This is a genomic window from Micromonospora sp. NPDC003816 (assembly GCF_042874705.1).
In the GTDB taxonomy this organism is placed as follows: domain Bacteria; phylum Actinomycetota; class Actinomycetes; order Mycobacteriales; family Micromonosporaceae; genus Micromonospora.
In genome coordinates this window covers 1,209,520-1,322,143 of sequence record NZ_JBIANP010000001.1, presented here as the reverse complement: position 1 = coordinate 1,322,143, position 112,624 = coordinate 1,209,520, and the positions used below count along the sequence as shown (strand labels likewise).

At 72.8% G+C, this 112,624-nt stretch carries 110 protein-coding genes, 1 tRNA gene, 1 pseudogene and 2 riboswitches (2 of these 114 running past the window's edge); of the genes and pseudogenes, 69 read left to right on the top strand and 43 right to left on the bottom strand.

Annotation, left to right across the window (positions count from 1 at the left end; all coding sequences use genetic code 11):
- Both ACFYTT_RS05705 and ACFYTT_RS05700 read right to left on the bottom strand, forming a co-directional pair.
- On the bottom strand, positions 1-279 hold the 5' portion of the coding sequence (locus ACFYTT_RS05705) for a YbaB/EbfC family nucleoid-associated protein (RefSeq protein ID WP_131052607.1). It extends 123 nt beyond the left edge of the window; 279 of the gene's 402 nt are visible here — the first part of the coding sequence; its start codon is at positions 277-279; the stop codon falls past the left edge of the window.
- A 77-nt stretch (positions 280-356) separates the two neighbouring features.
- The gene (locus tag ACFYTT_RS05700; protein ID WP_131052608.1) at positions 357-1,121 is read right to left on the bottom strand and encodes an SDR family oxidoreductase; all 765 of its coding nucleotides are present in this window, start codon (positions 1,119-1,121) and stop codon (positions 357-359) included.
- Positions 1,122-1,282: 161 nt separating this feature from the next.
- Here ACFYTT_RS05700 and sigJ point away from each other — a divergent pair, with 161 nt between their 5' ends.
- Entirely contained in the window at positions 1,283-2,167 is an 885-nt protein-coding gene (gene sigJ / locus ACFYTT_RS05695) for an RNA polymerase sigma factor SigJ (protein ID WP_131052609.1), read from the top strand.
- A 10-nt stretch (positions 2,168-2,177) separates the two neighbouring features.
- Here sigJ and ACFYTT_RS05690 read toward each other — a convergent pair whose 3' ends face one another.
- The gene (locus tag ACFYTT_RS05690; protein WP_176094209.1) at positions 2,178-2,801 is read right to left on the bottom strand and encodes a DUF6518 family protein; all 624 of its coding nucleotides are present in this window, start codon (positions 2,799-2,801) and stop codon (positions 2,178-2,180) included.
- Between the two features lie 64 nt (positions 2,802-2,865).
- Positions 2,866-3,489, bottom strand: a complete 624-nt coding sequence (locus ACFYTT_RS05685; protein ID WP_131052611.1) for a hypothetical protein — start codon at positions 3,487-3,489, stop codon at positions 2,866-2,868.
- A 158-nt stretch (positions 3,490-3,647) separates the two neighbouring features.
- Between ACFYTT_RS05685 and ACFYTT_RS05680 the strand changes: the two genes are divergently transcribed.
- On the top strand, positions 3,648-5,264 hold the full coding sequence (locus ACFYTT_RS05680) for a serine/threonine-protein kinase (protein WP_387257899.1): 1,617 nt from the start codon (positions 3,648-3,650) through the stop codon (positions 5,262-5,264).
- A gap of 97 nt (positions 5,265-5,361) precedes the next feature.
- On the opposite strand, the gene ACFYTT_RS05675 is transcribed toward ACFYTT_RS05680, so the two are convergent.
- A complete protein-coding gene (locus ACFYTT_RS05675; RefSeq protein WP_387257898.1) occupies positions 5,362-6,108 on the bottom strand; it encodes a FadR/GntR family transcriptional regulator in 747 nt (248 codons plus the stop codon).
- 209 nt (positions 6,109-6,317) lie between these two features.
- Here ACFYTT_RS05675 and ACFYTT_RS05670 point away from each other — a divergent pair, with 209 nt between their 5' ends.
- From ACFYTT_RS05670 to ACFYTT_RS05615, 12 genes are all read left to right on the top strand, one after another.
- Positions 6,318-7,559, top strand: a complete 1,242-nt coding sequence (locus tag ACFYTT_RS05670; RefSeq protein WP_131052614.1) for a sugar ABC transporter substrate-binding protein — start codon at positions 6,318-6,320, stop codon at positions 7,557-7,559.
- A gap of 70 nt (positions 7,560-7,629) precedes the next feature.
- Complete coding sequence (locus ACFYTT_RS05665) at positions 7,630-8,583, top strand: carbohydrate ABC transporter permease (protein WP_236145676.1); 954 nt, start codon at positions 7,630-7,632, stop codon at positions 8,581-8,583.
- The gene (locus ACFYTT_RS05660; RefSeq protein WP_131052615.1) at positions 8,580-9,395 is read left to right on the top strand and encodes a carbohydrate ABC transporter permease; all 816 of its coding nucleotides are present in this window, start codon (positions 8,580-8,582) and stop codon (positions 9,393-9,395) included. Before ACFYTT_RS05665 ends, ACFYTT_RS05660 begins: the two co-directional genes overlap by 4 nt.
- Positions 9,396-9,402: 7 nt before the next feature.
- The gene (gene dgoD, locus ACFYTT_RS05655; RefSeq protein WP_131052616.1) at positions 9,403-10,551 is read left to right on the top strand and encodes a galactonate dehydratase; all 1,149 of its coding nucleotides are present in this window, start codon (positions 9,403-9,405) and stop codon (positions 10,549-10,551) included.
- A 2-nt stretch (positions 10,552-10,553) separates the two neighbouring features.
- Positions 10,554-11,177, top strand: coding sequence for a bifunctional 4-hydroxy-2-oxoglutarate aldolase/2-dehydro-3-deoxy-phosphogluconate aldolase (locus tag ACFYTT_RS05650; protein WP_236145677.1), 624 nt, complete (start codon positions 10,554-10,556; stop codon positions 11,175-11,177).
- A gap of 75 nt (positions 11,178-11,252) precedes the next feature.
- Positions 11,253-12,212: a sugar kinase gene (locus ACFYTT_RS05645; RefSeq protein ID WP_387257897.1), complete on the top strand. Its 960-nt coding sequence runs from the start codon at positions 11,253-11,255 to the stop codon at positions 12,210-12,212.
- A gap of 26 nt (positions 12,213-12,238) precedes the next feature.
- Positions 12,239-13,468, top strand: coding sequence for a D-mannonate dehydratase ManD (gene manD, locus ACFYTT_RS05640; RefSeq protein WP_131052619.1), 1,230 nt, complete (start codon positions 12,239-12,241; stop codon positions 13,466-13,468).
- Positions 13,458-14,024: a gluconokinase gene (locus ACFYTT_RS05635; RefSeq protein ID WP_176094203.1), complete on the top strand. Its 567-nt coding sequence runs from the start codon at positions 13,458-13,460 to the stop codon at positions 14,022-14,024. The genes manD and ACFYTT_RS05635 overlap by 11 nt, the downstream gene beginning before the upstream one ends.
- A gap of 219 nt (positions 14,025-14,243) precedes the next feature.
- The gene (locus tag ACFYTT_RS05630) at positions 14,244-16,073 is read left to right on the top strand and encodes a long-chain fatty acid--CoA ligase (protein ID WP_176094202.1); all 1,830 of its coding nucleotides are present in this window, start codon (positions 14,244-14,246) and stop codon (positions 16,071-16,073) included.
- A 269-nt stretch (positions 16,074-16,342) separates the two neighbouring features.
- A complete protein-coding gene (locus ACFYTT_RS05625; protein ID WP_176094201.1) occupies positions 16,343-16,912 on the top strand; it encodes a hypothetical protein in 570 nt (189 codons plus the stop codon).
- On the top strand, positions 16,909-18,261 hold the full coding sequence (locus ACFYTT_RS05620; protein WP_387257896.1) for a sensor histidine kinase: 1,353 nt from the start codon (positions 16,909-16,911) through the stop codon (positions 18,259-18,261). The genes ACFYTT_RS05625 and ACFYTT_RS05620 overlap by 4 nt, the downstream gene beginning before the upstream one ends.
- Positions 18,258-18,911 (top strand): response regulator transcription factor, encoded by a 654-nt coding sequence (locus tag ACFYTT_RS05615; protein WP_131056940.1) that lies wholly within the window; start codon positions 18,258-18,260, stop codon positions 18,909-18,911. Before ACFYTT_RS05620 ends, ACFYTT_RS05615 begins: the two co-directional genes overlap by 4 nt.
- Here the strand turns inward: ACFYTT_RS05615 and ACFYTT_RS05610 are convergent.
- Genes ACFYTT_RS05610 through ACFYTT_RS05600 form a run of 3 tightly spaced genes read right to left on the bottom strand, consistent with a single transcriptional unit; the run spans position 18,881 to position 21,146 of the window.
- A complete protein-coding gene (locus ACFYTT_RS05610) occupies positions 18,881-19,579 on the bottom strand; it encodes a lysoplasmalogenase (protein WP_176094199.1) in 699 nt (232 codons plus the stop codon). The genes ACFYTT_RS05615 and ACFYTT_RS05610 overlap by 31 nt on opposite strands.
- Positions 19,576-20,433 carry a sterol desaturase family protein gene (locus tag ACFYTT_RS05605; protein ID WP_131056935.1) on the bottom strand — a complete coding sequence of 286 codons (858 nt, stop codon included), beginning with the start codon at positions 20,431-20,433 and terminating at the stop codon, positions 19,576-19,578. Before ACFYTT_RS05605 ends, ACFYTT_RS05610 begins: the two co-directional genes overlap by 4 nt.
- Positions 20,430-21,146, bottom strand: a complete 717-nt coding sequence (locus tag ACFYTT_RS05600; protein ID WP_176094197.1) for a FadR/GntR family transcriptional regulator — start codon at positions 21,144-21,146, stop codon at positions 20,430-20,432. The genes ACFYTT_RS05605 and ACFYTT_RS05600 overlap by 4 nt, the downstream gene beginning before the upstream one ends.
- 205 nt (positions 21,147-21,351) lie before the next feature.
- Between ACFYTT_RS05600 and ACFYTT_RS05595 the strand changes: the two genes are divergently transcribed.
- Positions 21,352-21,627 carry a hypothetical protein gene (locus ACFYTT_RS05595; protein WP_387257895.1) on the top strand — a complete coding sequence of 92 codons (276 nt, stop codon included), beginning with the start codon at positions 21,352-21,354 and terminating at the stop codon, positions 21,625-21,627.
- A 158-nt stretch (positions 21,628-21,785) separates the two neighbouring features.
- Here the strand turns inward: ACFYTT_RS05595 and ACFYTT_RS05590 are convergent, their stop codons facing one another.
- Positions 21,786-23,360: an FMN-binding glutamate synthase family protein gene (locus ACFYTT_RS05590; RefSeq protein WP_176094195.1), complete on the bottom strand. Its 1,575-nt coding sequence runs from the start codon at positions 23,358-23,360 to the stop codon at positions 21,786-21,788.
- Positions 23,361-23,411: 51 nt separating this feature from the next.
- On the bottom strand, positions 23,412-24,539 hold the full coding sequence (locus tag ACFYTT_RS05585) for an N-acetylmuramoyl-L-alanine amidase (protein ID WP_387257894.1): 1,128 nt from the start codon (positions 24,537-24,539) through the stop codon (positions 23,412-23,414).
- Between the two features lie 358 nt (positions 24,540-24,897).
- Here ACFYTT_RS05585 and ACFYTT_RS05580 point away from each other — a divergent pair, with 358 nt between their 5' ends.
- The 4 genes and pseudogenes from ACFYTT_RS05580 to ACFYTT_RS05565 all read left to right on the top strand — a co-directional run bounded on the left by ACFYTT_RS05580 (position 24,898) and on the right by ACFYTT_RS05565 (position 30,167).
- On the top strand, positions 24,898-26,553 hold the full coding sequence (locus tag ACFYTT_RS05580) for a protein kinase (protein ID WP_387257893.1): 1,656 nt from the start codon (positions 24,898-24,900) through the stop codon (positions 26,551-26,553).
- 36 nt (positions 26,554-26,589) lie between these two features.
- Entirely contained in the window at positions 26,590-27,276 is a 687-nt protein-coding gene (locus tag ACFYTT_RS05575) for a hypothetical protein (protein WP_387257892.1), read from the top strand.
- Between the two features lie 86 nt (positions 27,277-27,362).
- Positions 27,363-28,157 (top strand): annotated as a pseudogene (locus tag ACFYTT_RS05570) (hypothetical protein); the annotation flags it as partial.
- Between the two features lie 768 nt (positions 28,158-28,925).
- A complete protein-coding gene (locus ACFYTT_RS05565; protein ID WP_387257891.1) occupies positions 28,926-30,167 on the top strand; it encodes an MFS transporter in 1,242 nt (413 codons plus the stop codon).
- An 11-nt stretch (positions 30,168-30,178) separates the two neighbouring features.
- Here ACFYTT_RS05565 and ACFYTT_RS05560 read toward each other — a convergent pair whose 3' ends face one another.
- Positions 30,179-30,550 (bottom strand): YchJ family protein, encoded by a 372-nt coding sequence (locus ACFYTT_RS05560; RefSeq protein ID WP_131057111.1) that lies wholly within the window; start codon positions 30,548-30,550, stop codon positions 30,179-30,181.
- A 309-nt stretch (positions 30,551-30,859) separates the two neighbouring features.
- On the opposite strand from ACFYTT_RS05560, the gene ACFYTT_RS05555 reads away from it, so the two are divergent.
- Complete coding sequence (locus ACFYTT_RS05555) at positions 30,860-31,561, top strand: hypothetical protein (RefSeq protein ID WP_387257890.1); 702 nt, start codon at positions 30,860-30,862, stop codon at positions 31,559-31,561.
- Here the strand turns inward: ACFYTT_RS05555 and ACFYTT_RS05550 are convergent.
- Both ACFYTT_RS05550 and ACFYTT_RS05545 read right to left on the bottom strand, forming a co-directional pair.
- Entirely contained in the window at positions 31,472-32,053 is a 582-nt protein-coding gene (locus ACFYTT_RS05550) for a class F sortase (RefSeq protein ID WP_387257973.1), read from the bottom strand. The two genes, ACFYTT_RS05555 and ACFYTT_RS05550, sit on opposite strands and share 90 nt — an antisense overlap.
- Before the next feature lie 152 nt (positions 32,054-32,205).
- Positions 32,206-32,697: a hypothetical protein gene (locus tag ACFYTT_RS05545; RefSeq protein ID WP_387257889.1), complete on the bottom strand. Its 492-nt coding sequence runs from the start codon at positions 32,695-32,697 to the stop codon at positions 32,206-32,208.
- A gap of 973 nt (positions 32,698-33,670) precedes the next feature.
- On the opposite strand from ACFYTT_RS05545, the gene ACFYTT_RS05540 reads away from it, so the two are divergent.
- Positions 33,671-34,258, top strand: a complete 588-nt coding sequence (locus ACFYTT_RS05540) for a hypothetical protein (RefSeq protein ID WP_387257888.1) — start codon at positions 33,671-33,673, stop codon at positions 34,256-34,258.
- Between the two features lie 152 nt (positions 34,259-34,410).
- On the opposite strand, the gene ACFYTT_RS05535 is transcribed toward ACFYTT_RS05540, so the two are convergent.
- Positions 34,411-35,526: a serpin family protein gene (locus tag ACFYTT_RS05535; protein ID WP_387257887.1), complete on the bottom strand. Its 1,116-nt coding sequence runs from the start codon at positions 35,524-35,526 to the stop codon at positions 34,411-34,413.
- Between the two features lie 124 nt (positions 35,527-35,650).
- Here ACFYTT_RS05535 and ACFYTT_RS05530 point away from each other — a divergent pair, with 124 nt between their 5' ends.
- Positions 35,651-36,895 carry a lycopene cyclase family protein gene (locus ACFYTT_RS05530; protein ID WP_387257886.1) on the top strand — a complete coding sequence of 415 codons (1,245 nt, stop codon included), beginning with the start codon at positions 35,651-35,653 and terminating at the stop codon, positions 36,893-36,895.
- A 77-nt stretch (positions 36,896-36,972) separates the two neighbouring features.
- Entirely contained in the window at positions 36,973-37,452 is a 480-nt protein-coding gene (gene rnhA, locus ACFYTT_RS05525; protein WP_387257885.1) for a ribonuclease HI, read from the top strand.
- Here the strand turns inward: rnhA and ACFYTT_RS05520 are convergent.
- Both ACFYTT_RS05520 and ACFYTT_RS05515 read right to left on the bottom strand, forming a co-directional pair.
- Positions 37,449-38,339, bottom strand: a complete 891-nt coding sequence (locus ACFYTT_RS05520; RefSeq protein ID WP_387257884.1) for a pentapeptide repeat-containing protein — start codon at positions 38,337-38,339, stop codon at positions 37,449-37,451. The genes rnhA and ACFYTT_RS05520 overlap by 4 nt on opposite strands.
- 82 nt (positions 38,340-38,421) lie before the next feature.
- A complete protein-coding gene (locus tag ACFYTT_RS05515) occupies positions 38,422-40,029 on the bottom strand; it encodes an LLM class flavin-dependent oxidoreductase (protein ID WP_387257883.1) in 1,608 nt (535 codons plus the stop codon).
- Between the two features lie 107 nt (positions 40,030-40,136).
- Between ACFYTT_RS05515 and ACFYTT_RS05510 the strand changes: the two genes are divergently transcribed.
- Together ACFYTT_RS05510 and ACFYTT_RS05505 are read left to right on the top strand one after the other, a co-directional pair.
- Entirely contained in the window at positions 40,137-40,694 is a 558-nt protein-coding gene (locus ACFYTT_RS05510; protein WP_387257882.1) for a MarR family winged helix-turn-helix transcriptional regulator, read from the top strand.
- Positions 40,695-40,703: 9 nt separating this feature from the next.
- Entirely contained in the window at positions 40,704-41,306 is a 603-nt protein-coding gene (locus ACFYTT_RS05505) for an MBL fold metallo-hydrolase (protein ID WP_387257881.1), read from the top strand.
- 39 nt (positions 41,307-41,345) lie between these two features.
- Here ACFYTT_RS05505 and ACFYTT_RS05500 read toward each other — a convergent pair whose 3' ends face one another.
- Genes ACFYTT_RS05500 through ACFYTT_RS05485 form a run of 4 tightly spaced genes read right to left on the bottom strand, consistent with a single transcriptional unit; the run spans position 41,346 to position 47,369 of the window.
- Positions 41,346-43,676 carry a hypothetical protein gene (locus tag ACFYTT_RS05500; RefSeq protein ID WP_387257880.1) on the bottom strand — a complete coding sequence of 777 codons (2,331 nt, stop codon included), beginning with the start codon at positions 43,674-43,676 and terminating at the stop codon, positions 41,346-41,348.
- A gap of 41 nt (positions 43,677-43,717) precedes the next feature.
- Positions 43,718-45,475, bottom strand: a complete 1,758-nt coding sequence (locus ACFYTT_RS05495) for an ABC transporter permease subunit (RefSeq protein WP_387257879.1) — start codon at positions 45,473-45,475, stop codon at positions 43,718-43,720.
- A complete protein-coding gene (locus ACFYTT_RS05490) occupies positions 45,472-46,749 on the bottom strand; it encodes an ABC transporter substrate-binding protein (RefSeq protein WP_387257878.1) in 1,278 nt (425 codons plus the stop codon). The genes ACFYTT_RS05495 and ACFYTT_RS05490 overlap by 4 nt, the downstream gene beginning before the upstream one ends.
- Positions 46,746-47,369 (bottom strand): ATP-binding cassette domain-containing protein, encoded by a 624-nt coding sequence (locus ACFYTT_RS05485; protein WP_131057395.1) that lies wholly within the window; start codon positions 47,367-47,369, stop codon positions 46,746-46,748. Before ACFYTT_RS05485 ends, ACFYTT_RS05490 begins: the two co-directional genes overlap by 4 nt.
- Positions 47,370-47,477: 108 nt before the next feature.
- On the opposite strand from ACFYTT_RS05485, the gene ACFYTT_RS05480 reads away from it, so the two are divergent.
- The 10 genes from ACFYTT_RS05480 (at position 47,478) to ACFYTT_RS05435 (ending at position 57,792) form a co-directional block, all read left to right on the top strand.
- Positions 47,478-48,137, top strand: coding sequence for a phosphotransferase (locus tag ACFYTT_RS05480; RefSeq protein ID WP_176094181.1), 660 nt, complete (start codon positions 47,478-47,480; stop codon positions 48,135-48,137).
- Between the two features lie 97 nt (positions 48,138-48,234).
- On the top strand, positions 48,235-49,716 hold the full coding sequence (locus ACFYTT_RS05475) for a flavin-containing monooxygenase (RefSeq protein WP_387257877.1): 1,482 nt from the start codon (positions 48,235-48,237) through the stop codon (positions 49,714-49,716).
- Complete coding sequence (locus tag ACFYTT_RS05470) at positions 49,709-50,554, top strand: SDR family NAD(P)-dependent oxidoreductase (RefSeq protein WP_387257876.1); 846 nt, start codon at positions 49,709-49,711, stop codon at positions 50,552-50,554. Before ACFYTT_RS05475 ends, ACFYTT_RS05470 begins: the two co-directional genes overlap by 8 nt.
- 64 nt (positions 50,555-50,618) lie before the next feature.
- Positions 50,619-51,290 (top strand): GntR family transcriptional regulator, encoded by a 672-nt coding sequence (locus tag ACFYTT_RS05465; RefSeq protein ID WP_387257875.1) that lies wholly within the window; start codon positions 50,619-50,621, stop codon positions 51,288-51,290.
- A gap of 28 nt (positions 51,291-51,318) precedes the next feature.
- Positions 51,319-52,731, top strand: coding sequence for a nitrate/nitrite transporter (locus ACFYTT_RS05460; RefSeq protein ID WP_387257874.1), 1,413 nt, complete (start codon positions 51,319-51,321; stop codon positions 52,729-52,731).
- Positions 52,728-53,813: an S-(hydroxymethyl)mycothiol dehydrogenase gene (locus tag ACFYTT_RS05455; protein ID WP_131056503.1), complete on the top strand. Its 1,086-nt coding sequence runs from the start codon at positions 52,728-52,730 to the stop codon at positions 53,811-53,813. The genes ACFYTT_RS05460 and ACFYTT_RS05455 overlap by 4 nt, the downstream gene beginning before the upstream one ends.
- Positions 53,813-54,442 carry an MBL fold metallo-hydrolase gene (locus ACFYTT_RS05450; protein ID WP_387257873.1) on the top strand — a complete coding sequence of 210 codons (630 nt, stop codon included), beginning with the start codon at positions 53,813-53,815 and terminating at the stop codon, positions 54,440-54,442. The genes ACFYTT_RS05455 and ACFYTT_RS05450 overlap by 1 nt, the downstream gene beginning before the upstream one ends.
- An 84-nt stretch (positions 54,443-54,526) precedes the next feature.
- On the top strand, positions 54,527-55,636 hold the full coding sequence (locus ACFYTT_RS05445; protein WP_387257872.1) for a DUF3626 domain-containing protein: 1,110 nt from the start codon (positions 54,527-54,529) through the stop codon (positions 55,634-55,636).
- 205 nt (positions 55,637-55,841) lie between these two features.
- On the top strand, positions 55,842-56,540 hold the full coding sequence (locus ACFYTT_RS05440) for a hypothetical protein (protein ID WP_131056163.1): 699 nt from the start codon (positions 55,842-55,844) through the stop codon (positions 56,538-56,540).
- A 667-nt stretch (positions 56,541-57,207) separates the two neighbouring features.
- On the top strand, positions 57,208-57,792 hold the full coding sequence (locus tag ACFYTT_RS05435; protein ID WP_387257972.1) for a hypothetical protein: 585 nt from the start codon (positions 57,208-57,210) through the stop codon (positions 57,790-57,792).
- 188 nt (positions 57,793-57,980) lie between these two features.
- Here the strand turns inward: ACFYTT_RS05435 and ACFYTT_RS05430 are convergent, their stop codons facing one another.
- Entirely contained in the window at positions 57,981-59,411 is a 1,431-nt protein-coding gene (locus ACFYTT_RS05430; protein WP_387257871.1) for an MFS transporter, read from the bottom strand.
- Positions 59,412-59,447: 36 nt separating this feature from the next.
- A complete protein-coding gene (locus tag ACFYTT_RS05425; protein ID WP_387257971.1) occupies positions 59,448-59,684 on the bottom strand; it encodes a hypothetical protein in 237 nt (78 codons plus the stop codon).
- Between the two features lie 139 nt (positions 59,685-59,823).
- Between ACFYTT_RS05425 and ACFYTT_RS05420 the strand changes: the two genes are divergently transcribed.
- Together ACFYTT_RS05420 and ACFYTT_RS05415 are read left to right on the top strand one after the other, a co-directional pair.
- Positions 59,824-60,966 carry a geranylgeranyl reductase family protein gene (locus ACFYTT_RS05420; protein WP_387257870.1) on the top strand — a complete coding sequence of 381 codons (1,143 nt, stop codon included), beginning with the start codon at positions 59,824-59,826 and terminating at the stop codon, positions 60,964-60,966.
- A 180-nt stretch (positions 60,967-61,146) separates the two neighbouring features.
- Positions 61,147-62,049, top strand: a complete 903-nt coding sequence (locus tag ACFYTT_RS05415; protein ID WP_131057014.1) for an SDR family oxidoreductase — start codon at positions 61,147-61,149, stop codon at positions 62,047-62,049.
- Between the two features lie 154 nt (positions 62,050-62,203).
- Here the strand turns inward: ACFYTT_RS05415 and ACFYTT_RS05410 are convergent, their stop codons facing one another.
- Together ACFYTT_RS05410 and ACFYTT_RS05405 are read right to left on the bottom strand one after the other, a co-directional pair.
- Positions 62,204-62,863 carry a nucleotidyl transferase AbiEii/AbiGii toxin family protein gene (locus tag ACFYTT_RS05410; protein ID WP_387257869.1) on the bottom strand — a complete coding sequence of 220 codons (660 nt, stop codon included), beginning with the start codon at positions 62,861-62,863 and terminating at the stop codon, positions 62,204-62,206.
- A complete protein-coding gene (locus ACFYTT_RS05405; RefSeq protein ID WP_176094172.1) occupies positions 62,860-63,201 on the bottom strand; it encodes a hypothetical protein in 342 nt (113 codons plus the stop codon). The genes ACFYTT_RS05410 and ACFYTT_RS05405 overlap by 4 nt, the downstream gene beginning before the upstream one ends.
- 584 nt (positions 63,202-63,785) lie before the next feature.
- On the opposite strand from ACFYTT_RS05405, the gene ACFYTT_RS05400 reads away from it, so the two are divergent.
- The 9 genes from ACFYTT_RS05400 (at position 63,786) to ACFYTT_RS05360 (ending at position 74,023) form a co-directional block, all read left to right on the top strand.
- A complete protein-coding gene (locus ACFYTT_RS05400; RefSeq protein ID WP_387257868.1) occupies positions 63,786-64,370 on the top strand; it encodes a hypothetical protein in 585 nt (194 codons plus the stop codon).
- A gap of 459 nt (positions 64,371-64,829) precedes the next feature.
- Positions 64,830-68,120 (top strand): formate dehydrogenase, encoded by a 3,291-nt coding sequence (gene fdh, locus ACFYTT_RS05395; RefSeq protein ID WP_387257867.1) that lies wholly within the window; start codon positions 64,830-64,832, stop codon positions 68,118-68,120.
- The gene (locus ACFYTT_RS05390; protein WP_387257866.1) at positions 68,120-69,193 is read left to right on the top strand and encodes a 4Fe-4S dicluster domain-containing protein; all 1,074 of its coding nucleotides are present in this window, start codon (positions 68,120-68,122) and stop codon (positions 69,191-69,193) included. Before fdh ends, ACFYTT_RS05390 begins: the two co-directional genes overlap by 1 nt.
- The gene (gene nrfD / locus ACFYTT_RS05385; protein ID WP_387257865.1) at positions 69,190-70,296 is read left to right on the top strand and encodes an NrfD/PsrC family molybdoenzyme membrane anchor subunit; all 1,107 of its coding nucleotides are present in this window, start codon (positions 69,190-69,192) and stop codon (positions 70,294-70,296) included. Before ACFYTT_RS05390 ends, nrfD begins: the two co-directional genes overlap by 4 nt.
- Before the next feature lie 54 nt (positions 70,297-70,350).
- Positions 70,351-70,446: transfer RNA gene (locus ACFYTT_RS05380), tRNA-Sec, on the top strand.
- Positions 70,447-70,466: 20 nt separating this feature from the next.
- Positions 70,467-71,771 (top strand): L-seryl-tRNA(Sec) selenium transferase, encoded by a 1,305-nt coding sequence (gene selA, locus ACFYTT_RS05375; RefSeq protein WP_387257864.1) that lies wholly within the window; start codon positions 70,467-70,469, stop codon positions 71,769-71,771.
- 2 nt (positions 71,772-71,773) lie between these two features.
- Positions 71,774-73,576, top strand: coding sequence for a selenocysteine-specific translation elongation factor (gene selB, locus ACFYTT_RS05370; RefSeq protein WP_387257863.1), 1,803 nt, complete (start codon positions 71,774-71,776; stop codon positions 73,574-73,576).
- Positions 73,577-73,580: 4 nt separating this feature from the next.
- The gene (locus ACFYTT_RS05365) at positions 73,581-73,778 is read left to right on the top strand and encodes a hypothetical protein (protein WP_013733930.1); all 198 of its coding nucleotides are present in this window, start codon (positions 73,581-73,583) and stop codon (positions 73,776-73,778) included.
- Between the two features lie 68 nt (positions 73,779-73,846).
- On the top strand, positions 73,847-74,023 hold the full coding sequence (locus ACFYTT_RS05360; protein WP_162854401.1) for a hypothetical protein: 177 nt from the start codon (positions 73,847-73,849) through the stop codon (positions 74,021-74,023).
- A 9-nt stretch (positions 74,024-74,032) separates the two neighbouring features.
- On the opposite strand, the gene ACFYTT_RS05355 is transcribed toward ACFYTT_RS05360, so the two are convergent.
- From ACFYTT_RS05355 to ACFYTT_RS05340, 4 genes are read right to left on the bottom strand one after another with little or no spacing between them, the layout of a single operon-like run.
- Positions 74,033-74,680 (bottom strand): hypothetical protein, encoded by a 648-nt coding sequence (locus tag ACFYTT_RS05355; protein ID WP_387257862.1) that lies wholly within the window; start codon positions 74,678-74,680, stop codon positions 74,033-74,035.
- Between the two features lie 28 nt (positions 74,681-74,708).
- Positions 74,709-75,173 carry a hypothetical protein gene (locus ACFYTT_RS05350; RefSeq protein WP_387257861.1) on the bottom strand — a complete coding sequence of 155 codons (465 nt, stop codon included), beginning with the start codon at positions 75,171-75,173 and terminating at the stop codon, positions 74,709-74,711.
- Positions 75,170-75,385 (bottom strand): phosphatidylethanolamine-binding protein, encoded by a 216-nt coding sequence (locus tag ACFYTT_RS05345; RefSeq protein WP_176094165.1) that lies wholly within the window; start codon positions 75,383-75,385, stop codon positions 75,170-75,172. The genes ACFYTT_RS05350 and ACFYTT_RS05345 overlap by 4 nt, the downstream gene beginning before the upstream one ends.
- A 40-nt stretch (positions 75,386-75,425) precedes the next feature.
- Positions 75,426-76,328 carry a universal stress protein gene (locus tag ACFYTT_RS05340; protein WP_387257860.1) on the bottom strand — a complete coding sequence of 301 codons (903 nt, stop codon included), beginning with the start codon at positions 76,326-76,328 and terminating at the stop codon, positions 75,426-75,428.
- A gap of 130 nt (positions 76,329-76,458) precedes the next feature.
- On the opposite strand from ACFYTT_RS05340, the gene ACFYTT_RS05335 reads away from it, so the two are divergent.
- The 17 genes from ACFYTT_RS05335 to gcvP all read left to right on the top strand — a co-directional run bounded on the left by ACFYTT_RS05335 (position 76,459) and on the right by gcvP (position 92,118).
- Complete coding sequence (locus ACFYTT_RS05335) at positions 76,459-77,205, top strand: SAM-dependent methyltransferase (protein WP_131053836.1); 747 nt, start codon at positions 76,459-76,461, stop codon at positions 77,203-77,205.
- Positions 77,206-77,267: 62 nt separating this feature from the next.
- Positions 77,268-78,446 (top strand): PP2C family protein-serine/threonine phosphatase, encoded by a 1,179-nt coding sequence (locus ACFYTT_RS05330; protein ID WP_131053835.1) that lies wholly within the window; start codon positions 77,268-77,270, stop codon positions 78,444-78,446.
- 43 nt (positions 78,447-78,489) lie between these two features.
- On the top strand, positions 78,490-78,945 hold the full coding sequence (locus ACFYTT_RS05325) for a MarR family winged helix-turn-helix transcriptional regulator (RefSeq protein ID WP_131053834.1): 456 nt from the start codon (positions 78,490-78,492) through the stop codon (positions 78,943-78,945).
- A gap of 292 nt (positions 78,946-79,237) precedes the next feature.
- A complete protein-coding gene (locus ACFYTT_RS05320) occupies positions 79,238-79,873 on the top strand; it encodes a CDP-alcohol phosphatidyltransferase family protein (RefSeq protein ID WP_131053833.1) in 636 nt (211 codons plus the stop codon).
- Positions 79,874-79,940: 67 nt separating this feature from the next.
- Positions 79,941-80,840, top strand: a complete 900-nt coding sequence (locus tag ACFYTT_RS05315; RefSeq protein ID WP_131053832.1) for a DUF881 domain-containing protein — start codon at positions 79,941-79,943, stop codon at positions 80,838-80,840.
- Positions 80,837-81,169: a small basic family protein gene (locus ACFYTT_RS05310; RefSeq protein WP_013733919.1), complete on the top strand. Its 333-nt coding sequence runs from the start codon at positions 80,837-80,839 to the stop codon at positions 81,167-81,169. Before ACFYTT_RS05315 ends, ACFYTT_RS05310 begins: the two co-directional genes overlap by 4 nt.
- A gap of 9 nt (positions 81,170-81,178) precedes the next feature.
- Complete coding sequence (locus ACFYTT_RS05305) at positions 81,179-82,120, top strand: DUF881 domain-containing protein (protein ID WP_387257859.1); 942 nt, start codon at positions 81,179-81,181, stop codon at positions 82,118-82,120.
- A gap of 58 nt (positions 82,121-82,178) precedes the next feature.
- Entirely contained in the window at positions 82,179-82,559 is a 381-nt protein-coding gene (gene gcvH, locus ACFYTT_RS05300; protein ID WP_131053838.1) for a glycine cleavage system protein GcvH, read from the top strand.
- Between the two features lie 218 nt (positions 82,560-82,777).
- Positions 82,778-83,230, top strand: a complete 453-nt coding sequence (locus ACFYTT_RS05295) for an FHA domain-containing protein (protein ID WP_093402417.1) — start codon at positions 82,778-82,780, stop codon at positions 83,228-83,230.
- A gap of 50 nt (positions 83,231-83,280) precedes the next feature.
- Entirely contained in the window at positions 83,281-83,982 is a 702-nt protein-coding gene (locus ACFYTT_RS05290; protein WP_176095855.1) for a MerR family transcriptional regulator, read from the top strand.
- A gap of 171 nt (positions 83,983-84,153) precedes the next feature.
- The gene (locus ACFYTT_RS05285) at positions 84,154-84,618 is read left to right on the top strand and encodes a bifunctional nuclease family protein (protein ID WP_013733914.1); all 465 of its coding nucleotides are present in this window, start codon (positions 84,154-84,156) and stop codon (positions 84,616-84,618) included.
- A 214-nt stretch (positions 84,619-84,832) separates the two neighbouring features.
- On the top strand, positions 84,833-85,426 hold the full coding sequence (locus tag ACFYTT_RS05280; protein ID WP_387257858.1) for a MerR family transcriptional regulator: 594 nt from the start codon (positions 84,833-84,835) through the stop codon (positions 85,424-85,426).
- Positions 85,427-85,824: 398 nt separating this feature from the next.
- Complete coding sequence (locus ACFYTT_RS05275; protein WP_131053827.1) at positions 85,825-86,223, top strand: group 1 truncated hemoglobin; 399 nt, start codon at positions 85,825-85,827, stop codon at positions 86,221-86,223.
- 3 nt (positions 86,224-86,226) lie between these two features.
- Complete coding sequence (locus tag ACFYTT_RS05270; protein WP_387257857.1) at positions 86,227-87,405, top strand: globin domain-containing protein; 1,179 nt, start codon at positions 86,227-86,229, stop codon at positions 87,403-87,405.
- Positions 87,402-88,112 carry a DivIVA domain-containing protein gene (locus tag ACFYTT_RS05265; protein ID WP_387257856.1) on the top strand — a complete coding sequence of 237 codons (711 nt, stop codon included), beginning with the start codon at positions 87,402-87,404 and terminating at the stop codon, positions 88,110-88,112. Before ACFYTT_RS05270 ends, ACFYTT_RS05265 begins: the two co-directional genes overlap by 4 nt.
- A gap of 84 nt (positions 88,113-88,196) precedes the next feature.
- The gene (locus tag ACFYTT_RS05260; protein WP_176094158.1) at positions 88,197-89,063 is read left to right on the top strand and encodes an NAD-dependent protein deacetylase; all 867 of its coding nucleotides are present in this window, start codon (positions 88,197-88,199) and stop codon (positions 89,061-89,063) included.
- 61 nt (positions 89,064-89,124) lie between these two features.
- Positions 89,125-89,223: riboswitch (glycine riboswitch) on the top strand.
- A 75-nt stretch (positions 89,224-89,298) separates the two neighbouring features.
- A complete protein-coding gene (gene gcvP / locus ACFYTT_RS05255) occupies positions 89,299-92,118 on the top strand; it encodes an aminomethyl-transferring glycine dehydrogenase (RefSeq protein WP_387257855.1) in 2,820 nt (939 codons plus the stop codon).
- 121 nt (positions 92,119-92,239) lie between these two features.
- Here the strand turns inward: gcvP and ACFYTT_RS05250 are convergent, their stop codons facing one another.
- Entirely contained in the window at positions 92,240-92,440 is a 201-nt protein-coding gene (locus tag ACFYTT_RS05250; RefSeq protein WP_131057861.1) for a DUF5999 family protein, read from the bottom strand.
- 96 nt (positions 92,441-92,536) lie between these two features.
- Between ACFYTT_RS05250 and ACFYTT_RS05245 the strand changes: the two genes are divergently transcribed.
- Both ACFYTT_RS05245 and def read left to right on the top strand, forming a co-directional pair.
- Entirely contained in the window at positions 92,537-93,805 is a 1,269-nt protein-coding gene (locus tag ACFYTT_RS05245) for a chorismate-binding protein (RefSeq protein WP_387257854.1), read from the top strand.
- 10 nt (positions 93,806-93,815) lie between these two features.
- Positions 93,816-94,322, top strand: a complete 507-nt coding sequence (gene def, locus ACFYTT_RS05240; RefSeq protein WP_131054961.1) for a peptide deformylase — start codon at positions 93,816-93,818, stop codon at positions 94,320-94,322.
- Here def and ACFYTT_RS05235 read toward each other — a convergent pair.
- The 3 genes from ACFYTT_RS05235 to ACFYTT_RS05225 are packed head-to-tail and all read right to left on the bottom strand — an operon-like array spanning position 94,305 to position 96,514.
- Positions 94,305-94,889, bottom strand: coding sequence for a GNAT family N-acetyltransferase (locus ACFYTT_RS05235; protein ID WP_176095853.1), 585 nt, complete (start codon positions 94,887-94,889; stop codon positions 94,305-94,307). The genes def and ACFYTT_RS05235 overlap by 18 nt on opposite strands.
- 35 nt (positions 94,890-94,924) lie before the next feature.
- A complete protein-coding gene (locus tag ACFYTT_RS05230) occupies positions 94,925-95,701 on the bottom strand; it encodes a GNAT family N-acetyltransferase (protein ID WP_387257853.1) in 777 nt (258 codons plus the stop codon).
- 33 nt (positions 95,702-95,734) lie between these two features.
- The gene (locus ACFYTT_RS05225; RefSeq protein ID WP_303393493.1) at positions 95,735-96,514 is read right to left on the bottom strand and encodes a TSUP family transporter; all 780 of its coding nucleotides are present in this window, start codon (positions 96,512-96,514) and stop codon (positions 95,735-95,737) included.
- Between the two features lie 175 nt (positions 96,515-96,689).
- Between ACFYTT_RS05225 and ACFYTT_RS05220 the strand changes: the two genes are divergently transcribed.
- Entirely contained in the window at positions 96,690-97,469 is a 780-nt protein-coding gene (locus ACFYTT_RS05220; protein ID WP_387257852.1) for an endonuclease/exonuclease/phosphatase family protein, read from the top strand.
- Here ACFYTT_RS05220 and ACFYTT_RS05215 read toward each other — a convergent pair.
- Both ACFYTT_RS05215 and ACFYTT_RS05210 read right to left on the bottom strand, forming a co-directional pair.
- On the bottom strand, positions 97,392-98,330 hold the full coding sequence (locus tag ACFYTT_RS05215; protein WP_387257851.1) for a bifunctional 5,10-methylenetetrahydrofolate dehydrogenase/5,10-methenyltetrahydrofolate cyclohydrolase: 939 nt from the start codon (positions 98,328-98,330) through the stop codon (positions 97,392-97,394). The genes ACFYTT_RS05220 and ACFYTT_RS05215 overlap by 78 nt on opposite strands.
- Before the next feature lie 13 nt (positions 98,331-98,343).
- Positions 98,344-98,427: riboswitch (ZMP/ZTP riboswitch) on the bottom strand.
- A gap of 32 nt (positions 98,428-98,459) precedes the next feature.
- Positions 98,460-99,521 (bottom strand): FAD-dependent monooxygenase, encoded by a 1,062-nt coding sequence (locus ACFYTT_RS05210; RefSeq protein ID WP_387257850.1) that lies wholly within the window; start codon positions 99,519-99,521, stop codon positions 98,460-98,462.
- 55 nt (positions 99,522-99,576) lie between these two features.
- On the opposite strand from ACFYTT_RS05210, the gene ACFYTT_RS05205 reads away from it, so the two are divergent.
- Entirely contained in the window at positions 99,577-100,143 is a 567-nt protein-coding gene (locus ACFYTT_RS05205) for a TetR/AcrR family transcriptional regulator (protein WP_387257849.1), read from the top strand.
- On the opposite strand, the gene ACFYTT_RS05200 is transcribed toward ACFYTT_RS05205, so the two are convergent.
- Entirely contained in the window at positions 100,131-101,132 is a 1,002-nt protein-coding gene (locus tag ACFYTT_RS05200; RefSeq protein WP_387257848.1) for a tyrosine-type recombinase/integrase, read from the bottom strand. The genes ACFYTT_RS05205 and ACFYTT_RS05200 overlap by 13 nt on opposite strands.
- 482 nt (positions 101,133-101,614) lie before the next feature.
- Here ACFYTT_RS05200 and ACFYTT_RS05195 point away from each other — a divergent pair, with 482 nt between their 5' ends.
- The gene (locus tag ACFYTT_RS05195) at positions 101,615-102,259 is read left to right on the top strand and encodes a formylglycine-generating enzyme family protein (protein ID WP_387257970.1); all 645 of its coding nucleotides are present in this window, start codon (positions 101,615-101,617) and stop codon (positions 102,257-102,259) included.
- A 39-nt stretch (positions 102,260-102,298) separates the two neighbouring features.
- Positions 102,299-103,222, top strand: a complete 924-nt coding sequence (locus ACFYTT_RS05190) for an ADP-ribosylglycohydrolase family protein (RefSeq protein WP_387257847.1) — start codon at positions 102,299-102,301, stop codon at positions 103,220-103,222.
- Positions 103,223-103,331: 109 nt separating this feature from the next.
- Here ACFYTT_RS05190 and ACFYTT_RS05185 read toward each other — a convergent pair whose 3' ends face one another.
- The 8 genes from ACFYTT_RS05185 to ACFYTT_RS05150 all read right to left on the bottom strand — a co-directional run.
- The gene (locus ACFYTT_RS05185; protein ID WP_387257846.1) at positions 103,332-104,207 is read right to left on the bottom strand and encodes an HpcH/HpaI aldolase/citrate lyase family protein; all 876 of its coding nucleotides are present in this window, start codon (positions 104,205-104,207) and stop codon (positions 103,332-103,334) included.
- Positions 104,204-105,670, bottom strand: coding sequence for a dihydroorotase family protein (locus ACFYTT_RS05180; protein WP_176094149.1), 1,467 nt, complete (start codon positions 105,668-105,670; stop codon positions 104,204-104,206). Before ACFYTT_RS05180 ends, ACFYTT_RS05185 begins: the two co-directional genes overlap by 4 nt.
- Positions 105,671-105,712: 42 nt before the next feature.
- Positions 105,713-107,137 carry an MmgE/PrpD family protein gene (locus ACFYTT_RS05175; RefSeq protein ID WP_387257845.1) on the bottom strand — a complete coding sequence of 475 codons (1,425 nt, stop codon included), beginning with the start codon at positions 107,135-107,137 and terminating at the stop codon, positions 105,713-105,715.
- On the bottom strand, positions 107,130-107,981 hold the full coding sequence (locus ACFYTT_RS05170; protein WP_176095850.1) for a cyclase family protein: 852 nt from the start codon (positions 107,979-107,981) through the stop codon (positions 107,130-107,132). The genes ACFYTT_RS05175 and ACFYTT_RS05170 overlap by 8 nt, the downstream gene beginning before the upstream one ends.
- Positions 107,982-108,019: 38 nt before the next feature.
- Positions 108,020-109,219 (bottom strand): CaiB/BaiF CoA-transferase family protein, encoded by a 1,200-nt coding sequence (locus ACFYTT_RS05165; protein ID WP_131051645.1) that lies wholly within the window; start codon positions 109,217-109,219, stop codon positions 108,020-108,022.
- 91 nt (positions 109,220-109,310) lie between these two features.
- Positions 109,311-110,555 (bottom strand): MFS transporter, encoded by a 1,245-nt coding sequence (locus ACFYTT_RS05160; protein WP_176094147.1) that lies wholly within the window; start codon positions 110,553-110,555, stop codon positions 109,311-109,313.
- Positions 110,542-111,966 carry an aldehyde dehydrogenase family protein gene (locus ACFYTT_RS05155; RefSeq protein ID WP_387257844.1) on the bottom strand — a complete coding sequence of 475 codons (1,425 nt, stop codon included), beginning with the start codon at positions 111,964-111,966 and terminating at the stop codon, positions 110,542-110,544. The genes ACFYTT_RS05160 and ACFYTT_RS05155 overlap by 14 nt, the downstream gene beginning before the upstream one ends.
- Positions 111,959-112,624, bottom strand: the end of a protein-coding gene (locus ACFYTT_RS05150; RefSeq protein WP_387257843.1) for a thiamine pyrophosphate-dependent enzyme. Its footprint extends 1,065 nt past the window's final position; the window shows 666 of its 1,731 coding nt (coding positions 1,066-1,731); the start codon falls outside the window, past its right edge; its stop codon occupies positions 111,959-111,961. Before ACFYTT_RS05150 ends, ACFYTT_RS05155 begins: the two co-directional genes overlap by 8 nt.

Sequence of the window (112,624 nt, the reverse complement as noted above, 5' to 3'; positions counted from 1 at the left end):
CAGCAGGTCCGCGTGGGCGGCGCGGGTGGTGGTCAGGATGAGGCGGGCGGTGTGGGCGGCGGAGTGTTGGCGTACCCGGTCGTGCAGCCGCAGGTCGACGAGGAGCCCGGCCGAGTCGACGGTGACCTCGACGGTGCGGTCCGGGCTGTGCGCGGTGCCGGTGAGGGCCGCGACCCGGGCCGCCAGGGACTGTGCTCGTCGGGCCCGGTCGGCGGCGGCGGACTCCCATTCGTCCAGGCGGCGCTGCGTCGCGTCCAGCGCCGCCTCGTCCGCCCACACGCGACCCTCCCCAGGGGACACCACCGCAGAACGCCGCCACGTTACCAACCGGTGGCGCTGCGTGCTGTCCCGCCGATCTAGCGGGCGGCGACGTGTTCGGCGAGGAACGCCTCCCAGGTCCGGCTGCCGACGGTCGCGCCGCGCAGCGTCAGGTTCGCCCCGTCGCGGTAGGCGCGTCCCGCCGCACCGGGCAGGCGGACCGGCAGGGTGAGTCGACGCTTCCCGCTGGCCCGCAGGTAGCCACGCATCAGTTCCCCGGTGGTGTGCACCTGGGGGCCGACGATGTCGGGCACCAGGCCCGCCGGGGTGCCCAGGGTCAGTTCGGCGAGGCGGGCGGCGACCTCGCGGCCGTCCACCGACTGCAACCGCAGACCGGGCAGCGGCACCACCGGCAGGGCGGTCAGCTTCTGTGCCATGGTCAGCACCAGGCTGTGGAACTGCGCGGCCCGCAGGATGGTGAAGGGCAGGCCGGAGCCGCTGATCGCCTCCTCGGCGTGCAGCTTGCTCCGCAGCCAGGCGAGCGGGACGCGGTCCGCGCCGACGACCGAGACGACGACCAGATGCCGTACGTCCGACTGTCGGGCGGCGTCGACCAGGGTGCGGGCGATAGTGTCGTCGCCCTTCTGGCCGCCGGCCAGGTGCAGCACGGTGTCGACGCCGCGTACCGCTCGCTCCACGCCCTCGCCGGTCAGGAGGTCGGCCCGGACCTGCTCGGTGCCGGGGGTGGGACGGCCACCTCGTCGGCTGAGGACGCGGACCGGGCGGCCGGCGTCGCGCAGCAGCGGGGTGACCAGGCGGCCCAGGGTGCCGGTACCGCCGGTGACCAGGATCGGTGGGTGCATCGTCTCTCCCTGCGTCGGGGCCGTCCGCCGTGCGGTCGGCTACCGTTCGTGGCTTCGCCGGGCTCGACCCCGCGCGGACGACGATGGTGACCGGGTGATCGGCGTCGTCACATCGGCGGGCTCGGCGGGGTCGAGCGGGTGGACCCGGAGGAGGGCGAACGATGATCGAGTCTGATCGGCTGGCCGCGCAGTTCGAGGAGCAGCGGCCGTACCTGCGGGCGGTGGCCTACCGGATGCTCGGCTCCCTGGGGGAGGCCGACGACGCCGTGCAGGAGGCGTGGTTGCGGCTGGCCCGTACGGACGCCGCCGCGCTGGACAACCTGACCGCCTGGTTGACCACGGTGGTGGCGCGGGTCTGCCTGAACACCCTGCGGACCCGTCGGCGTCGTGGCGAGGAGCCCCTCGACGCCCGGGTGCCCGATCCGGTGGTCGACCCGGAGGGTGCCGACGATCCGGAACACGCCGCGGTGCTGGCCGACTCGGTGGGGCTGGCGCTGCTGGTGGTCCTCGACACGCTCGCCCCGGCCGAGCGGCTGGCGTTCGTCCTGCACGACATGTTCGGTGTGCCGTTCGACGAGATCGCGCCGATGGTCGACCGGACGCCGACGGCCGCGCGTCAACTGGCCAGCCGGGCCCGACGCCGGGTACGCGGGCAGGCGCCGCTGCCGGACGCCGATCTCGGCCGTCAGCGCGAGGTGGTCGACGCGTTCCTCGCCGCTGCCCGGGACGGTGACTTCGACGCGCTGGTCGCCGTGCTGCACCCGGAGGTGGTGCTGCGGTCCGACGGCGGTGCGGGCCGTGCCCGGTTCACCACCGTGATCAGGGGTGCCACCTCCGTCGCCGCCGAGGCCACGTCGTTCGGCCGGTTCTCGCCGTTCGCCCGGCCGGCGGTGGTCAACGGCGCCGCCGGGGTGGTGGTGGTCGCCGCCGGACGTCCCCTGTCGGTGATGGCCTTCACCGTCGCGGACGGACGCGTCGCCGCGATCGACGTGATCGCCGATCCGGACCGGCTGGACGCGCTGGATCTCGCCGCGTTCACCGACTGACGCCGGGCGGTCAGCCGAAGTTCGCCAACCGGAAGGCCGCGAACCCCACCAGCGCGAGCGGCACCGCCGTGGCCAGCGCGACCAGCCGCTGCCGGGCGGTGCGGCCGACCAGGACCACGACCAGGACGCCGAGTACCGCGTTGATCAGGGCGTTCCAGAGCGGTTCGATGCCGTAGCTCGGGTGGTTGATCCGTCGCGCCTGCAACAGCGCCTCGGCGAAGAGTACGGCGGCGGGCAGCGCTGTCCCGATCACCCGCCGCCACCCCGTTCCGCGTGCCCAGACACCGCCGACGCCGAAGACCACTCCGGCGAGGACTCCGAACGCCATCCAGATCAGCGAGGTGGTCGCCCCCAGCACCGCCCAGTCGTCGCCCTGGATGAGCGCCGCCGCGACGTAGTAACTCGGCACCGCGACCACGAGCCCGACGGCGGCACCGACGGCCGCCCGGACCGGGCCGGAGCGGACCCGGAACCCGAAGGCGAACGCCGCCACCGCCCACACCGCGCTGGAGTTGCCCAGTTCGGCGAAGGGATACGGCACGTACTTGATCCACACGAAGTCGAGGAAGCCGAGCAGGAAACCGCCGAGCACGGCGAGGAGGGCCACGCGTCGGTGGTCGGGGGCGGGACGCATGGCGCAGAAGCATACTCGGTATGCAGTGGGTCGCCGCTGGCTGGGGAAGCCGTATCGGCGGTGGTCAGCGCGGTGCGGCGTACGCCAGCGGCGCGCTCACGTCGTCCCAGGTGCCGATCAACGCGACCCCGGTCGCCGTCGCGCCCGCGCCCGGACGGCGGACCACGGTCAGCTCGACGCCGTCCGTGACGATCACGGTCAGGTCGCCGTCCACGATCGACCGCACGGCACCGACCGGAGGCACCTCGGCCGCCGGGGCGTCGCTGGCGATGTCCATGTTCGGCGGGCGTACCTGCCGCTCGCCGTCCTCCTCGAAGTACTCCTCGGCCTGGCCGGTGCCGGCGAGGACGGCGTCGGCCAGCGCGGACGCGTACACCGGGTCGCCGCAGGCGTCGTAGACCCACCGTCGGCCCAACGCCGAGTGCTCCATCGTGCCGACCAGCCGGTCCTCCGCGCCGGCCAGCGGCTCGCCGCGATAGGTGAGCGGCACCTGGTGCACCGGGCCGGTGCCGACGCGCACCAGCAGCGTCTCGATCCCGACCTCACCGGCCGGATCGTCGAAGCGGTACGCGCCCACGCGGACCACCTCGGCGTCGGCGTCCCCGCGATACCAGACGCGGCCGGGCAGCCACGTCGCCAACAGCTCCAGTTTGGTGGGGCGCAGTTCCGCCCGGTGCAGCAACGCCATGCCCGCATGGTACGGAGGCGGTCCGCCGGGTCCGCACTCACCGTTGGCCGTTTCGCTCAGGAGTGGCGGTAGGGTGTCGAATCGACCTCCGAGTATCCGTAGGGGAAGATCATGCGCAGAACGGTTCCCGGGTCGGCCACGAACTGTGGAATGGGGACGTGAACCAGCCACTGCGCCCCGGTGATCCGGCGCGGCTCGGCGGGTACGACCTGCTCGGCCGGCTCGGTGAGGGCGGTATGGGTGAGGTGTTCCTGGCCCGCAACGGGCAGGGCCGGCAGGTGGCGATCAAGATGATCCGCCCGGATCTCTCCGACGACGGCGAGTTCCGGGCCCGCTTCCGCAGCGAGGTGAACCAGGCTCGCCAGGTGCCGCCGTTCTGCACCGCCGAGGTGCTGGACGCCGATCCGGATCACGATCCGCCGTACCTGGTGGTGGAGTACGTCGACGGGCCGAGCCTCGCCCAGGTGGTCCGGGCGCAGGGACCACTCGGTGCGGGCGCCCTGCACAGCATGGCCGTCGGGGTGGCGACGGCGCTGGCCGCGATCCACGGCGCAGGGGTGATCCACCGGGACCTCAAGCCGGCCAACGTCCTGGTCGCGTTGGGCGGCATCAAGGTCATCGACTTCGGCCTCGCCCGTGCCTTCGAGGCGACCAGTCAGCACACCCGGACGAACCACATGGTCGGCACCATCGCGTACATGGCACCGGAGCGGTTCGAGACCGGGCGTGATCGTACGGTCGGTCCGGCGGCGGACGTCTTCGCCTGGGGTGCGGTGGTCGCCTACGCGGCCACCGGGCGGACGCCGTTCGCGGCCGACTCGCCGGCCTCCACCGCGATGCGGATCCTCAGCCAGCCGCCGGACCTCACCGGCCTCGGCGGGCCGTTGCGCGGGTTGGTCGAGCGGGCGCTCGCGAAGGACCCGGCGGAGCGTCCCACCGCCCGCGCACTGCTCGACGAACTGTTGACGACGGCACCGTCGTCGCGCGAGGCCGACCGCATGCTGGCCGCCGCGGCGTCGGCATCCGCCGTCTCGTCGGTGTCGGCGGTGAGCGGCGGTGGAACGCCCGGTCGTGGGAGCGACGCCCCAGTGGCACCGAAGCCGGTGTCCGACGGCCGGGTGAGGAAGCGGCGGAGCCGGCTGGTGCTGGTCGCCACGGTGGTCGCGGCGGCGCTGCTGGTGCCGGCCGTGCTGGTCGGCCCGCGTCTGCTGCGTGGCGTCCTCGATGGTGCCGCGACCTCCACCGGGCCGTCCGTCTCCCGGAGTCTGGATCCGGTGCCGGCCGGGTCGGGTAAGCCGAGGACCTCGCTGGATCCCGTCGAGGCCGCCCTGGGCATTCTCAACGGGCAGCGTCGGACCCTGCTGCATGTGGCGGAGATCGACCGCGACCTGTCGGTGGACGGCGACGGCAGGGTCCACGTCGGTGACGGCACGGGGCCGGACGCCGTCTTCGTCCTTCAGCCGTTCGGCGTCGACTACATGATCAAATCCTTGAATCCCGAGATCGCACACCGGCCCTGCCTCGGGGTGAAACGCCAGCCGAGCACGTCCTCCTCGCTGGTGGGCGCCGATTGTGTGGCGACCCAGGCGACACTGTTCAGCATCAGGCCCATCGAGGAGAGCAAGGACGACCAGGGTCGCCCCACCCACGTGCTGTACAACGAGGAGCACGGCTTCGTGCAGTGGAGCCGGAGCCGCAAGGTGATCTACGTGGAGTTCCTCGGCGACGGCGAGGTCGACACCACATTCAGCCTGGTCGACCGAGGGGCCGTCTGATCCGACCGTCCTGCCGGTCCGATCCGGCAGGACGCGGACGGCCTGGGCCGATCCGGGACGGACGTCGACCGCTCCGCCCGGGCCGGTTCCGGTCCCGTCAGGCGGGCTCGGGCTCGGGGGCGAGCCCCTGCTCCCAGATCGAGGACATCTCCTCGAACGCGTGCTCCATGATCTGCACCATCGCCTCGCGTGCGGTCTCGCCGTCGTGGCGCTGGATCGACTGGGCGACGTCGGCGTGCAGTTGCAGGGCCTGCTCGTGCGGGTAGTGCGGCATCAGGTGGTAATGGTGGCGTCCGATGAGGACCTCGGCGACCAGGCTCTGGAGCTTGACGAACATCTCGTTGCCGGAGGCGCGGAGCACCCGCTGGTGGAACTCGATGTCGAGGCTGAGGAAGCGTTCCTCGTCACCGGCCTTGCCGGCGGCCCACATCTTGGCGGCGAGACCGACCAGGTCGCTGGCCTCGTCGTGGTCGACCCGGCGCGCGGCGAGCCAGGCGGCGTGCGGCTCCACCGCCGTCCGTAGCTCGGTGATCGAGCGGATCTGGGCGATGCGTCCGGCGGAGGCGAGCCGCCAGCGGATCACCTGGGGATCGAAGACGTTCCAGTGGTGCGCCGGCCGGATCATGACGCCGACCCGGCGGCGGGTCTCGATGAATCCCATCGACGCGAGCACCCGGAGGACCTCCCGGACCACCGAGCGGGACACGGCGTAGCGGTCCACCAGGTCGTCGATGTTCAGCACGGCTCCGGAGGCCAGCTCGCCTCCGCAGATGGCCGTGCCGAGGTGATCGAGGACGCGGCCGTGCAGCCCGGTCTCGGTCGGGGCGGTTTGGGTGGGTGTCACCCCGGGTGAGGGAACCTTCACGGCTCGGATCATATCAGTTAGGTCTCCCCCTTGTATAAGTCTGCTTTTTCGGCCTAACATCCGGACGTTAAGCGGATGTAACAGCCCGAGGTCGCGCTCGTCCCCCCGAGGCGTCGGCCAGGACAGAAGGAGAGACGGACGTGGGACGTCGATCAATAGTTGGGACATCTCTGGCGGTCGTGGCCGCCATGACCCTCTCCGCCTGCGGCGGTGGTGGTGAGGACAGCGGCGCCTCGGACACGGTGCGCGTGACGCTGGTGAACCACGTCTGGACCGAGAACATCCGGAAGGCGCTGCCCGAGTTCGAGCAGCAGACCGGTCTCAAGGTCGAGGTCACCCAGCTCGGCGAGGACCAGCTGTCGGACCAGTACAACGTGAAGCTCAACGCGGGCTCCGACGACATCGACGTGATGATGTACCGGCCGCTGCAGGAAGGCCGCCTGTTCGCCAAGAACGGGTACCTGGCCGATCTGACCGACAAGGCCAAGGACAGCTCGGACTTCGACTTCGCCGACTTCCAGGACGCCCCGGTGAGCGCCACCACCTACGAGGAGAAGGTGGTGGGCATCCCGATCATCACCGAGCAGCAGGTGCTCTACTACCGCAAGGACCTGTTGGAGAAGTCCGGCTTCAGCGCCCCGCCGCAGACGCTCGACGAGCTCAAGGCGCAGGCGACCAAGATCCAGGCGGACAACCCCGGCGTGGCCGGCTTCGTGGCCCGGACCGGTAAGGCCGCCGCCGTCACCCAGTTCTCCAGCTTCCTCTACAGCTTCGGCGGTGACTTCGTCGACGAGGCGGGCAACTCCGCCGTCAACAGCGAGGCCGCCAAGCAGGCGTACGCCTTCTACGGCGGGCTGCTGCGCGAGCAGGGTCCGGCCAACATCAGCACCGACATGAGCTGGTCCGAGGCGATGGCCATCTTCACCCAGGGCCAGGCCGCCTTCTACCCGGAGGCCAACTCGCTCTACGCGAACGCCACCGACCCGAGCAAGTCGCGGGTCTCCGAGAACGTCGGCTTCGCGCCGTTCCCGGCCGGTCCGGCCGGTTCCAAGCCGTACAACATCCCCTCGTGGGGCCTGGCGATCAACGAGGCCTCGGGCAACCAGACCAACGCCTGGAAGTTCATCGAGTGGGCGGCCGGCAAGGAGCAGTCGCTGGACCAGCAGAAGGCCGGCACCCCCGGCGCCCGCGCCTCCGTCTTCGAGAACCCCGAGGGCACCTCGACCTACCCGGAGGACATGGCGCAGGCGATCACCGTGAGCCTCGCCAACGGCGTGGGTCACGACCGGCCCGTGGTCGAGCGCGTGGCGCAGGCCCGGGAGATCGTCGGTCAGCCGATCGTCGACGCCATCACCGGTCGGGACGCCGCCGCCTCGGCGGACACCGCCCACGAGGCGTTCCAGAAGTTCCTGGACGACGAGGCCCGCTAGGACCGAGCGCGGGGGTGGCGGGGCCGATCGTCCCGCCACCCCCGCCCGGCCTTCCCATCACGGAGATCTGATGTCAGCAGTCAGCGCCCCCGAGCGGGCGACCAGTAGCGCCTCCGTCATGCCCGACACGCCCGGTTGGGCGCGTTGGGCCAACGACCATCGCAAGTGGCTCTTCGCGGCCCCGGCCATGGCCTTCGTCGCCGCGCTGATCATCTTTCCGCTCGCCTGGACGGCGTACCTCAGCCTCACCGACTCCTCGGGGTCGGTCCGCGCCGAGTCGGAGTTCATCGGTTTCCGGAACTACGTCGACGTCCTGACCGACACCGACCGGTTCTGGCCCGCCGTCGCGCGGACCGGTGCCTTCACCGGTGTCGCGTTGCTCGTCGAGGTCGTGCTCGGCATGGCTATCGCCCTGCTGTTGTGGCGGCCGTTCCGGGGCGAGAAGTGGGTCCGCGTCGCCATCCTGCTGCCGCTGGTGGCCACCCCGGTCGCGGTCGGCATGATGTGGCGGCTCATCTTCGACCCGAACATCGGCCTGGCCAACCAGGCGCTCGGCTGGGTCGGCATCGGGCCACAGCCGTGGCTCGCCGGTCAGCACACCGCGCTGCCCACCACGATCTTCATCGACATCTGGCAGTGGACGCCGATGGTCGTGCTGATCCTGCTCGCCGGGCTCACCTCGCTCTCGGACGAGCCGCAGGAGGCCGCGATGATCGACGGCGCCAGCGCCTGGCAGCGCTTCCGGCACGTCACACTGCCGCTGCTGATGCCCACCGTGATCGTCGCGGTGCTGCTGCGCGGCATCGACGCGCTGAAGACCTTCGACATCCTGTACGCCACCAAGGGGCGCGGCGGCGGTTCGTTCAACGAAGTCGAGACGCTCAACGTGTACGCGTACGGGCTGAGCTTCGACTACAACGAGTACGGCCTGTCGTCGACCGTGTTGATCCTGTTCTTCCTGCTCATCATCGCCCTGATGTGGGTCCTCACCGCGCGCAAGAAGAAGGAGGAGGCGGGCCGATGAAACCGGGCAAGGGTTTCAAGATCTTCCGCGTGGTCGCGCTGATCGTCGTGGTGCTGTCGCTGGTGGCGCCGCTGATCTGGATGGTCGCCGCCTCGTTCAAGACCAACGTCGACATCTACGACTCCAGCAAGGCGCTGGTCTTCACGCCCACGCTGGACAACTACAACACGGTCCTGCAGCAGGCCAACTACGTCCAGTTCATCGTCAACAGCCTCTGGGTGGCGTTCGCGGCGACGACGCTGTCGTTGCTGCTGGGCGTGCCGGCGGCGTACTCGATGAGCCGCTTCAACATGAAGAAGTCGGCGCTGGTCGTCCTGATGGCCCGGATCATCCCCGGCGTCTCGCTGCTGGTGCCCTGGTACTACGTCTTCTCGAACCTGCGCATGGTCGGCGGCTTCAGCGTGCTGATCCTGAGCCACATGTTCGTCTCGCTGCCGCTCATCGTCTATATCATGATGGGCTACTTCGACGGCCTGCCGGACGAGTTGGAGGAGGCCGCACTGGTCGACGGGCTCACCCCGATCGGTGCGTTCCGGCGGATCACCCTGCCACTGTCCGTACCGGGCATCGCCACCGCCGGCATCCTGTCGTTCATCTTCTCCTGGAACAACTTCATGTTCGCGCTGGTGCTCTCCGGTGCGAGCACGAAGACCCTGCCCGTGGCGATCTTCGACTTCGTCGGATACGCCAGCATCGACTGGGGCGGCCTGATGGCGGCGACCACCGTGGTCACCCTGCCGATCATGCTGATCGCCCTGTTCGTGCAGAAGTACGTGGTCTCCGGTCTCACCGCCGGTGCGACGAAGGGCTGACACGATCATGACCACCATCGCCCGCGTCGAGACCTTCCTCGTCGCACCCCGTTGGCTGTTCGTCCGGGTGGAGACCACCGACGGCATCGTCGGCTGGGGCGAGGCCACCTGCGAGGGCCGCTCGGAGACCGTCCGCACCGCCGTCGAGCAGCTCTCCGAGCTGCTCGTCGGGCAGGACGCGCTGCGCATCGAGGACCACTGGCAGGTGATGACCAAGGGCTCCTTCTATCGCGGCGGGGCGATCCTGGCCAGCGCCGTCGCCGGCCTGGACCAGGCGCTGTGGGACATCGCCGGCAAGCGGTACGGTGCGCCCGTGCACCAGTTGCTCGGCGGACCCGTCCGGGACCGGATCCGGGTCTACGGCTGGGTCGGCGGTGACGAACCCAGCGAGGTCCGTGACCACATCGCCGCGCGGGTCGAGTCGGGTCTGACCGCGGTCAAGATGAACGCGTCCGGGCGGATGAGCCCGCTGGCCTCCGTCGCCGAACTCGACGCGGTGGTGCAGCGGGTCGCCGCCGCCCGCGAGGTGCTCGGCGACGAGCGGGACGTGGCGGTGGACTTCCACGGCCGGTTCACCCTGGCCAACGCCCGTCGGGTCGCGCCGCTGCTGGAGCCGTTCCGGCCGCTGTTCCTGGAGGAGCCGGTGGTGCCGGAGAACTCCCACCTGATCGGCGAGTTCGTCCGCTCCACCAGCACGCCGGTCTCCACCGGGGAGCGGCTGTACAACCGGCAGGAGTTCCTCCCGGTGCTCCAGGCCGGCATCGCGGTGGCCCAGCCGGACCTCGCGCACGCCGGTGGCATCACCGAGGTACGCAAGATCGCCGCGCTGGCCGAGACGTTCGACGTGCAGCTCGCCCCGCACTGCCCGCTCGGGCCGATCGCGCTGGCCGCCTGCCTCCAGGTCGGCTTCGCCACGCCGAACTACCTGATCCAGGAGCAGAGCATCGGCATCCACTACAACCTCGGGGCCGAGGTGCTGGACTACTGCGTCGACCAGCAGCCGCTGACCTTCGTCGACGGGTACGTGCAGCGACTCACCGCACCGGGGCTGGGCATCGAGATCGACGAGCAGGCGGTGCGGGCGGCCGACAAGCGCGGCCACGCCTGGCGCAGCCCGATGTTCCGGCACCCCGACGGCTCCTACGCGGAATGGTGACCATGACCTTCGACATCACCGCCGAACTCACCCGGTCCCGGATGCTGGCCATCATCCGGGGCACCGACACCGCCGCCGCCATCGCCACCGGCACCGCCCTGCTGGCCGAGGGCGTACGCGTGGTGGAGGTGGCCCTGACCACCCCGGGTGCGCTCGACGTCATCGCGGCCATCCGGGCCGACGCCCCGGCCGACACGTTCGTCGGCGCCGGCACGGTGCTCACCGTCGCCGACGTCGCCGACGTGTCGGCGGCCGGCGCGCAGTTCGTGGTGACGCCGGCCGTGGTCGAGTCGATCGCCGAGGCGGCCGGGCGTGGTCTGCCGGTCGCGGCCGGCGCGCTGAGCCCCACCGAGGCGTACACGGCGGTGCGGTCGGGGGCGAGCGTGGTCAAACTCTTCCCGGCCTCGGTCGGCGGGCCCTCGTACCTCAAAGCGCTGCGCGACCCGTTCCCGGACATCCCGTTCGTCGCGGTCGGCGGGGTCGGCCTGGCCGAGCTGCCCGGCTACCTGGCGGTCGGCGCGATCGCCGTCGGCGTGGGCGGTCCGCTGGTGGGCGACGCCGCCTCCGGCGGAGACCTCGACGCCCTGCGCGACCGGGCCCGCCGCTTCCTCGACGCGGTGCGGTGACATGAACGAGCGTCAGCGAGTGAATCATCGTGTTCGGGTGTGTCATGGCGACGCGCAGCGCAGCGGAGCGGTGACATGACCGAGCCTCGGCGGGATCTGCTCACCGTCGGTGAGGCGCTGGTGTCGTTGCGGTCCTCCGGTCCGCTGGCGGCCGGCGGCCCGTTGCGCATGCACCTCGCCGGCGCCGAGTCCAACGTGGCCATCGGTGTGGCGCGACTCGGGCACCGGGCGGCCTGGGCCGGCCGGGTCAGCGACGACGAGTTGGGCGAGTTCGTGCTGCGGCAGTTGCGGGCCGAGGGCGTCGACACCGCCGACGTCCGGCGGGACCCGGAGCGCCCGCCCGGCGTGATGTTCCTGGAGCGGCGGACCGCCGACGTGTCCCGGGTGCGCTACCTCCGGGCCGGTTCGGCGGGCGCGGCGCTCGACGTCGACGACCTGCGCGCTCCGCTCGCCGCCGGTGCCCGCCTGCTGCACCTGAGCGGGATCACCCCGGCGCTCTCCGACAGTGCGCGGGCTGCGGTGAGCTGGGCGGTCCGCACGGCGGCCGAGTCCGGCATCCCGGTCAGCCTGGACGTCAACTACCGGGCCGGGCTGTGGTCCCGGGAGGAGGCTCGGACGACCCTGACCCCGCTCGCCGGGTACGCCTCGGTCGTCGTGGCCTCCACCGACGAACTGGACCTGGTCGCCGAGGCCGGGGCCGACGAACACGGTGCCGCCGCCGACCTGCTCCGGCGGGGGGTGTCGACGGTGCTGGTCAAGCTCGGTGCCGACGGCGTCCGCGCGTACACCGTGGACGGTGTGGAGCATGTCCCGGCGGTGCCGGTCACCGCCGTCGACACCGTCGGTGCGGGTGACGCGTTCACCGCCGGCTATCTTTCCGGGCATCTGGACGGGCTGGACCTGACCGACCGGCTCCGGCGCGCGGTGGCGCTCGGGGCGTTCGCGGTCGCCGGACACGGCGACTGGGAGGGCCTACCCCGCCGCGACGAGTTGTCCCTGATCACCGGCAGCGCCGCCGGCACCACCCTTCGCTGAGCATCACCTGCGAGAAAGGCACCCTCGTGAAGATCGTCGCTGCAGACGTCATCGTCTCCAGTCCGGACCGCAACTTCGTCACCTTGAAGATCACAACCGAGGATGGCATCACCGGCCTGGGCGACGGCACACTCAACGGGCGTGAACTCTCGGTCGCCTCGTACCTGCGCGACCACGTCGTCCCGCTGCTGATCGGCCGGGACGCGCACCGCGTCGAGGACGCCTGGCAGTTCCTCTACCGCTCGGCGTACTGGCGGCGGGGACCGGTGACCATGGCGGCCATCGCCGCGGTGGACGTGGCGCTCTGGGACATCAAGGCCAAGGCCGCCGGGATGCCGCTCTACCAGTTGCTCGGCGGTGCGTCCCGCAACGGCATCATGGCGTACGGGCACGCGTCGGGGCGGGACCTGCCGGAGCTGTTCGACTCGATCCGGGCCCACCTCGACCAGGGTTACCGGTCGATCCGGGTGCAGACGTCGGTGCCCGGCATCAACGCCGTGTACGGGGTCGCCGCGCAGCCCAGCACCGGCGGCAAGCGGTACGACTACGAGCCGGCCCAGCGCACCCCGCTGCCGGCCGAGGAGGACTGGGACACCCGGGCGTACATGCGTCACCTGCCCGGGGTCTTCGAGGCGGTCCGCAACGAGTTCGGTCCGGAACTGCCGCTGCTGCACGACGGCCACCACCGGATGACCCCGATCCAGGCCGCCAAGCTGGGCAAGTCCCTGGAGCCGTACGACCTGTTCTGGCTGGAGGACTGCACCCCGGCGGAGAACCAGGAGGCGCTGCGGCTGGTGCGTCACCACACCACCACGCCGCTGGCCATCGGCGAGATCTTCAACACCGTGTGGGACTACCAGACCCTGATCCGGGAGCAGCTCATCGACTACGTGCGCTCCGCCGTCACCCACACCGGTGGCATCACGGCGATGCGCAAGCTGCTCGACTTCGCCGCGCAGTACCAGATCAAGTCCGGTATCCACGGCCCCACCGACATCTCGCCGGTCGGCATGGCCGCCGCCCTGCACCTGGACCTGGCCATCCACAACTTCGGCATCCAGGAGTACATGCGGCACGGTCCGCTCACCAACGAGGTGTTCCGTCAGTCGTTCACCTTCGACGACGGTTACCTGCACCCGGGTGAGCAGCCCGGCATCGGTGTCGAACTCGACGAGGAGGCCGCCGCGCGCTACCCGTACCAGCCGGCCTACCTGCCGTTCAACCGGCTGATGGACGGCACGGTCCATGACTGGTGACCTACCGACCCGGCACATCGTGGTGATGGGGGTGTCGGGCGCGGGCAAGACGACCGTGGCCCACGGCGTCGCCGCGCTGACCGGGCTGGTGTTCGCCGAGGCCGACGAGTTCCACTCGGAGGCCAACGTGGCGCGGATGCGGGCGGGCGTACCCCTGGACGACGACGCCCGGTGGCCGTGGCTGCGGGCCCTGGCCGGATGGATGGCCGACCGGCACCGGGAGGGCGTGTCGACGGTGCTGGCCTGCTCGGCGTTGAAGCGCTCCTACCGGGACGTGCTGCGGCAGGGCCCGCCGAGCGTCGACTTCGTCCACCTCGACGGACCGACCGAGACCATCCGGCAACGGATGTCGTTGCGCGCCGACCACTACATGCCGCCGAGCCTGCTGGACTCGCAGACCGCGACGCTGGAACCGCTCTGGCGGGACGAGCGTGGCGTGGTGCTCGACCTGCAACTCACCACCGGTGAGCTGATCGAGTCGGCGGTACGGCGACTCGGCCTGCCGGTGCGTGACCTGGCCACCGGCGTACCCGTGGTGGCCGAGCCTCCGGCGTAACCACCGGACGGCGCGTGGGGGGCGGTGGTCCGGCTTGTCCCGGTCGGGCCACCGCCGTCCGTGTTCCCGGGCCGGTCCGGCAGGGGGCCGGTCGGGCGGCGGCGTGCGGTTCTAGCACGGCCCGCACCGGCGCGGGACGCGTATTCGCGTTTCCGGGACCGGGCTCGCGCCACCGGGCCACCATCAGCCCGACGGCGACACGACGGCAGGTGGGCGGGCGTGCGGGAGACAGCGGTTGATCCGATCGTCGGCGGCGAGGACGGCAGCCTGGCCGACCGGGTGTGGCGCAACGCGGCGGAGGATCCGGACGCCGTCCAGTTCGTACGCCCCGACCCCGACCCCCGCTCCTGGCCGGTACGGCGCTCCGGGCGGGGCGGCCCGCTGCCGGTGACCTGCCGGCAGTTCCGCGACGACGTGCTGGCACTGGCCCGGGGCTTCCTCGCGGTCGGCGTCGCGCACGGCGACCGGGTGGGGCTGCTCAGCCGGACCCGGTACGAGTGGACCGTGGTCGACTACGCGCTCTGGTCCGTCGGTGCGGTCACCGTGCCGATCTACGACACCTCCAGCACCGACCAGATCCGGTGGATCCTCGGCGACTCGGGCGCGGTCGGCTGTGTGGTGGAGACCGCGGACCACGCCGCGACCGTCACCGGACTGCGGCCGGACCTGCCCGAGCTGCGGCAGACGTGGCGCATCGACGCGGGCGACCTGATCACGTTGACGGCCCAGGGGCGGGCCGTCGACGCCGACGAGGTGGACCGGCGGCGTGCGGCCGTGACCGGCCGGGACATCGCCACCATCGTCTACACCAGCGGCACCACCGGCGCGCCGAAGGGCTGCGTCCTGACCCACCGCAACATCTCCACCGACATCGGCAACGCCACCGCCGTGCTGCCCGACGTGCTGCACCCCGGCGCGTCGACGGTGCTGTTCCTGCCGCTGGCGCACGCCTTCGCCCGGCTCATCCAGGTCGGCATGGTGCACACCCGGGCCACCATGGTGCACAGCGCCGACATGTCCGGCGTGCTCGACCAGCTCCGCCGGTTCCGGCCCACGTTCATCCTCACCGTGCCCCGGATGTTCGAGAAGATGTACGACCAGGCCCGGCAGACCGCGCAGGACGGCCACCGCGGCGCGGTGTTCACGCTCGCCGAGAAGGTGGCCGTGCGGTACAGCCGGGCCCTGGACCGCGCGGGCGGGCCCGGACTGCCGCTGCGCCTGGCCCACCGGGTGTTCGACCTCGTCGGGTACCGCCGGCTGCGGGCCACCCTCGGCGGGCGGTGCCGGTTGGCGATCGTCGGCGGGGCGCCGCTGGGGGAGCGGCTCGGACACTTCTTCCGGGGCGCGGGCCTCACCGTGCTGGAGGGGTACGGGCTGACCGAGACCTCGCCGGCACTCGCGGCCAACCTGCCGACCGCGATCCGTATCGGCACGGTGGGTCGGCCGCTGCCCGGGGTCCGCGTCCGCATCGCCGACGACGGGGAGATCCACGTCCGCAGCGAGGTGGTGTTCCCGGGGTACTGGAACAATCCCGAGGCCACCCGGGCGGCGATGACCGACGACGGGTGGCTGCGTACCGGTGACCTCGGTCGACTCGACGACGACGGTTACCTGCGGATCACCGGCCGGACGAAGGAGATCATGGTCACCGCGGCGGGCAAGAACGTCGCGCCCGCCCCGATCGAGGAACTCATCCGCGCGCATCCCCTGGTCAGCCAGTCGATGCTGGTCGGCGACGGCCGCCCGTACGTCTCCGCGCTGGTCACCGTCGATCCGCAGGCGTGGCTGCGGTGGCGGGAGAGTCACGGGCACTCCGGAGCCTCGCTGGCGTCCCTGCGTGACGACCCGGGTCTGCGCGGCGAGATCCAGCACGCCATCGACGACGCCAACCGCACGGTCTCCCGCGCCGAACAGGTCAAGACGTTCCGCATCCTGGCCCGGGACCTGACCGAGGACGACGGCGAACTGACCCCCACCCTCAAGATCAAGAGAAACACCGTCGAGTCCCACTTCGCCGACGACATCTCCGCCCTCTACCACCAACCCTGACCCCGCCCCGTTTCCCCCCGCCCTGCCCCTGCCCCGCCCCGCCCCTCGCCTTGTTGATCAAGGAGTTTGGTTCACGATCCACGAAGAAGCAGGACTCAAACTTCTTGATCAACCCGGGCGGGGCGGGGTGGTGGGGTGGGGGTGGGGTGGGGGTCGGGTGAAGGGGGGAGGTGTCAAGCGGCGGGCGGACGGATTCGGTGTCGGTATCTGACAGCCGGATGATCGTTTTCGGCCTACGGTTCACGCACCCGCTCCCCCGGAGGACCAGAGTGTGCGTCGACACGGCCATTCGCGCCGAGATCAGAGTTTCCGTCCAGGACCGTCGTGCGCCCGACCGGGCCGCCGGCCACGTCGCCGCCGGTGTGTTGATCGACGGCGACCAGGTGCTCGTACCCGACCCGCCGAAGCTGCTGCTCGACCCGCACGCCGACCTCGAGGTCGTGATCTTCCCCGCCGGGCTTGTCGAACACCTGCCGATCGAGGTGGCGCCGGTGTGGAAGTGGCGGCGTTTCGGACTGACCGACCGCGCGCCGCTGGCGCTCGTTGCCTCCCTCGGCCGGACCTCGGGCTACCGCGCCCAGGTCGGGCACGCCGATCCGGCCGCCCTGGCCGAGGCGATCGAGGCCGCCGGTGGTGACCTGTGGGAGGCGCTGCGTCGGCAGGAGATCGTCCGGGGCGACATCCACGTGATCGACGAGGACCTGCTGCGCCGGGCCGGTGAACTGGAGCTGGCCCAACGCGAGCCGCGCCGGGCCGAGCACCGGTTCGACTCGATGCGCGACCTGACCGGCGGCTTCTGCATCCTCTTCTGCTTCTGCCAGCCGCACGGCCCCCGATGACCACCCCGCCCGGCCCGCCGACTGCCGCCGGGCCACCGACCGCCGCCGGGTCGCCGAGCGCCGCCGGGTCGCCGCCCACGCCGCCCGGCCCGCCGACCGCCGCCGGGTCACCGACCGCACCGGCCGTCCGGCCCGAGTCGGCGGCGGTCGGGAGCGTGGACCCGTCGGACCGTACCCGCCGACCGGCCGGGCGGGACGTCCTGGTCGCCGCGGTGGTCTGGGTGCTCGACCTGGCGCTCTTCTCCACCGCCGGCTCCGACCTGGGTCGGGCCGGACCCGACGGTTCGACGCTGCTGCTGGTGGCCTTCGCGGCGCTCGCCCCGGTCGCCCTGCTCTGGCGTCGCCGGGCGCCGGTCACCGTGTTCGCGCTGGTCTGGGCACTCGGCCTGGTCGGCACCGCGCTGGTTCCCGGCTACCAGCCGGTGCTCGGCGTGCTGGTGGCCCTCTACGCGGTGGGTGCCCACGCGCCGGCCGACCGCGCCTGGGCCACCGTCCCGGCACTGGCGCCGTACCTGGTCATCGCCGCCAACGAGGCGTGGCTGGCGGGACGGGAGGACGCCGGCCGGCGTACCGCCGTCTTCGTCGGGCTCGCCCTGGTCTATGCCACGGTCGTCGCCGGCACGTGGGCGCTGGGCCGGTGGGCCGGCAGCAACCGGCGGCGACTCGCCGCCGCCGAGCGGCTGCGGGTGGTCGAGGCGCAGCGGGCGGTCACCGACGAGCGGGCCCGGATCTCCCGCGAGCTGCACGACATCGTCGCGCACAGCGTCACGGTGATGCTGTTGCAGGCCGGTGGCGCCCGCCGGATCGTGACGACCGACCCGGACCGGGCCGGTCAGGCGCTGGCCCACATCGAGCAGGCCGGCCGGCAGGCCGTCGAGGAACTGCGGCGGATGCTCGCCGTCATCGCGCCCGGCGACCCGCCGGCCCCCGTCGAGGACCGGCATCCCGGGCCCGCCGATCTCGACGAACTGGTCGTCCGGATGCGGGACGCCGGACTGCCGGTGACCCTGACCGTCGACGGCCCGCCGCGACCGGTGGACGCGAGCGTGGGCCTGGCCGCCTACCGCACGGTGCAGGAGGCGCTGACCAACGCCGCCCGGTACGCCGGCCCGCAGGCCACCGCCACCGTGCGGCTCACCTGGGGCGACGACCTGGAGGTCGAGGTCCGCGACACCGGCGGCACGCCGTCGGGCGGGCTGCCGTCCACCGGTCGGGGCCTGCTCGGCCTGCGTGAGCGTGTCGCCGTGGTCGGCGGCGAGCTGGCCGCCGGGCCGCTGCCGGGCGAGGGCTTCCGGGTGTACGCGCGCCTGCCGCTGCGCGCCCTGTCGACCGTGGCGGTGACCTCCTGATCCGGGTGCTGCTCGCCGACGACCAACCGCTGGTGCGGTCCGGGATCGCGATGCTGCTCGCCGCCGAGGCGGACATCGAGGTGGTCGGCGAGTGCGACGACGGTGCCGCCGCCGTCGAGCTGGCCCGCCGGATCCGCCCCGACGTGGTGCTGATGGACGTGCGGATGCCGGGCACCGACGGGGTGACCGCCACCCGCCAGATCACCGCCGACGACGCCGAGGTGCGGGTGCTGGTCCTCACCACCTACCACGTCGACGACGCGGTCCGCGCCGCGCTGCGGGCCGGTGCGTCCGGGTTCCTCCTCAAGGACGCCGTCCCCGACGAACTGACCATGGCGGTCCGTGCCGTCGCGGCCGGCGAGGCGTGGCTGGACCCGGCGGTGACCCGGGCGCTGCTGACCGAGTTCGCGGCGCTCGGCGAGCACCGTGCGCCCACCACCGCCGAGCTGGACCGGCTCACCGACCGCGAGCGGCAGGTGCTGGTGCAGATGGCACACGGGCTGTCCAACGCCGAGATCGCCGCGCGGCTGCACATCGGCGACGCGACGGTGAAGACGCACGTCGGCCGGGTGCTGATGAAACTCGGACTTCGTGACCGTGCCCAGGCGGTGGCCGCCGCCTACCGGGGCGGGCTGATGCCGCCGGTCTGACCGGGCTCGTCGCGGGCCGCCCAGCCCGTGGTGATCAGCAGCAGCGCCGCGCTGTAGGTCGTCATCACCAGCACCCCGTGTGCGGGCAGCGTGGTGCCGGCCGCGCCGAGGCCGATCAGCAGGTCCGACACGAGGAACAGCGCGGCGCCGACCGCGACCCGCCGGTTGACGGCCGTCGCGGTGGCGGCCATCAGGGTCAGCGCCAGGCCGTACCCGAGCACCGGCCAGCGCAGGTCGCCGAGGCGCGGCCAGAGCAGCGCCATCGCGCCCGCCCAGAGCAGCAGGTAGCCGACCAGCGCCGGCACCGGCGGCCGCCTCAGGCGGACGAACGCGGTGATCAGCGCCAGTTGCGTACCGAGGAAGCAGCCCATCCCGACCAGGAACGCGACCTCGCCCGGCACCAGCAGCGCGATGTCACCGGCGGTGGCGAAGACCAGCGCGACAGCGACCAGGCCGGTCTGTCCGCGTACCCGCCAGAGCCAGGCCAGCAGCAGCGGCGCGAGCAGCGGCTTGGCCAGCCACTGCAGCGGGGTCGCGTCGACCGCCACCGCGATCAGCTCCACGACCGCCACCACCAGGAACGCCCCGAGCCAGGGCGTGTCGCGCCGGGTACGCGCTGACCGGTCCGGTCGACGCGTCGGGTCGGTGGTGTGGGCCGGCCCGCTCATCCGGCCAGCGCCCCGGGTCGGGCGGTCGCCCGCGCGGGCTGCCAGCCGGGGCGACCCAGCAGGTAGCCGAGCCGGTGTCGCCAGCTCGTGGTGCCGCGCAGGTCCCGCCAGATCGCCGCGTACTCGTGGGTGGCCACCCGCAGTGGGTGGTACGTGCCGATGTTCGTGGTCAGCCCGTACCGCACGGCGTTGCCCTCCGGGGCGAAGGTGCCGAACAGCCGGTCCCAGACGATCAGGATGCCGCCGTAGTTGCGGTCGAGGTACTCGTTGTTCGACCCGTGGTGCACCCGGTGGTGCGACGGGGTGTTGAAGACGAACTCGATCGGCCGGGGGAGCACGGTGATCCGTTCGGTGTGCAGGAAGAACTGGTACAGCAGGCTGATCGACTGCTGGAGGAAGATCATCCACGGCGGGATGCCGAGCAGCGCCAGGACGAGCCAGAACGGCAGCGAGGTCATCGGCGTCCAGCTCTGCCGCAGGGCGGTGGAGAAGTTGAAGAAGACGCTGGAGTGGTGCACCACGTGCCCGGCCCAGAAGAGCCGCACCTCGTGGTGTGCCCGGTGGAACCAGTAGTAGGCGACGTCGTCGGCGAAGAACAGCAGCACCCACACCCACCAGTCGCCGGGGGAGAGCTGGAAGGGCGAGACGGTGTACGCCGCCGCGTACAGCCCAACGGTGAGCAGCTTCCAGGGCACGCCGACGAGTTGGCTGCCGGCACCCATGGTCAGGCTGGTGGCGGTGTCCCGTGCCTGGTAGCCGCGTGCGGTGTCGTCCGGCGCGAACCGGTACGACAGCGCCTCGACGAGAATCAGCAGCAGGAACGCCGGAACGGCGTAGAGCACGGCGGGGATCATGCGCGGCTGTCCTTCCTGGCGGGATCGGTGAGGGGGGCTGTCAGCAGGGCCCGCGCCTGGTCGGCGGCGTCGTCGGCCCGGCCCTCGGCGATGGCTCCGGCCAGCCGGCGGTGCCCGGTGACGTCGAGCAACTCGGCGGCGCGCCGCTGCGGCGGGACCTTGCCGACCGCGAGGGCGCCGGCCACCAGACTGTTGAAGGCCAGCAGGTACGCGGTGTTGCCGCTGCCGCAGAGGATCCGCCGCCAGAGCACGATGTTGGCCTCGCCCATCGCCACCAGGTCCGGTGCGAGGGCGGTGAACTCCTCGACCGCGCGGACGACCTGGTCCCGGGCGGCCGGGTCGGCCCGACGGGCGCAGAGCCGGGCGGCGTCGACGCCGATGCACGCGCGCATGTCCATCATGTCGCGCAGCAGCGTGGTCACCGGGAGTACGTCACCGGACTGCACCAGCGACAGGGCCAGGTCCAGCCCGGCGTGCACCCGCCAGTCGAGCACCCGGGTCGCCCCGCCCTGGCTGACCCGCACCAGGCCGAGCTGCTGCAACCGGCGCAGCGCCTCGCGGACGGCGTGCCGGTTGACCTGGAACGCGGCGGCCAGTTCCCGCTCGCCGGGCAGGGTGTCGTCGGTCCGGTAGGTGCCGCTGACGATGGCGTCGCGGAGCTGCCCGAAGACGAGGTCGGAGACGGAGGCACGAGTGACGGGGACGAATGCCATGCCGGGCAGTGTGGCGCAGCGCACGTCAACTCGTCAACTGGTTGGACCAGTGTGCGTGAACTGTCCATGTCCCGACACATGGAGCAATCTGTGATCGGAGTATCGCTGTGGGTTAAGGTCGTTCGCGTTCGCTGACCGTGACCAGACGGCACCGGCCGGCACCGGTGTCCGCGTCACCGACCGGCCCGACGACACAGGAGCTCTCGTGCAGGTCACCCCTCTGGTCCACCGCGCCCGCTGGAGCGACATCGACTGGATCGTCGACCTCGTCACCGCTACCCTCGCGCCGACCGCCACCGGCGCATGGCTCGTACCCGATCCGCGACGGCGGCCCGCCGTCCTCGCCGCTGTGGCCCGGATCCGGTTCGAACACGCCCCGCCCGCCCGCCTCGACCGGGTCGTCGACGTCGGGTCCCGCGCGGGCATCGCCGCACACCGCGCCATGCCCCTCCCCGCCGCCGACGCCCCGCTCGTCCGGTGACCGGGCCCCGGACCCACCGCGCCCGCATCGGCCGAGGTCACAGGTCGGGCAGCACCCGCAGCAGCGCCCGCGCGGTGCCGAGCACCGTGACCGTGTCGGCGGTCGGCTTCGCCAGGGTGCGCGAGCGCGTCGCCCGACACGTCAGATCGTCGGGAGAATCATCTGCGGGCGGTCGGGGACGGGGGAGCGCTGCCGCCCTGCGGAGCCTCGGTGGACATCAGGTCCCGGATCGCCTTCTGATCGGCGGCCGAGGGCAGGCCCCAGTCCGGCTGGTACCCGTACACCTCGCGTAGCGGGGTGGAACTGGTGCGGCCGCCGAGGATCTCGACGGAGTCGGCGTCGATGAGCCCGGGGTGTTCCACCCCGCAGGCCTCGGCCACCTTCATCAGATCCCGTCGCAGGGTCTTGACGTAGTGCGCGGCACGCTCGGCCTTCGACGTCGGGTCCAGGCCCCGGGCCAGCCAGGCGTTCTGGGTGGCCACCCCGGTCGGGCAGCTGTCGTCGTGGCACTTCTGCGCCTGGATGCAGCCGATGGCCAGCATCGCCTCGCGGCCGACGGCGAGCATGTCGCAGCCGAGCGCGAACGCGACCACCGCGTTGTCCGGCAGGCCGAGCTTGCCGGCACCGACGAAGACCACCTGCTCGTGCAGGTCGCGCTCGGCGAAGATCGGATAGACCCGGGCGAAGCCCTGCTGGAACGGCAGTGACACGGAGTCGGTGAAGATCATCGGTGCGGCGCCGGTGCCGCCCTCGCCGCCGTCGACGCTGACGAAGTCGACGCCCCGGTCGGTGTCCCGCATCAGGTCGGCCAGCTCGGTCCAGAAGCTCAGGTCGCCGACGGCGGACTTGATGCCGACCGGCAGGCCGGTCTCGGCGGCCAGCAACTCCACCCAGTCGAGCAGGCTGTCGCAGTCGGAGAACTCGGCGTGTCGGGACGGGCTCACGCAGTCCCGGCCGACCTGGATGCCCCGGGTCTCGGCGATCTCCGCGGAGACCTTCGCCGCCGGCAGCAACCCGCCGAGGCTCGGCTTGGCACCCTGACTGAGCTTGATCTCCAACGCCCGGACCGGGTTGGCGGCCACCACGTCCTTGAGCCGGGCCAGGTCGAACCGGCCCCGGTCGTCGCGGCACCCGAAGTACGCCGTGCCGATCTGGAAGATCAGCTCACCGCCGTTGCGGTGGTACGGCGACACCCCGCCCTCGCCGGTGTTGTGCAGGCAGCCGGAGAGCGCCGCACCCCGGTTCAGCGCCTCGACCGCCCGCCCGGACAACGAACCGAAGCTCATCCCCGAGATGCTCACCACCGACTCGGGCCGGAAGGCGCGGGCCCGGCCCCGGGCCGCGCCGAGCACCTTGGCGACGGGCAGCCGGACGTCGTGGCCCATGGTCGGGACCGACGGCGGTACGGGCCGACCGAAGGTGCGGTGCTTGATGATCGGATAACCGGCCGTGTACTCGATGTCGTTGTCGGTGCCGAACCCGAAGTAGTTGTTCTCCTGCTTCGCCGAGGCGTACACCCAGCGGCGCTGGTCGCGGGTGAACGGGCGTTCCTCGTTGTTGCCGGCGACGATGTACTGCCGCAGCTCCGGCCCGATCGACTCCAGCAGGTAGCGAGCCCGGCCGAGCACCGGGAAGTTGCGGCGCAGCGCGTGTTCGCGTTGAAGCAGGTCGCGTGCGGCGAGCGCGGCGAGTGCGGCGACGGCGGCGGGTACGGCGTGGCGGGCCCATCTCATCCCGCCACACTTTCCGACTCCGGGCCAGGTCAAACGTCCCGGCGACGCGGCTCAGGCCCGGACCAGCGACTGCCGCACCACCCCGCCGACGATCGTGCACCAGGTGCCGCTGTCGACCGTGCCGGTGCGGGGCAGCCGGTGTAGCGCCTGCAGGTCGCGTACCGCCCGTCGGGTCGGCTCGTCGAGCACCCCCGTCGGCGCCACGTCGGCGTACCCCTTGCCGGCGAGCAGGTCCTGCGCGGCGGTGACCGGCAGGCCGGCGCTGCCCCGGCCCAGGTCCGGGGCGAGGGTCTCCCAGGTGGCGGCCGTCAGCGTGGCGTCGACGTCGACCGGAAGCCCCTGGCGGGCCTGCCAGTCCTGCACCGCCGCCACGGTGGCCGCGTCGAAGGTGCCGGTCGGCTCGACGGGGTAGCCGTGGTGGGCGAGCAGGTACTGCGCCACGCGGACGGTGGGGGCGTTGACGAAGCGCCACACGTCCGGCCAGCGGCGGGCCGGCACGTCGCGGGGCGGTGTGCCCAGGGCCCGGAAGACCCGGTGCCGCAGCGTCGGGAACTCTCGATAGAAGGCCGCCCCGGGACACTGGGTGGTGCGGAAGTCCCAGTGCCCGAAGATGTCGGAGGCGTGCAGGCCGTACCGCCGGCAGACGGCCACGCAGAGCCGCACCAGCGAGTCCAGCAGCGCGTCCGGCGGGGTCTGGTCGACGTACGTGCCCTCGTTCTCGATGCCGATGGCCCGCCCGTTCTCCCCGGGGCAGTGCGCGGCGATCATCTGCCGCTCACCGGCCTGTAGCCGGTCCAGACTGCCGTGCCGGCCCTCGAGGACGTAACCGCCCCGGCTGATCGTGAAGTGTTGGCCGGTGTCCGACCAGCCGTTGCCGTCGACGTGCAGGTCCTGACACTCCCGGGCGAGCGCGACCGCCCGCTCCCGCGAGTGGTCGGTGACGTTGGGGAAGGCCATGTGGTGCACGATGATCTTGTTGGTGGCTGTCCCGCTGGCCGACAGCGGGCCGGTCGGCGGGCGGGCGCCCCACTCGTCGCAGTCGATGATCCAGTCCAGGTCGTCGGCGGCTTCGGCCGGTGCGGGGTGGGCGAGACCGGTCCCGACGACGACGGCGGTGGCGGCGCCGAGGCCCGCGCGCAGCATCGTCCGGCGGTCCCACTGAGTGTGCTCGGCAGGCATGGCCTCTCCTCCGGAACGGCGCGTTCGTGAAAACCAGCTCCACGGATGACTCTAAGAGTGGAGGATATTGCCGGACCGTTCCCGGCGCCAGAGGTCGACGGAGGTCGACGTCCGACTCCGCCGTGCCGGGTGCGCCGCAGGTCTTGACCCGAGGTGCTATCTCTGACGTCGTGTCCGAGACCGACCATCGTCCGTCGACCGCCGAGCCCCCGGCGGCCACGTCGTCGATCGGACGAGCCGCAGGGCGGCCACCCGGGGTGACGAAGGCACCTGTCGGGCGGATGGTCCCGCCGCCGTCGGCGGCCACAATGAGCAGCGTGCCCACCCTCACGCTGGGCGGAGCGCGGGGAGCGGCGACATGATCGGATGGCAGGTTCCCGGATACACCCTGGTCCGGCGGCTCGGTGCCGGCGCGTCCGGCACCGTCGACCTCGCCGTGCACGACGCCACCGGCACGCCCGTCGCGATCAAGTACCTGACCGGTCAGCTCCACGACGAGCTGTTCCGGTACGCCTTCCGGGACGAGGCCCGACTCCTGGCCGAGATCGACGACCCGTACGTCTGCCGCCTCTACGAGTACGTCGAGGCACCCGACGGCGCGGCCATCGTGATGGAGCTGGTGAACGGCGTCTCGCTGCGCCAGATGCTGCGCGCGCAGGGGCCCACCACACCCGAGTCCGCCCTCTGTGTCCTCAAGGGATCACTCGCCGGGCTGGCCGCCGCGCACGCTCACGGGGTGGTGCACCGCGACTACAAGCCGGAGAACGTCCTGGTCACCGCCGAGGGCACCAGCAAGTTGGCGGACTTCGGCATCGCCATGCCGGTCGGTGCCGACGCCGGTGCCAGCGTCACCGGCACACCCCGCTACATGGCCCCCGAGCAGTGGACCGGTGCCCCCGCCGAACCGGCGTGCGACATCTACGCGGCCACCGCCACCTTCTTCGAGTGCCTGACCGGCCGCCCCCCGTACGACGGGGGCGACCTGGCCACCCTGCGCCGCCAGCACGCGCGTGCGCCGATCCCCACCGACCCGGCCCCGCGACCGGTGCACGGGTTGCTGCGGCACGGCATGGCCAAGCGCCCCGACGACCGGCCGCAGCCCGCCCGGGTCTTCCTCGCCGAGCTGGAGGAGACGGCCGTCGGCGCGTACGGGGCGGACTGGGAGGAACGCGGGCTGCGGGAGCTGGCGCAGCGGGCCGCCCTGCTGGCCGCCCTGTTCCCGTTCCGGGACGGCAGCGGCGGCACCGTCAGCGTGGCCACCACCGCGCTCGGCGCGACCACCACCGACGACGGCACCGGTCGCCGGCCGGCGACGCGGCGGACCGGCCGGGCCCGGGCCGCGCTGGTCGGCGGCGGCCTGGTGGCGGCCATGCTGGTCGGCGGCGCCGGACTCGGCTACACGATGGAGGAGCCGCCGGTGCCGACCGGCGCGGCCTCCGAGGCGACCACGGACCTGACCGGGCCACCCGCGCCGACCGAGGCCGCGCCGACCCCCACCCCCACCCCCACGCCCGGCCCCACCGCCACCCCCGCCCCGACGTCCGTGCCGCCCCCCGCCCCGACCGCCAGCACCACCGCGCCGACCGGCTCGCCGACACCCACCGATCCCGCACCGTCCACGGCGGACCCGTCGCCGTCGACGAGCACCAGCGCCCCGCCGCCGGACGTCACCGCACCCACCGTCGGTCGGGTCGCCGCGAGCCCGACCGCGCTCGATCCCGCCGGCTGCCCGTACGGGCCCACCGCCAGCACCGTCACCGCGTTGGTGCAGGACGACCGCACGGACGCCGACGACCTGCGGGTCCGCGCCCGCTACACGATCGAGAAGCAGTCGTACGAGCGGCGCATGGACCCGGCCGGCGGCAACCGCTTCCAGGGCGTCCTCGCGAATCTGCCCCGTCCCGCGACCACCGTCCGGATCCCGGTGACGGTGGTCGCGACGGACGCCGCCGGCAACACCACCAGCGGTGACACGACGTACGTCACCCTCTACTCCTTCTGCACCCCGGGCTGACCGGGCGCGCGCCTCACGACCTCCGGGAGACCTGCCGTGACCCAGCCCGACGACCCGACCCACGCGTGGCCGCCCCCGCCCACCTCGACCGACGAACCGACGGTCCGGGTGGACGGCGCCCATCCGACCACCCGTCTCGGTAGCGCGACCACCGCGCGACCGGCCGCGCACCCGGGAGGGGCCGCCACGGTGCGTACGAGCGGTGCGCTCGCGGCACCGACCACCGGACCCGGCGGTGAACTGCGCTTCGGGCCCGGAGTGCCGGCCGCCCCGCCGTCGGCGCCCGCGTGGCCGACACCGGCACCGCGCCGCAGGTCGCTCTGGCGTCGGTCGGTGTCGGTGCTGTCCACTCTGCTCACCCTCGTGCTGCTGGCCGCGGTCGGCTTCTGGATCTGGCAGCGGCTGAACCCGATGGAGATCAGCGGGGTGAGCGTCGCGGTGCCCCACCCGGCGGGACAGCGGTGCGACGTCACCGTCGACGTCGTCGCCACGGTACGCACCAACGGCCGCCCCGGCACCGTCGAGTACCAGTGGCTGCGGTCCGGGAGCGCACCGGGTGCCCTGCTGACCGAGCGGCTCGGTCCGGGGCAGCGGACCGTGGAGCTGACCCTCCGGTGGACGTTCAGCGGGGTCGGCAGCACCACCGAGACGGCCACGGTGAACGTCGTCTCGCCGTCGTCGGCGCAGGCGGCCACCGAGGTCGCGTACTCCTGTCCGGGCTGACGGCCGGACACTCGCGACGTTTCTCGCGCAGCGCCCGTGGGTAGGTCGGGCCGGACGAACCGACCGCCCCTGCAAAGGACCAACGGATGCGAGACAACTTCGGCGACGCGGTAGGGGACACCCTCCGTGGCATACTCCTCTTCCTACCCAAGGCCGTCGCCTTCGTGGCGATCCTGGTGGCCGGCTGGCTGATCGCCAAGGCGGTGCTGAAACTCGTCGGCCGGCTGCTGGAACGCGTCGGTTTCGACCGGGCGGTCGAACGCGGCGGTATCCGTCGGGCGTTGGCCCGCTCCCGGTACGACGCCAGTGACGTCGTGGCGAAGCTCGCGTACTACGGGATCCTGCTGCTCACCCTCTATCTGGCGTTCGGTATCTGGGGGCCGAACCCGATCTCGGACCTGATCGCCGGCGTCATCGCCTGGCTGCCGAGGGCCTTCGTCGCCATCGTCATCGTGGTGGTCGCCGCCGCCATCGCCAGCGCCGTCAAGGACCTGATCTCGGGCGCGCTCGGCGGGCTGTCCTACGGCCGGCTGCTGGCCACCATCGCCTCGGCGTTCATTCTCGGTCTCGGCGTCATCGCGGCGTTGAACCAGATCGGTGTGGCCACCGCCGTCACCACCCCGGTGCTGATCGCGGTGCTCGCCACCGTCGGCGGCATCCTCGTCGTCGGTGTGGGCGGCGGGCTGATCCGCCCGATGCAGAACCGCTGGGAGTCGTGGCTGTCCCGCGCCGAGGCGGAGTCGCGCACCATCGCCGAGCACGCTCGGGCCTACTCCGCCACCCGCCGCGAGCGCGAGGAGCACGCGGCCCGGGACCGTGAGGAGCAGGCGGCCCGCGAGCGGGAGGCGGAGGCCGCCCGGGAGCGCGAGGCACAGGCCGCCCGCGAGCGGGAGGAGCAGCGGACCGCCGCCGAGCGTCGGCTGGCCGAGTCGGCGGCGGCACCCGTACCGCCCGGTGGGGCGACCTTCGGCGCGCCGGCCGCCGACCCGCCGCCCGCCACGCCGGTGTTCGCGACCGGGACCTCGTCGGGTGTGCCGGTGGCCGACGACCCGGAGGCGACCCAGGTCGTCACCCCGCCCCACGTCGACTCAGACCCGACCACGCTGCTCCCGCGCCAGTCCACGGCGGACTCCGACGACCCGGAGGCCACCACGGCGTTCCCGCGTCAGTCGGTGGCGGACTCCGACGACCCGGAGGCCACCACGGCGTTCCCGCGCCAGCAGCCGGTCGACGACGACCCGGACACCACGACCGCGTTGCCGCGCCAGTCCGCCGCGACGACCGACGACCCGGACACCACCCAGGTCACGTCGACCGGACCGGACGTGCCGTCGCCGCGGACCGCTGCCGACGACAGCGAGTCGACGATCATCCTGCCGAAGAACGACGGCCCGTCCGGTCGCTGACCCAGACGGCGTCACCTCGCGGGACGGGACCGTACGGTCCCGTCCCGCGACGCGTCCGGCAGTCGTCGTCTGCCGCGACGCCGTCGTTCGCCCGAGCCGCAACGGGGTGGCACCGGGTGGTGCCGGCGCCTACGATCACCGCATGACCTGGCGACATTGATGCCTTGACCGAGGCCGGGGGCCGCCCTCGGACGCCGTACACACGGTGTCCGTAATCGCTCCCCACCCGTCCGGATGGCCTCGATGACCCTCGCTTCCGCCGCCGGCCGTCGCCTGGCGGCCACTCTCTACGCGTACACGTTCCTCACCGACCTGGTCCTGCTCTACCCGGTGTACGTGCTGCTCTTCTCCGACACCGGGCTGTCGGTCGGGCAGATCTCCTCGCTGTTCGTGATCTGGTCGCTGACCGGTCTGGTACTGGAGGTGCCCGCCGGTGCCTGGGCCGACGCCACCTCCCGGCGTCTGGTGCTCGCCCTGGCGCCGCTGTGCAGCGCCCTCGGTTTCGGTCTGTGGACGCTCCTGCCGTCCTATCCGGCGTTCGCCGTCGGGTTCGTGCTCTGGGGAGCCGGCGGTGCACTCGCCTCCGGCGCGCTGGAGGCGCTGGTCTTCGACGAACTCGACCACGTGGGCGCCGCCGACCGGTACGCCCGGACCATCGGCCGCGCCCGCACCGCCGGCACGGCCGGGGTGCTCGGGTCGATCCTGCTCGCCGGGCCGGTGCTCGGGCTCGGCGGCTACCCGATGGTCGGGACGGCCAGCGTCGCGGCCTGTCTGCTGGCCGCCGCCGTCGCGACCCGCCTCCCGGAACACCGCCGCCACCACCACCGCCCCGCCGCCGCGCCGTCCACCGAACCCGACGAGCCGGGCTGGTGGCAGGGGCTACGGCTCGGCGTGGCCGAGGCGCGCGGCAGTCGATCCGTCCGCGTGGCGGTGCTGCTGGTGGCGGTGGTGAGCGCGATCTGGGGCGCGCTGGAGGAGTACCTCCCGCTGCTGGCCCGGGACACCGGCGTCGCCCTGACCACCGTACCGTTGCTGCTGCTGGTGGTGACCCTCGGCCAGATGGCCGGCGGGCTGCTCGCCCCGGCCGGGCAGCGGCTTCGCACCGGCGGGTACGCCCTGCTGCTGGCCGCCTCGGCGGTGGCCCTGGCGGTGGGGGTGCTGCTGCGCACGCCGGTGGGGTTCCTGCTGGTCGCGGCGGCGTTCGCCGGCTTCCAACTCGCCTCGGTGCTGGCCGACGCCCGCCTTCAGGCCCGGATCAGCGGCCCGGCCCGGGCCACCGTCACCTCGCTGGCGGGCACGCTCACCGACCTGACCACGATCGCGGTGTACGCCGGGTTCGGCCTGCTCGCCACGGCGACGGACACCGCGTGGGCGTTCGCCCTGGCCGTCGTGCCGTACCTGCTGATCGCGGCGGCGCAGGTGCTCCGGGCGGGCCGGATCCGACGAGGACCGGTCGACGCGCCGACCGCCCGGATCGACGCGTGACTCCGCCCGGCTCAGGGCCGCTCGGCATCCAGGTAGACCCAGCGACCGTCCTCCCGGCCGAAGCGGCTGCGTTCGGTCACCGTGCCCGGATCGCGGCCCTCCCGGTAGTGGGCGCGGAACTCCACGGTCCCGGTGCTGTCGAACAGCCCGCCCCCGTCGGTGCCGACGACCTCCAGCCCGGTCCACCGCTGGGCGGGGTCGAGGTGCAGGCGAGGTGGACGGGTCCGGGAGTGCCAGCTGCGCATCAGGTAGGCGTGGTCGCCGACGGCGAAGGCCGCGTACCGGGAGCGCATCAGCGCCTCGGCCGTCGGCGCGTCCGCCTCGCCACGGTGCAGTCGCCCGCAGCAGTCCGCGTACGGCATGCCCTGCCCGCAGGGGCACATCCCGGTCACCTCGGTCCGCCTGTCTCGCTTCGCCACCTCGACATCCTCTCGACACCGGACCCGACGGCTGACGCCGGGGGCGTGGCGCGCCCCCGGACATCGGAGGCGGTGGACGGTGTGGCGCGCCCATCGCGCTCCGGCCCGGAGATCACCGAGCGGGCCCGGGGCTTCCTCCACCGGTTGTCCGACGGGTAGCGCCCCGGTCAGCGGGTCCGTGCGCCGCGCCGACTGCCGAAAGACTCCATCGTGGTCGCCTTCCGCGCCGGCCTCGGCGCTCCGGCGGCCCGGGACCGCGCGGCGGTGGCCTGGGTGGCCGACGTCTTCCGGGTCGCCGCCTTCTTCGTGGTGGTCTTCGTGGCCGGCGCCCGGCCACCGGTGGCCTTGCCCGCCGGTGCCGTCTTCGCCGCCGTCCTCTTCGCCGCAGGCGCCTTCTTCGCGACAGCGGTCTTCTTCGTGGCGGTCGCCTTGGCGGTGGGACGCCGGGTCGGGCTCGCGGTGGCGGAGACGGCCTTCTTCCGCGCCGTCCGGGCGGAGGTCGCCGCTGCCGTACCGGCCGTGGCCTTCCTGCTCGTCGACCTGCCGGCCGCCTTGCTGGTCGCCGCCTTGCTGGTGGCTGCCTTGCTGGTGGCTGCCTTGCCGGTGGCTGCCTTGCCGGTGGCTGCCTTGCCGGTCGTCTTCGTGGCGGCCGCCGTCCCGGGAGACCGCTTGGTCGCCGGGCTGCTCCGCTTGGTCGCGGTGCGCGACGACGCGGCCGTGGCCGCTCCGGTGTTCTTCCTGATCGCTGCCTGGGCCATCGTTGCTCCTCGGGTCTGCCGTGGACGCTCGGGTCTTCCCGGCGTCGGGATGGTCGAACGCACGCCACCGGCCGCGCGGGCTCACCTCGGACGGGTTCGCGCCGTGCAGGTTCACGCCCGTGCGGGTTCACGCTGTGCGGGTGGCGAAGACGATCACGTTGTCGGCGTACTCGCCGCGTGCCGGATCGAACCGGCCGCCGCAGGTGATCAGCCGTAGCCCGGCCAGGCCGCCGGGACCGTAGACCAGGTCGGTGGGGAACCGCTCCTTCGGGTACGCCTCGACCGCGTCCACGGTGAAACGGGCCACCGTGGCATCGACCCGGGTGATGTGGACGGTGTCGCCGGGGCGCAGCCGCCCCAACTCGAAGAAGACGGCCGGGCCGTCCCCGGAGTCGACGTGGCCCACCAGGACCGCGTTGCCGATCTCACCCGGGCTGGCACCGGGTCGGTACCACCCGGCGACCTGCGGCCGGTCCAGCGACGGCACCTCCAGCGCGCCCGAGGCGTCGGCGGCGACCGGCACCAGCGGAGCGCGTACGCCGATGGCCTCGATCCGCACCTCGACGGGGTCGGCGCGCGGCAGCGGCGGCAGGCTCGGCGCGGTGCCGGCCCGGTGCGGAGCGCCGTCGGGCTGCGGCGGCCCGGCCGGCAGCCGCCCGATCCCCGCGCCCACCAGCGCGACTCCGACGGCCGCGACCAGCGTGAGCAGCACGCGCCCCCCGTGGTATGCCCGCACGGTCACCTCCGATCGCGAGAGTCAGACGGCTGTCGGGACACCTGCCGTGCGGTATCCCTCGGGTGCCCGCACCGTGGCGTACGGCGCGGGCACCCGTCGCAGGATGGATGGGGTGTGCCGGCGCGTCAGAGACGCGCGGCGGCCTCGGCGTGCCGGCGGCGGCGGGCCAGGATGACGCCGCCACCGAGTGCGGTGGCGATCAGGGTCGCCCCGGTGGTCAGGGTGCCGAGCCCGTCGTCGCGCGTGCGGCCCCCGGCCTGGGCGCCACCGATCGGGGTGACCGTGAACGTGGTGCTGCCGTCCGAGGTGCCGTCTCCGCAGGTGGCGGCCACCGTGTAGGTACCGAGGGTGAAACCTGCGGTGAACAGTTCGGCGCTCAGGCCGCCGCCGGCTGCGGCGGTGGTGGAGCGTACGTTCTGGTCCCGATCGGGTCCGGTGACGCGGAACAGCGCGTCTCCGGTGCTCGGGTTGCAGGTGGTCGCGGTGAGCACGACCGTCCCCCCGACCGGGGTCGTCGCCGGTGACACCGTGGTGTCCGCCCAGGCGACTCCGGGCATGAGCAGCGCGCCCAAGGCGATGCTGCCCGCAGCCGGTACGAGAACTCTGGTTGCCTTCATACGCGTCTTCCCTCACTTTTCGTCCGCTGACTGCGTGGGACGTCGTTCGGGTGGCCAACTCCGCGACTAGCACCGGTGTGCCCAACACTAGGTGGGCTTGGGACCCGATCCGGTGAAAATGAGAAATCTTCGTTGCCGTCACGTGTCCGCCCGACCGCCTCGGGCGTCGCGGAAGGTCCCGCCACGGGCCCGGCGGTCCGGCGCATCCGGTCGATGTCGGCCTGCCGCGCAGTGGGACCGGTGGGCGGAAGGCGAGGTCGACACGGAGTCGCGCCGATCGTGGCAGCCGTCCCGTTCCCACCACCCGATTCCCCCAAGTCCCCCCGCCCCAGCGCGCCCGGCCCCGCCCCAGCCCCGGCCCCGCCTTGCCCCGCCTTGCCCCGCCCGGCCCCGCCCGGCCGCCCGGCCGCCCGGCCTGGATGAGTTGATCAAGAAGTTTGAGTCGCGGATCCTCTGCTATCCGCCCCAAACTTCTTGATCAACGGGGTTGGCGCGCAAGGCGGGCGGCGGCGGAGATGGGCTGACGCGCTTTTCACGCCGAATGTCCGTTTGTCGGATGCGGGTGGGTGGGGGTTGGGTGGAATCCGGGGTGGGGTCGGGGCGTTGTAATCGGGTGGCTGACCGCGCAGGACCTCACCCCGCGCAGGCTGGTGGCCGACGGATTCTCGCTCCCGCGTAGGGTGGCCGACGGATTCTCGCTGCGCCGGATTGGTGGCGGGCGGGTGTCGGAATGGTCTGGCCCGGTCGGTGGTTATGCCTGGTCGCGGTGCCGGGTCAGGCTGGTGGATGGCCTGGGAATGATGCGGGCTGGCAGGTGGTTGTGTATTGACCCGACGCCGCAAAGCCTGGTCCGGTGATTCCCCTTCTCGGGCCCGTGTTGCCGTCGGATTTCCCCTTTCTTCTAGCGCCTGACGGCGTTTGCGTCACTCCCAATCTCCCTGTGGGTGGCGTCTTCCCCCGGATGGAGCTTGTGATGAACTCGAAGCTGTTGCGTAAGAGTGTTCTCGGTGTTGCTGGTCTGGCGTTTGCCGGTGGTGTGTTCGCTGGTCCGATCGGGCAGGCTGACGCCACCCCCGTCACGGCTGGTTCGTTGGTGGCGGTGCAGGCGGACAAGCCGGACTCCGGCAAGTTGGTGCCGCATGGTGTGCAGGGTGCCCAGTCGCGTATCGATCTGGACGATGAGCAGGTCGGCAACGCGAAGGCGATCATTGCGGCGACGAAGAAGGCTGGTATGGACGAGCGTGCCGCGGTGATCGCGATCGGTACGGCGTTTCAGGAGTCGAAGTTGGAGAATCTGGGTCATCTGGGTGACCGCAACGATCATGATTCGCAGGGTTTGTTCCAGCAGCGTCCGTCCAGTGGTTGGGGCACGGTGGAGCAGATCACCGACCCCGAGTACTCCACCCTCGCCTTCCTGAAGGGCCTGAAGCAGGTCGACGGCTGGCAGGACATGCCCCTGACCGTGGCCGCCCAGACCGTGCAGGTGTCGGCGTTCCCCGACCACTACGCCCAGTGGGAGCAGCAGGCCGCTGACCTCGTCGCCGCACACTGGAACAGCTGACCCCACACCGATCCAGACTTTCCTCGAACATGGGGGAGCAAGAACGCTGCCGGCCGGTACCCACCACGGGTACCGGCCGGCAGCGTCTGTCCATGGAGAGATGTGAGGAAGGGACCCTTCCTATACACCAGGCGATAGCAGGGGGCCCTTCCTTACACGACGACGGCGGGGTGGGTGACCCAGCCGGCTACGAGGACCAGGTTCGTCGGTCGGTGTACGGCGACGAAGCCGAACGGCCGGTCGACGGTCAACTCGACCAGCCGCTTGCGTGCGGTGGCCCGTGGGCGCATCGCACCGGCCCGCATCGCGAAGGCCGTCACCACGGCGGCGGAGAAGCCGGTGGCGTGGAAGGTGGCGGTGGCGTTCTGCACGGCCTGCGTGACGGACAGCCGGGCGGTGATTCCGGGGAAGTGATCCCCGGTGGCGTCGGTCGCGGCCGTCAGCCCGAACAGACCGGGCTGCCGCAGCAGGTCGTGGGAGGCGTCGACGGTGAACGCGACGGTGGAGACCGTCAACTCGGGGGTGGCGTCCGAGGCGTCGACGATCTGCTCGGTCACGCCCGGCCCGTCGGTGAGCGGCAGTGCGGGGGCGTCCCCGTCGAGTACGCCGATCGCGGCGGGCAGCACCTCGGCGGGACCGTGTCCGGCGGGACCCAGGGCGAGGAGGACGTCGACGTCCTCGGTGCCCTCGACCGTCAGCAGGCTCACCGGCCCGCCGGCGGCGTCGACCACCCGCAGGGCGTCCAGGTCGCGGCCGCGTCGGCGCAGGCCGGCGAGATCCTGTCCGGCCCAGGGACCGTCGGTGGGCCGGCACCGCGTGTTGTCGAAGGGCTTCTTCCAGGTGGTGAGCACCGACAGCGCGCTGGCCAGGACCATCGCCGTCCCGCTGGTGGCGCGTACCGGCATGGCGGTGATCCGTCCGTCGGTCCGCGCGGCCGCCCACGCGTCCAACGCTGCCTGGTCGACGGCCTCGTCCCCGGTGAGTTCGCCGCGCAGGGCGGCCGGTATCTCGGTGCGCCACCGCTCGGACAGCGGCAGGCCACGCCGTGCCCAGAAGCCGAGCGCCATCCGGGTGGTGGGGGAGTCGGTGAGGTCCACGCCCATCGGGTCACCGACCACGGCCGACAGTTCGTCCCGGGCGGGACCGTCCGCGTACCGGGCGAGCAGCGCCAGCAGCGGATAGACGCCCGCGCCGGAGAGCACGGTGGCCTCGCCGTCGAGGGTCGCGGCCCAGCGGGCGGTGAGCGTGTTCGCGGCGCGGGTGGTCATGACGTCCTCCGGTGGCGGCACGCGGCACGGCGACGCGCCGGTGCGGTGACCCTATCGACCGTCGCGCCGACCCTGATCGGGGCCTGACACCACGACGGCGGGGCCGGTGTGGCAGCGTGACCGGATGAGTTCCGCGCCGGTCGACGTCGATCTCGCCCTGGTCGGCGGGGGTGGTGCCGCCTCGCTGGTGCTGGCCGCGTTGGCCCGGCACGGCGTACGCGACCTGCGGATCGCGGTCGTCGACCCGGTGCACCGGCGTGGCCAGGACCGCACGTGGGCGTTCTGGGACGAGCCCGGCAACGACCTGGACGAGCTGCTCGTCGCGAGCTGGACGCAGGTCGAGGTGGTGACGCCCGGCACGCACCGCACCCTGGACCTGAACCCCCTGCGGTACGCGATGCTGCGCTCCGGCCCGATCTACGACCGGGCCGCCGAGGCGGAACGGCGTCTCGGGGTACGGCGGATCGTCGCCGGTGCCGAGGAGGTGCACGACGAGGGCGACCGGGTGGTGGTGCGTACCGGCGACGGCCCCCTGCGTGCCGCCTGGGTGCTGGACTCCCGGCCCCGGCCACCGCGTCGACCCGGCCGGACGAACTGGTTGCAGCACTTCCGTGGCTGGTGGCTGGCGGCGGACCGGCCGGTGTTCGACCCGGAACGGGCCGTGCTGATGGACTTCCGCACCCCGCAACCGGTCCGGGGCGTCTCGTTCGGTTACGTGTTACCGGTCGACAACCGGTACGCCCTGGTCGAGTACACCGAGTTCGGACCGGACCTGCTCACCTCGGCGGCGTACGACGCGGCCCTGGCCGGCTACCGGGACCTGCTCGGGCTCGATCCGGCCCGGCTCACGGTGACCGAGGTGGAGAACGGCGTCATCCCGATGACCGACGGGCCGTTCGTGGCCCGACCGTCGCCCCGGGTGGTCCGTCTCGGCACGGCCGGCGGCGCCACCCGCCCGTCGACCGGCTTCACGTTCTCGGCGATGCACCGCCAGGCCGAGCAGGTGGCCCGGGAGGTGGCCGCCGGTCGGGACCCGGTGCCGGCGTCGGCGTACCCGCCTCGGCACCGCTGGATGGACGCGGTGGCGTTGCGGGCCCTGGACCGGGACCTGGTCGGCGGTCCGGAGTTCTTCGGTCGGCTGTTCGACCGCAACCCGCCGTCGCGGGTGCTGCGGTTTCTCGACGGCGGCACCACCCGCGCCGAGGACCTGGCGGTGATGCGCTCCACCCGGATGCTGCCGATGGTGACCGCCGGTGTGGCCGACGCGGCCGGTCGGCTCCGCGACCGGATCGCGCCGGGCCGCCGTCCGCCCTGGACCGTCCCGCCCGCCGTGGTCGCCCCGTCGGACGCGGACGCCCCGCCCCGCTGACCCGCCACGCTGATCCGCCCGGTCGCACCGGGGTGCCGGGCCCGGCCGTCGGGGGAGCCTTCGGTAGGTTTGCCCCCATGGTGGACGAGGCGGCCGGTCGGGTGGTGCGGATCTGGACCGACGGTGCGTGCAGCGGCAATCCCGGCCCGGGCGGCTGGGGTGTCCTGCTGCGGTACGGCTCCCACGAGCGGGAGCTGTGTGGTGGTGAGGCGACTCCGACCACCAACAACCGGATGGAGCTGATGGCCGCCATCGAGGCCCTGGAGAGCCTGACCCGGCCGGTCACCGTCGAGCTGCACACCGACAGCACGTACGTCCGCAACGGCATCACCAGTTGGCTGGCCTCGTGGAAGCGCAACGGCTGGCGGACCGCGGCGAAGCAACCGGTGAAGAACGCCGACCTGTGGCAGCGGCTGGAGGCGGCCTGCGCCCGGCACCAGGTCACCTGGCTGTGGGTCAAGGGCCACAACGGGCACCCGGAGAACGAGCGGGCGGACGCGCTGGCCAACCAGGGGATGAGCGAGGCGCGGGCGGCCGTCGCCGCGACCCGCCGCTAGCGTCGCCTCGGCCGACGGCCCGCCGGACGGGGAGTCAGCGGCAGCGCCGACCAGTGCGCGGGTCGGGTCACCCGGTCCGGCAGCCGGGTCCGCCGGTCGCCGCGCGCGGCGTCGACCTGCGACTGGTGCAGGAACAACGCGGCGGTCAGATCGGCCCCGTCCAGCGCCGCCCCGCGCAGGTCCGCGCCGGTCAGGTCGGCCCGGGCCAGATCCACCCCACGCAGGTCGGCGCCGATCAACACCGCGCCGCGCAGGTTCGCCCCCCGTAGGTGGGTCCGGCGCAGGTCCCGACCGACCAGCAGGGCGCCGCGCCGGTCCGCGCCCGGCGGGCCGCCACGGGCCCGGGCCAGGTCGCCGGTACGCGACAGCAGCCGGTTGACCTCCCCCCGGTACGCCTCGACGTCGAGGGCCAGCAGGTCCTGCGGGCTGCCTGTGGCCAGCCGTTCCGTTTCGGCGAGCGCGGCGTCCAGGTCCGCGCGCAGCGCGTCGGGCGGGTGGAGGGTGAGCGCCTCGGTCAGATACCAGAGCAGCTCGTGCAGGGGACGCATCACCGCGAAGACGTCGAACATCAGCGATGCGGTCTCCGGTGCGGCCCGCCAGTCCCGCCCGCCGAAGGTCTCCTGCGCGACGCGCTGACCGGCCCCGTGACAGTCGAAGACGGTGCAGCCCGGGAAGCCGCGATCACGCAGGTCGACGTGGATGCCGCAGGCGAAGTCGGTGCGCAGGTGGCGGCAGGGCTGCCCGGCGGGCTTGTCGACCGCGAAGTCGGCCGACGCCGAGAACGCCGGGGCGACGCAGCAGAGCCCGAAGCACCGCCCACAGTCGGCCCGCAACCGGCTGTCGTCCGCGCCGTTGCGGTGCGACTCCGCGCCCGTGGACTGTGACACCCGACCTCCCGACCGCGTCCGACAGCACGATTGTCCCCGCCCCCGTCGGTCGCTCCGTCACCGCATGGCGGCTCGCCGGTGGTCAGTGCGCGCCCAGGCGGGCGATCGGTTCCACCAGCTCACGCTCCTCGTACGCCAGATGTGACAGCAGCGTGTCGCTGAGCAGGTCCACGGCGGCCCGCAGCTCGGCGGTGCCGTCCGGGGTGGCGACGAACGCGACCAGTGCCCGGTCGACGCCTTCCAGCACGTCGTGGATGGCGTGGTGCTCCGCCTCCAGCCGGTCGATCACCGGCGTGAGGCGCGGGTCGGTGCGGCGCAGGTGCGGGAAGAGCGAGCGGTCCTCGATGGTGTGGTGCGTGGTCACCACCCGGCAGTAGGACTCGCAGTAGGTGCCCAGCGTCCACTTGTTCTGCCGCATGGTCATCGTGTTGATGTGGGACCGGGCGGTGCCGACGTCGACCAGCCCGGCCGCGACCTGCTCGATCAGGTCCTGGATCTGGGCCAGCTCGCTGCGCAGGCCGTCGTGGACGTCGATCAGGTGTTGGGCGCCGGCCTGCTCGTGTGCGGTGTAGGTGCGCGTCGGGTCCGGTGCCGGGCCGCTGGGCCGGGCCGACTCGTCCCACACCCGGACGTCGCTGCGGCGTACGCCGTCGTCGGGCGTCGGCACCACGGCGAAGGCGCGCGACCCGAGCTCGGCCCGGGGGCGCGCCGGTCGGGCGGTCCGACCGGCGGCGGCCGGGGTCGGGCCAGGGGACAGTTCGGCCCGGTCGGTCGGCGTGGGCGTGCCGCCGCCGCGACCGGAGGCGCGTTCGGCGGCGACCAGCTCCCGGGTGGCCGGAGCTACCTCGGCGGCGAAGCGCCGCAGGTCGTCCGGGTCGTCGGTGCCGAGGATGAAGGTGCTGACGCCGTCGGTCAGGGCGAGGTCGGCCAGTTCCTCGGCCCACTGCTCGGCCGGACCGTCCAGCGGCCCGCGACCGGTCGCCGTGAACCGCCCGTTGACGTTGAGCAGCCGTCGGACGTCCTCCGGCGACCGGCCGGCCTCGGTGGCCGCGTCGTCGATGATCGTGTTCCCCTTGGCCAGGTCGCCGGGTTGCAGGTAGGCCAGCGACGGCAGCCAGCCGTCGGCCCGCCGTCCGGTCAGCGCGAGCATCCGGGGCTTGTACGCGCCGAGCCAGATGCCGACGTCGTGGGCGGGCGCCGGACCGCGTTTGGCGCCGAGCGCCCGGTGGAACTCGCCGTCCACCCGGACGCCGCCCCGCGCCTCGGCGTCCCAGATCTCGCGGATGATCTCGATTGCCTCCTCCAGGGCCCGTACGCCCTGGCCGGGGGTGAGGCGTCGACCGCCCATCGCCTCGATGGCGTCCCAGAACGCCCCGGCGCCCAGTCCGAGTTCGATCCGACCGGAGCTGAGCAGGTCGAGGCTGGCGACACTGCGGGCGAGCACGGCGGGCGGTCGCAGCGGCAGGTTCGTCACGTTGGCGGCCAGCCGTACCCGCTCGGTGCGCGCGGCGACGAAGCTGAGCAGCGTCCAGGTGTCCAGGAAGGCCGGCTGGTAGGGGTGGTCCTGGAAGGTGACCAGGTCGAGCCCGACCTGCTCGGAGAGCATGGCCAGGCCGACCGGCCCGGCCGGGTCGGCGTTGCCGGGCGTCAGGAACGACCCGAAGGTCAGGGAGTGCCCGTAGTCGCTCATGTCTGCGTTCCTTCCCGTTCGCGGGGTGATCACCCCGCACCACAGATGTTATTGCGGACAGAACATCTTCGCCCAATAAAATCTGTGATCTGGGTTAATCTGTGAGGATGACCGGTCCGCAGGACAGTGATCCCCGCACCGACCCGATCACCGACGACCTCGGGTGGATGCTCGGCGTCGTCTTCCGGTCCTACATCCGCGCGGCCGACCACGTCGCCGGCGACCTGCCCGGCGGCCCGCGCGGCTACCAGGTGCTCGTCGCGGCCGACCGGGAGCCCGCCCGCAACCAGGGCGCGGTCGCCGAGGAGTTGGGGATCGACCGCACCGTCCTGACATACCTGATCGACGACCTGGAGCGCGACGGGCTGGTGGTACGCCGTCCCGATCCCGTCGACCGGCGCAGCCGCCTGGTCACGCTCACCGACGCCGGCCGCGACGCGGCCCGACGCCGCCGCGAGGCACTGGCGGGCGTCGAGACCCGACTGCTCCGGACGCTCACCCCCGCCCAGCGCAGCGAGCTGCGGGACCTGCTGAGACAGGTCGCCTGCGCGGCTCAGGCCGACGACCCGCTCGTGGACCTGTGCCAGGCGGTGGCGGCGGCAGCCGACGAACCGCCCGTCCGCCGCCGCCGTCGCGGGACCACGCCCGGCGGCCGACTGACCTAGCGTCGCGCCATGCGGATCACCAAGTACACCCACTCCTGCGTACGGCTCGAACACGACGGCGGTGTCCTCGTCATCGACCCCGGCACCTGGAGCGAGCCGCGCGCACTGGTCGGCGCGGACGCCGTGCTGGTCAGCCACGAGCACACCGACCACATCGACGTCCTGCGGCTGGCCGGCCTCGGCGTGCCGGTCTTCGCGCCGGAGGGCGCCGTGTTGCCGGACCTGGCACCCCTGCCGGTGACCCGGGTGCGGGCCGGCGACCGGTTCACCGCCGCCGGTCTCGAGGTGACCGCGGTCGGTGGACGACACGCCACCATCCACGGTGGTCAGCCCGACTGCGCCAACCTCGGTTACCTGGTCGGGGACGACGTCTACCACCCGGGCGACTCACTGCATCCACCCGGCCGACCGGTACGGACCCTCCTGGTCCCGGCGCAGGCGTCCTGGCTGAAGCTGACCGAGGCCGTCGACTTCGCCGTCGCAACCGAGGCGGAGCGGGTCGTCGCGATCCACGACGCGCAGCTCAACGAACGTGGCCTGGCCAGCGTCAACGGCTGGTTCGGCGAGACCGTCCCCGGCTACCGGTATCTCACCCCCGGCGAGACCCTCTGACACCGTCGGCACCGGGCACGCTGCCCGCGAGGCGTCGGATCACCCCGACGTCGACTCGACGGACCGCATGTCGGCCAGGCGGTCGTCGGCCGCCCGCTGACCCTCCTCGTCGCCGACCGACTCGCAGACCGCCGAGGCGTCGATCCAGTGTCGGCGGGCGAGGTCGTGGCGCTCCCGGGCGGCTTCCGAGTCGCCCAGGTGCAACAGCGTCCTACCCAGCCCCGCGTCGGCCCGACCGCCCGCCCGCAGCCGCAGGCTCTCGGTCAGCCACGCCGACGCCTGGTCGGCCTGGCCCGGCGCCGTGCCGAGCAGCGCCGCCCCCGCGTTGAGCAGCGCCACCGCCCGGTTGGTCGGATCGACCACCGTTTCGTACTCGCGCAGCGCGGCCCGCCACGCCTGGGCCGCGTCGAGGTACTCACCCATCGCGACGTGCACCAGGACGAGATTGGTCAGCGCCGCCGCGTAGCCACGCGAGTCGCCCAGCGAACGGAACGTGTTCGCCGCCCGCACCAGCAGGTCGTGGGCGGCCTCCCGGTCGCCGCGCGCCAGCCGTGCCGCGCCCAGTCCCAGGTCGCTGAGGGCCTGCCCGGCGCGGTCGCCGCCGGCCCGGTGCCGACGGGACAACTCCAGGTGGGCCACCGCCTCGTCCAGCCGCCCCAGGTCGAGCAGGGCCAGCCCGAGGTTCATCCGGGCCTGGGCGGTGCCCCGGCGTCCCTGCGCGGTCACCGCCAGGCTCAGCTCGGCCATCGCGCCGTGCGGGTCGTGGCGGTGCCGCAGCACCACGCCCAACTGGTTGTGCGCCCACCCGGCGATCTCCGGCCGCTGCTGGGTGGTCGGGTTGGCCAGCACCGTCCGGCAGAGGTCCTCCCACGCGTCGCGCCGCTCGGCGTGGGCGAGCCACCCGCACGACGCCACCGCCAACCGGAACCACCAACCCCGTACCCGCCGGGGCAGCGCCTGCACCGCGCCGGCCGGCACCTTGACCACGGCCATCAGCAGGTCCTGGTGCAGGGTGAACCAGTCGTACGGGTCGTCGGTCGGTAGTCGCTGGTCGATCCCCGGCGGACCGGGCGCCGTCAGCCCGGTCACCTGCCGTTCGGCCCGGCGGGCCAGGTGCCGGGTCAGCCGCGCCTGGGCGTTCACCCGGCGGCGCACCGGCACGGTCGCCCGGAGGTGCATCCGCGCGTACGGGGCGAGAGGTTCTCTGATCTCGTACCGGTCGCCGGTCTCGGCTTTCACGAAGGCGCCGTCGGCCAGCTCGTCGATGAGCGCGGCGACGCGATCCGGGCGGCGTCGGGCCAGCGCGGCGATGCTCGGCCGGTCCAGCGGCACCGGGCTGAGCGCCAACAGCCGCCACAGTCTCCGCGCCTCGGCACCGAGGGCGTGGTAAGCGGTGTCCTGCGCGACGACCAGCTCGGCCATCGGCGAGAAGTCGACCCGCTGGTGCGGTGGTGTGTCGGCGGCCCGACGCAGTGCGTGCAGCACGTCGGCGTGTCGCCAGCCGTGTGTGGTCGTCTGCCGGCCCAGCGCGGTCACGGCACGGGGTTGGCGGCCACACAGCTCCACGATCGTCTCGACGTCGGGGTCCAGACGCGGGTTGTCGCGCGGCGGACGACGTCCCCCGGCGGCGGCGACGGCGAACATCTCCACCGCGTCCTTCGTGGTGGGCTCCGCCAGCCCGTAGGGCTGCACTCCGTTGAGCGCACCGAGCCGTCCGGTGCCGGCCAGGAGTAGTTGGCAGACCCGGGTGGTCGGTGGCAGCAGCGTGCGGACCTGGGCCGGGTCGTCCACGTTGTCCAGCACCAGCAGGACTCTGCGGCCGTCGACCTGGCCGCGCAGCGCGTCCGCGGCGTCGACGAGGTCGTCGGCGCGTCCCGAGTACGGCGGGGTGGTGCCGAGGATGCGGGCCAGCGCGGTGAGGACCTCCCGGGGCGAGAGCGCCCGACCGCCTCGGCGCAGGTCGAGGTAGTACTGCCCGTCGGGGAACCGGTCCTTGCACAGGTCGGCGGCCTTGATAGCGCACCAGGAGGTGCCGATGCCCCGTCGACCCACCACCGCCACGGCGTGCTCCGGGTCGAGAAGCTCCACCACCTCCTCCGCCTGTCCGGGGCGTCCGGTGAACCCGCCCGACCTGGGCAGGGTGGGGGCGTTGACGGTCGCCGAGGGGACGGCGTGGTCGTCGGCGGACACCGGAGTCCGTTGCCGGCGTCGCCACTCCACCAGGAAGGAGGCGGCCACGCCGAGCGCCGCCAGACCCAGGCTGGCCGAGCCGAGGGCGGTGACGGACCACTCGGAGAGCAGGTTGCCGGTGATGTTGCCGAGCAGCGCGCTGACCCCGGCGCTGAGGACACCCCCGAGCGCCAGCAACACGCTGAGCAGGCGAGGCCGGCGGGCGGGCCGGCTCGGGCCGGTCACCGTACGCCCCCGGCGACCAGCCCGGCGACGATCTGTCGGCGGCCCAGCACGAACACCAGCACCGGCAGGATCGAGGCGAGCACCGATCCGGCCGCGAGCGTGCCGCTGCCGGTCACGAAACCCCGGGTCTGCTCGGCCAGGAACCAACCGAGCGGGGTGGCGTCCGGGCCGCTGAACAGCAGACCCACCACCAGGTCGTTCCACACCTGGACGAACTCCAGCACGGCCACCGCCACCACGGCGGTGCGGTGGTGGCGGACCAGCCGTCGCAGGGTGTCCCACAGGTGCCGCTCACCGAGGCGGGCGGCCCGGACCTGGTCGGCGGGCAGGTCGGCGAAGGCGTTGCGCAGCACCAGCACGGCGAACGGGATCCCCAGCGCGATGTGCACCAGCGCCAGCCCGCGCGCGGTGCCGGAAGAGAGCGCCAGGCCGAGCACCTCGTTGATCGGCCCCGCGACGACCTGCACCGGGACCACCGCGGCCGCCAGCAGGGCCAGCCCGACGGCCTGGGCGGGCGGCCCGGTCAGCCAGGCCAACGGGTACGCGGCGAGCAGCGCCACGCAGAGCACGACGGCGGTGACGACCAGGGCCAGCAGCAGCGTGAAGCCCAGACTGCGCCACAGGCCCGTCCCGCCGAGCACCGCCCGGTACGAGTCGAGACCCGGTGGCCCGGACCACCAGGCGGCGGTGGCCGCCCGCACCGGACTCTGCGACGAGGTGGCCGCGAGCACCCCGAGCGGCAGCAGCCACGCCACGGCGGCCGCTGCGGCGAGCAGACGGACCAGTCGTCGCGGCGGCGGCGCGGAAGCGGGCACGGCCCGTGGCGGTGGCGGTGGCCACGCCTGCCGGATGAACATCGCCACCACGAGCATGCCGGCGGTCACCGCGACCAGCCAGATCACGCCCAGGGCCGCGCCCTGCCCGGTGGTCGTCGCCCCGGACGTCTGCCAGATCCGCAGCGCCAGCACCGACGCCTCGTCGCGTACCGAGCCGGGCGTCATCACCAGGATCAGGTCGAAGGTGCGGCTGGTGCCGACCGCGACCAGGGCGAAGACCACCGCCACCGTACGCAGCATCAACGGTCGCCACTGGGCGTCCCAGAACACGTCGCGACGGGAGCCGCCGAAGGCGCGTACCGCGTCGACCAGATCGGCGGGCACGGTGTCGAGTGCGGCCCGGAACACCAGCACGGCCAGCCCGACCCAGGCCCACACGAACGCCGACATCACCGCCACCGTCACCAGCCGTGGCCCGAGCAGGTGCGGCACCCGCTCGGGTGTGCCGGTCAACCAGGCCAGCAGCAGGGTCACCGGGCCCCGCTGCGGGTCCGGGTCGTAGAGCAGCCGGAACGTGACCCCGGTGACCACCAGCGGCAACGCGGTCGGCACCACCAGGATGAACCGGACCAGCCAGCCCTCCTGGGACCGGCGCGAGGCGGCGGCGAGCAGATACCCCAGGACGGTGACCACGGTCGGCACCAGCAGCGCCCAGAGCACGGTCCGGCCCACCGCGGCACCGGCGCCGGGCGAGGTCAGGGCGGCCCGGTAGTGCTCGGCGCCCACCCACCGCCCGTCGGTGGTGACGCTGGCCTGCACCGTCCGCAGCACCGGCCAGGCCAGCAACCCACCGAGCAGGAGCGCGGCCGGGGCGAGCAACGCCCAGGTGGCGCCGGTCGCCGGGTACGCGCGCCCGCGCCGGGGCGGCCCCACGTCGTCGAGCAGGGCGAGTTGCCCGAGCACGGGGTCGCGCCTCATCGTCCGCTCCCCGCCGCCCGGGCCGCCTCGGCGAGCTGCCCGGTGGCCCGCCGGACCGCCTCCCGGGCGGCTACCCCGTCGGTCACGTCCATGAAGAAGTCCTGCATGATGCGCCAGATCCCCACCCCGTCGGTGCCGGTGAAGGTGCCCGGCAGGCGGTCCGACAGGTCGTAGCGCAGCGCCTCGACGGCCCGGAACTCCGCCGCCAGCCGCCGACGCAGCGGGTCACGGTAGTTGTTCACCGGCACCACGAGGTTGGGGGAGAGGTAGCCGCCCGCCTCCAACCAGGGGCGGAACGCCGCCGCGTCGCTGAGCCAGCGCACCAGCTCCACCCCGGCGGCGGAGCCGGTGAAGGCGACCGCCGCGTCGCCGCCGACGACCAACGGCTGGTCGGCCACCCGTGAACCGGGAAACCGGAAGGTCACCAGCGGCTCGGTGCCGCGCCGGAAGCGGGCGGCCACGCCGTCGACGAAGTCGGCCTCGAACACCATGACGGCGGACCGGTGGTGCGCCACCTGGATCACCGACTCCTCGAACTGGGTGAGCAGGGCACGTTGACCGCCGCCGGGGAACGCGCCGTCGATGCTCCAGAGCTCGGCGAGCCGGTCGAGGGCGTCGCGTACCGGCGGGCCCTGCCAGTCGGCCTCGCCCCGGGCCAGCGCCTCGTACCCCCCGGGACGGGCGATGTCGGCGAGCACGTTCTCGAACCAGTCGGTGAGCACCCACCCGTCGGCGGCACCGACCGCCAACGGCGCCGGGCCCTCGCCCGCCCGGTGGCGTGCCCCGAGGCGGCGGGTCGTCTCGACCAGCGCGTCCCAGGTGCGGGGCGGCTCCGCGAGCATGGGCGGGAAGTGCCAGAACAGCGACTTGTGCGCCGCCTTGATCCACAGGCCGTACCGGTGCCCGTCGACGGTGAGCAGGTCGGCCATCCCGGCCGGCGCCAGGTAGCTGCTGGCCGGGGCGACCCGGTCGAGCCAGCCCCGACGGGCGTACTCGACGATCAGCCCCGGTCGCGGCAGGATCGCCACGTCCGGGCTGGTGCCGGCGAGCATCCGCGCGGTCAGGAAGGCGTCGATGTCGTTGCCCACGCCGATCACCCGGACGTCGGGGAAGCCGGCGACCACCTCCCGGAACCGGGTCAGCTCGGCGCCGCTCCACACCACCGCCACCTGCACCGGGCGGGGACCTCGCGCGCAGCCGGCGGCCCCGGCCACGGTCGTCGCCACGGCGGACCGCAGCAGGGTACGACGGCGCAGTCGCCCGGCCGCGGTCACGCCGTCGCCCCGTCGGCGGCCCGTACCGGAACCTGCGTGGGCACCTCGGCCAGCACCTCGGGGTGCCCCGAGCCGATCAGCACGGTGACACGGGGGGAATCCGGTGGGGACAGCCGGTCCAGCAGCGGGGTGAGGCGCACCCCGTCGACCGGGGTGGGCAGGTCGACCACCAGCACCTCGGGCAGGCACGCCATGGCCCGCGCGAGGGCGACCCGGAACCGCTGCGCCTCCGAGATCTGGTGCGGCCGGAGCCCCAGGGTCGGGGCGAGTTCGAGCCGGTCGACCAGGGTGGACGCCCAGTCGTCGGCGACGTCGTGGACCCGCTGGCGGCGGCGCTGGCCGTAGGAGATGTTGCGGCCGACGGTCAGGTGCGGCAGCAGGGCACCTCCGGCCGGCACGTACCCGATGCGCCGACGCGGTGGCGGCAGGTCGGTGACGTCCCGCTCGCCGACCAGGATCCGGCCGCTGACCGGCGCGACCAACCCGACCACCACCCGGACCACGGAGGTGCCCACGCCGGGTTCGGCGACCAGTGCCGCCGTCGCCCCGACGGGCACGTCGACGTCGAGCGGTGGGACGTCCGGCACGGCGACGAGCTGCTGCGTGCGTAACGTGACCATCACCTCCAGCGACCTACCCCGTCGTTCAGAGTGACACAGGTCGACCACGCACAGTGTCCCCCCGAAGTCCACCGTGGAACCGCGCGTCGACGGGCTACCGTCGCTGTCGTGACGGACCCGATCCCCCTGGCCTCCGGCCGGGAAGCCGACGTGTACGCGCTGGACGGCGAGCGGGTCCTACGCCGCTACCGGGCCGGCGGCGACGTGGCCGTCGAGGCCCGTTTCATGGCCCACCTGCACGCCGTCGGCTACCCGGTGCCCCGGGTGCACCACGCCGACGGCACGGATCTGGTGATGCGGCGGCTGTCCGGCCCGACCATGCTGCACGCGCTGCTCACCGGTGGAATCGACGTCGAGGCGGCCGCCGCGGTCCTGGCCGACCTGCACCGCCGCCTGCACGCCGTCGCACCGCTGCCCGACGCGGCAGACGGCGAGCGGATCCTGCACCTGGACCTGCACCCGGACAACGTCGTCCTCGAACCGCCCGGGCCGGTGCTGATCGACTGGCACAACGTGCGGCACGGCGCACCGGGGCTGGACGTGGCGATGACCGCCCTCATCCTCGCCCAGGTCGCCGTGGACCGGGACCAGCCGATGGCGGCCGAGGCGGGGGAGCTGATGCGCGCCTACCTGCGGGCGATCCGTGGTCACGCCGTACCCCTGGTCGACGCGGCCGTGGCGCGACGCCGCGCCGACCCCGCCCAGAGCGCCGACGAACGCGCCCTGCTGGTCCCGGCGGCGACACTGGTCACCGCCGCCGGGGAGTAGCGCACCGCGCGGCGGCCGGGCGCGCCGGGGTGGGGTAGGCCGCCCGGCGGGGCTGGGTAGGGTCCGGGGCACCAGCAGGGGAGCGGGAGGCGAGCCGATGTCCGACCAGGTCGACGTGCTCATCGTGGGTGCCGGGCTCTCCGGTATCGGCGCCGCCTGCCACCTGCGTCGCCGCTGCCCCGACAAGACGTACGCCGTGCTGGAGGCCCGCGACGACCTCGGCGGCACCTGGGACCTGTTCCGTTACCCCGGGGTGCGCTCGGACTCCGACATGTTCACCCTCGGCTACTCCTTCGCGCCGTGGACCGCGCCGACGGCGATCGCCGAGGGTGGCACGATCCTCGACTACCTGCGACGCACCGCCGACGTGTACGACGTGACCCGGCACATCCGTTTCCGGCACCGGGTCGTCCGTGCCGAGTGGGACAGCGAACGGGCCCGCTGGACGGTGCACGTGCACCGTGCCGACACCGCCGACACCGTGGTGCTCACCTGCGACTTCCTGTACGCCTGCACCGGCTACTACCGCTACGACGCCGGGCACACCCCGCACTTTCCCAGGCAGGAGCGGTTCACCGGGCGGATCGTGCACCCGCAGCACTGGCCGGCCGACCTCGACCACTCGGGTCGTACCGTGGTGGTGATCGGCAGCGGTGCCACCGCCGTGACGCTGGTCCCGGCACTGGCACGGCGCGCCGCCCACGTGACCATGCTGCAACGGTCCCCGACGTACGTGCTGGCGCTGCCCGCCCGGGACGCGGTCGCCGACACGCTGCGGCGGCGCCTGCCGGCTCGGCTGGCGTACCCGCTGATCCGGTCGAAGAACGTGCTGGCCACGGCCGCCACCTACCAGCTCAGCCGGCGGGCGCCCGGGCTGGTCCGGGCGTTGCTGCGGCGGGCCGTGACCCGGCGGCTGCCGGCCGGGTACGACGTCGACCGCCACTTCACGCCGAGCTACGACCCATGGGACCAGCGGCTCTGCGTGGTGCCCGACGGTGACCTGTTCGACGCCCTGTCGGCCGGGCGGGCCAGCGTGGTGACCGACACCGTCGAGACGTTCACCGCGCACGGTGTCCGGCTCACCGGCGGCGCGGAACTGCCGGCCGACGTGGTGGTCACCGCCACCGGGCTCGACCTGCTCGCGCTCGGCGGCATGACGTTGCGGGTGGACGGCGTCGACGTGGACCTGCCGGGGACGGTCGCCTACAAGGGCATGATGCTCTCCGGCGTGCCGAACTTCGCCATGACGCTGGGCTACACCAACGCCTCCTGGACGCTGAAGTCCGACCTGGTCGCCGAGTACGTGTGCCGGCTGCTGCGCCACCTGGACCGCACCGGGACCCGGGTGGTCACCCCGCTCGCCCCGCCGGACGGGCGTCGGGCGCCGCTGATCGACCTGACCTCCGGGTACGTCCGCCGTGGCCTGGCGCACCTGCCATCGCAGGGCCACCGCCCGCCCTGGCGTCTGCACCAGAACTATCCGCGTGACCTGCTGATGCTGCGCTACGGGCGGGTCACCGACGCCGGGGTCCGCTTCGACGCGGCGGGCGCGCCACGGGGGAGTGCCGTCGATGCGTAGGTTCGACTTCGCCGACGGCACCGCGGTGGTGACCGGCGCGGCCGGTGGCATCGGGGCGGCGCTGGCACACGGCCTGGCCCGGCGCGGCGCGGCGCTGGTCCTGCTGGATCGCGACGCCGCCGGGCTCGACGCGGTGGCCGACGCCGTCCGCGCCGCACACCCCGGCCGGGCGGTCGACACGTGCGTGGTCGACCTGGCCGACGCGGCGGCCACCGGGGCGGTCGCCGGGCAGGTCCGGGACCGGCATCCGGTCATCCGGCTGCTGGTCAACAACGCCGGGGTGGCGCTCGGCGGGCGTTTCGACGAGGTGACGTTCGACGAGTTCAGCTGGGTGATGGAGGTCAACTTCCGGGCTGTGGCGCAGCTGACCCACGCCCTGCTGCCGGCGCTGAAGGTCGCGCCCGGGGCGCACCTGGTCACCGTCTCCAGCCTCTTCGGTCTGATCGCCCCGCCCGGGCAGGTCGCCTACGCGGCCAGCAAGTTCGCCGTCCGTGGCTTCACCGAGGCGCTGCGACACGAGCTCGCCGCCGACGGCGTCGGCGTGACCTGCGTGCACCCCGGCGGCATCCGGACCCGCATCGCCCGCGACGCCCGCGTGGGCAGCGGCGTGGACGAGGCCGAGTACGAGGTGGGCCGGCAGCGGTTCGAGCGGCTGCTCACCATCGACCCGAGGACCGCTGCCGAGGCGGTGCTGCGCGGGGTGGCCCGCCGCCGGGGACGGGTCCTGATCGGCTGGTCGGCCCGGCTGCCGGACCTGATGGCCCGGGTCGCGCCGGTCGGTCACGGCCGCCTGCTGACCGCCGTCGGCAACCGGGGCCGGGTGCGCCGCCCGCACTAGTGCGGGCGTCCGCGCCGGTCACCCCGGTCGCATCGACGTCCGTTGTCGGACGGATGATAGATACATGACGCATCCCTCGGTGGCCGGTCGAGTCGCCGTGCCCTCCGCCGCCGAACGGGCCTACCACCACCTCAAACGCGCCATCCTGGAGCAGTTGCACCCCGGCGGCGCCCTGGTCAGCGAGGGCGAGATCGCCGAGGCGACCGGCGTCTCGCGGACCCCGGTCCGGGAGGCGCTGCTGCGCCTGGAGACCGAGGGACTGGTCCGCCTCTATCCCAAGCGGGGCGCACTGATCCTGCCGGTGTCCGCCCGCGAGATCGCCGACGTGGTGGAGGCCCGCCGACTCGTCGAGGTGCACGCCGCCGAGCGCATCTGGCCCCGCCGCGCCGAGATCCGTGACCGGTTGGCCGAGCGGCTCGCCGAGATGCGCGCCGCACACGCCGCCGGTGACCTGACCGCCCTGATGGCCGCCGACCGGGCGTTCCACGCCACCGTGGTCGACGCCGCCGGCAACGAGATCCTCGCCGAGCTGTACCAACGGCTACGGGACCGGCAGGTCCGGATGGGCGAGGCGAGCTTCCGGCTCTCGCCCCGCTGGGCCGAGGCGGCCCTGACCGAGCACGCCGCACAACTCGCCGCCCTCGACGGCGACGACCCGCAGGCGTGGCTCGCCGCCGTGGCCGCGCACATCGACACCTCCGCACGCGTGTTCCTGGGATCCCCGGTGAGCGTGTGACCACCGCCTCGCACCCCAGCACCCCCTCGTGAGCACCCCGGCCCCGCTCCCGGCACCGCCCGGCCGGGCCCTGCTCGTCTGGGGTGCGGCGCTCAGCGCGTACGTCGCGGCGATCTTCCATCGCACCTCCCTCGGCGTGACCGGCGTGGAGGCGGCGCAACGCTTCGACATCAGCGCCGCCACGCTGGCCACCCTCACCGTCGCGCAACTCGCCGTGTACGCGGTGATGCAGGTGCCGGTCGGGATGCTCCTCGACCGGTACGGCTCGCGCCGGCTCCTGATCACCGGCGGTCTTCTGATGGTCGCCGGTCAACTCGCCTTCGCCCTGGTCGCCGACGTACGCCTCGCGGTGGCCGCCCGCGTCCTGATCGGTCTCGGCGACGCGATGAGCTTCATCAGCGTGCTGCGCCTGGTCGCGTTCTGGTTCCCGGGCCGCCGCAACCCGCTGCTGATCCAGTTGACCGGCACACTCGGCCAACTCGGTGCGGTGCTGGCCGCCGTACCGCTGGTGACGCTGCTGCACCACACCGGCTGGACCACCGCCTTCCTGACCGCCGCCGGCGGTGGCGCGGCCGTGCTGCTGGTGGTGGTCGCCGCCGTCCGGGACACCCCGCATCGGCCCGCCGTGTCCACCCCCGCCCCGGTCGGTGGGCGGCTCGCCGCCGCCTGGGCGCACCCGGGCACCCGGCTCGGGCTCTGGACCCACTTCGTCACGCAGTTCTCCGGCACCGTCTTCGCGTTGCTCTGGGGCTTCCCGTTCCTGGTGCAGGGGCAGGGCCTCAGCCCGACCGCCGCCGCCTCCCTGCTCACCGTCCTGACGTTGGGGATGCTGCTGACCGCGCCGCTGGTCGCGCACCTGTGCGCCCGCCACCCGCACCACCGTTCGGTGCTGGTCTTCGCCGTCGTCGGCGTCACCGCCACCGTCTGGACGGTGCTGCTCGCCTGGCCGGGACGGGCGCCCGGCTGGCTGCTGGTCACGCTGGTGCTGGTGCTGGCCCTCAGCGGCCCCGGCTCGATGATCGGTCTCGACTACGCCCGGACCTTCAACCCGGTCAGCCGCCTCGGCAGCGCCGCCGGCATCGTCAACGTCGGCGGTTTCGTCGCCTCGATCACCCTGGTGCTCACCATCGGCGTGGTGCTGGACCTGGTCACCCCGGCGGGCCGGGCCGCCCCCGACCTGACCGCGTACCGCTGGGCCTTCTCGGTGCAGTACGTGCTCTGGGCCGTCGGCGTGGTGCAGGTGCTGCGCTGGCGCAACGCCGCCCGCCGCGACCAGGGCGGGCACCGACCGGCGGCAAGCCTCGCCGAAGCTGTGCCCAGCCGCCCGCCCGCAGGTAGGTTCGCCAGCGGGAGTGACCGCGCGCGTCGCCGCCCCACCGGCGACGTCGCGGCGCAACGGCGGCGGCGCTTCGCGTCGGTGCGGACGAGGAGGAAAGCGTGAGCCAGCAGGTCAAGGGAGTCATCTCGCGGAGCAAGGGCGCGCCCGTCGAGGTCACCGACATCGTCGTGCCCGACCCCGGGCCCGGCGAGGCGGTGGTACGCGTGCAGTCCTGCGGGGTCTGCCACACCGACCTGCACTACCGCGAGGGCGGCATCAACGACGACTACCCGTTCCTGCTCGGCCACGAGGCGGCGGGCATCGTCGAACAGGTCGGTGCCGGAGTCGACGCGGTCGCCCCCGGCGATTTCGTGATCCTCAACTGGCGGGCCGTCTGCGGCGTCTGCCGGGCCTGCCGGCGGGGTCGCCCCTGGTACTGCTTCGCCACCCACAACGCCGCACAGAAGATGACCCTGGTCGACGGCACCGAACTCGCCCCGGCCCTGGGCATCGGCGCGTTCGCCGAGAAGACGCTGGTGCACGCCGGCCAGTGCACCAAGGTGGACCCGGCGGCCCGCCCGGCCGCCGTCGGGCTGCTCGGCTGCGGTGTGATGGCCGGTCTCGGCGCGGCCATGAACACCGGCAACGTGACCCGGGGCGACTCGGTGGCCGTGATCGGCTGCGGGGGCGTCGGGGACGCGGCCGTCGCCGGTGCCGCCCTGGCCGGAGCGACCACGATCATCGCGGTGGACACCGACTCCCGCAAGCTCGACTGGGCCCGCCGCTTCGGCGCCACCCACACCGTCAACGCCTCCGAGACCGACCCGGTGGCCGAGATCCAGGCCGCTACCGGCGGCTTCGGCGCCGACGTGGTGATCGACGCCGTCGGTCGGCCGGAGACCTGGAAGCAGGCCTTCTACGCCCGTGACCTGGCCGGCACCGTCGTGCTGGTCGGCGTACCCACGCCCGACATGCGGGTCGAACTGCCGCTGCTGGACGTCTTCGGCCGGGGCGGGGCGCTCAAGTCCAGCTGGTACGGCGACTGCCTGCCCAGCCGCGACTTCCCGATGCTGACCGAGCTCTACCTCCAGGGCCGCCTCGACCTCGACGCCTTCGTCACCGAGGAGATCCCGCTCGACGGCGTCGAGGAGGCGTTCGCCCGGATGCACCGCGGCGACGTGCTCCGCTCGGTGGTGGTCTTCTGATGGCCGCCCGCATCGACCACACCGTCACCTCCGGCACCTTCTCCCTGGACGGGCAGACCTTCGACGTCGACAACAACGTCTGGGTGATCGGCGACGACACCGAATGCGTCGTCGTCGACGCCCCGCACGACGTGGAGGCGATCCTCGCCGTGGTCGCCGGCCGCCGGGTCACCGCGATCGTCGCCACCCACGCCCACGACGACCACGTCCGCGTGGCCCCGGAACTCTCCCGCGTCACCGGCGCGCCCGTGCTGCTGCACCCCGCCGACCGGGTGCTCTGGGACATGGTGCACCCCGACGAGCCGCCCGGCGGTGCGCTCGCCGACGGCGAGACGATCACGGTGGCCGGCACCCCGCTGACCGTGCTGCACACCCCCGGACACAGTCCCGGCGCCTGCTGCCTGTACGCCGCCGACCTCGACGTGGTGTTCACCGGCGACACCCTCTTCGCCGGCGGACCGGGCGCCACCGGCCGCTCGTACAGCGACTTCGGCACCATCGTCGACTCGATCCGGGACCGGCTGCTCACGCTGCCGCCGCAGACCGTCGTGCACACCGGTCACGGCGACAGCACCACCATCGGCGCGGAGGCTCCGCAGCTCCCCGAGTGGCTGGCCCGGGGCCACTGACCTGACGGCCGCAGGGGTGGCCTCGCTGCCCCTGCGGCCGGTTACGGGTTGGCGTCGACCCGTCGTCCTGGCCACACTCGGCGGATGCCGTCCGTCCCCCGCGCCGCGCTGACCGCCGCCCAGCGCGCGGCGGTGCGCCACGTCCGGCAGGTGGCGCTGGATGACCGCCCCGCCGCGCTGGCCCGGATCGGTCGGGCGCTGGCCTGCAGTGGCGTCCGGCACGATCCGGAACGACTGGTCGCCGCGTTCGGCCGAGGCGGGCGCGTGACGCTCAACTTCCATCCCGACCGGCTGCTCGCCGACGGGCGCACGGTGGCCGAGGCGCTCGCCACCGAGGGCGTCTACCGCAGCCAGTTCGAGACGGGCATCTCCAACGGCGGGCTCAGCGCGTACCCGGGCGGCGACCGGGACCGCTGGGAACGGCGACTCTTCGGCGGCGCGTACCAGCGACGGGGTGTGCCCCCGGGGGACCGCCCGAAGTACGGCGGCCTGAACCTGCTGGACCACCCGGACGGCGCGTGCCCGCGCTTCGGCTCCTGCCACCTGCGGCTGCGCCCCGAGGTGCTGACCCGCACCACCTTCTGTGTCGGCGACAGCCACCTCGGCCCACGGGACGTCGGCACCGTCGACGTGGTCGAACCGGTGCTGGCGGCGCTGCTCGCCACGACCGCAGACACCGGCAGCACGCTGGGGCGGCCGGGCACGGACGTGTCGACCCTCGTCGAGGAGCTGCTGCGCCGACGCGCGCACGTCGACACCGTGCCCCGCACCGCCGGCCGGGCGCTGGACGACTACGTCGAGGCGCAGGTCCACGGGCCGGTCACGCTGGCCCGGGACGTGTGCGAACTGGTGGTCGACCCCTCGTTCCGTGGCACCGCCACCGGCGTCACCCTCGCGGTCGCCGCCGAGCGGTACGGTTTCCCGCTGCGCTGGCACGCTGGGTTCGCGCTGCCGGTGGACCAGGTCGACGCCGAGTTCCGTGGGCCGGTGATCCCGCCGTTGGCCGCCCGCGTGCACGCCGAGTTCGCCGGGTCGGGGGAGCCGGTGCACGCCGCGCTGATCGGACGGGCCGCCGCCTCGGTGGTCACCGACCCCGGCCGCTGGGCCGATCGCGGGTCCACGGCCGAGACGCTGCAACACCTCAAGCAGCTCTGGCACGTCCTGGTCCGCTTCGGCACCCCGTACGACGTCTGAGTCCTCCGTCCGCTCCGGCACCTGAGGTCCTGGCGCGATAGGTGACCTGGGCCACGGTGTGGGGCAAGTCGGGCATGCCTGGAATGACCGACACGTCGGGCGGGTTGTGTTCCCCATAGCGCCGGCACCCACACCCCGACCGGCGGCAGTTTCCCCCGAGAGCGGCTCACCCCGAGCGGCTCGTACGATCGAAAGGGCAACCATCGTGAAGCTGGACTTCACTCGATGGCTCCCGGCCATCGCGACGAAACCGAACCGGAAGACCACCCTCAGCGTGGTGGGCGTGACCGCCCTCACCGGGCTGGCCCTCGGCCCCACCGCCGTGGCCGCGCCGATCACCACCGGCCCGCACCAGGGCGCCGTGGCCGCCATCGACAAGGCCACCGGTCGCCACTCCACCGGCGCCACGGTCGAGTCCGGCCTGACCACCGGCGGCACCACCGACAAGCCCCGCCCCGGCAAGCCGAGCCGCGACGACCTGATCCCGCACGGTGTGCAGGGCGCCCAGTCACGGGTACCCCTCGACAACGCGCAGCGTCAGAACGCCAAGACCATCATCGAGGTCGCCAAGGACACCGGCGTCGGCGAGCGGGGCGCGGTGATCGGCATCGCCACCGCACTGCAGGAGTCGAAGCTCTACAACCTCGGCCACCTGGGCGCGTACAACGACCACGACTCCCAGGGCCTGTTTCAGCAGCGCCCGTCGACCGGCTGGGGCAGCGTGGACCAGATCACCGACCCCGAGTACTCCTCGACGGTGTTCTTCGAGGCCCTCAAGAACGTCGGCGGCTGGCAGGACCTGCCGTTGACCACGGCCGCACAGACGGTGCAGGTCTCGGCGTACCCGTTCCACTACGCCCAGTGGGAGGAGCAGTCGGCGGACATCGTCACCCAGCTCTGGTGACCCGCTTCGCCACCACGGCCGGCCCCGATCCGGGGCCGGCCGTTCCCGTCCCCCCACCCGGTGTCGCCCTCCGCGCGGCCTGGTCGGCGAGCGGTGCCCCTCCGCCGCACCGCGCAGATCGCAGATCGCGCAGATCGCGTTGATCGCGTTGATCGCGCAGATCGCGTTGATCAAGAGGTTTGCGTCGCGCTTCCTGTCGTGCTTGCACCAAAACTTCTTGATCAACGGGGTTGGCGCGCAAGGCGGGCGGCGGCGGAGATGGGCTGGCGCGCTGTTTGCGCTGAATGTCCGTTTGTCGGATGCGGGTGGGTGGGGGTTGGGTGGAATCCGGGGTGGGGTCGGGGCGTTGTAGTCGGGTGGCTGACCGCGTAGGAACTCACCCCGCGCAGGCTGGTGGGCGGGTCCCGCAGGGTGGCGGGCTGGAATGACCCCGCCTGGTCGGTGGTTATACCTGGTCCCGGCGCCGCGACAGGCTGGTGGATGGCCTGGGAATGATGCGGGCTGCCAGGTGGTTGTGCATTGACCCGACGCCGCAAAGCCGGATCCGCTGATCCCCTTCTCGGGCCCGTGTTGCCGTCGGATTTCCCCTTTCTTCTAGCGCCTGACGGCGTTTGCGTCACTCTCAATTCCCCCTGTGGGTGGCGTCTTCCCCCGAATGGAGCTTGTGATGGACTCGAAGCTGTTGCGTAAGAGTGTTCTCGGTGTTGCTGGTCTCGCGTTTGCCGGTGGTGTGTTCGCTGGTCCGATCATGCAGGCTGACGCCACCCCGGTGTCCACCTCGTTGGTGGCGGTGCAGGCGGACAAGCCGGACTCCGGCAAGTTGGTGCCGCATGGTGTGCAGGGTGCCCAGTCGCGTATCGATCTGGACGATGAGCAGGTCGCCAACGCGAAGGCGATCATCGCGGCGACGAAGAAGGCCGGTATGGACGAGCGTGCCGCCGTCATCGCGATCGGTACGGCGTTTCAGGAGTCGAAGTTGGAGAACCTGGGTCATCTGGGTGACCGCAACGATCATGATTCGCAGGGTTTGTTCCAGCAGCGTCCGTCCTCGGGTTGGGGCACGGTGGAGCAGATCACCGACCCCGAGTACTCGACCCTCGCCTTCCTGAAGGGTTTGAAGCAGGTCGACGGTTGGCAGGACATGCCGTTGACGGTGGCGGCGCAGACGGTGCAGGTGTCGGCGTTCCCGGATCACTACGCGCAGTGGGAGCAGCAGGCCGCTGACCTGGTCGCCGAGCACTGGAACAGCTGACCCCACACCGAACAGACTTTCCTCGCACAAGGGGGAGCAAGAACGCTGCCGGCCGGTACCCACCACGGGTACCGGCCGGCAGCGTCTGTCCCGCGCCTCGGATCCCTGCACGCCTTGCGGTGTACGGCGGGGTGGGATGTAAGCAGGGGTCCCCTGCTATACACCAGGCGTTAGCAGGGGACCCCTGCTTACATCCGACCACGGCGGTGATGACGGGCGATGTCGACGAGGGCTACGAGCAGGGCCAGGGCGATGATGCCGGCGGACACGAGCAGGGACCGCTCGAAGGCTTTCGACCATGCGTTGTCCCCGCTGGCCACGACCGAGAAGAAGACCGCGCCGACGGCGGCGATCCCGGCCGCCGAGCCGATGCGCTGACCGGTCTGGAGCATCCCCGCACCGCTGCCCGCCTGCGGCACCGGCACCTGCGCCAGGGTCAGCGTCTGGTTCGGGGCGATCACCAGGCCGCTGCCCAGCCCGGCCAGCAGCAGCGGTGCGGCGGTCACCCAGGGGACGGGCGCGTGCGGCGCCAGCTCGATGGCGAGCGCCACCAGGCCGAGGCCGACCACCACGGCGAGCAGCCCGACGGCGACCAGCGGCCGACCGTAGCGGTTGACGATCCGCCCGCCGACGGCGGAGGCGACGGCCGACCCGAGGGCGAACGGTGTGATCGCCAGTCCGGCGACCAGCGCGCTGTAGCCGCGTCCGTTCTGCAGGTACAGCGTGAAGATGAAGAAGATCGCGGTGAAGCCACCGAAGTAGATCAACGCGATCAGGGAACCCAGCGCGTACGACTGGCGGGTGAAGAGGCGGATGTCGAACAGGGGTGGACCCTGGCGTGCGTACCGCCGCTCCCAGAGCGCGAAGCCGACCAGGGTGACCAGGCCGGCGGGGAGCAGTAGCCACTTGGCCGGGCCGTGCCACTGTTCCCGCTGGACCAGCGGCAGCAGCACCAGGGTCACGCCGACACCGAGGAGCACCACGCCGATCGGGTCGGCGCGACGGCGTACCACCTGACCGATCGGGTGGCGGGGCAGCAGCCGCCAGCCGAGAATCACCGCGACGATGCCGACCGGCACGTTGACGAAGAAGACCCACCGCCAGCCGTGTTCGGGGCCACCGGCGGCGATCAGCAGGCCGCCGAGCAACGGGCCGACCGCGGTGGAGATGCCGATGGTGGCGCCGAGCAGCCCGAACGGCCGGGCCCGTTCCGGACCCTGGAACAGCTGCTGGATGAGGCCGGTCACCTGCGGGTTCACCAGACCGGCGGCGGCACCCTGGAGCAGTCGGGCGGCGACCAGCCAGCCGGGTGACTGGGCGAGTCCGGCGACGGCGCTGGTCACGGTGAACAGGGCGATGCCGAACACGAAGGCGTTGCGTCGGCCGTGCACGTCGCCGAACCGACCGGCCGGCACCAGCACCAGGCCGAAGGTCAACGCGTACCCGGAGAGCACCCACTGCAGGTCGCTCGGCCCGGCGTCCAGGGCCCGGTCCAGCGACGGGATGGCCACGTTGACGATGCTGATGTCGAGCAGCGTCATGAACGCCGCGACCAGCCCGACGCCCAGGGCCTGCCACCGTCGCCGGTCGTCGTACGTGTCGGTGCCGGTGGCGCTCATCGCCCCCCTGTCGCGCCCGGTGCGGGAGCCACGCCGTCAGGTGAGCTGCTGGGCGCAGAAGCGCGGGCCGAAGTCGAGCCCGGCCATCGGCGAGTCCTCCCGGTGGAGCAGGTTCTTCTCGGTGAGCAGGTGCAGCGTGGTCTGCAACTCCTCCTCGGTCAGGCCGCACTCCTGGGCGATCAGGTCGGGGTAGGGGACCTGTCCGCGTACCTCCAGGGCCGCCACCGCGTCGTACACCCGAGCCTCGACGTCCGACAGCTGGACCTGCTGCATGGCTTCCTCCTTGGGCTCCGACCGCCGGTCGCGGGCGGTCTGCCGGGCGCGCTTACCCGGCTCGGCGCCGAAGATGCGCCCCGGTCGGCCGGTGGCGTGCCGCCCCCTGGCGACGCGGCGGCTCACCTAGGCTGCTGCCGTGACCGTCTGGGAACTCGTGGTGATCGGCGGTGGTCCCGCCGGCCTCTCCGCCGCCTACACCGCCGCCCGGCGAGGGGTCCGCACGCTGGTCCTCGAACGTGCTGCGCACCCCCGGTACAAAACGTGCGGCGGTGGCCTCACGGGCGTCTCGCTCGCCGCCGTGGCCGGTCGGATCGAGGTGCCCGCCCACGACGCCGTCGACCGGGTCACCTTCACCCTGGACGGGCGACGCGCGCTCACCCGCCGGCACCGGGACGGTCCGCTGGTGAGCATGGTGCGGCGGGAGGAGTTCGACGACCGGTTGCGGGCCGCCACGGTGGCCGCCGGCGCCGAGGTCCGCGAGCGGGTCGCGGTCCGCGCGCTCGACCAGACCCCCGAGGTCGTACGCCTGCGGCTGGCCGACGGCGACACGGTGCTGGCCCGGACCGTGGTCGGTGCCGACGGCTCCTCGGGGGTCAGTGGCCGACATGTCGGGGTGCGGTACCGGCAGGTGGATCTCGGGTTGGAGGTGGAGTTGCCGGTGCCGCCGGCGGAGCAGGAGCGGTGGCGACACCGGGTGCTGCTCGACTGGGGTCCGCTGCCCGGGTCGTACGGCTGGCTCTTCCCCAAAGGCGACCGGTTGACGGTCGGGGTGATCGCGGGGCGGGGTGAGGGGGACCGCACCCGCGAGTACCTGCGTCGGTTCGTGGACCGGCTGGGCCTGGCCGGGATCCGTCCGGCGCACGACTCGGGGCACCTGACGCGGTGCCGGGCGGAGGACTCGCCGCTGCGGCGGGATCGGGTGCTGGTCGCCGGGGACGCCGCCGGGCTGCTGGAACCCTGGACCCGGGAGGGGATCAGCTACGCCCTGCGCTCCGGTGAGCTGGCCGGTGACGCGGTCGCCGACGACGATCTGGCCGGCTACGAGCGGGCGGTGACGCAGCGGCTGGTGCCGTCGATGCGGGCCGGGTACCGCCTGCTCGCCGCGTTCGCCCGACGTCCGGAGATCCTGCACGCGGCGATCGCGACGCCGCCCGGCTGGCGGGCGTTCACCCGGTTCTGCCGGGGCGGGGCCGGTTTCGACGAGCTGGTGGCCCAGAAGCCGGTGCGGGTGGCCCTGGCGGTAGCCGCCCGGCTGCCCCGTCCGCGCACGTCCACCTGATCCCCTGTCTACCAGGATCCTAGGATGCTCTAGCCGTGGTAGCGGCGACCACCGACCGATGCGACGCCCCAGAGGCCATCGGGAGGCACGGCAGTCTCACTAGTGCGCGGCTGTTTCCGGTCATCGACGGCGGGTAGGGCGATCGGTGAGGACAACCGCCAGCGCACCGAGGAGACACCCGTGAGCGAGAACCAGCACACCCCGCAGGACCCGACCGAGCAGTACGGCCAGCAGTCGGGTCAGCCACGCCAGCAGCAGTCGCCGCCGGGGCGGACCGACGACATGGCCCCCGAGCCGGACCACGGCGAGAAGACGTACCGGGGGACCGGCAAGCTCGACGGCAAGAAGGCGCTGATCACCGGCGGTGACTCCGGCATCGGCCGAGCGGTGGCGATCGCCTACGCCCGGGAGGGCGCGGACGTGCTGATCTCGTACCTCGGCGAGGAGGAGGACGCCGACGCGCAGGAGACCGTACGGCTGATCGAGGCCGCCGGCCGGAGGGGGATCGCGATCCGCGGCGACATCGCCGACGAACGCAACTGCGAGACGTTGATCGAGCGGGCGGTGAGCGACCTCGGCGGCATCGACATCCTGGTCAACAACGCGGCGTACCAGATGGCCCAGGAAAAGGGCATCGCGGGCATCAGCACCGAGCAGTTCGACCGGGTCTTCAAGACCAACGTGTACGCGATGTTCTGGCTGTGCAAGGCGGCCCTGCCGCACATGGGCGACGGCGCGACGATCATCAACACCTCGTCGATCCAGGCGTTCGACCCGTCGCCGCAGTTGCTGGACTACGCCACCACCAAGGCGGCGATCGCGAACTTCACCAAGGCGCTCGCCGCAGACGTGGTGGACCGGGGCATCCGGGTGAACGCGGTCGCGCCGGGCCCGATCTGGACCCCGTTGATCCCGGCGACCATGCCGAAGGAGAAGGTGGAGCAGTTCGGTCAGGACACGCCGGTCGGCCGGGCCGGTCAGCCCGCCGAGTTGGCGCCCGCGTTCGTCTTCTTCGCCTCGCAGGAGTCGAGCTACGTCACCGGCGAGATTCTCGGCGTCACGGGTGGTCGCTTCACCAAGTGAGGACGCAAGGAAGGGTCCCCTGCTAACGCCTCGTGCATAGCAGGGGACCCTTCCTAACGCACAAGCCGCCGGCGCCGTCGCCCCGCTGGCACGGTCGCGCGGCGGTGCCCGCCCGTCCGCCCCGCTGGGCGTGGGCGCGCCGCCGCCGGGTGGGTCAGCGGGGCCAGGCGGCCAGGTGTCGGCGGATCCGGGCGATGTCGGCCGGGCCGAGCCCGTACCGGGCGAACCGCCCGTCCGGGATCCGGTCGAGGTAGTGCCCGGCCTCGCGTACGTCCCCGTCGTCCAGGGCCGGGTCGAGTTGCCGGGCCAACGCCAACAGTTCGCCGACGGACCGGTGCTCCAACGCGGAGGCGACGTCGATGTAGTCGCGTACCTCCCGCCGGTTGACCAGGGCGGCGGTCTTGTTGGCGATCAGATCGCGCACATCCATCACCGGCCCGAACTCCATCACCACCGGACTGCGGTGCCGGTCCAGCCGGGCCAGGCTGAGCCGGATCTGCCGGCCGTCCCGGGCGACCACGAAGTCCCGCATGTCCCGGTCGAAGCCCTCGAACAGGCCGCCGAGGTCACTGTCCGGGTCCGCGTCGACCACCTCGAACCCGGCCGCCTCCAGCGCCGCCCGTACCCCGGCCGCAGCCGCCGCCGCCGCGCCCTCCACGTCCGCGAACAGGTCGACGTCCTCGGTGGGTCGGGTGACCAGCCCGTACGCCGCCCACGCGACCCCGCCGCCGAGGACGAAGCGGTGCGGCCCGGCGACGTCCAGCGCCACCCGGGCCACCTCGCGATAGAACTCGTGCGGGTGCGGGCCGGTCACGCCGATCGGAGACCCCGATGCCGGGTCTCCCAGGCCAGCCGTACGCCCCGTGGCAGGTTCAACTGTCGCCACACGCGCCGCAACGTCCGGCCGTCGACGAGACTGCGCAGGTCGTCGACGTTGGTGGTCTCCCGCAGGACGTTCTCGTACATCCAGAGCACCTGGTCGGGGTCGGCCAGGTCGAAGGCGCGGTCGGCGCACCACATCAGGCGTACCGGTAGCTCGACCACGCCCCGGGTGGGCCCGCGCAGCTCGGTCAACGTCCCGGTCACCAGCGTGGGGCGCCCGGGTCGGGCCAGAAAGGCCACGCCGGACGTGGTGGGGGAGACCGCCTGCATGCTGTCAGGGTAACCCCAGCCCATCCCATACCGGACCCACGCCTTTCGTCCATCTGCCGCAACGCCGCTCACCCGGCCCGCGCGGCGCACTCAAGAAGCCAGGTGTACGGGCGGCAAGGCGGTACGGAGGCCGTTGCTCGGTGTGCCTATCTCAGCCAGGGCGCGCAGAATGTCTGAATATCGGGTACGCCTGGGCGGAATCGGGGTGGGGCCGGTGGCGTTGTAACCCGGTGGCTGACAGAGCAGGATCCCACCCCGTGGCGGGTGGCGGGCGGATGCCGGAATGTCCTGGCTCGGTCGGTCGTTGTATCTGGTCCCGGCGCCGCGAGGCTCGCGGACATCCCCGGGAATGATGCGGCCGGGTCGGTGGTTGTGATCCCGACGCCGCGAGGTCCTCCCGGATACGCCCCCCGGGAATGGTCCGGCTCCGCAGGTGGTTGTGTATCGACCCGGCGCCGTGAGCCTGGTCCGGTGAATCCCCCTCGGATCTGGTGCGTCGGTTCCCCTTTCTTCTAGCGCCTGACGGCGTTTGCGTCACTCTCGATCCCCCTGTGGGTGGCGTCTACCCCCGAATGGAGCTTGTGATGAACTCGAAGCTGCTGCGTAAGAGTGTTCTCGGTGTTGCCGGTCTGGCGTTTGCCGGTGGTGTGTTCGCTGGTCCGATCATGCAGGCTGACGCCACCCCCGTCACGGGTTCGCTGGTGGCGGTGCAGGCGGACAAGCCCGACAGCGGCAAGCTGATCCCGCATGGTGTGCAGGGTGCCCAGTCGCGTATCGACCTGGACGATGAGCAGGTCGCCAACGCGAAGGCGATCATCGCGGCGACGAAGAAGGCCGGTATGGACGAGCGTGCCGCCGTCATCGCGATCGGCACCGCGTTTCAGGAGTCGAAGTTGGAGAACCTGGGTCATCTGGGTGACCGCAACGATCATGATTCGCAGGGCTTGTTCCAGCAGCGTCCGTCCTCGGGTTGGGGCACGGTGGAGCAGATCACCGACCCCGAGTACTCGACCCTGGCGTTTCTGAAGGGTTTGAAGCAGGTCGACGGTTGGCAGGACATGCCCCTGACCGTGGCCGCGCAGACCGTGCAGGTGTCGGCGTTCCCGGATCACTACGCCCAGTGGGAGCAGCAGGCCGCCGACCTGGTCGCCGAGCACTGGAACAGCTGACCCACCCCGCAACTATCCGACTTTCCTCGCACAAGGGGGAGCAAGAACGCTGCCGGCCGGTACCCACCACGGGTGCCGGCCGGCAGCGTCTGTCCATGGAGAGGTGTTAGGAAGGGACCCTTCCTATACACCAGGCGATAGCAGGGGGCCTTCCTTACACACACAGCAGGGTTGGGATGTGGGGGAGGGGGAACAAGGGAGGGTGTGGGTCGGTTGTACCGAGCGTCGGTGTGATCCAGTGTCCCCGGGCCTCACCTAAAATGCCGTCGCGGAATACCGTTCGGCTGGAGCCGCGTCGCGCCACTCGCCGAGAGGCGACCTGCACACCGACACCCACCGCCGCCCCCGGCCCGTGACGGGCCGGGGGCGGCGTCCGTTCGGGCCGGTTCTGCCGCCCCGCTCGCCGCCCCGCCGGCGCTGCCCTAAGGTCAGGACTGAGCGGGGACCGAGGAGGCGGACGTGGGACTGCGGGACGTGTTGCTGGGGTGGCCGGTGTTCCGGCAGCTCACCGGCACCGACCCGCTGGGCCGTGGTGCCGCCGCCCAGTCGGCGCGCAGCGCCGGGCTCACCGCCCGCACCGAGGACGCCGACGAGGTGGCCAGGTCGGTCTGCCCGTACTGCGCGGTGGGGTGTGGTCAGCGGGTCTTCGTCCGTGACGGCCGGGTGACGCAGATCGAGGGCGACCCGGACAGCCCGATCTCCCGGGGGCGGCTCTGTCCGAAGGGCGCGGCCAGCAAGAGCCTGGTGACCAGTCCGCTGCGGCAGACGACGGTGCGGTACCGCCGGCCGTACGGGACCGAGTGGGAGGACCTGGACCTCGACACCGCGCTGGACATGATCGCCGACCGGGTGTTGGCGGCGCGGGCGCAGACGTGGGAGGACGTCGACCCGCAGGGGCGTCCGTTGAACCGCACACTGGGCTTCGCCAGCCTGGGTGGGGCGACGTTGGACAACGAGGAGAACTACCTCATCAAGAAGTTGTTCACCGCGGCGGGCGCGTTGCAGATCGAGAACCAGGCCCGGATTTGACACTCCGCCACGGTCCCCGGTCTGGGGGCCAGTTTCGGTCGCGGTGGTGCGACGGTCTTCCAACAGGACGTGGCGAACGCTGACGTCATCGTCATCCAGGGCTCGAACATGGCCGAGGCCCATCCGGTGGGCTTCCAGTGGGTGATGGAGGCGAAGAAGCGCGGGGCGAAGGTCTTCCACGTCGATCCTCGGTTCACCCGGACCAGCGCGGTGGCCGACGCGTACCTGCCGATCCGGGCGGGTACGGACATCGTGCTGCTGGGTGCGGTGGTCAACCACATCCTCGCCAACGAGTTGGACTTCCGGGAGTACGTGCTGGCGTACACCAACGCGGCGACGATCGTCAGTGACGACTTCGTCGACGCCGAGGACGCCGAGGGGTTGTTCTCCGGGTGGGACCCGGAGAGCGGCAGCTACGTGCAGGACAGTTGGCAGTACGCGGGCCACGAGCAGGACTCGGGCAGCGGCGGCACCGCCGACGAGCGGGACACCGCCGCCGGCCTGCGCCACGAGTCGCACGGTGCGCCGGTGGCGGGTCGGTCGGAGCGGGACGAGACGTTGCGTCATCCGCGCTGCGTCTACCAGATCCTCAGGCGGCACTTCGCCCGATACACCCCGGAGATGGTGGAGCGGGTGTGTGGCCTGCCCCGAGAGAGGTTCCTGGAGTTGGCGCGGGCATGGACGGAGAACTCGGGCCGGGAGCGGACCGGGTGCCTGATCTACTCGGTGGGGTGGACCCAGCACACCGTCGGCGTGCAGTACATCCGCACCGGGGCGATCATCCAGTTGCTGCTGGGCAACGTGGGCCGTCCAGGCGGCGGGGTGCTGGCGTTGCGCGGGCACGCCAGCATCCAGGGGTCGACGGACATCCCGACGTTGTTCAACCTGCTGCCGGGCTATCTGCCGATGCCGCACCACGCCAAGCACGTGACGTTCGACGACTGGGTGGACGGCATCCGGCATCCGGGGCAGAAGGGCTTCTGGGGCAACGCCCGCGCGTACGCGGCGAGTCTGCTGAAGGCGTACTGGGGGGACGCGGCGACGCCGGAGAACGACTTCTGTTACGGCTACCTGCCTCGGCTGACCGGGGACCACGGCACCTACCAGCAGGTGCTCGACATGATCGACGGCAAGATCAAGGGGTACTTCCTGCTCGGGCAGAACCCGGCGGTCGGGTCGGCGCACGGGCGGGCGCAGCGGCTCGGCATGGCGAACCTGGACTGGCTGGTGGTCCGCGACCTCTTCATGATCGAGAGTGCGACCTTCTGGCAGCGGGGTCCGGAGGTCGCCACCGGGGAGATCGTGCCGCAGGAGTGCCGCACCGAGGTGTTCTTCCTGCCCGCCGCCTCGCACGTGGAGAAGGAGGGCACGTTCACCCAGACCCAGCGGCTGGTGCAGTGGCGGGAGAAGGCGGTCGAGCCGCCCGGCGACGCCCGCTCCGAGCTGTGGTTCTTCTATCACCTGGGGCGTCGGCTGCGGGAGAAGCTGGCCGGGTCGTCGTTGCCGCGCGACCGGGCGCTGCTGGACCTGGCGTGGGACTACCCCACGCACGGCCCGCGCGACGAGCCGGACGCCGAGGCGGTGCTGCGGGAGATCAACGGGTACGACACCGCGACGGGCCGCCCGCTGTCCGCGTTCACCGAGGCCCGCGACGACGGCACGACCGCGGTGGGCTGTTGGATCTACACCGGTGTGTACGCCGACGGGGTGAACCAGGCGGCGCGGCGGCGGCCCGGTCACGAGCAGGACTGGGTGGCCGCCGAGTGGGGGTGGGCGTGGCCGGCGAACCGGCGTCTGCTCTACAACCGGGCGTCGGCGGATCCGCAGGGGCGACCGTGGAGCGAGCGGAAGCGCTACGTGTGGTGGGACGCCGAGGCGGGCCGCTGGACCGGTCGCGACGTGCCGGACTTCGAGGTGACGAAACCGCCGTCGTACCGGCCGCCGGAGGGCGCCACCGGTCCGGAGGCGTTGGCCGGGGACGACCCGTTCGTCATGCAGTCCGACGGGAAGGGCTGGTTGTACGCGCCGAGCGGTGTGCTGGACGGGCCGTTGCCGACCCACTACGAGCCGGCCGAGTCGCCGGTGCGTAATCCGCTCTACGCGCAGCAGGCCAACCCGACCCGCAAGACGTACGCGCATCCGGTCAACCCGACGAACCCGAGTCCACCCGCGCCGCACAGTCAGGTCTTCCCGTACGTGTTCACGGTCAGCCGGCTGACCGAGCACCACACGGCGGGTGGGATGAGCCGCACCGTACGGCCGCTTGCGGAGTTGCAGCCGGAGATGTTCGTGGAGGTGTCCCCGGAGTTGGCCGGCCTGGTCGGGCTGACCCGTCTGGGCTGGGCGCACCTGGTCACCTCCCGTGCGGTGATCGAGGCGAAGGTGCTGGTCACCGATCGGATCGTGCCGTTGCGGGTGGACGGGCGGGTGATCCACCAGCTCTGGCTGCCGTACCACTTCGGGTACGAGGGGCTGGTCACCGGCGACTCGGCCAACGACCTGTTCGGCATCACCCTGGACCCGAACGTGCTGATCCAGGAGAGCAAGATCGGCACGTGTGACGTGCGTCCGGGGCGGCGTCCCACCGGAGTGGCCCTGCGCGAGCTGGTCCGCGACTACGGTGACCGGGCCGGCATCGTGCCGGGCCGCACCCCGCCGGCGGTCACCCCCGGCGTGCCGACCACGTCCGCCGGGGCCGACGACGAGGAGGGGACGCACTGATGGTCGACCCGCAGCACCGGGCGGGCCCGTCCGCGACGTCGGGGCAGGAGTACCAGCCGGCGTCGGCGTCCGGCTGGGTCGACGCGCCCCCACGGATGGGTTTCTTCACCGACACCAGCGTCTGCATCGGCTGCAAGGCGTGCGAGGTGGCCTGCAAGGAGTGGAACGGGGTGCCGGCCTCCGGCCTGGACCTGCTCGGCATGTCCTACGACAACACCGGCGCGTTGACCGCGAACTCCTGGCGGCACGTGGCCTTCGTGGAACAGCCTCGTCCGGCCGGGCACCACGACGCGCCCTTCGCCGGCACGCCGACCGGCGACCCGGTCAGCGCCGCCTCGGCGGCGACCGCCGCCGGCACCGGCAGCCCGACCGACACGAGCCACGCGACCGGCACCGATCCGGGGCTGCCGCCGGGTGATCCGGCGGTCGCCGCCCGGATGACCGAGTTCCTGGGCATGCCCGCCGCCGGGCCGCCGGGGCGTACCGGCAGTGCGGAGGGCCGGTCGGACTTCCGCTGGCTGATGATGTCCGACGTGTGCAAGCACTGCACCCACGCGGCCTGCCTGGACGTCTGTCCGACCGGGTCGCTGTTCCGCACCGAGTTCGGCACGGTGGTGGTCCAGGAGGACATCTGCAACGGCTGCGGGTACTGCGTCTCGGCCTGCCCGTACGGCGTCATCGACCGGCGGGTCGACGACGGCCGGGTGTGGAAGTGCACGCTGTGCTACGACCGGATCGGTGCCGGCCTGACACCGGCCTGCGCGCAGGCGTGCCCGACGGAGTCGATCCAGTACGGTCCGCTCGACGAGTTGCGGGAACGGGCCGCCGCCCGGGTCGCCACGCTGCACGAGCGGGGGACGCCCGAGGCACGGCTCTACGGTCACGACCCGGCCGACGGCGTCGGTGGTGACGGCGCGTTCTTCCTGCTTCTGGACGAACCGGAGGTGTACGGCCTGCCACCGGATCCGCAGGTCACGACCCGGGATCTGCCGAGCATGTGGCAGCGTGCCGGGGTCGCCGCGCTGGCGATGGCGGCGGTGGCGGTGGGCGCGTTCCTCGGTGGTCGGCGGTGACCCCCCGCGAGCCGGAGGTGGGTGACCGGTTCCGTCGCTTCCGCGACCAGGCGGCCGACGGCCGCACCGACGACCGCACCGGCGGTCGCCGCGGCGGTCGGCGCGGCGGACGTGGCGACGGGCGTGGCGGCGGGCATGGCGGCGAGGAGTTGGCGGTGCCCCGGGCGGAGTTCCGCTCCTACTACGGCCGACCGATCCTGAAACCGCCGGTGTGGACCTGGGAGATCGCCGCGTACCTGTTCACCGGTGGGCTGGCCGCCGGTTCGTCGCTGCTGGCGGCGGGCGGGCAGGTGACCGGTCGGCCGGCGCTGCGGCGCGTCGGCCGGGTCGCCGCGCTGGTCGCGGTCACCGCCAGCGCGGGGCTGCTGGTCAAGGACCTGGGACGGCCGGAGCGGTTCCACCACATGCTGCGGGTGGCGAAGCCGACGTCGCCGATGTCGGTGGGGACCTGGATCCTGAGCGCGTACGGTCCGGCCGCCGGGTTGGCCGCGATCGCCGAGGCGGCACCGCTGCTGCCCGAGCGCGGTCCGCTGGGGCTGGTCCGTCGGGTGCTGCCGCCGGTGGGGCACGCCGCCGGGCTGGCCGCCGCGGCGACCGCGCCGGCCCTGGGCACGTACACGGCGGTGCTGCTGGCGGACACGGCCGTGCCGTCGTGGCACGAGGCGTACCCGCACCTGCCGTTCGTCTTCGCCGGCAGCGCCCTGGCCAGCGGTGCCGGGGTGGGGCTGCTCGCCGTGCCGCCCGCGCAGGCGGGTCCGGCGCGGCGGATGGCGGTGGCCGGTGCCGCTCTGGAGTTGGTCGGCGCGCACCGGTTGGAGACCCGGTCGGGGTTGCTCGGCGAGCCGTACCGCACGGGTCGCGGCGGCCGGTTGCTGCGGGTCGGGCGGGCGTTGACCGTGGCCGGGGTGGCCGGGGCGCTGGTGGGTGCCCGCAGCCGGGTGCTGTCGGCGGCCTCCGGCGCGGCGTTGCTGGCCGCGTCGGTGGCGACCCGCTTCGGGGTGTTCCACGCGGGGGTGGCCTCGGCCCGGGATCCGAAGTACACGGTGCTGCCGCAGCGGGAGCGTCTGGCACGGCGCGCCGGTGAGGCGACGGCCGGGCGGTGATCGGGTGCCGACTCGGCCGTACGGCCGGGTGGGTGCTGTGATCCAATGCTGGGTGGAGGCGTTCAGGCGGCTGGTGCCCCTCCCGGTCTTCAACACCGGTGTGGTCCGGGATCCGGGCCAGGCGGGTTCGATTCCCGTCCGTCTCCGCCACACGGTGAGGAGATGACGCGATGGGCGACGGCGTCGCCGACCCGCGCCGCCGGGTGCCGCGTACCGACGCGCTGCTGGCCGATCCCCGGCTGGTCGTGGCCGCCGCCGCGCTGGGTCGGGAGCGGGTGAAGGTCGCCGTCCGGCAGGCGCAGAACCGGGCCCGGCGCGGTGAGATCACCCCCGAGGCGGTCGCCGTCGAGGCGCTGGCCGCGCTGCCGTCGGCGGCCCCGCGTGCCGTGCTCAACGCCACCGGCGTGCTGCTGCACACCAACCTCGGGCGGGCCGCCCTCTCCGACGCGGCGGTGGCCGCCGTGGTCGCCGCCGCCGGGCACACCGACGTCGAGATGGATCTGGGTACGGGCCGACGTGCCCGGCGGGGTCGCGACGCCGTCGACGCGCTCGCCGCCGCCGTACCGGAGGCCGAGGCGGTGCACGTGGTCAACAACGGTGCCGCCGCTCTGGTGCTGGCCGCCACCGTGCTGGCCGCCGACGCCGAGATCGTGGTGAGCCGGGGCGAGCTGGTCGAGATCGGGGACGGGTTCCGCCTGCCGGACCTGTTGACCAGCACCGGGGCGCGGCTACGGGAGGTCGGCACCACCAACCGCACCACGCCGGCCGACTACGCCGCCGCGATCGGTCCCCGCACCGGTTTCGTGCTCAAGGTGCACCCGTCGAACTTCCGGGTCACCGGTTTCACGTCGGCGGTGCCGGTCCGGCGGTTGGCCGCGCTCGGCGTACCGGTGGTGGTGGACATCGGGTCGGGGCTGCTCGCGCCCGACCCGCTGCTGCCCGACGAGCCGGACGCGGCCACGACCCTGCGGGCCGGGGCGGACCTCGTCACCGCCAGCGGCGACAAGCTGCTGGGTGGCCCGCAGGCCGGGCTGCTGCTGGGCTCGGCCGCACTGGTGGAGCGGCTGCGTCGGTCTCCGCTGGCCCGGGCGCTGCGGGTGGACAAGCTGACCCTGGCCGCGCTCGCCGCCACCCTCGGCGATCCGGCCACCCCCACCCGGACGGCCCTGCACGCCGACGCGGCGCTGCTGCGGGCCCGGACCGAGCGGCTGCGGGACGCCCTGGCCGCCGAGGGTCGTAAGGCCGACGTGGTGCCGTCGGCGGCGGTGGTGGGCGGTGGCGGTGCTCCCGGCGTGGAGCTGGACTCGTGGGCGTTGAGCCTGCCGGAGCGCTACGCCGCACCGCTGCGCACCGGTGAGCCGCCGGTGCTCGGCCGGGTGGCGCGGGGCCGGCTGCTGTTGGACCTGCGGTGCGTGCCGGAGCACGCCGACCCGACGGTCCGCGCCGCCGTGCTCGCCGTCCCGGACGGCGACTGACCATGCTGGTGGTGGCCACCGCCGGGCACGTCGACCACGGCAAGTCGACGCTGGTGCGGGCGCTGACCGGGATGGAACCGGACCGGTGGGCGGAGGAACGCCGTCGGGGCATGACCATCGACCTGGGCTTCGCCTGGACCACGTTGCCGTCCGGGGCCGTCGTCGCCTTCGTGGACGTACCCGGGCACGAACGGTTCGTGCCGAACATGCTGGCCGGGGTGGGCCCGGTGCCCGCCGCCGTGATGGTCGTCGCCGCCGACGAGGGTTGGATGCCCCAGTCCGCCGAGCACCTGGCCGCCCTGGACGCGCTCGGCGTCGCGTACGGCCTGCTCGTGGTGACCCGCGCGGACCTGGCCGATCCGGGTCCGGCGCTGGCGCGCGCCCGGGCCGAGCTGGCCTCCACCACCCTGGGCGCGGTGGAGTCGGTGGTGGTCAGCGGGGTCACCGGTGTCGGCCTGCCCGAGCTGCGTGCCGCGTTGGACCGGTTGGCTGCCCGCGTGCCGTCCGCCGACCACGCGGCGCCGGTGCGGCTCTGGGTCGACCGTCATTTCACGGTGCGCGGCAGCGGCACGGTGGTCACCGGCACCCTCGGCGTGGGCCGGTTGCGGGTCGGTGACGAGCTGGAACTGGCCGGCACCGGTGACCTGGTGCGGGTACGGGGCCTGCACCGTCTGGGCGAGGCCCGCGACGCCGTCGACCCGGTGGCCCGGGTGGCGGTCAACCTGCGCGGGGTGTCCCGGGACCGGGTCGCGCGCGGCGACGCGTTGCTCACCCCGGGTCGGTTCCGGTCCACCGACCTGGTCGACGTGCGGCTGGCCGGTGACCCGGTGGCCGAGCTGCCGGCCACGCTGACCCTGCACGTGGGTGCGGCGGCCGTGCCGGTGCGGGTGCGTCCGCTGGGCGGCGACACCGTCCGGTTGCGGTTGGGGCGTCCGGTGCCGCTGCTCGTCGGCGACCGGGCGTTGCTGCGCGACCCGGGCCGCCACCACGTCGTCGGTGGGGTGACCGTCCTGGACGTGCTGCCGCCGCCGTTGCGGCGGCGGGGCGCGGCGGCGGCCCGGGCGGCGGTGTTGGCCACCCTGGACGGTCGGCCGGACCTCGCCGGTGAACTGCGGCGACGCGGCCTGGTGCGGGCCGGGGACCTGGCCCGCGCGGGTGTGCCGGTGCACGTCGCCCCGGTGGCGGGGGACTGGCTGGCCGATCCGGAGCACTGGGCGCGGCTGACCGCGCGGCTCACCGAGGCGGTGACCCGGTACTCCCGGGAGCATCCCCTGGAGGCGGGCGCCCCGGTGGAGGTGCTGCGCCGGCAGCTCGACCTGCCCGACCGGGTGCTGGTCGAGGCGCTGGTGCGGGCGCCGCTGCGGCTGGCCGCCGGTCGGGTCGGCGCGGCCGGGGCTGATCCGCTGCCGGAACCGGTGGCCCGCGCGGTGGCGTTGGTCCGCGACGACTTCGCGGCGTACCCGTTCCGGGCTCCGGACGCCGACCGGCTGGCCGCCGTCGGGCTCGGGGTCCGCGAGATCGGCGCGGCGGTACGGGCCGGCGCGCTGCTGCGCCTGACCGGCAACGTGCTGCTGCTGCCCGGCGCGCCGCAGCAGGCGGCGCGGGTGCTCGCCGCGTTGCCGCAGCCGTTCACGCTCAGTGCCGCCCGGCAGGCCCTGGACACCACCCGCCGGGTGGCGGTGCCGCTGCTGGAGCTGCTGGACCGGCAGGGCCGGACCCGCCGGTTGCCGGACGACGCCCGGACGGTGGTCGACGCGGATTCCACCGATCGGCCGGCAGCCGGGCGTCCCGGACGCCTACCGTGACGCCATGGACCCCTCCGCGGTCTGGCGGGACCGGCAGCACCGCTGGCGGATCGAGGCGTACCGGGCACCGGACCTGAGGTTCGCCATCTTCGCCACCAACGGCACCACCGAGTCGGCGCCGCTGTGGTTGTTCGGGATGTCGGCGCTGGCCCGCTGGCTGATGAGCCACAAGATCTCACTGGACGACCTGGAGACCGACTGATCGCCCAGTCGGGGGACAGACCAGACGAAAACCGGCATCCAAGCCTGTTCGGCTCTATCGTGCGACGGATGAAGGACCGAGGCATCCGCAAGGTCGTCGCGGTGCTGGCCGGCCTCGCGGTGATCTACTTCGGCACCACCGGCCGATCGGAGACCGAAGGCAGTGGGATCTCCGGGGGACTGGTGGTGCTGGCTCTGCTCGCCGCCCTGCTGGTGTGGCACCTGACCAAACCCGGCGACGCCTAGTGACGCCGGTCAGCGGGCCGCCACGCTCCGGTTGAGCTGCCCCACCGACTCCTCGCCGAGCGCCACCCGCACCAGTGCCGAGGCGAACCGGCCGAAGTCGGCGTCGTCGACCAGCCCGGCCAGCCGGTCGGGGGTGGCCGGCAACCCGAGCCGCTTGGCACCGGCGACCGCCCGCCGGTCGGCGTACGGGCGCAGCTCCGGCCAGACACTCTGCACCTCGCGCAGGAAGATGTCCGCCCCGGTGGGCCCGATGCCGGGGAACTCGGTGAGCAGCCGGCGCAGCGCCGTCGGGTCACCGTCCGCCTCCCGGTGCAGCCGTCGCAGGTCGCCGTGCCACCGGTCCAGGCAGAGCCGGGCGCCGGTGCCGAGCATCGTCGCGGTCCGCTCGTCGTAGCGGCGGTAGTGGCCCCGCCCGAGCGCGTCGACGCGCTGCTGCCACCGCGCCGCCTCCATCGCCTGCGGGGTGCGGTAGCCGGCGGCGAAGAGTTCCCGGGCCGCCGCCACCGCCACACCGGCCCGGATCCGGGTGCTCAACAGCGTGACGAGCACCAGCAGCTGGTACAGCGGCGCGGGCCGGTCGGCGAGGGTGATCCCCGCCTCCTCGGCGTACGTGCGCCGGGTGAGCAGGGCCCGTGCCATCTCGCGGTGATCGCCCATCTCGCGGGAGTACCCGTTGTGGCCCGGACTAGCCCGATCGCCGCAGCCGGTTCCAGGTGGCGGCGGCCGTCACCCCGTACGCGAGGTGCGGCACGAGGTCGGCCAGCCAGTCGACGCGCCGCCAGGTGCGCGGGTCGGTGACACCGAGCAGCGTCAACGACCCGTCGGAGAGCGTCATCGCCCCGCCGCCGAGCAGCGCGGCGGAGCGCAGGATCGGCTGCCGCCGCCCACGGGTCAGCGCGGCGAAGCCGACGGCGGCGGCCACCCCGAGCCCGTACCCCATCAACGCGCCGAGCCCGGAGCGCCGGTGGGCGGCCTGCGGCGGCGCGCCCAGGTCCAGGTGGGCCGCGTCGGCCACCCTGCCGGCGCTCTCCTCCGGGGTCTGGCTGGCCGCCCGGGCCCGCACCACGATGTCCAGGTAGGTCACCGTGTTCAGCGCCAGCGTGCCGACCGCCCCGGCGATGAGCCCGTCGGCGAGGTACCCGCCCCTCACTTCTTCGGGTCGCCCGGTTCGCGGTTGCCCTTCGGACCGTAGGTGCGGTCACCCCGGACCACGCCGCGTTGTCCCCGATCCTCCTGGAGGATCCGGTTGGCGGTCTCGTCGGCCTTCTCGTCCGAGGTGCGCCGACCCGAGTCGTCGACGGCGTTGCGGATGCGGGCGCGCTGCTTGTCGTAGGCGTTGCTACCCGGACGCGGTCCTGGCATCGCTGTCTCCTCCGGTCGTCACGGTGACGGACGCGCCCGTCTACCCGCGTGGACCGCCGCCAACCCCCGGCGTGTGGACCACCGCGACCGGGCAGTGGCTGTGGCGCAGCGCCGCCTGGCTCACGGAACCGCGCAGCAGGCCGCCGACCGGACCGTGACCGGTGCCGCCGACGACGAGCAGCTGGGCGCGGCGGGAGGCGTCGGCGAGCACGGTGCCGGCCCGTCCGCGTACCGACTCTCGGGTGACCGGCACCTCCGGGTACCGCTCGGCCAGACCGGCGAGCGACTCGGCGAGCAGCCGGTCCTCGTCGGCGCGCAGTTCGGACTCGTCGTACACCAGCGGCTGCATGTCACCGGGGCCGGTGGAGACCGGATGCCGGTAGGCGTGGGTCGCGACGACGGAGGCGCCGCGCAGGGCTGCGGTCCGGACCGCGAACTCGATCGCGGTCCGGGACGCCTCGGTGCCGTCCACGCCGACCACGACCGGCCCGTCGGTCTGCGCGGTGCCGCGGGCCACCAGCACCGGGCAGCCGGCCGACGCGGCCACCGTGGCCGTGACGGAACCCACCACGAGGGCGCCGAGCCCACCGAGGCCCTGATGGCCGAGGACGATCATCGCGGCGGTGGGGGCGGCGTCCAGCAGCACCGCGGCGGCCTCGCCGTCGACGATCTCGCCGGTGACCCGCAGGCCGGGCGCGACCGCGCCGGCCTCGTCGACCGCGTCGGCCACCACCTGCTCGGCCTGCTCCCGCAGTCCGGTGCCGGGTCGGTCGTCGGTGACCGCGGTGACCGGCGTCCGCAGCAGCGGCCAGATGAAGGCGTGCCGGACCCGCAGCGGCAGGTCCTGTCGGGCCGCCTCGGTGGCGGCGAGCCGGATCGCGGCGCGGGACGGCTCGGAGCCGTCCACACCGACCACCACCGCCGCGCCGTTGATCGGGTCCACGAGCACCTTCCCGCCGCCGGTCGTCGTCCGGAGCCAAGTATCGCGGCCGTGGCGGGCCCGGCGGGGCGATACCGGTGAGCGGCACCGGGTCGGTACGCTGACGGCGACTGCCGGGGAGGGAGCGTCGTCGATGGTGGAGCCCGACCAGCCGAGCACCGCACGGATGATCGATTTCTGGCTCGGCGGGGAGCACCACCACCCGGTCGACGTGGCGGCCGCCCGCGCCTTCGAGCAGGCGTACGGTCCCTGTGCCCCGGTCTTCCGGGCGCTGCGCGCCTTCCTGGGCCGCTCGGTCCGCGCGATCGCCGCCACCGGTGTGGACGGCTTCCTGGTCTTCGGTGCCGGTGTGCCGACGATGGGCAACGTGCACGAGGCCGCGCCCGACGCCACCGTCCTCTACACCGACGTGGACCCGGTGACCATCCGGTCGGGGCAGCAGATCCTGGCCGGCAGCGACCGGGCCGGGTACGGCTTCGGTGACGCCACGGACGTCGGCACGATCGATCCGGCGTTGCTGCACCGGTTCGTGCCCGGGTGGGGCCGGCGGCCCGTGGGGGTGGTGTTCCTCGGCCTCGCCGCCTTCCTCGACGACGAGACGCTCGCCCGGACCCTCGACGAGCTCTACACGGCTGCCGCACCCGGCAGCCACCTGGCGATCGACTTCGACACCGAGGAACTCGCCGGTCATCCGGAGGCACTGGCCATGATGGGGCCGGCGTTCCGGATGCGGGCGCCGGCGGCGTTCGGGCCGCTGCTGGGGCGTTGGACGCCGACCGAGGACGGCATCGTGCCGGTGACCCACTGGCGGCCGCAGGGCCCGCCGGAGGCGGTGCCGGACGCGTTCCACGGCGCGGTGGCGGTGCGGTCGGCCGGGTGACCATGGATGGAACCGCCTCCGTATGATGCTTGCCCCAGAGCAAGTATCTTCGGAGGAGCGACATGCCGGATGGGCCCACGGGGGTTTCGCGCGCCCTGCGCGAGGCCCCGCCCGATCGCGTGGTCGAGGCCGCCGACCGGGCCATCCAGTCGGTCCTGGGAGCGTCGGGCACCGTCGTGTTCGTCGCCGACTACCGGATCAGCGGCCTGTGGCCGGTGCTCGACGCGCGGCGGCCGGACGCGGCCGCCCACGCCCTCCAGGGATCGCTGCAACGCTGCTTCAGCAGTCAGCAACCGGTCCGGGCCGGCGGGACCGACGGCGGGTGCCAGCTCTACCTGCCGTTGTCGGTGTGGGGCGAGCGGCTCGGCGTGCTGATGGTGGAGATGCCCGAGGAGCCGTCGGAGAGCGTGGTGCGCCGCGCCGCGGACATCGCCGGTGAGGTCGCGCTGGCGATGCACGCCGCTGACCGGGAGACCGACCGTTACCGGCGGGCGCGTCGGCAGGAACGCCTGAGCATGGCCGCCGAGTTGCAGTGGGAGCTGCTCCCTGGGCGCAGTGTCAGCCACGGCTCGTTCCAGTTGGCCGGTCAGCTGGAGCCGGCGTACACGGTGGGTGGTGACCACTTCGACTGGTCGGTGGATGACGGCCGGCTCACCGTGACCGTGCTCAACGGCGACGGGATCGGGCTCACCGCCGCCCTGCTGACGGCGGTGACGGTGAACGCGATGCGCAACGCCCGCCGGTCCGGCGGCGGCCTGGTGGAGCAGGCCGAGCTGGCCTCCGACACGGTCTACTACCAGCACCGGGGTCACCGGCACGTGGCCACTGTCCTGCTTGAACTGGACTGCGCCACCGGCCGGGTGCAGGCGGTGGACGCCGGGTCACCGCACCTGCTGCGGCTGCGCGGCGGCACCGTGTCCCGGGTTCCGTTGGAGCAGCAGCTGCCGTTGGGCATGTTCGCCGAGACCCGGTACGCGCTCCAGGAGTTCGACCTGGACCCGGGGGACCGGTTGTTCGTGGTCTCCGACGGGGTGTGGGGCGCGGATCCCAGCGGACGCGAGACGTACGGGGAACGGGCGATGGCACGGTCCATGCGGGCCACGCGGTTGCAGCCACCGCCGGAGGCGGTTGGTACGGTGATGCGCGAGTTGCAGGCATTCCACGCGGACGCCGACCTCCGCGACGACGCCGTGGTGGTCTGCCTGGACTGGCGTGGTGCCGACGGCCGGACGCAGGACTGACGGCCTCGGGTGGTATGAGCGGGACAATCGCAGGGGACATCGGGTGGAGCGACCGAATCTCGCCGCGGCGATCGACGCAGCCGCTGAGTCGTTGGTGGGTGTGCTCGACTCGGCCGCCGTCCGGCACCGGATGGCCGTCTCGCCCACCCAGTTACGGGTGCTGTCGCTGCTCAGCAGCCGGCCGGAGACCAACATCAACGGCCTGGCGGAGCTGCTGGACGTCGTACCCTCCTCGGCAAGTCGGCTCTGCGACCGGCTGGAGGCGATCGGCCTGGTGCGCCGGGAGACCGACCCGAGGGATCGGCGTGAGGTCCGCCTGACGCCCACGGCCGCGGCGGAGGTCCTGCTGGGGGAGGTGCGGTCGCGCCGTCACGACGCCGTGCGGACGGTCCTGGAGCGGATGCCGGCGCGGGTGCAGCAGGACCTGCTGCGGGCGCTGAAGGCCTTCGGTCAGGCCGCGACGGCGCAGCCGCCGGACTCCTCGGCCCGCAGCGCCTGACCTCCCGCCCACCTGTCATCCTAGGATGCCCTAGCGGTGGTGACGGTCCTCACACCAGTACCGCACGAACACCACCGACAACACCGGTCGAGCGGGGCTGGGCGCGACGACAGCCCGCTATAGTGGCAGCGCATCCGACCGACCTGTGATCATCAACGGTGGGCGGTGGGCCAGGGGAGATCCCGGATCGGGATCACAGGGGGGTGCCGGCGCCAGCCGGCTCGACAGCGCGCACGGCGTTCCATGGCGGACCCAGGGGCCGAGGTGGGTCGCGTGCCGCGGAGGAGGTTCGGTGGCGCGTCGACCGGCTCGGGCAGAGCAACCACAGGCCCCCGAGGTCGACGCGCGAGGTGCCGGCGACCGGGTCCTCACCCTGCCGAACCTGATCAGCTTCGTCCGACTGCTGGGCGTTCCGGTCTTCCTGTACCTGTTCCTCGTGGCCCGCGCCGACGTGGCCGCGATCGTGGTGCTCGCGGTCGGCGGCACCAGCGACTGGGTGGACGGGTGGATCGCCCGACGGCTGCGTCAGGTCAGTCGCCTCGGCGAGTTGCTCGACCCGCTCGCCGACCGGCTGTACATCCTCGCCACGCTGGTGGCGTTCACCGCGCGCGACGTGGTGCCGTGGCAGTTCACCGCCGCGCTGCTGGCCCGGGAGCTGCTGCTGGCCGGTTCGCTGGTGGTGCTACGCCGCTACGGCTACGGACCGCCGCCGGTGCACTACGTCGGCAAGACGGCCACGTTCCTGCTGCTGGCGGCGTTCCCGACGTTGCTGGTGGCCGCCTCGGTGCCGGCCGCGTCGGCGGTGGCCGGTGCGGTGGGCTGGGCGCTGGCCTGGTGGGGGCTGGTGCTCTACTGGGTGGCCGGGGCGCTCTACGTGGTCCAGGCGCGTCACCTGGTCCGGGCGGCTGGTCGAGGAGAGACGGCATGAGCGAGCGTCGGCGAGCGAGTCAGCGGTGCCGTGGTGATGCCGGCGCGCAGCGAAGCGGAGTGTCGGCATGAGCGAGCGGAACCGGGGGTTCACCCCGGACTTCCTCACCGAGCTGTTCCAGAACCCGCTGGATCCGGGGTACGCCGACGCGGCGGCCCGTCGGGCGAGGAACGGGAAGCCGGCGCGTCCGGGATGGTCGGTGGGACCGGTCACGGTGGTGGTCGTGTTGCTGCTGGGTTTCCTCTGCGCGGTGGCGTACCGGCAGACGATGGCCGAGGAGCCGGGGCGCGCGCAGGCCCGGTCGGGGCTGGTCGGGCAGATCAAGCAGCGGCAGGGTGAGACGGACAACCTGTCCGTGCGCGCCGACCAGTTGCGCGAGGAGGTGACCCGGCAGCGGGAGGCCGCGTTGGGTGGTTCGCAGGCGGCGCGGTTGCGGGACCTGGAGGCGCGGACGGGGCTGGGTCGCGTGCGCGGTGACGGTGTGGTGGTGCGGTTGGCGGACGGTCCGAAGGCGGGGGAGCAGTTGGGCGGGACGAAGGCGGGTCCGTCGTGGGTGCTCTACAGCGACCTGCAGGCGGTGGCGAACGACCTGTGGGGTGCGGGGGCGGAGGCGGTGGCGATCAACGGCCAGCGGTTGACGGCGACGTCGACGATCCGGTCGGCGGGTGAGGCGATCCTGGTGGACTTCCGGCCGGTGACCGGGCCGTACGAGGTGTCGGCGATCGGTCCGGGATCGATGCGTGAGGCGTACGAGGGCAGCCGGAGTGCACTGACGATGCGCCGGGTGTCGCAGGTGAACGGGTTGTCGTTCGAGGTGCGCGACGCGGACCGCCTCACGTTGCCGGCGGCGCCGGAGTCGCGGCTACGCTACGCGGAGCCCGCGGTGAGTCCGAGTGCGTCGCCGTCGGGCGGTGACGAGTCGTCCGACTCGGGTACGTCACCCAGCCCTTCCGGAGGTGGTCGATGATCGCGGTGCTGGCTCTGCTGGCCGGTGTGGTGCTCGGGTTGTGGCTGGATCCGACGGTGCCGGCGGCGTTGCAGCCGTACCTGCCGATCGCGGTGGTGGCGGCGTTGGACGCGGTCTTCGGTGGGGTGCGGGCCAAGTTGGACCGGATCTTCGACGACAAGCAGTTCGTCGTGTCGTTCATCTCGAACGTGCTGGTCGCGGCCTTGATCGTGTATCTGGGTGACCAGTTGGGTGTGGGTGGTCAGTTGTCCACCGGTGTGGTGGTCGTGTTGGGGGTCCGCATCTTCGGCAATGTGGCGGCGATCCGCCGGCACCTGTTCCGGGCGTAGGTTGGTGTCGTGAGTGACGAGCACACCGAGACGGGTACGGGGTGGCCGAAGCCGGCGGGTCCGGCCCGGCCGGGTGGGCCGGCGGGGGAGCCGGATCCGCGTCCGGACGCGCCGGATCCCGACGAGTTGAGTCCGTTGTCGCCGCAGGGGCGTCCGGAGCCGGGTGACGGTGAGCCGGTCGTGGACCCTGACGGTTCTGAGGCCGTCGTGGGGGACGAGGCGGCGGTGAGCGCGCCTGTGGTCGGTCCGTTGCGGCGGTTCAGTTCGGCGGCGGTGATGATCGGTGTGCTGCTGGTGTTGTTGGGGTTCACGCTGGCGGTGCAGTTGAAGACGACGTCGACGGATTCGTCGTTGGCGGCGGCGCGGCAGGAGGACCTGGTCCGGATCCTGTACGACCTGGAGGCGCGGGAGTCGCGTCTGCGGCAGGACATCACCACGTTGGAGGAGAGCCAGCGCCAGTTGCGGTCGGGTGAGCAGGGACGCCAGGCGGCGTTGGAGGAGGCGACCCGGCGGGCGGACGAGTTGGGCATTCTGGCGGGTACGTTGCCGGCGCGGGGTCCGGGGTTGGCGGTGCGGTTCGAGGCGGGGCAGTCGAAGCCGATCTCGGCGAGCGGGGTGCTGGACGCGGTGCAGGAGTTGCGGGGTGCGGGGGCGGAGGCGATGCAGATCTCCGGTGGTGACCGCGCGTCGGTGCGGGTCGTGGCGTCGACGTATTTCCTGGACGGGGAGAACGGGTCGTTGATCGTGGACGGGCGTCGGTTGACGGGGCCGTTCACGATCACGGTGATCGGGGATCCGGCGACGATGCGTACGGCGCTCAACATTCCTGGCGGGGTGGTGGCGGTGGTGGCGGGCAACGGCGGTAACGTGATCGTTGAGGATCGTGAGGTTGCCGAGGTTTCGGCGCTGCACGTGCCGAGCACGCTGGAACACGCCCGTCCGGTCTCGTGAGGCCGGGTGGGGCCGGCACCGGTCGGACCGGTGCCACCGATGGATGAGGACGCTGCTGGTGATTCCTGAGGAACTGCGGTACTCCGCTGAGCACGAGTGGGTGGCGCCTGTCGACGGTGGTGCCGTGCGGGTGGGCATCACTCATTTCGCGCAGGACGCGTTGGGCGACATCGTGTATGTGCAGTTGCCGGAGTCCGGTGCGGTGGTGGCGGCTGGTGAGTCGTTGGGTGAGATCGAGTCGACCAAGAGTGTGTCGGAGATCTACGCCCCGGTGGGCGGTACGGTGTCGGCGCGCAACGAGGCGCTGGTCGACACGCCTGAGGTGATCAACACGGACCCGTACGGTGCGGGTTGGTTGGTGGAGATCTCTCCGGCGGATCCGGCGGCGGTGGAGGGTTTGCTGTCGGCGGACGCGTATCGCGAGTTGACCGAGAGCTGATTCGTTTTCCGGGCGGGCGGTCGGTGTGTGTGCCGCGCGTCCGGTTGCCCTGTTTTTCGGCGCTGGCTAGGCTCGCCCAGTCGACCGAGAACCCAATTAGTTGTGCGTCGCGGACAGCCTTTCCGGGCACGGAGAGCCAGCCGCCGGGTGATGTGTACCCGGCGGCCGGACCCGCCGTCTCCCGACGCCGACCGAAACAGATCCGTGAGGTGGTCCCCATGACTCGCCCAGGCGACGAGTTCCCCCCGCTCGACGTCACGTCGACGCTCAATCTCGGTTCGCTCGAGGAAGCGCTGGAGGGGCCGGACACCGATGTGGTGCCGAGCCGGATGTCCGGTTCGCTGCCGCCGGGGATGGCGCTGCTGGTGGTTCGTCGGGGTCCGAACGCGGGTGCGCGGTTCCTGCTGGATCACGACGTGACAACCAGTGGGCGGCATCCGGACAGTGACATCTTCCTCGACGACGTGACGGTGTCGCGTCGGCACGCGGAGTTCCACCGGGACGGTGGGACGTTCACGGTGCGTGACGTGGGCAGTTTGAACGGCACGTACGTGAATCGGGAGCGGGTCGAGGCCGCCACGTTGAGCAATGGTGACGAGGTGCAGATCGGTAAGTTCCGGGTCGTGTTCATCGCCGGTCCGCGCCCGGAGGGGGAGGCCGGCCGGGGGTGAACGAGCCTGCGGCTTCTCCGCCGTCCGGGGTGGGTCGTGCCCAGCCGTTGATGAGTATCGGCGAGGTGCTGGCCCAGTTGCGGGTGGATTTTCCTGACGTGACGATTTCGAAGCTGCGGTTCCTCGAGGCCGAGGGTCTGGTGGAGCCGCAGCGCACGGCGGCTGGTTATCGGAAGTACAGCTGGGACGATGTGTCGCGGTTGCGGTTCGTGTTGACTGCGCAGCGGGATCAGTATCTGCCGTTGCGGGTGATCCGTGAGCAGTTGGCGCAGTGGGATGCCGACGGTGCGGCGCCGGAGCGGTCGCGGCCGGCGTTGGTGGCGGTGGGCCCGGACGGTGAGGTGCCGGGGCGTGGTGCGGCGTCGTCGGTCGAGTCGGGTCAGGTGCGGCTGGATCGTACGCAGTTGGTGGCGCGCAGTGGGCTGGACGAGTCGACGTTGGGCGAGTTGGAGCGGCTCGGGTTGGTGGTGTCGGATCCGCCGGGCTGGTACGACGGCGATGCGTTGATCATCGCGAAGGCGGTGGCCGGTCTGGCGGCGTACGGGTTCCAGCCTCGGCATCTGCGGGGTTACCGGACGGCGGCGGATCGGGAGGTGGGTCTGTTCGCGCAGTTGGTGGCGCCGTTGGCGCGGCAGAGTGATCCGGCGGCGCGGGCGCGGGCGGCGGAGACGGCGCGGGAGTTGGTGGCGTTGTCGCAGCAGTTGCATGCGGCGTTGGTGCGGGTGGGGTTGCGGTCGACGTTGGGTCGGTGAGGTGCGTGTGCGCGCTGATCGGCGGGTTGGTGAGTGGCGTAGGCTTGCGGGGGTAACCCCTTCTGGGCACGGGCGTGGTGCGCGGAGCGCGTGAGATGGCCGTGTCGCGGTCCGTGTACCGTGCAGTGAAGGGCGCGGTGCGGCGTAGGTGACAACGACACGGAGGCGGCGGTGCGCGAGCTGAGCGTGGTCGGGGTTCGGGTGGAGTTGCCCAGTAACCAGCCGATCGTCCTGCTCAGGGAGGTCGAGGGTGACCGCTATCTGCCGATTTGGATCGGCGCGGTCGAGGCGACGGCGATCGCTTACGAGCAGCAGGGTGTCAAGCCGGCCCGGCCGTTGACCCATGATCTTCTGCGGGATGTGTTGGCGGCGTTGAAGGCGCCGTTGCGGGCGGTGGAGATCACCGAGCTGAAGGAGAACGTGTTCTTCGCCGATCTGTTGATCGGTGACGGGGTGCGGGTCTCGGCGCGGCCGAGTGATTCGATCGCGTTGGCGTTGCGGGTCGGTGCGCCGATTCGTTGTGCCGAGCAGGTCCTCAGTGAGGCGGGGATCGTGATTCCCGATGAGCAGGAGGACGAGGTGGAGAAGTTCCGGGAGTTCCTGGAGCAGGTGCGGCCGGAGGACTTCGCCGGTTGATCGGTGGTCCGGGCTGTGGGCCCGGGCCGGTGTGCAGGTGCGGACCACCATCGTGGCGTTACGGTCGGTGATGGTGATGGTCGTCGCTGTCGATGCGCGGCGTGTCGCGGCGGTTTCTCCGTGGTAACCCTGGGCGGTCGCTATAGGGTTGCCGTGTCGAGGGGTACGCGTCCCGGAAGCGACGTGTCACCGCACTGACGGGGAGGTTGTCCGGATGCACGAGCCGCGAGATTCCGATCCGGTTACGGGGTGGGACGAGTCGGGTGGGATGCCTGGTTCGGCGACTGACGGTGACGGTGCGGTGGGGTACCGGGGTGTGACGGCCTGCCATGCGGTGGGGATCAGTTACCGCCAGTTGGACTACTGGGCGCGGACGGCGCTGGTGGTGCCGAGTGTGCGGGACGCTTCGGGTTCGGGTACGCAGCGGTTGTACTCGTTCCGGGACCTGGTGGTGTTGAAGGTCGTGAAGCGGTTGCTGGACGCCGGGGTGTCGTTGCAGAACATCCGTAAGGCGATCGAGGCGTTGCGGTCGCGTGGGGTGGAGGATCTGGCGGGCATCACGCTGATCTCCGACGGGACGACGGTGTACGAGTGTCGTTCCCCGGAGGAGGTGGTCGACCTGTTGCAGGGCGGCCAGGGGGTGTTCGGTATCGCGATCGGTGGCGCGTTCAAGGAGATCCAGGGGTCGTTGTCGCACCTGCCGGCGGAGCCGGTGGGGGGCGTGGTGGAGCCGGAGCCGGAGGTTCCCGCGGGCGGGGATCTGGGTGACGAGTTGGCGGCGCGTCGGGCGCGGCGGCGGGCCGGCTGAGGGTCGTCCGCCCGCCGGTGTGGGCGTAGTTTTCTGCGGACGTTTTTGTCGATCACGCTGTGTCTCGGGTCGGGTCGTGGGTGTAGCGGTGGTGCGGTGCGGCGGGGCCGACACCAGTGCCCGCTGAGCAGCGTGTGCGGTGACGCGTGTACGGCTAGCCCCGATCGCCTTTGGTGATCACGCCGCTACGATGTGTGGTCATCTTCATCTGATCTGTCACGGTGTGTGTCCGCGTGCTGGCGGTGGAGATCCGTGCGGGACAGACGGGCGCGGCGCGGCACGCTATCGTCCGATCCGGTCCGCCTGACACCTCGCCGCGACGGCGGGGGTGCCGGTGGCGGGCGTCGCGCCGATTGCCGCGCGTCTGTGCACTCTCTCCCCTGCGGAAGGACTGACCTGTGACGGTCACCGACGAGACCATCCCCGTGTCGCACTTCGAGCGGATCGGTGGGGCCGCCGCGGTGCGGGCCGCCGTCGAGCTGTTCTACGACCGGGTGTTGGCCGACGCGGAGCTGGCCGGCTACTTCACCGAGGTGGACATGGCGGTCCAGCGTCGCCACATGGCGTTGATGCTGACCGTGGTGCTGGGTGGCCCGAACGAGTACGCGGGCCGGGACCTGGCTACCGCGCACCGGCCGTTGCAGATCCCGGTGGCGCACTACGTGCGGGTGGGTGAGCACCTGACGGCGACGTTGACGCAGTTGGGGGTGCCCGGCGACGTCATCACCGACGTGCAGGCGGTGCTGGCGGCGGTGCAGGACCAGGTGGTGGCCGGCGACGGCCGGGCGGACGCCTGAGCTGTGGACGTCTCTCGTCTGAAGCGGAGTTGGGCGTCGGTCGCCGCGCACGGTGACCAGGTTCCGCTGTACTTCTACTCGACGTTGTTCCTGGCGCATCCCGAGACCCGGCAGATGTTCCCGACGAACATGGCGGGGCAGCGGGACCGGCTGGTGACCGCGCTCGGTCACATCGTGTCCCAGGTGGACCAGGTGGACCGGCTGGTGGGTTTCCTGCAGGACCTCGGTGCCGACCATCGCAAGTTCGCGGTGCGCGCGGAGCACTATCCGGCGGTGGGTGAGGCGTTGCTGGCGACGCTGCGGCACTTCCTCGGTGACCAGTGGACCGAGGAGCTGGCGCAGGACTGGGCGGCGGCGTACGGGTTGGTGGCGCAGGTGATGGTCGAGGCGGCGCAGGCCGCCGAGGCGGTGAATCCACCGTGGTGGGTGGCGGAGATCGTCGGCCATGAGCGGCGGGGTTTCGACGTGGCGGTGCTGACGGTGCGTCCGCAGTACCTTCTGCCGTTCACGGCGGGGCAGTCGATCGGGGTGTCGCATCCGGCGGTGCGGGCGTGGCGGTACTACTCGCCGGCGAACGCGCCCCGTCAGGACGGCACTCTGGAGTTGCACGTGCGGGCGGCGCCGGGTGGCGCGGTGTCGTCGCGGCTGGTGTACGGGTGCGCGGTGGGCGATCAGCTGCACCTGTCGGCGGCGGTGGGGGAGTCGTTGACGTTGCGGTCGTCCGGGTCGGCGGATCTGTTGCTGCTGGCCGCTGGGACCGGGTGGGCGCCGGTGCGGGCGTTGGTGGAGCAGGTGTCCGCGGAGGGGTCGGGTCGGCAGGTCGACCTGTACGTGGGGGCGCGGTCGCGGACCGAGTTCTACGACGGTGACCTGCTGGAGAAGTGGGCGTCGTCGTATCCGTGGTTGCGGGTGACCCAGGTGGCGGGGGTGGACCTGGACCGGCCGGGGGAGTTCGTGCATCCGGTGGATCGGGCGCTGGCCGACGGCGACTGGCGGTCCCGTCACGTGTACGTGTGCGGGTCCGACGACATGGTGACGTACGCGGTGACGGCGTTGACCCGCGCCGGTTTCCATCCCGGGCGGGTGCACCACGAGGGTCCGGCTGCGCAGTGGTACGGCCCCGCGTGGCGTACGGCGATGCAGAGTCCTTCCGTCCCCGACGATTCCGGAGGTGTCCGGTGAGTGATGACCAGTGGCGGGCCGGTTCGGTGGGTACGGCCCCGATCGGCCGGTACGACGGCACCCCGGTGTCCGGTGGGGTGCCGGTGCGGTTGACCGCCGACCGGGTGCGGCGGTGGGAGTTCGGGTCGGCGTCGTTCGCCCGGCGTGGCTACGACCAGTCCGGGGTGGACCGGTTCCGGATGCAGGTGGCCGACGAGTTGGATCGGCTCTCGACGCGGGTGGCGGACCTGCGGGCGGAGAACGAGATGCTCACCGGCCATGTGGAGTTGCACCGGCACGGGGTGTTCCCGACTTCGGGTCCGACGCCGCAGGCCCCGGCGGCCAAGGAGGTGAACCTGCTGTCGGCGGCGCAGCGGGAGGCCGAGCAGATCATCGCGCAGGCGCACGACTACGCGCGGCGGGTCGCCGAGTATGCCCGGACCCAGTACGAGAGTTACGTGCGGGCGGCGGTGGAGGAGGCCCGGCAGCAGGCGGAGCGGGCGGTGCAGGACTACCGGGCGTCGGCGGGGCCCACCTTCGACGACGGGGTGGCCGCGCGGGAGGCGCTGCGGATCTACGGCGAGATGATGATCTCGCACATGCAGGCGGCGGCGCGGCATCTCGACGACGGTCGCGCGCAGTTGGCCCGCACGATGGAGCGCATCGGTGGGCCGGTGGAGGTGAACGCGGCGGCGGACCGGTCGTTGCCGCGTCGCCAGCAACCCTGACGGTGCTGCGGGGCGGCCGGTCGGGCCGGTGCGGGGTTGTCGCGTCCGCCGCTGGCTCGCCGACGGGCCGCCGGTTGGGGCAGCATGGTGCGGGTGGAGGACGTGATCGAGCAGGTGGCGGGTTTGGCCGCTGGCGGTGCGGTGGTGGTGCTCAGCGGCGCCGGCCTGTCCACCGAGTCGGGTATCCCCGACTATCGGGGGCCCAGCGGGGTGGCGCGCCGGCACACCCCCATGACGTACCAGACGTTCACCGGTGACGTGGCGGCCCGTCGCCGCTACTGGGCGCGCAGCCACCTGGGGTGGCGGTGGATCGCGCGGGCGGACCCCAACGACGGGCATCGGGCGGTGGCCCGGTTGCAGCGGGCCGGTGTGGTGACGGGGATCATCACGCAGAACGTGGACGGGCTGCACACGGCCGCCGGCAGCGCCGGGGTGGTGGAGTTGCACGGCCGCCTCGACGAGGTGGTGTGTCTGGGCTGCGGTCGGCGGACGACGCGGGAGGACCTGGACGGGCGGCTGCGGCGGGCCAACCCGGGGTTCGACGCGCACGCCGTCGCGATCAACCCGGACGGTGACGTGGATCTCGACGACGACCAGGTGGCCGGGTTCCGGGTGGTCGACTGCGGGGCGTGCGGCGGGATGCTCAAACCGGACGTGGTGTTCTTCGGCGAGACGGTGCCGGCGCCCCGGGTGGCGCGGTGTTACGCGATGGTGCGGCAGGCGCGGCTGCTGCTGGTGCTGGGGTCGTCGCTGACGGTGATGTCGGGGCGGCGGTTCGTGTCGGCGGCGGCCCGGCAGGACGTGCCGGTGGTGATCGTCAACCAGGGGGCAACGCGCGGTGACGGGTACGCGCGGCTGCGCGTCGACGCCCCGCTGGGCCGTCTGGTGCCGGCGCTGGCCGACCGGCTCTGCCCGGCCGGCGCGGATCCGGTGGTGACCGTCGCCTCCTGAGCAGGGGGCCGGGGCTTCGGTGTGGGCCGCCGGGGACGCTGGTAGCGTTGATCGTGCCGGTAGCACCCGCGTGGGAGAGACCGCCTGGCGGCAGCCGGGGCGGCGCCGAAGGGGCAAATCCTCCCCGGAACCTCTCAGGCAAAAGGACCGCGTGGGTCAGGCACTGTGGAGCGCCCGTGGGTGTGACAGAGGGGGAGGGCCGACCTGTCGACCCCGCCCCGCAGGAGCGCCCCTCATGACCTCAGAGTTCGCCGACCGTCACATCGGTCCCGGCCCGGACGACGAACGCCGGATGTTGGCCACGGTCGGGTACGCCTCGATCGACGAGCTGATGGACGCGGCGATCCCCGAGGTGATCCGCTGGCACGGTCGCCTGGACCTGCCGGAGCCCACCGGTGAGCACGAGACCCTGACCGAGTTGCGGGCCCTCGCCGCCCGCAACACCGTCGCCGTGTCGATGATCGGTCTCGGCTACCACGGCACGTACACCCCGGCGGTGATCCGCCGTAACGTGCTGGAGAACCCGGCCTGGTACACGGCGTACACGCCGTACCAGCCGGAGATCAGCCAGGGCCGGTTGGAGGCGCTGCTGAACTTCCAGACCATGGTGTCGGACCTGACCGGTCTGGCGACCGCGAACGCGTCGATGCTCGACGAGGGTACCGCCGCGGCCGAGGCGATGACGTTGGCGCGGCGGGCGTCGAAGAGCAGCAGCCCGGTGTACGTGGTCGACGCCGACGCCCTGCCGCAGACCATCGCGGTGATCGCCGGTCGGGCCGAGCCGCTCGGCATCGAGGTGCGGGTGCTGGACCTGACCGTGCAGGAGTTGCCGGCGGAGTTCTTCGGCCTGCACCTGCAGTACCCGGGGGCGTCCGGGGCGGTCCACGACCAGGCGCCGCTGGTGGCGGCGGCGCACGAGGTCGGCGCGTTGGTGACGGTGGCGGCGGACCTGCTGGCGTTGACGCTGCTGCGGTCGCCGGGGCAGATCGGCGCGGACATCGCCGCCGGCACCACCCAACGGTTCGGGGTGCCGATGGGTTTCGGGGGGCCGCACGCCGGCTACCTGGCGGTGCGGGCCGGGTTGGAGCGGATGCTGCCCGGCCGGCTGGTCGGGGTGTCCCGCGACACCGCCGGCGACCCGGCGTACCGGTTGGCGTTGCAGACCCGTGAGCAGCACATCCGGCGGGAGAAGGCGACCAGCAACATCTGCACCGCGCAGGTGCTGCTGGCGGTGATGGCCGGCATGTACGCCGTCTACCACGGTCCGGACGGGTTGCGGGCGATCGCGACGCGCACCCACGAGACGGCGGTGCGGCTGGCCGCGGGCCTGCGGGCCGGTGGCGTGGACGTGGCCGACGTGCCGTTCTTCGACACGGTCACGGCGACGGTGCCGGGGCGCGCCGGTCAGGTGGTGGCCGACGCGGCGGCGCGCGGGGTGAACCTGCGGCTGGTCGACGACGACCGGGTGGGGATCTCGTGCGACGAGACCACCACGCGGGAGCACGTGGGGGCGGTGTGGGCGGCGTTCGGCGTCGACGGTGTCGACGGCGCGGTGACGGCGGCGCTACCGGACGCGTTGCGGCGTACCGACGAGGTCCTCACCCACCCGGTGTTCCGGTCGCACCACTCGGAGACGGCGATGCTGCGGTACCTGCGGCGGCTGGCCGACTTCGACTACGCGCTGGACCGGGGCATGATCCCGCTGGGGTCGTGCACGATGAAACTCAACGCCACCACCGAGATGGAGCCGGTGAGCTGGGCGGAGTTCGCCCACATCCACCCGTTCGCCCCGGCGGAGCAGACCGCCGGCTACCGGGAGATGATCGGCCAGTTGGAGGGGTGGCTGGCCGAGGTGACCGGCTACGACGCGGTCAGTGTGCAGCCCAACGCCGGGTCGCAGGGGGAGTTGGCCGGGCTGCTGGCGATCCGCGCGTACCACCGTGACCGGGGTGAGGGGCACCGGGACGTGTGTCTGATCCCGTCGTCGGCGCACGGCACGAACGCCGCGAGCGCGGTGATGGCCGGGATGCGGGTGGTGGTGGTCGGCTGCGACGGCGACGGCAACGTCGACCCGGTCGACCTGGACGCCAAGATCGACCGGCACCGGGACGCCCTGGCGGCGATCATGGTGACGTACCCGTCGACGCACGGCGTGTACGAGACGGGCATCGCGTCGCTGTGCGCGAAGGTGCACGACGCCGGCGGTCAGGTGTACGTCGACGGCGCGAACCTCAACGCGCTGGTCGGGTTCGCCAAGCCGGGCCGGTTCGGGGCCGACGTGTCGCACCTGAACCTGCACAAGACGTTCTGCATCCCGCACGGCGGCGGTGGCCCCGGGGTGGGTCCGGTGGCGGTGCGCGCGCACCTGGCGCCGTTCCTGCCCGGTGACCCCGGTGGCGCGCCGGTGGACGGACGGCCGGCGATCTCGGCGGCCCGGTACGGGTCGGCGGGCATCCTGCCGATCCCGTGGGTGTACCTGCGGATGATGGGCGCCGACGGGCTGGCCCGCGCCACCGGGGTGGCGGTGCTGGCGGCCAACTACGTGGCGGCGCGGCTGCGGGAGCACTTCCCGGTGCTGTACGCGGGCAACAAGGGCCTGGTGGCCCACGAGTGCATCCTGGACCTGCGGCCGTTGACGAAGACGACCGGTGTGAGTGTCGACGACGTGGCCAAACGGTTGATCGACTACGGGTTCCACGCGCCGACGATGTCGTTCCCGGTGGCGGGGACGCTGATGGTGGAGCCGACCGAGAGCGAGGACCTGGCCGAGCTGGACCGGTTCTGCGACGCGATGATCGCCATCCGGGCGGAGATCGACGAGGTGGCGGCGGGACGCTGGCCGGCCGGGGACAACCCCCTGGCGAACGCGCCGCACACGGCGGCGATGGTGGCCGGTGACGAGTGGCCGCACGCGTACCCGAGGTCGGTGGCCGGCTACCCGGGCGGCGTGGACCGGGCGGGGAAGTACTGGCCGCCGGTGCGTCGGGTCGACGGCGGGTACGGCGACCGGAATCTGGTCTGCTCGTGTCCGTCGCCGCAGGCGTACGAGAGCTGACGGCAGCCGCGCCGGGGCGGTCGCTGCCGCCCCGGCGTCGCGTCGACCTGGTCGTGACGGCCCCCCTGGTGGGGACTAGCCTGGGTCGACGCGGGAAGAGTCGTGACGGATCGTGACCAGGTCAGGCGGCGAGGGCGTGTCGGGCGGGGCCGCGGTGCGGTGCGATGCTGCTGCCGTCGGGCAGCAGCTCGCCGGTGTCCTCGAAAACGATGACGCCGTTGCAGAGCAGGCTCCAGCCCTGTTCACGGAAGCAGGCGATGACCTTGGCAGCTTCCCGGTCGGTGGCTTCGGCGGAGGGACAGGTGGGTTGGTGCTGGCACATCGGGTTCTCCGGACTGTGGGGGCACTGTGTCATGGTTCACATGACCAGTGACGCACAGTACCAAGCAAACGCATGGTGCATCGAGCGGAAGTGTGCGTGGTCCGTGGGAAATCCGCTGAACGGATGAGCCACCACCAACCAGACGTCGTGGAAGCGCTCCCACGGACGGTGGTCGATCCGTCACCGTACGACCCCCCGGCCGCGCCCCCACCCTGCCGGGGCCGCCGCGTCGAACGCGCCCGCTGGCAGTGGCACCCCACCGACGGCGGCGACCCCGCCACCGCCGTCGAGGACTTCCTCGCCGCCCACGGCCTGCCCCGACACGACCTGGCCCGCCCCACCCGCCCCCACCACCCCGACGACCCCGTCTGCGGCGCCGCCCTCTACGTCTCCGCCGCCGCCGGCGCCCTGCTCGCCGGCGGCACCCCCGGCGCCGCCAACCCCGCCGACCTGCCCGAGATCGCCGTCGTCGTCTACGGCCACACCGACACCCCCACCACCCCCACCACCAGCGGGACGTGGTGGCGCGGCCCGTGGACCGAGAGCTGGACCCCCGAGGAACACGCCGACGCCGTCCGCGCCGTCCGCACCGCCATCGGCCACGGCGACGTCTACCAGGTCAACGTCGTCGGCCACGCCGCCGCCCCCTACCGCGGCGACCCCCGGCCCGCCCTGGCCCGCCTCGGCCGCCTCCCCGGCGCCCGCTACGGCGGCGTCCTCACCGGCGACGGCTGGGCCATCGGCTGCGCCAGCCCCGAAACCCTCGTCGAGGTCCGCGCCGGCACCCTGACCACCCGCCCCATCAAAGGCACCCGCCCCGCCACCGCCGCCGGCCGCGCCGACCTGCTCACCTCCGCCAAGGAACGCGCCGAACACATCATGATCGTCGACCTGGAACGCAACGACCTGGCCCGCGTCGCCCGCACCGGCACCGTCCGCGTCGACGACCTGTTCGCCGTACGCCGCTGGTGCGACCTGTGGCAGGCCGAATCCACCGTCCGCGCCGACGTCGCCGACGGACTCGGCCTGGCCGACCTGCTCCGCGCCGTCTGCCCCGGCGGCTCCGTCACCGGCGCCCCCAAACTCGCCGCCCTGCACCACATCGCCGCCCTCGAACCCGTCGGCCGCGGCGCCGGCATGGGCGCCCTCGGCTGGATCGGCCCCGACCACCTCGACCTCGGCCTGACCATCCGCACCGCCGCCACCGACCGCCACGCCCTGCACGTCTGGGCCGGCGGCGGCATCACCTGGGACAGCGACCCGCACGCCGAAGTCGCCGAAGCCGCCGCCAAGACCGCCCCGGTCCGCGCCACCCTCGACCCGCCCCGACCCGACCGCCCCACCACCGGCACCACCGACCGATAACCTTGCCGACATGACCATGCGGGACATCCGAATCATCGGCGACCCGGTGCTACGCACCCCCAGCGAACCCGTCACCAGCTTCGACGCCGACCTACGCGCCCTGGTCACCGACCTGATGGACACCCTGCTCGGCGCACCCGGCCGCGCCGGCGTCGCCGCACCCCAGATCGGCGTCAACGCCCAGGTGTTCGTCTACGACGCCGACGGCCACCGCGGCCACATGATCAACCCCACCCTCGAACTCTCCGACGACCTACAGGACGACGACGAGGGCTGCCTGTCCATCCCCGGCCTGTACTTCCCGACCCCCCGCGCCCTGCACGCCACCGCACACGGCTACGACCAGCACGGCGAACCCCTCACCATCGCCGGCAGCGGATTCCTCGCCCGCGCCCTGCAACACGAGACCGACCACCTCGCCGGCCGCCTCTACGTCGACACCCTGCGCGGCGACGTCCGCCGCCGCGCCCTCCGGGAGATCCGCGCCGGCCGCTTCGACTCACCCCGCCGCGCCTGACCCACCCGCCACCCACTCGTCCCGGGTGATCGCATACTCCACCTCACCGGCCTGCGCACCCGGCAACGGATCCGGCCACGGCAGGTGCAACGTCCGCACGTGACGCATCCCCACCGCCGCCATCGTCGCCCGCGACCCCACGTTGACCGCCATCGTCTCGGCGAAGATCCGCGACAACCCCAGGTCGGCGAAACCGTACCGAATCAACTCCCGGGCCCCCTCCGACGCCAGACCCCGACGCCAGAACCGCCGCGCCAACCGATACCCCAACTCGGCCTGACCCGTCACCGGCCCCTGATCGGCCCGCGACGGCGGCTCCAACAGCCACCACCCGACGAACTCACCGTCCACCGACCCCGCCCAGAACCCCAACCCCGGCGACCGCCGCGCCACCGCCAACCGCTCCCGGTGCCACCGCGCCACCTCCGCCGCCGACCGCACCGGCCCCAGGAACCGCATCACCTCCGCGTCGGCGTCCAACGCCACCTCATCAGGCAGATGCACATCCGCCAACGGCGCCAACACCAACCGCGCGGTACGCAGAATCACCTGAGACACGCGCGTCATCATCCCGGCCACCGGGCCACCACCGCCACCGACAATCAGCGGGCACCGGCGCGCAGCCGGAACTCGCCGTACTCGGCCACCCGGGTGAACCCCAACCGCCCGTACAACCGCACCGCCGCCCCGTTGTCGGCCTTCACGTTCAACGTCACATGGTCCACGTCGGCCCGTAACACCTCGCACAGCCGCGTCACCACCGCCGCCGCCAACCCCCGACCCCGCCACCCCGGCCGCGTCGTCACGTTCCCGATCGCCGCGACCCGATACGTGGGGGAGAAGACATGCACCCCCGCCACCGCCACCAACAGCTCACCGTCACTGACCCCCACGTACCGGCCGGTGTCCACCATCCGCGCGTCGAACCAGTTCCCCGGATACGCGACCGCGTACAACTCCCGCAGCCGAGGCAGATCCGCCCGCCCCAACACCACCCCCGCCGGCGACACCCCCACCGCGCGGGAAGGATCCGTCCACGCCATCTTCAGATGCGTCCCCGACGACGTCACCTCGAACGCCCCCGCCAACGCCACCTCCACACCGGGGGACAGGTGCGCCTCCAACCGGGCCGGCAACACCGGCACCACCTCACCCAGCAACGCCGACACCGCCGCCACCCCGCCCGGCCGCGTCAACGCCACCACCGTCGGCGACACCGCACCGTGATACAGCAACACCACCGCGTCCCCACGCCGAAACCACGACGTGTACGGCCAGAAGAAATCGTCCAGATCACCCAACTCGTACGCGTGCAGCCGAGGATCCCGCCCCAACAGACCCGCCAGGACGGCCCGGTCGTGTTCCGCGCGCACCGACACCCGCCGATGATCACACGCGCCGCGTCGCGCCGCTCACCCCGCCCGCCACTGGTCGTAGCCCAACTTCGCCACCAACGCCACCACCACCAGCAACAACACCCCCCGCACGAACCCCGCACCCCGCCGCAACGCCATCCGCGCACCCACCATCGCGCCCACGACGTTGCACACCGCCATCGCCGCACCCAACAGCCACCACACATGCCCCGTCACCGCGAACACCGCCAACGCCCCCGCGTTCGTCCCCGCGTTCACCACCTTCGCCATCGCCGACCCGTGCAGAAAATCCGCCCCCACCAGGGCCGTGAACGCCACCACCAGGAACGTGCCCGTACCCGGCCCGATCAACCCGTCGTACAACGCGATACCCACCCCCGCCACCAGCACCGCCACCACGACCCGCACCCGGGTACGCCGACCCGGCGACGCCGACACCCCCAACCTCGGCCGCGCCACCACGAACACCGCCACCGCCACCAACACCACCAACACCACCGGCCGGTACGCCGACGGCGGCACCGCCCCCGCCAACGCCGCACCCACCCCCGCGCACAACACCGCCAGAACCGCCGCCGGCCCCACCACCGCCCAGTCGACACGAGTACGCCGCGCATACGTCACCGCCGCCGCCGACGTCCCCGCGATCGCCGCCAACTTGTTCGTGCCCAACGCCGTCGCCGGCGGCATCCCCGGCGCCGCCACCAACAACGCCGGCAACAACAACAACCCGCCGCCACCCACCACCGCGTCCACCCAACCGGCCAACACGGCAGCGGTCAGCAACAGCGCGACAGTCGACGGATCCAGATCCACGGCGGCATTCTTCCCACCCCGAGACGACCGACGCCGCCACCTGTGGCCAGCCTCACCGGCCCCGACGCCGCCGCAACCACACCCCGACCGCACCCACCGCCACGAACACCAGCACCGAACAGAACAACACCCGCAGCATCGGGCAACTGTGCCACGGCGTCGATAAGGTGACACGGTGCGCCTGGCCACGTTCAACCTGCTGCACGGCCGGTCCCTGACCGACGGCCTCGTCGACCCCGCCCGCCTCGCCGCCGCCGTCACCGCCCTCGACGCCGACGTCCTCGCCCTCCAGGAAGTCGACCGCGACCAGTCCCGCAGCGGCAACCACGACCTCACCGCCATCGCCGCCCAGGCCCTCGGCGCCACCGAACACCGCTTCGCCGCCGCCGTCGTCGGCACCCCCGGCGAAGCGTTCCGCCCCCTCACCCACGACGACGACGGCCACGGCGAACCCTGCTACGGCGTCGGCCTGATCTCCCGCCACCCCGTCAGCAGCTGGCACGTCACCCGCCTACGCCCGGCACCCGTACGGTCCCCGGTCTACGCACCCGGCCCCCGCGGCGGCCTCATCCTGCTGCACGACGAACCCCGCGTCGTCCTCGCCGCCGTCCTGGACACCCCGCACGGGCCCCTCACCGTCGCCGCCACCCACCTGTCCTTCGTGCCCGGCTGGAACATCCGCCAACTCCGCCAGGCCGTCCGCGTCCTCCGCGCCCTGCCCGCACCCCGCATCCTGCTCGGCGACCTCAACCTGCCCACCTGGGCCACCCGCCTGGTGTCCCGCTGGCACCCCCTGGGCCGCCGCCCCACCTACCCCGCCGGGCAACCCCGCGTCCAACTCGACCACATCCTCGCCGACCGACAGGACCTGCACCGCCTACCACCGGTCACCGCCGTGCAGACCCCGCTGGCCACCATCTCCGACCACCGACCCCTCCTGGTCGACCTCGGCTGACCTCGCCGCCGCCCGCACCGCGTTACGGAACAGCATCGCCACCGTCACCGGACCCACCCCACCGACCCGCGGCGTGATCGCCCCCGCCACCCGCCCACACGACGGATCCACATCCGGCAACAACCGGCGCCCCGCATACCGCACCCCACCACCCACCACCACCGCACCCGGCCGCACATGATCCGGCCGCACGATCCCGGGCACCCCCGCCGCCGCCACCAGGATCTCCGCCCGCCGCGTATACCGAGGCCAGTCCGGCACCCCCGTGTGCACCACCGTCACCGCCGCGTTCGCCGTCGGCCGCTTCTGCGCCAACAACAGCGCCAACGGACGCCCCAACGTCGCCCCGCGCCCCAACACCACCACCTCCCGACCCGCCACCGGCACCCCGTGGAACGCCAACAACGCCTCCACACCCGCCGGCGTACACGGCACCGGCCCCGGCAGCCCGAGCGCCAACCGCCCCACGTTCACCGGATGCATCCCGTCCACGTCCTTCTCCGGGTCCAGCACCTGCAACGCCCGGTCGTAGTCCAACCCACCCGGCACCGGATGCTGCACCACCACCCCGTGCACACCCCGGTCCGCGTTCAGATCCGCCACCACCGCGTGCAGATCCGCCTGCGACGCCGACCCCGGCAACCGCACGTGCGGCGACGCGAAGCCCAACTCCGCCGCCTGCCGCTGCTTGATCCGGATGTAACCGGCGCTCGCCTCGTCGTCACCCACCAGCACCGTCGCCAACGCCGGAGTCACCCCCGCCGCCCGCAACGCCGCCACACCCTCGGCCACCTCGACCAGAACCTGCTCCGCCACCGGCCCACCAGGCAACAACCGGGCCGTCGTCGACGTCGTGGACATGGCTCACCTCGATCGTGGAGGCCCAGGCGGACGACCCCCACGACGAGCTCCCCGATGGTCCTATCCATCCCCGGTGCCGCCAGTCGCGTCACCCGTAGCCTTCCACACCCGACGCCGCGACCACCACCGTCAGCCCGGGGGACCGAACGCCAACGCCCACCGCAACGCCACGTCCCGCACCCCGGTGAACCGCCGCACCTGCGCCAACCGTCCCGCCCGCACCGCCATCGCCGCCATCCGCTGCGTCGGCACCCGCCGCACCCCGTCGTAGCGGGCCAACGCCGCCGACACGTCCGACTCCACCGCCAACGCCTCCGACAACGCCACCGCGTCGATCAACGCCTGACAGGCACCCTGCCCCAGATCCGGCGTCATCGCGTGCGCCGCGTCGCCCAGCAACACCCACCGCCCCCGCACGTACGTCGGCACCGGCGACAGATAGTGCACGTCGTGATGCAACATCCCGGCCACGTCGACGCGATCCAGCACCGCCGGCACCGGGTCGTGCCAGTCACCGAACCACCCCCGCAACGCCGCCAGATCACCCTCCGGCGGCCGGAAACCCTCCGGCGCCGCCACCGCCGCGTACCAGTTCGCCACCCCGGGACCCTGCGGCGTCACCCCGAACTTGCGCCCCGGACCCCACGTCTCCCCACCGGAGGCCACCTCCAACGGCACCGTGCCACGCCACGCCGTCACCCCCGAGTACCGCAGCGGGAACCGATCACCGAACATCGCCACCCGGGTCGCGCTGCGGATCCCGTCCGCGCCCACCACCACGTCGTACCCGTCACCCAGCTTCGCCGGACCCGCCACCGGCGCCCCGAAACGCACCGTGCCCGCCGGCAACGCCTCCGCCAACAGACCCAGCAACGCCGGCCGGGACAGCAGCAGCACCCCCTCACCGTGCCGCCGACGGATCCGCCCCACGTCCAACCGGGCGATCACCGTCCCGTCCGGGCGACGCATCGCCCCGTCCGGCTGCTCCCGACCCCGTTCCCGCGCGAGCGCACCCACACCGAGCCGATCCAACGCCCGCAACGCCGACGGCCAGATCCCCAACCCGGTACCCGCCCCGGGCAGCCCCGCCGCCCGCTCGAACACCGACACCGTCCACCCGGCGCGCAGCAGTCCCACCGCCACCGCCAGCCCACCCACGCCGCCTCCGATGACAGCCGCTGATCCTCGCATCACCCGACCGTACTACAGATGTAGTCGCAGCCACTACTGCTGTAGTCTCACCTCCGTGGACGCCCGCCAACAACGCCTCCTCGACGCCGCCATCGCCGTCCTCGGCACCCGCGGCCCCCGCCATCTCACCCACCGCGCCGTCGACGACCAGGCCGAACTCCCCACCGGCTCCACCTCCAACCGCTACCGCACCCGCGAAGCCCTCATCGCCGGCGTCCTCACCCGCATCCTCGACCTCGAAACCACCGGCTGGAACCACCTCGCCGGCACCCTCGACCACATCGACCCCGACACCTTCACCACCGCCCTCGGCGCCCTCGCCCACGACCTCACCACCACCCACCGCGCCCTCACCCTCGCCCGCCTCGCGATCTTCGCCGAAGCCGCCCACCACCCCGCCCTGCAACACCAGATCGCCCGACGCCAACACGACCTCGCCGCCTGGGCCACACCCCTGCTCGCCGCACTCGGCGCACGCCACCCCACCACCGCCCTACGGCTCCTGCTCGCCCTCCTCGACGGCCTCCTCAACAACCAACTCGCCAACCCCGACCCCGACTTCGACCCCACCGCCGCCATCGCCGCCGTCCTCCCGGCAGTCCTCGACGCTCACCCCGCCTGAGACCGCACCAACCCCACCAACGCCCGGTACGTGCGATTCACCCGCGCCGCCTCCCGCTGCTGCCCCGACGTCACCTCGATGTACGTCTGCGACGACGCCAACGACGCATGCCCCAACAACCGCATGATCTCCGCCGCACCCGCCCCGTCCTCGGCCAACCGCGTCGCGAACGTGTGCCGCAACGCGTGTAACCGCGCCCCACGCGGCACCCGGTCACCGATCCCCGCACGCCGGTAACAGGACTCCACCAGATACTGCAGACCACCCCGCCGCAACGCCTCACCCTCCCGATCCACCAGCAGCGGCGACCCCGGCCGCACCGACCGCGCACCGAACCGCCGCACCCGACTGTCCAGATAGTCCGCCAGCAGCGCGTCCAGATCCGGCTCCACCGGCAACACCCGAGGCCGCCCACCCTTACCGGCCACCTCCAGCCGGCGCTCACCCGGCCGACCCGCCAGCGAACCGACCCGCAGCGCCAGCAGCTCCGACAACCGCAGCCCGGCACACAACGCCAGCGCCAACACCGCCACGTCCCGCTCCGGCCACGGATCGCGCTGCCGACCTCGCGCCTGCGCCGCCGCCGCGAGCAGCCGCTCGGGAGTGTCCTCACCCCGCAGCGGCTTCGGCACCGGCAGCGGCGCCCGGGGCCGACCCACGGCCGGCATCGGATTGCCGGCCACCACCTGCTCGGCCACCAGGAACGAGAAGAAGCCGTTCCAGGTCGACCAGGCACGACCGACCGAGGCGGCGGCCCGGTCGGCGGCGAAGCGGGCGAACGCTGCCCGCATCAGCCTGGGGGAGAGCGCCTCGATCGACAGGGCGTCGAGGGGGAGGGGAGGGGTGGCCAGCTCCGCCGCGAGCGCGGCCACCGCGACCAGATCCCGCCGGTACGCCGCCTGTGTGTGCGGGGAGGGCTTGCGCGTCGCCCGCGACGTCAGGAACTCCTCGATCAGCACCTGGACCGCTTCATCCCTTTTGTCATGCATAAGGGATATTATGCATGATTTTCGGGTTCATGGTCGACCCAGGGGAGCGGGGCGGTTTCCGGCGCGAGCCGTGCCGGGCGTCGGAAAGGCGCCACGGGGCTGGTTCCTCGGCTGCGCCTGGATTGAGGGGTTCCCAGGCGGCGGCGACGTGGCGCGCGCGATAGGGGTGGGGCCGCCCGGACGTGCCGGTCGGTGCCGGCTGCGAGCGACCGGCACCGACCGGTCGGCGTGCACCGCCGGCTGAATGATCGTCGACGAACCGCACCGCGCCGGGATGCAAGGAAGGGTCCCTTGCTAACGCCTGGTGTATAGCAGGGGACCCTTCCTTACATCCCGGGCTGTGGTGGTGCCCCCTCTCGGGGAGCGCGTCGAAACGTCAGCTTTACATAATGTCGATTATCGAACCTGGGCTGACCGGCCGGAAGGACCCGATGGTGGGCCTGGATCGGTAGCATCTGCTCCTCGTGGACTCCGACAGCGTGATGGTGAACGTTCCGGCGGGACGTGTGGTGCTGACGGACCGGCGTACGCAGCGCAGCTGGCCGGTCGACGTCGGGCCGTACCGCCTCGCCGCGTATCCGGTGACCCGGGCCCGGTACGCCGCGGTCGTCGGTGTCCCCTGTGCGGCCGACGAGCGCCGTCGTCCGATGGAGACGGTATCCTGGTGGGACACGGTGCGGTTCTGCAACGCCCTGTCCGAGGCCGACGGGCTGCGGCCGGCGTACCGGGTCGACGGTGAGGACGTCGAGTGGGACACCGGGGCCGACGGGTACCGGCTGCCCACCGAGGCCGAGTGGGAGCATGCCTGCCGGGCCGGCACCGCTGGTCCTCGCTACGGGCCGTTGGACGAGATCGCCTGGTATCGCGGCAACTCCGGTGAACGGCTGCGCGACGTGGGCGGTAGGCGGCCCAACGCCTGGGGTCTGTTCGACATGTTGGGCAACGTCTGGGACTGGTGCTGGGACGTGTACGACCCCGAGGTGTACGGCACCTACCGGGTGTTGCGGGGCGGCGGCTGGTTCGACGAGAAGTGGAGTTGCCGGGCGTCGGTGCGGCGGCGCAGTCACCCCAGCTACGCGATCGACGACGTGGGATTCCGCCTCGCCCGCTCCGGTCACGCTCAGTAGTCGACCACTCCCCTCGTTCGGTGCGCCTAGGCTGCGGGTGTGTCGAGTGTCGTGGATGGGGTGGCGGGGGCGCTGACGGCGTACGCCTGTGGGGACGCGTTGGGGGTGCCATACGAGGGGCGTCCGCCGACGCGGGACGGTGACGAGGTGATCGAGACGCCTCGGGCCAGTGACCGGTGGGCGGCCGGGGCGACCTCGGACGACACCGCGTTGACGCTGCTCGTGGCGCGGTGTCTGGTGGACGGTGGCGGTGCCGTGGACGCGGTGACGTTCCTGTCGCGGATGGCGGCGCAGGATCCGCCGGTGCCGGGTGCGGGGCCGTCGACGCGGGCGGCGCTGGCGGCGTTCCGGGCGACCGGGGCGGTGCCCGCCGATCGGGAGGGTGGCACGAACGGCGCGCCGATGCGGGCGTTGCCGGTCGGGTGGTCGGTGCCGCCGGAGCGGGTGGATCTGCTGGTGGCGCGGACGGTGGAGGTGACGCGGGCGACGCATCGGGCGCCGGAGGCGTTGGCGTCGGCGGTGGTGATGGCCGGGTGTGCGTCGTGGTCGGTGGCGGGTGCGCCGATGGCGGTGGTGGTGGCGCGGGCGGTGGAGTGGGTGGAGGTGGCGCGGCCGGTGTGTGGGGACGCGCCACGGTTGGCCTGGTTGGTGGGTGCGGTGGCGGCGGGTGGGTGGTCTCCCCCGCCGTCGGGGGTCGGGCTGGACGCGGCGGAGACGGTCGCGGCGGTGCTGCACTGTGTGCGGGGCGCGGATTCGGTGCGGGGTGGGTTGGTGGCGGCGGTGCGCGGTGGTGGGGACACGGACACGGTGGCGGCGTTGGTGGGTGGTCTGTTGGGTGCGGGGTCGTCGGCGGAGGCGGTGCGGGCGGAGTTGCCGTGGAGTGGGTCGGTGGTCGGGCTGGACGCGGCGGAGGTGCGGCGGTTGGCGGCGGGTCTGGTGGCGTTACGGGAGTCGGCGCGGTGAGGTGGGCGGGTCGGGTTCGGTGGGCTGGTCGAGGCGCGGGTGCCCATGGGGTTGTTGATGGCAGGGTTCGGCCCCGGGGTGTCACGCACCCCGGGGCCGGTGGCGCAGGTTATCCGCCTGCGGTGGCGCGGTCGAGGATCTCGTGGGCGCTGCGCGCCACGGCCGCGTCGATGAGCCGGCCGTCGGCGGTGACGGTCACGCCGGAGCCGTCGCGTTCGGCGGCGGTCAGCCGGTCGACGATGTCGCGGGCGGCGGCCACCTCCTCGTCGGTCGGTGTGAAGACCTGGTTGACCACCGGCACCTGTGCGGGGTGGATGGCGGTGCGGCCCCGGAAACCCTGCCGCAGCAGCAGCCGGCTGGTCTGTTCGAGGCGGTCCGGGTCGCGCAGGGCGGTCTCGGTGGGGCCGACGGGCGGGGCGAGGCCGGCGGCGGCGCCGGCGAGCACCAGACGGGACCGCATCGGCCACAGCTCGGCCTTGTCCGGTCCGGGTTGCAGGCGCAGTTCGGCGGCGAGGTCGGCCTCGCCGAGACCGAGCCGGACCACCCGGCGGGCGGCGGCCACCGCGTCGGCCCGCCACACTCCCCCGGCGGTTTCCAGCAGGGCGAAGACGACCAGCGAACCGGCTGGCAGGCGGTGGGCGTGTTCGGCGTCGCCGAGCAGCGCGTCCACCTCGGTCAGCAGGTCGACGTCGGCCTTGGGCACCACGATGCCGGTCAGGTGTACCCCGGCCACCGCGCCGATGTCGGCGGCGGGGGTGTCGGCGTTGACGCGTACCCACCATTGGGGGCCGGCGGGTGCGTCGGCGAGGAATGTCGCGACGGTGTCCCGGGCGGTGCTCTTGTGGGCGGGTGCGACCGCGTCCTCCAGGTCGAGGATGCAGGCGTCGGCGCCGCGTGTCGCGGCCCGGGTCAGCTTGTCGGGCTGGTCCCCCGGCACGTACAGGTAGCTGCGGGCGATCGCGGGGGACGTGCCGACGGCGGTCACGGGCGGGTCGGGCGGGACAGGTAGCGGCCGCGTGGCTGCCCGACCACGGTGCCGTCGCGCAGGATCTGCTCGCCGCGCAGGAAGGTGTCGGTGACGCGGGCGGTCAGTTCCATGCCCTCGAACGGGGTGTAGTCCTGCGCGGACAGTGACTCGTCGGCGCGGACGGTCCAGGTGTGTTCGGCGTCGACCAGGCAGAAGTCGGCGTCCAGGCCCTCGGCGATGGCGCCCTTGGTGGCCAGGCCGAAGCGGCGGGCCGGCGCCCACGAGGTCAGCTCGGCGACGCGGGCGTAGGACAGGCCGCGTTTGGTGCCTTCGCTGATCAGGCCGGGCAGCAGGTATTCGGCGCCGCCGAAGCCGGATTTGGCGACGAAGATGTCGTCGTCGGGTTCGCCGAACTTGACCTCGGCGCGGCAGCAGGCGTGGTCGCTGACGACCCAGTCGAGTTGGCCGTCGAGCAGGTGTGCCCAGAGCGCCTCGACGTCCTCGCGGGGACGCAGCGGCGGGTTGACTTTGCCGCCGAGGCCGTAGGCGGTGTCGATGTCGGCCAGCAGGTGACCGATGGTGACCTCGCGGCGGAAGTCGACGTGCGGGAACGCCTGGGCCATGCGGATCGCCGCGTCGACGGCCTTGGCCGAGGAGAGGTGCAGCAGGTTGATGGTGGGTAGGCCGGTCTCGTGGGCGAGGTAGGCGGCGATGCTGACCGCCAGGCCCTCGGAGTGCGGTGGGCGGGAGGCGCTGTACGCGGCGAGGCCGGTCAGGGTGCCGTCCTGCTCGACCATCCGGGTGTACGCGGACATGATCTCGGCGGTCTCGCAGTGCAGGGACAGGGAGATCTCGTCGGCCAGTTCGGGGAACTGTTCGCGGGCGGCCTGCACGCCGCGCATGACGAACTCGAAGTGCGCGTAGTCGTAGCGGGCGTCGGGCGGGATCATCAGGAACGAGCTCTGGTCGGCGGAGCGTCCGTGCAGGCCGTGACCGCCGTAGAACATGAAGATCTTGAACGAGGTGACGCCGTGGTCGCGAACCAGGTCGGGGATCTCGTCGATGTGTTCGGCGGTCATCGGCGCCACGTGGAAGGCGTAGTCGACGAAGGAGCGGTCGTCGGTGGCGGCGCGGACCTCGGGGAAGAACTCGCCGTACGGTCCGCCCCGGTTGAGGTAGTACTGGCCGGTGCGGATGTAGTTGATGGCGGAGGTGACGCCGCCCTGCGCGCAGGCGCGGCTCTCGGTGGCGGTGTCCTGCGCCAGCGGGTGGTAGATGCCCCAGTGCTGGTGGGCGTCGACGACGCCGGGGAAGGCGAGCTTGCCGCCGCCGTCGACGACCGTGGTCGCCTCGGTGGTGTCGATGTGCGGGGCGAGGTGGGCCACCCGGCCGTCGCGTACGCCGATGTCCAGCGCCGTCGGCTCCGCCTGGTCGTGTCGTACCACGCGGACGTTGCGCACTACGAGATCGAAGGGTTGCATGATGTGCTCCTGATGGTCGGCGGGCGACGGGTCGCGGGTGGGTCAGTCGGTGGCGGTGCGCAGCCGGGTCAGTGGGCGCAGCAGGTCGGCCACGTCGGTGACGTCGGCGAGGCCGGCGACGGCGGCCACCACCTGGTCGGTGGTGTCCGGGTCGAGGCGACCGGCGACGTTGTCGCGGAACTTCATGGCCAGTTCCGCGTCGGACAGCGGTCGTTGTGGGCCGCCCCGGTTGGTCAGGACCTCTTCGCGCCAGGTCCGGCCGTCGTCGGTGCGGACGGTCACGACGGCCGGGAACTGGTAGGGGAAGATCTTGGTGCACTCGTCGTCGGCGACCACGTCGACGCGGGCCATCAGGGCCCGGCGGGCCGGGTCGCGGGCCAGGTCGTCGGTGAAGTCACCGAGCCCGAGGCCCAGGCCGCCGCCGCCGAAGAGGCCGGCGACCACCGCGTACGGGCCGCTGAACTGGGCCTGGTAGCCGGTGTCCGGGGTGCGTTTGGTGTCGATGGGCTGCCCGATGGTGCGGATCACGGCGGCGGGTACCCGCAGTTCGATGTGGTCGATGCGGTCCAGCGGCACGTCCTGGGCGCCCAGCGCCAGTCCGGCGTCGATGGCGGCGTGGGTGAAGTGGTTGGCCGGGTAGGGCTTGAAGAAGATGTCCGGCACCGCCCAGCGTTCACCGAGTCCGTCGGTGACCTGGGCGTGGTCGGCTTCGCCGCGCAGGAAGGCGGTGAAGAACCCGAACCGGCCCTCCAGCACGGTGGGTGGTCCGGTGAAGCCGCGTCGGACCAGGTCGGCGGCGGTGACGGCGCTGTGTGCGGCCCATCCGCAGTGCAGCCGTTTGACGGTGCCGCCGGTGCGGTTGGCCTCGATCACTCCGGCGGCCATCGACGCGGTCACGCCGAGCACGTCCAGCAGGCCGTCCTCGTCGAGGCCGACGAGCATGCCGGCGGCCACGGCGGCGCCCATCGCCCCGCAGATGGAGGTGGCGTGCTGGCCGTGTTCGAAGAAGACCGAGTTGTTCAGTTCCGGGTCGTAGCCGGCCATGCCGAGGCGGACGGTGACCTCGATGCCGACCGCGACGGCGGTGGTGAGGGCGGCGCCGTCGGCGCCGGCGGCCTGCGCGGCGGCCAGGGCGGCCGGCACCACGGCGGCGCTGGGGTGCAGCACCGAGGGTAGGTGGGTGTCGTCGTAGTCCAGCGAGTGGGCCAGGACGCCGTTGCCGAACGCGGCCTGCGCGGCGGGTACCGCCTCGGGTAGGCCGACGACGTACGCCTGGGGGCGTCCACCCTGCTCGGCGACGTGGTCGAGGGCGGCGTGGCTCGTGGGGAGCCGGTGCGCGGCGACGCACAGGCCGAGGATGTCCAGGACCCGCTGGCGCACGCTGGTGACGACCGGTGCGGGCAGGGGCGTGGTGCGGGCGTGGGCGGCGAACGCGGCGAGTTGCCGGGCGAGGGTCTGGTCAGGCATCGACGACCACCGCCAGCGGGCGTACGGGCGAGCCGGTGGCGCCGAAGATGGCCAGTGGCGAGAGCACGAACAGGAACTCGTGCACTCCGGCGGCGGCCAGTTCCTCCAGTGCCATGGTCTCGATGATGTAGACGCCGCGTTCGACCAGCAGCACCCGGTGCGCGGGCAGGACGCTGTGGCCGGCGCCGGGGCGCAGGCACTCGAAGGCGATGGTGTCCGCGCCGGCGGCGTGGATGCCCTGGTCGGCCAGCCAGGTGGCGCCGGCCTCGCCAACGCCGGGTACGCCGCTGTCGTGGCCGACGAAGCGGGTGCGGTCGTCGTCGCTGAACAGTCGGCCCCAGCCGCTGCGGATCAGTGCCACGTCGCCGGGGCGCAGCGGGGTGCCCTGCTGCTCGGCGGTGTGGGTCAGGTCCTGCGGGGTGATCTCGTAGCCGGCGGCGCAGCCCTGCGGGGTGCCCAGCGCGGCCGGCACGTCGAGCAGCACTCCACGGCGCACCATCGGGGCGATGGTGTGTGCGCCCAGGTCGGCGAAGCGTCCGCCGCGTCCGGCGGCGGCGGCGTCGGAGCCGTCGAACAGCCGGCCGTCCTGGGAGACGTGCGAGAAGGCGTCGATGTGGGTGCCGACGTGGGTGCCCATGGTGATGATGTCGTTGGCGGCGGAGCCGCCGTCGACGCGGACCGCGTCGCCGTGCCGACGTGGCAGGGCGTGCCAGAACGGCGGGTGGTTGGGCGACTGGGGCATGCCGATGCTCAGGCGACGGCCCAGGTCGTACACCCGGGTGCCGGCGGCGACGGCGGCCAGCAGCGCCTGGGTTCCGCTCGCCGGGTTGGTGGTGGTGCTCATGGTGGTCACGGCAATCCTTACCTTCGTGGTGGTGGCCGTCAGGCCACGATCTCCCGGTCGCGCAGGTCGGCGACGGTGTCGGGGGTGCAGCCGAGTTCGTTGACGAGGAGATCGTCGGTGTCGGCGCCGAGAGCCCGGCCGGTGAAGCGGATCCGGCCGGGGGTCTCGGACATCCGCCACAGGACGTTGTGCATCAGGACCTGACCGAAGTCGGGGTCGGGGACGTCGACGACCATCTCGGCGGCGCGGACGTGGTCGTCGGTGACGATGTCGCGGGCGTCGTAGACGGGCGCGACGGCGGCGCCGGCCTCGTCGAAGGCCCGCATGACCTCGTCGCGGGTGCGCTCGGCGATCCAGCCGCCGACGTAGGAGTCGAGCAGGTCGGCGTGTTCGGCGCGTTGGCGTCCGGAGGCGAACCACGGTTCGTCGATGACCTCGGGGTGTCCGACGAGGCGCAGCACCCGTTCGGCGATGGACTGGGCGCTGGTGGAGATCGCCACCCAGGAGCCGTCGCGGGTGCGGTAGGTGTTGCGGGGCGAGTTGTTGGTGGAGCGGTTGCCGTGCCGGTGGCCGATGATGCCGAGCTGGTCGTAGACGGTGGGTCCGGGACCGACGGCCATCATGATCGGTTCGAGCAGGCTGAGGTCGACGACCTGGCCTTTGCCGCCGTTCTGTTGGCGGGCCCAGAGCGCGACCATGGTGGCGGAGGAGGCGGCGATGCCGCAGATGCTGTCGGCCAGGCCGAACGCGGGCAGGGTGGGTGGGCCGTTCTCGTCGCCGGTGAGGTGGGCGAAGCCGCTCATCGCCTCGGCGAGGGTGCCGAAGCCGGGCCGGTGCGCGTAGGGGCCGCGTTGGCCGAAGCCGGAGATGCGGACGACGACCAGCGCCGGGTTGATCTCCAGGAGCGTGTCGGGGCCGATCCCCCACCGTTCCAGGGTGCCGGGTCGGAAGTTCTCCACCAGCACGTCGGCGGTGGCGGCGAGGCGGCGCAGCAGGTCGGCGCCCTCCGGGGTGGACAGCTTGAGCCCGAGCGTGCGCTTGTTGCGGGAGATCTCCTTCCACCACAGCGGTACGCCGTCCTTGGCGTGGCCGTGTCCGCGCATGCTGTCGCCGGCGACGGGGTGTTCGACCTTGATGACGTCGGCGCCGTAGTCGCCGAGGATCTGGCAGCACAGCGGTCCGGCCAGGATCGTCGAGGCGTCGATGACGCGCAGGCCGGTCAGCGGTCCGTCGTGCACGGGAGCCCCCATTCCTATCGTTCGCATCAAGCGAACGGTGTTTCGCTCAGCAGAATAGTTTGTTGTCAGGTGTGGGGTCAACGCACGCCCCTCACCCCCCGGCGGCGCGCAGCGCCCGTCGGGCGCGCAGCACCACCGCGGCGGCCACGGCGGCCACCACCGCCACGACCGCGCCGGTACGCGCGGAGAACGCGTCGCCCAGCCAGCCGTGCAGGATCGCCGCCGCCGGACGGATGCCCAGGAAACACATCGACCACAGCGCCATCACCCGGCCCCGCACCTCGTCGGCCAGGCCGTGCTGCATGGTGGCGTTGACGTCGCTGACCGCCAGCAGGTAACCGGCGCCGCCCACGGCGATGCCCACCGTGGCCATCACCGGCCCCGGACTGACCGCCAGCACCGCCATCCCGACGCCCAGGGCGGCCACCCCGACCGCACCGGTACGGCCACTGCCCATCACCCGCCGCAACCGGCCCACCCAGCCGGCGATCAACGCCGAACCGAGCCCGAAACAGGTGATGAAGATGCCCACCATCAGCTCACCGCCGCCGAAGCCCTCGGCGAACAGCGGTGACAGCGTGTTGATCGGCTCCATCGCCAACCCGATCAGGGCCACCGCCACCAGGCAGCGCACCAGTTCCGGCCGGGAACGGACGTAGGCCACCCCGTCGAACACGCCCAGCCGGCGCTTGCCGGCCCCGGGCTGCGCCCGGGGCAGCCGTACGCCGGCCAGTGCCAGCGCGAACACCAGGAAACTGGCGGCGTTGACGGCGAACGCGGCACCGGCACCGGCCAGCGCGTACGTGGCCGCCCCGGCCACCGGGCCGATCGCCCGGGACAGGTTGAAGGTGAGCGAGTGCAACGCGATGGCCTGCGGGACGTCGGCACGTCCGACGATGTTGGGCACCAGCGCCTGGGCCGCCGGCCCGGTGATCGCCTGCCCCACCCCGGACAGCGCCACGAACGTCAACAGCAGCGGGGCGTTGAGGAGGTCCAGGAACGCCAGCACCGCGAGCACCGCGGCGGCGGTCCCGCCCAGCGTCTGCCCGACGATGATCAGCAGCCGCCGGTCGACCCGGTCGGCCACCGCCCCGATCACCGGTGCCAGGACCAACTGCATCGCGAACTGCAACGCGGTGACCAGCCCCACCATGAAGGCGGAGCGGGTCAACGCGAAGATGGTCAGGATCGCCGCGACGTTCTGGAACCAGGTGCCGGTGTTGGACGCCAGCGACCCGAAGAAGTACGGGCCGAAGCGGCGGTCCCGCAGCAACGCGAGCCCGCCGCGACCCACCTCCTCGGTCGCCGCGTCGGGCGGGCGGTCAGCCTGCGGCACCCGCGCCACCCAGGCCGTACCCCTGCGGTGTGCCGGCCGTCAGCGAGGTCCACACCGACTTCGGCCGCAGGAACAGCCGGGCCGCCTCGGTGCCGTTCTCCCGCCCGTACCCGGACAGGCCCACCCCGCCGAAGGGCACCAGGTCCGACAGCACCCGGTACGTGTTGATCCAGACCGTGCCGGCGCGGACCTGCCCGGCGAACCGGTGCGCCCGGGCGATGTCGGCGGTCCACACCCCGGCGGCCAGCCCGAAGTCGGTGTCGTCGGCCAGCCGCAGCGCCTCGGCGTCGTCACGGAACGACGACACCGCCAGGACCGGGCCGAAGACCTCCTCGCGCAGCAGCCGGGCCTGCGCGTCCAACCGGTCGAACACCGTCGGCGGCACGTAGAAGCCGTCGCGCAGCCGCTCGTCGTCGGGCAGGGCGGCCTGCGCCACCAGCCGTCCGGCGGCACGGGTCTCGGCGATGAACTGCGCCGTCTTGTCCCGCTGCGCCGAGGTGATCTGCGGACCCAGGTCGGTGTCGTCGTCGAACGGGTCACCGACGCGCAGTCCGCGTACCCGCTCCGCGATCCGGTCGAGGACCTCGTCGTAGACCGACTCGTGGACCACCAGCCGGGAACCGGCGATGCACATCTGGCCGCAGGAGGCGAAGACGCCCAGCACCACCGCGTCGACCGCCCGGTCCAGGTCGGCGTCGCCGAAGATGACCTGCGGTGACTTGCCGCCCAGCTCCAGGGCGACCGGCGTCAGGTGCTCCGCCGCCGCGCGGGCGATCGCCTTACCGGTGTCGTGGTGCCCGGTGAACACGATCAGGTCCACGTCCGGATGCGACACCAGCGCCGCGCCGGTCTCCCGACCGCCGGGCAACACCGCCACCAGATCCTCGGGTACGCCGGCCTCGGTCAGCAGCCCGGCCAGCCGCAGGGCGGTCAGCGGGGTCTCCTCGGCCGGCTTGAGCAGGCAGGCGTTGCCGAACGCCAGCGCCGGGGCGATCTTCTTGGCGGCGAAGAAGAACGGCACGTTCCACGGGATGACCCCGGCGACCACGCCGTGCGGCTCCGGCACCGTGTACGTGTGGTACTCCACGCCGACCGGGATGGTCTCCCCGCGTACCTGCTCGGCCCAGCCGGCGTAGTAGCGGAAGCTGCCGGCCGCCCGGCGTACCTCCCGCCGCGTGTCACTGAGGATCTTGCCGGTGTTGCGGGTCTCGATCTCGGCCAGTTCCTCGACGGCGGCCTCGATGAGGTCGGCGACGGCGTGCAGGATCCGGCCGCGTTCGCTGCCGGTGCGCCGGGCCCAGGCCGGTTGCGCGGCCCGCGCCGCGCGGACCGCGGCGTGCACCTCGTCCGGCGAGGCGGGCGCCACCCGGGCCAGGACCCGGGCGTCGATCGGGGAGACGACCTCAGCCATCACTGGTCCCTTCGTCAGCGGCCGGGGTGCGCGCCCGGCGATCCGGGTCCATCGACCCGGTGAGGTGTTCGGGCACCCAGACGTCCAGCACGGCCGGTACCCGGTCGCGCTGCACGGCGGCACGGGCCCGGTCCAGGGCGGCGCTCAGATCGGCCGCGCGCACCACCCGCTCGCCGTAGCAGCCCTGCGCGCGGGCGTGCGCGGCGAAGTCCGGCGACGGGGTGAGGTGACCGCCGAGGACCGTGGGTTCGGCGACGGCCAGACCGTCCGGGTAGTGCGCGGCCAGCGTGGTGGTGCCGGTGCGGTACCCGCCGTTGTTGACCACGACGGTGACGATCGGGGCGTCGTGCTGCTGCTGCAACCACAGGCACGAGTCCGGCGAGCCGAACAGGTAGGAGCCGTCCCCGGTGACCGCGACGGCGTGCGCGCCACCGGCGGCGATGCTGGCGCCGGTGGCCGCGGCCACCGACCAGCCGAGGCTGGAGCCGCCCTTCTCGAACAGGGTGCCCGGCTTCGTGCGGCGCACCGCCGTGGTGTCGAAGACCTCCCAGGTGAGCAGGTCGTCGGGGTGCAGGTGGGCGTCCAGTGCCGCCGCGATCAACGAGGGGGTGGGCACACCGCCGGCCGCTCCCCTGCCGGCGGTGTGCCGCTTGGTGCC

Bases quoted from the DNA above. Each gene is read 5' to 3' on its own strand.
- ACFYTT_RS05700 (WP_131052608.1), bottom strand. From the start codon at position 1,121: ATGCACCCACCGATCCTGGTCACCGGCGGTACCGGCACCCTGGGCCGC.
- sigJ (WP_131052609.1), top strand. From the start codon at position 1,283: ATGATCGAGTCTGATCGGCTGGCCGCGCAGTTCGAGGAGCAGCGGCCG.
- ACFYTT_RS05690 (WP_176094209.1), bottom strand. From the start codon at position 2,801: ATGCGTCCCGCCCCCGACCACCGACGCGTGGCCCTCCTCGCCGTGCTC.
- ACFYTT_RS05685 (WP_131052611.1), bottom strand. From the start codon at position 3,489: ATGGCGTTGCTGCACCGGGCGGAACTGCGCCCCACCAAACTGGAGCTG.
- ACFYTT_RS05670 (WP_131052614.1), top strand. From the start codon at position 6,318: ATGACCCTCTCCGCCTGCGGCGGTGGTGGTGAGGACAGCGGCGCCTCG.
- ACFYTT_RS05665 (WP_236145676.1), top strand. From the start codon at position 7,630: ATGTCAGCAGTCAGCGCCCCCGAGCGGGCGACCAGTAGCGCCTCCGTC.
- ACFYTT_RS05660 (WP_131052615.1), top strand. From the start codon at position 8,580: ATGAAACCGGGCAAGGGTTTCAAGATCTTCCGCGTGGTCGCGCTGATC.
- dgoD (WP_131052616.1), top strand. From the start codon at position 9,403: ATGACCACCATCGCCCGCGTCGAGACCTTCCTCGTCGCACCCCGTTGG.
- ACFYTT_RS05650 (WP_236145677.1), top strand. From the start codon at position 10,554: ATGACCTTCGACATCACCGCCGAACTCACCCGGTCCCGGATGCTGGCC.
- ACFYTT_RS05645 (WP_387257897.1), top strand. From the start codon at position 11,253: ATGACCGAGCCTCGGCGGGATCTGCTCACCGTCGGTGAGGCGCTGGTG.
- ACFYTT_RS05635 (WP_176094203.1), top strand. From the start codon at position 13,458: ATGACTGGTGACCTACCGACCCGGCACATCGTGGTGATGGGGGTGTCG.
- ACFYTT_RS05620 (WP_387257896.1), top strand. From the start codon at position 16,909: ATGACCACCCCGCCCGGCCCGCCGACTGCCGCCGGGCCACCGACCGCC.
- ACFYTT_RS05610 (WP_176094199.1), bottom strand. From the start codon at position 19,579: ATGAGCGGGCCGGCCCACACCACCGACCCGACGCGTCGACCGGACCGG.
- ACFYTT_RS05605 (WP_131056935.1), bottom strand. From the start codon at position 20,433: ATGATCCCCGCCGTGCTCTACGCCGTTCCGGCGTTCCTGCTGCTGATT.
- ACFYTT_RS05600 (WP_176094197.1), bottom strand. From the start codon at position 21,146: ATGGCATTCGTCCCCGTCACTCGTGCCTCCGTCTCCGACCTCGTCTTC.
- ACFYTT_RS05590 (WP_176094195.1), bottom strand. From the start codon at position 23,360: ATGAGATGGGCCCGCCACGCCGTACCCGCCGCCGTCGCCGCACTCGCC.
- ACFYTT_RS05585 (WP_387257894.1), bottom strand. From the start codon at position 24,539: ATGCCTGCCGAGCACACTCAGTGGGACCGCCGGACGATGCTGCGCGCG.
- ACFYTT_RS05580 (WP_387257893.1), top strand. From the start codon at position 24,898: ATGATCGGATGGCAGGTTCCCGGATACACCCTGGTCCGGCGGCTCGGT.
- ACFYTT_RS05565 (WP_387257891.1), top strand. From the start codon at position 28,926: ATGACCCTCGCTTCCGCCGCCGGCCGTCGCCTGGCGGCCACTCTCTAC.
- ACFYTT_RS05560 (WP_131057111.1), bottom strand. From the start codon at position 30,550: ATGTGCCCCTGCGGGCAGGGCATGCCGTACGCGGACTGCTGCGGGCGA.
- ACFYTT_RS05545 (WP_387257889.1), bottom strand. From the start codon at position 32,697: ATGAAGGCAACCAGAGTTCTCGTACCGGCTGCGGGCAGCATCGCCTTG.
- ACFYTT_RS05540 (WP_387257888.1), top strand. From the start codon at position 33,671: ATGAACTCGAAGCTGTTGCGTAAGAGTGTTCTCGGTGTTGCTGGTCTG.
- ACFYTT_RS05535 (WP_387257887.1), bottom strand. From the start codon at position 35,526: ATGACCACCCGCGCCGCGAACACGCTCACCGCCCGCTGGGCCGCGACC.
- ACFYTT_RS05530 (WP_387257886.1), top strand. From the start codon at position 35,651: ATGAGTTCCGCGCCGGTCGACGTCGATCTCGCCCTGGTCGGCGGGGGT.
- rnhA (WP_387257885.1), top strand. From the start codon at position 36,973: ATGGTGGACGAGGCGGCCGGTCGGGTGGTGCGGATCTGGACCGACGGT.
- ACFYTT_RS05515 (WP_387257883.1), bottom strand. From the start codon at position 40,029: ATGAGCGACTACGGGCACTCCCTGACCTTCGGGTCGTTCCTGACGCCC.
- ACFYTT_RS05510 (WP_387257882.1), top strand. From the start codon at position 40,137: ATGACCGGTCCGCAGGACAGTGATCCCCGCACCGACCCGATCACCGAC.
- ACFYTT_RS05505 (WP_387257881.1), top strand. From the start codon at position 40,704: ATGCGGATCACCAAGTACACCCACTCCTGCGTACGGCTCGAACACGAC.
- ACFYTT_RS05495 (WP_387257879.1), bottom strand. From the start codon at position 45,475: ATGAGGCGCGACCCCGTGCTCGGGCAACTCGCCCTGCTCGACGACGTG.
- ACFYTT_RS05485 (WP_131057395.1), bottom strand. From the start codon at position 47,369: ATGGTCACGTTACGCACGCAGCAGCTCGTCGCCGTGCCGGACGTCCCA.
- ACFYTT_RS05475 (WP_387257877.1), top strand. From the start codon at position 48,235: ATGTCCGACCAGGTCGACGTGCTCATCGTGGGTGCCGGGCTCTCCGGT.
- ACFYTT_RS05470 (WP_387257876.1), top strand. From the start codon at position 49,709: ATGCGTAGGTTCGACTTCGCCGACGGCACCGCGGTGGTGACCGGCGCG.
- ACFYTT_RS05465 (WP_387257875.1), top strand. From the start codon at position 50,619: ATGACGCATCCCTCGGTGGCCGGTCGAGTCGCCGTGCCCTCCGCCGCC.
- ACFYTT_RS05450 (WP_387257873.1), top strand. From the start codon at position 53,813: ATGGCCGCCCGCATCGACCACACCGTCACCTCCGGCACCTTCTCCCTG.
- ACFYTT_RS05445 (WP_387257872.1), top strand. From the start codon at position 54,527: ATGCCGTCCGTCCCCCGCGCCGCGCTGACCGCCGCCCAGCGCGCGGCG.
- ACFYTT_RS05435 (WP_387257972.1), top strand. From the start codon at position 57,208: ATGGACTCGAAGCTGTTGCGTAAGAGTGTTCTCGGTGTTGCTGGTCTC.
- ACFYTT_RS05430 (WP_387257871.1), bottom strand. From the start codon at position 59,411: ATGAGCGCCACCGGCACCGACACGTACGACGACCGGCGACGGTGGCAG.
- ACFYTT_RS05425 (WP_387257971.1), bottom strand. From the start codon at position 59,684: ATGCAGCAGGTCCAGCTGTCGGACGTCGAGGCTCGGGTGTACGACGCG.
- ACFYTT_RS05405 (WP_176094172.1), bottom strand. From the start codon at position 63,201: ATGCAGGCGGTCTCCCCCACCACGTCCGGCGTGGCCTTTCTGGCCCGA.
- ACFYTT_RS05400 (WP_387257868.1), top strand. From the start codon at position 63,786: ATGAACTCGAAGCTGCTGCGTAAGAGTGTTCTCGGTGTTGCCGGTCTG.
- ACFYTT_RS05390 (WP_387257866.1), top strand. From the start codon at position 68,120: ATGGTCGACCCGCAGCACCGGGCGGGCCCGTCCGCGACGTCGGGGCAG.
- selA (WP_387257864.1), top strand. From the start codon at position 70,467: ATGGGCGACGGCGTCGCCGACCCGCGCCGCCGGGTGCCGCGTACCGAC.
- selB (WP_387257863.1), top strand. From the start codon at position 71,774: ATGCTGGTGGTGGCCACCGCCGGGCACGTCGACCACGGCAAGTCGACG.
- ACFYTT_RS05365 (WP_013733930.1), top strand. From the start codon at position 73,581: ATGGACCCCTCCGCGGTCTGGCGGGACCGGCAGCACCGCTGGCGGATC.
- ACFYTT_RS05360 (WP_162854401.1), top strand. From the start codon at position 73,847: ATGAAGGACCGAGGCATCCGCAAGGTCGTCGCGGTGCTGGCCGGCCTC.
- ACFYTT_RS05355 (WP_387257862.1), bottom strand. From the start codon at position 74,680: ATGGGCGATCACCGCGAGATGGCACGGGCCCTGCTCACCCGGCGCACG.
- ACFYTT_RS05345 (WP_176094165.1), bottom strand. From the start codon at position 75,385: ATGCCAGGACCGCGTCCGGGTAGCAACGCCTACGACAAGCAGCGCGCC.
- ACFYTT_RS05335 (WP_131053836.1), top strand. From the start codon at position 76,459: ATGGTGGAGCCCGACCAGCCGAGCACCGCACGGATGATCGATTTCTGG.
- ACFYTT_RS05330 (WP_131053835.1), top strand. From the start codon at position 77,268: ATGCCGGATGGGCCCACGGGGGTTTCGCGCGCCCTGCGCGAGGCCCCG.
- ACFYTT_RS05315 (WP_131053832.1), top strand. From the start codon at position 79,941: ATGAGCGAGCGGAACCGGGGGTTCACCCCGGACTTCCTCACCGAGCTG.
- ACFYTT_RS05310 (WP_013733919.1), top strand. From the start codon at position 80,837: ATGATCGCGGTGCTGGCTCTGCTGGCCGGTGTGGTGCTCGGGTTGTGG.
- ACFYTT_RS05295 (WP_093402417.1), top strand. From the start codon at position 82,778: ATGACTCGCCCAGGCGACGAGTTCCCCCCGCTCGACGTCACGTCGACG.
- ACFYTT_RS05290 (WP_176095855.1), top strand. From the start codon at position 83,281: ATGAGTATCGGCGAGGTGCTGGCCCAGTTGCGGGTGGATTTTCCTGAC.
- ACFYTT_RS05280 (WP_387257858.1), top strand. From the start codon at position 84,833: ATGCACGAGCCGCGAGATTCCGATCCGGTTACGGGGTGGGACGAGTCG.
- ACFYTT_RS05260 (WP_176094158.1), top strand. From the start codon at position 88,197: ATGGTGCGGGTGGAGGACGTGATCGAGCAGGTGGCGGGTTTGGCCGCT.
- gcvP (WP_387257855.1), top strand. From the start codon at position 89,299: ATGACCTCAGAGTTCGCCGACCGTCACATCGGTCCCGGCCCGGACGAC.
- ACFYTT_RS05250 (WP_131057861.1), bottom strand. From the start codon at position 92,440: ATGTGCCAGCACCAACCCACCTGTCCCTCCGCCGAAGCCACCGACCGG.
- def (WP_131054961.1), top strand. From the start codon at position 93,816: ATGACCATGCGGGACATCCGAATCATCGGCGACCCGGTGCTACGCACC.
- ACFYTT_RS05235 (WP_176095853.1), bottom strand. From the start codon at position 94,889: ATGACGCGCGTGTCTCAGGTGATTCTGCGTACCGCGCGGTTGGTGTTG.
- ACFYTT_RS05215 (WP_387257851.1), bottom strand. From the start codon at position 98,330: ATGTCCACGACGTCGACGACGGCCCGGTTGTTGCCTGGTGGGCCGGTG.
- ACFYTT_RS05210 (WP_387257850.1), bottom strand. From the start codon at position 99,521: ATGCGAGGATCAGCGGCTGTCATCGGAGGCGGCGTGGGTGGGCTGGCG.
- ACFYTT_RS05200 (WP_387257848.1), bottom strand. From the start codon at position 101,132: ATGCATGACAAAAGGGATGAAGCGGTCCAGGTGCTGATCGAGGAGTTC.
- ACFYTT_RS05195 (WP_387257970.1), top strand. From the start codon at position 101,615: ATGGTGAACGTTCCGGCGGGACGTGTGGTGCTGACGGACCGGCGTACG.
- ACFYTT_RS05180 (WP_176094149.1), bottom strand. From the start codon at position 105,670: ATGCAACCCTTCGATCTCGTAGTGCGCAACGTCCGCGTGGTACGACAC.
- ACFYTT_RS05175 (WP_387257845.1), bottom strand. From the start codon at position 107,137: ATGCCTGACCAGACCCTCGCCCGGCAACTCGCCGCGTTCGCCGCCCAC.
- ACFYTT_RS05170 (WP_176095850.1), bottom strand. From the start codon at position 107,981: ATGAGCACCACCACCAACCCGGCGAGCGGAACCCAGGCGCTGCTGGCC.
- ACFYTT_RS05155 (WP_387257844.1), bottom strand. From the start codon at position 111,966: ATGGCTGAGGTCGTCTCCCCGATCGACGCCCGGGTCCTGGCCCGGGTG.